The organism is Sulfuricurvum sp. (assembly GCF_028710345.1).
GTDB lineage: Bacteria > Campylobacterota > Campylobacteria > Campylobacterales > Sulfurimonadaceae > Sulfuricurvum.
Window position 1 is genome coordinate 173,015 of sequence record NZ_JAQTUH010000002.1, and the last position, 115,343, is coordinate 288,357.

Annotated in this window: 112 protein-coding genes (2 of these 112 running past the window's edge); 77 read left to right on the top strand and 35 right to left on the bottom strand. The window is 41.0% G+C overall.

Features of this window, described 5'->3' with window-relative positions:
• The 6 genes in view from PHC76_RS03415 to PHC76_RS03440 are tightly spaced (at most 8 nt apart) and all read left to right on the top strand, a layout consistent with a single transcriptional unit that may run on beyond the window.
• A protein-coding gene (locus PHC76_RS03415; RefSeq protein WP_299972354.1) for an O-acetylhomoserine aminocarboxypropyltransferase/cysteine synthase family protein crosses the window boundary here: on the top strand, positions 1-511 show its final stretch. It extends 761 nt beyond the left edge of the window; 511 of the gene's 1,272 nt are visible here — the last part of the coding sequence; the start codon falls outside the window, past its left edge; it ends in the stop codon at positions 509-511.
• Between the two features lie 8 nt (positions 512-519).
• Positions 520-1,617, top strand: a complete 1,098-nt coding sequence (locus PHC76_RS03420) for a homoserine O-acetyltransferase (protein WP_299972356.1) — start codon at positions 520-522, stop codon at positions 1,615-1,617.
• Positions 1,614-1,808 (top strand): exodeoxyribonuclease VII small subunit, encoded by a 195-nt coding sequence (xseB, locus tag PHC76_RS03425; protein ID WP_299972358.1) that lies wholly within the window; start codon positions 1,614-1,616, stop codon positions 1,806-1,808. The genes PHC76_RS03420 and xseB overlap by 4 nt, the downstream gene beginning before the upstream one ends.
• Complete coding sequence (locus tag PHC76_RS03430) at positions 1,808-2,599, top strand: carbon-nitrogen hydrolase family protein (RefSeq protein ID WP_299972360.1); 792 nt, start codon at positions 1,808-1,810, stop codon at positions 2,597-2,599. The genes xseB and PHC76_RS03430 overlap by 1 nt, the downstream gene beginning before the upstream one ends.
• A gap of 1 nt (position 2,600) precedes the next feature.
• Positions 2,601-4,565: a sensor histidine kinase gene (locus tag PHC76_RS03435; RefSeq protein WP_299972361.1), complete on the top strand. Its 1,965-nt coding sequence runs from the start codon at positions 2,601-2,603 to the stop codon at positions 4,563-4,565.
• A 1-nt stretch (position 4,566) separates the two neighbouring features.
• Entirely contained in the window at positions 4,567-5,244 is a 678-nt protein-coding gene (locus PHC76_RS03440; RefSeq protein WP_299972362.1) for a HesA/MoeB/ThiF family protein, read from the top strand.
• Here PHC76_RS03440 and PHC76_RS03445 read toward each other — a convergent pair.
• Together PHC76_RS03445 and PHC76_RS03450 are read right to left on the bottom strand one after the other, a co-directional pair.
• Complete coding sequence (locus PHC76_RS03445; protein WP_299972364.1) at positions 5,241-5,690, bottom strand: c-type cytochrome; 450 nt, start codon at positions 5,688-5,690, stop codon at positions 5,241-5,243. The genes PHC76_RS03440 and PHC76_RS03445 overlap by 4 nt on opposite strands.
• 122 nt (positions 5,691-5,812) lie before the next feature.
• The gene (locus tag PHC76_RS03450; protein ID WP_299972366.1) at positions 5,813-6,040 is read right to left on the bottom strand and encodes a hypothetical protein; all 228 of its coding nucleotides are present in this window, start codon (positions 6,038-6,040) and stop codon (positions 5,813-5,815) included.
• A 278-nt stretch (positions 6,041-6,318) separates the two neighbouring features.
• Between PHC76_RS03450 and PHC76_RS03455 the strand changes: the two genes are divergently transcribed.
• From PHC76_RS03455 to ligA, 13 genes are all read left to right on the top strand, one after another.
• Positions 6,319-7,113, top strand: a complete 795-nt coding sequence (locus PHC76_RS03455; protein WP_299972368.1) for a polysaccharide deacetylase family protein — start codon at positions 6,319-6,321, stop codon at positions 7,111-7,113.
• Between the two features lie 51 nt (positions 7,114-7,164).
• Complete coding sequence (locus PHC76_RS03460) at positions 7,165-8,025, top strand: hypothetical protein (protein WP_299972370.1); 861 nt, start codon at positions 7,165-7,167, stop codon at positions 8,023-8,025.
• 72 nt (positions 8,026-8,097) lie between these two features.
• Complete coding sequence (locus PHC76_RS03465; protein ID WP_299972372.1) at positions 8,098-9,237, top strand: succinyldiaminopimelate transaminase; 1,140 nt, start codon at positions 8,098-8,100, stop codon at positions 9,235-9,237.
• The gene (locus tag PHC76_RS03470) at positions 9,230-9,694 is read left to right on the top strand and encodes a hypothetical protein (RefSeq protein WP_299972374.1); all 465 of its coding nucleotides are present in this window, start codon (positions 9,230-9,232) and stop codon (positions 9,692-9,694) included. Before PHC76_RS03465 ends, PHC76_RS03470 begins: the two co-directional genes overlap by 8 nt.
• Positions 9,691-11,001, top strand: coding sequence for a UDP-N-acetylmuramate--L-alanine ligase (murC, locus tag PHC76_RS03475; RefSeq protein ID WP_300209794.1), 1,311 nt, complete (start codon positions 9,691-9,693; stop codon positions 10,999-11,001). The genes PHC76_RS03470 and murC overlap by 4 nt, the downstream gene beginning before the upstream one ends.
• A gap of 13 nt (positions 11,002-11,014) precedes the next feature.
• Positions 11,015-13,234 carry an endonuclease MutS2 gene (locus PHC76_RS03480; RefSeq protein ID WP_299973012.1) on the top strand — a complete coding sequence of 740 codons (2,220 nt, stop codon included), beginning with the start codon at positions 11,015-11,017 and terminating at the stop codon, positions 13,232-13,234.
• 590 nt (positions 13,235-13,824) lie between these two features.
• Positions 13,825-14,367 carry a hypothetical protein gene (locus PHC76_RS03485; protein ID WP_299973009.1) on the top strand — a complete coding sequence of 181 codons (543 nt, stop codon included), beginning with the start codon at positions 13,825-13,827 and terminating at the stop codon, positions 14,365-14,367.
• Between the two features lie 160 nt (positions 14,368-14,527).
• Complete coding sequence (locus tag PHC76_RS03490) at positions 14,528-14,806, top strand: BrnT family toxin (RefSeq protein ID WP_299973007.1); 279 nt, start codon at positions 14,528-14,530, stop codon at positions 14,804-14,806.
• Positions 14,790-15,032 (top strand): hypothetical protein, encoded by a 243-nt coding sequence (locus PHC76_RS03495; RefSeq protein WP_299973004.1) that lies wholly within the window; start codon positions 14,790-14,792, stop codon positions 15,030-15,032. The genes PHC76_RS03490 and PHC76_RS03495 overlap by 17 nt, the downstream gene beginning before the upstream one ends.
• A 234-nt stretch (positions 15,033-15,266) precedes the next feature.
• Positions 15,267-15,566, top strand: coding sequence for a tetratricopeptide repeat protein (locus PHC76_RS03500; RefSeq protein WP_299973001.1), 300 nt, complete (start codon positions 15,267-15,269; stop codon positions 15,564-15,566).
• Positions 15,567-15,621: 55 nt separating this feature from the next.
• On the top strand, positions 15,622-16,212 hold the full coding sequence (locus tag PHC76_RS03505) for a hypothetical protein (protein ID WP_299972998.1): 591 nt from the start codon (positions 15,622-15,624) through the stop codon (positions 16,210-16,212).
• Positions 16,213-16,332: 120 nt separating this feature from the next.
• A complete protein-coding gene (locus tag PHC76_RS03510) occupies positions 16,333-17,277 on the top strand; it encodes a tetratricopeptide repeat protein (RefSeq protein ID WP_299972995.1) in 945 nt (314 codons plus the stop codon).
• A gap of 101 nt (positions 17,278-17,378) precedes the next feature.
• The gene (gene ligA / locus PHC76_RS03515) at positions 17,379-19,469 is read left to right on the top strand and encodes an NAD-dependent DNA ligase LigA (RefSeq protein ID WP_299972993.1); all 2,091 of its coding nucleotides are present in this window, start codon (positions 17,379-17,381) and stop codon (positions 19,467-19,469) included.
• Here the strand turns inward: ligA and PHC76_RS03520 are convergent.
• Positions 19,395-20,588 carry an FAD-dependent oxidoreductase gene (locus tag PHC76_RS03520; RefSeq protein WP_300209796.1) on the bottom strand — a complete coding sequence of 398 codons (1,194 nt, stop codon included), beginning with the start codon at positions 20,586-20,588 and terminating at the stop codon, positions 19,395-19,397. The two genes, ligA and PHC76_RS03520, sit on opposite strands and share 75 nt — an antisense overlap.
• A gap of 85 nt (positions 20,589-20,673) precedes the next feature.
• Here PHC76_RS03520 and PHC76_RS03525 point away from each other — a divergent pair, with 85 nt between their 5' ends.
• The 13 genes from PHC76_RS03525 (at position 20,674) to PHC76_RS03585 (ending at position 29,628) form a co-directional block, all read left to right on the top strand.
• A complete protein-coding gene (locus PHC76_RS03525) occupies positions 20,674-21,384 on the top strand; it encodes a TlyA family RNA methyltransferase (protein WP_299972984.1) in 711 nt (236 codons plus the stop codon).
• Positions 21,365-22,192, top strand: a complete 828-nt coding sequence (locus PHC76_RS03530) for a bifunctional riboflavin kinase/FAD synthetase (protein ID WP_299972982.1) — start codon at positions 21,365-21,367, stop codon at positions 22,190-22,192. The genes PHC76_RS03525 and PHC76_RS03530 overlap by 20 nt, the downstream gene beginning before the upstream one ends.
• A 61-nt stretch (positions 22,193-22,253) precedes the next feature.
• Positions 22,254-22,931, top strand: a complete 678-nt coding sequence (locus PHC76_RS03535; protein WP_299972980.1) for a F0F1 ATP synthase subunit A — start codon at positions 22,254-22,256, stop codon at positions 22,929-22,931.
• A gap of 8 nt (positions 22,932-22,939) precedes the next feature.
• Positions 22,940-23,227 carry a hypothetical protein gene (locus tag PHC76_RS03540; protein ID WP_299972977.1) on the top strand — a complete coding sequence of 96 codons (288 nt, stop codon included), beginning with the start codon at positions 22,940-22,942 and terminating at the stop codon, positions 23,225-23,227.
• 80 nt (positions 23,228-23,307) lie between these two features.
• Positions 23,308-23,532: a hypothetical protein gene (locus PHC76_RS03545; RefSeq protein ID WP_299972974.1), complete on the top strand. Its 225-nt coding sequence runs from the start codon at positions 23,308-23,310 to the stop codon at positions 23,530-23,532.
• Positions 23,522-23,806, top strand: a complete 285-nt coding sequence (locus tag PHC76_RS03550) for a type II toxin-antitoxin system RelE/ParE family toxin (RefSeq protein ID WP_299972971.1) — start codon at positions 23,522-23,524, stop codon at positions 23,804-23,806. Before PHC76_RS03545 ends, PHC76_RS03550 begins: the two co-directional genes overlap by 11 nt.
• Positions 23,803-24,396 carry a thiamine phosphate synthase gene (locus PHC76_RS03555; RefSeq protein WP_299972968.1) on the top strand — a complete coding sequence of 198 codons (594 nt, stop codon included), beginning with the start codon at positions 23,803-23,805 and terminating at the stop codon, positions 24,394-24,396. Before PHC76_RS03550 ends, PHC76_RS03555 begins: the two co-directional genes overlap by 4 nt.
• 67 nt (positions 24,397-24,463) lie before the next feature.
• Positions 24,464-25,891 carry an Asp-tRNA(Asn)/Glu-tRNA(Gln) amidotransferase subunit GatB gene (gene gatB / locus PHC76_RS03560; protein WP_299972965.1) on the top strand — a complete coding sequence of 476 codons (1,428 nt, stop codon included), beginning with the start codon at positions 24,464-24,466 and terminating at the stop codon, positions 25,889-25,891.
• Between the two features lie 7 nt (positions 25,892-25,898).
• Positions 25,899-27,458, top strand: a complete 1,560-nt coding sequence (locus tag PHC76_RS03565; RefSeq protein WP_299972962.1) for an ion transporter — start codon at positions 25,899-25,901, stop codon at positions 27,456-27,458.
• Positions 27,455-28,159 (top strand): NAD-binding protein, encoded by a 705-nt coding sequence (locus PHC76_RS03570; protein WP_299972957.1) that lies wholly within the window; start codon positions 27,455-27,457, stop codon positions 28,157-28,159. The genes PHC76_RS03565 and PHC76_RS03570 overlap by 4 nt, the downstream gene beginning before the upstream one ends.
• Positions 28,156-29,043 (top strand): NAD(P)H-dependent glycerol-3-phosphate dehydrogenase, encoded by an 888-nt coding sequence (locus tag PHC76_RS03575; RefSeq protein WP_299972955.1) that lies wholly within the window; start codon positions 28,156-28,158, stop codon positions 29,041-29,043. Before PHC76_RS03570 ends, PHC76_RS03575 begins: the two co-directional genes overlap by 4 nt.
• Before the next feature lie 85 nt (positions 29,044-29,128).
• On the top strand, positions 29,129-29,419 hold the full coding sequence (locus PHC76_RS03580; RefSeq protein ID WP_299972952.1) for a Dabb family protein: 291 nt from the start codon (positions 29,129-29,131) through the stop codon (positions 29,417-29,419).
• A gap of 11 nt (positions 29,420-29,430) precedes the next feature.
• Positions 29,431-29,628 (top strand): hypothetical protein, encoded by a 198-nt coding sequence (locus PHC76_RS03585; RefSeq protein ID WP_299972950.1) that lies wholly within the window; start codon positions 29,431-29,433, stop codon positions 29,626-29,628.
• Here PHC76_RS03585 and abc-f read toward each other — a convergent pair.
• Complete coding sequence (gene abc-f / locus PHC76_RS03590; RefSeq protein WP_299972947.1) at positions 29,625-31,583, bottom strand: ribosomal protection-like ABC-F family protein; 1,959 nt, start codon at positions 31,581-31,583, stop codon at positions 29,625-29,627. The genes PHC76_RS03585 and abc-f overlap by 4 nt on opposite strands.
• Positions 31,584-31,756: 173 nt before the next feature.
• On the opposite strand from abc-f, the gene PHC76_RS03595 reads away from it, so the two are divergent.
• Positions 31,757-32,104 (top strand): glycine zipper domain-containing protein, encoded by a 348-nt coding sequence (locus PHC76_RS03595; RefSeq protein WP_299972944.1) that lies wholly within the window; start codon positions 31,757-31,759, stop codon positions 32,102-32,104.
• A gap of 12 nt (positions 32,105-32,116) precedes the next feature.
• Here PHC76_RS03595 and PHC76_RS03600 read toward each other — a convergent pair whose 3' ends face one another.
• Positions 32,117-32,425 carry a hypothetical protein gene (locus PHC76_RS03600; RefSeq protein WP_299972941.1) on the bottom strand — a complete coding sequence of 103 codons (309 nt, stop codon included), beginning with the start codon at positions 32,423-32,425 and terminating at the stop codon, positions 32,117-32,119.
• A gap of 100 nt (positions 32,426-32,525) precedes the next feature.
• On the opposite strand from PHC76_RS03600, the gene msrB reads away from it, so the two are divergent.
• The gene (gene msrB / locus PHC76_RS03605) at positions 32,526-32,969 is read left to right on the top strand and encodes a peptide-methionine (R)-S-oxide reductase MsrB (RefSeq protein ID WP_299972938.1); all 444 of its coding nucleotides are present in this window, start codon (positions 32,526-32,528) and stop codon (positions 32,967-32,969) included.
• Here the strand turns inward: msrB and PHC76_RS03610 are convergent.
• From PHC76_RS03610 to PHC76_RS03620, 3 genes are all read right to left on the bottom strand, one after another.
• Complete coding sequence (locus tag PHC76_RS03610; RefSeq protein ID WP_299972935.1) at positions 32,966-33,835, bottom strand: hypothetical protein; 870 nt, start codon at positions 33,833-33,835, stop codon at positions 32,966-32,968. The two genes, msrB and PHC76_RS03610, sit on opposite strands and share 4 nt — an antisense overlap.
• Before the next feature lie 83 nt (positions 33,836-33,918).
• The gene (locus tag PHC76_RS03615; RefSeq protein WP_299972932.1) at positions 33,919-34,950 is read right to left on the bottom strand and encodes a hypothetical protein; all 1,032 of its coding nucleotides are present in this window, start codon (positions 34,948-34,950) and stop codon (positions 33,919-33,921) included.
• A gap of 3 nt (positions 34,951-34,953) precedes the next feature.
• Entirely contained in the window at positions 34,954-35,343 is a 390-nt protein-coding gene (locus PHC76_RS03620; RefSeq protein ID WP_299972929.1) for a hypothetical protein, read from the bottom strand.
• A 105-nt stretch (positions 35,344-35,448) separates the two neighbouring features.
• On the opposite strand from PHC76_RS03620, the gene mscL reads away from it, so the two are divergent.
• Positions 35,449-35,883 (top strand): large conductance mechanosensitive channel protein MscL, encoded by a 435-nt coding sequence (mscL, locus tag PHC76_RS03625; protein ID WP_299972926.1) that lies wholly within the window; start codon positions 35,449-35,451, stop codon positions 35,881-35,883.
• Here the strand turns inward: mscL and PHC76_RS03630 are convergent.
• The 10 genes from PHC76_RS03630 to PHC76_RS03675 all read right to left on the bottom strand — a co-directional run bounded on the left by PHC76_RS03630 (position 35,849) and on the right by PHC76_RS03675 (position 47,340).
• A complete protein-coding gene (locus PHC76_RS03630) occupies positions 35,849-38,986 on the bottom strand; it encodes an EAL domain-containing protein (RefSeq protein ID WP_299972924.1) in 3,138 nt (1,045 codons plus the stop codon). The two genes, mscL and PHC76_RS03630, sit on opposite strands and share 35 nt — an antisense overlap.
• A 74-nt stretch (positions 38,987-39,060) precedes the next feature.
• Entirely contained in the window at positions 39,061-39,624 is a 564-nt protein-coding gene (locus PHC76_RS03635; RefSeq protein WP_299972921.1) for a hydrogenase-4 component G, read from the bottom strand.
• Between the two features lie 58 nt (positions 39,625-39,682).
• The gene (locus tag PHC76_RS03640) at positions 39,683-40,894 is read right to left on the bottom strand and encodes an ABC transporter permease (protein ID WP_299972918.1); all 1,212 of its coding nucleotides are present in this window, start codon (positions 40,892-40,894) and stop codon (positions 39,683-39,685) included.
• Entirely contained in the window at positions 40,891-41,577 is a 687-nt protein-coding gene (locus tag PHC76_RS03645; RefSeq protein WP_299972915.1) for an ABC transporter ATP-binding protein, read from the bottom strand. The genes PHC76_RS03640 and PHC76_RS03645 overlap by 4 nt, the downstream gene beginning before the upstream one ends.
• Positions 41,574-42,788 (bottom strand): efflux RND transporter periplasmic adaptor subunit, encoded by a 1,215-nt coding sequence (locus PHC76_RS03650; protein ID WP_299972911.1) that lies wholly within the window; start codon positions 42,786-42,788, stop codon positions 41,574-41,576. Before PHC76_RS03650 ends, PHC76_RS03645 begins: the two co-directional genes overlap by 4 nt.
• A complete protein-coding gene (locus PHC76_RS03655; protein ID WP_299972910.1) occupies positions 42,785-43,984 on the bottom strand; it encodes a TolC family protein in 1,200 nt (399 codons plus the stop codon). Before PHC76_RS03655 ends, PHC76_RS03650 begins: the two co-directional genes overlap by 4 nt.
• 697 nt (positions 43,985-44,681) lie before the next feature.
• Complete coding sequence (locus PHC76_RS03660) at positions 44,682-45,446, bottom strand: hypothetical protein (protein WP_299972907.1); 765 nt, start codon at positions 45,444-45,446, stop codon at positions 44,682-44,684.
• Positions 45,447-45,546: 100 nt separating this feature from the next.
• Positions 45,547-45,810 (bottom strand): hypothetical protein, encoded by a 264-nt coding sequence (locus PHC76_RS03665; RefSeq protein WP_299972904.1) that lies wholly within the window; start codon positions 45,808-45,810, stop codon positions 45,547-45,549.
• Positions 45,811-45,819: 9 nt separating this feature from the next.
• On the bottom strand, positions 45,820-46,467 hold the full coding sequence (locus PHC76_RS03670; RefSeq protein ID WP_299972900.1) for a BRCT domain-containing protein: 648 nt from the start codon (positions 46,465-46,467) through the stop codon (positions 45,820-45,822).
• A gap of 429 nt (positions 46,468-46,896) precedes the next feature.
• Positions 46,897-47,340 carry a PAS domain-containing protein gene (locus PHC76_RS03675; RefSeq protein WP_299971379.1) on the bottom strand — a complete coding sequence of 148 codons (444 nt, stop codon included), beginning with the start codon at positions 47,338-47,340 and terminating at the stop codon, positions 46,897-46,899.
• Positions 47,341-47,506: 166 nt separating this feature from the next.
• On the opposite strand from PHC76_RS03675, the gene PHC76_RS03680 reads away from it, so the two are divergent.
• From PHC76_RS03680 to PHC76_RS03705, 6 genes are all read left to right on the top strand, one after another.
• Positions 47,507-49,537 carry a TonB-dependent receptor gene (locus PHC76_RS03680; RefSeq protein WP_299971376.1) on the top strand — a complete coding sequence of 677 codons (2,031 nt, stop codon included), beginning with the start codon at positions 47,507-47,509 and terminating at the stop codon, positions 49,535-49,537.
• 119 nt (positions 49,538-49,656) lie between these two features.
• On the top strand, positions 49,657-49,854 hold the full coding sequence (locus PHC76_RS03685; RefSeq protein ID WP_299971374.1) for a hypothetical protein: 198 nt from the start codon (positions 49,657-49,659) through the stop codon (positions 49,852-49,854).
• A complete protein-coding gene (locus tag PHC76_RS03690; RefSeq protein ID WP_299971371.1) occupies positions 49,854-51,101 on the top strand; it encodes a M48 family metallopeptidase in 1,248 nt (415 codons plus the stop codon). Before PHC76_RS03685 ends, PHC76_RS03690 begins: the two co-directional genes overlap by 1 nt.
• Positions 51,086-51,910: a peptide chain release factor N(5)-glutamine methyltransferase gene (gene prmC, locus PHC76_RS03695; protein ID WP_299971369.1), complete on the top strand. Its 825-nt coding sequence runs from the start codon at positions 51,086-51,088 to the stop codon at positions 51,908-51,910. The genes PHC76_RS03690 and prmC overlap by 16 nt, the downstream gene beginning before the upstream one ends.
• A gap of 97 nt (positions 51,911-52,007) precedes the next feature.
• Positions 52,008-52,487, top strand: coding sequence for a DUF4149 domain-containing protein (locus PHC76_RS03700; protein WP_299971366.1), 480 nt, complete (start codon positions 52,008-52,010; stop codon positions 52,485-52,487).
• Positions 52,484-53,236, top strand: coding sequence for an ABC transporter ATP-binding protein (locus PHC76_RS03705; protein WP_299971363.1), 753 nt, complete (start codon positions 52,484-52,486; stop codon positions 53,234-53,236). Before PHC76_RS03700 ends, PHC76_RS03705 begins: the two co-directional genes overlap by 4 nt.
• 10 nt (positions 53,237-53,246) lie before the next feature.
• Here the strand turns inward: PHC76_RS03705 and PHC76_RS03710 are convergent, their stop codons facing one another.
• From PHC76_RS03710 to PHC76_RS03740, 7 genes are all read right to left on the bottom strand, one after another.
• Positions 53,247-53,573, bottom strand: coding sequence for a hypothetical protein (locus tag PHC76_RS03710; RefSeq protein WP_299971360.1), 327 nt, complete (start codon positions 53,571-53,573; stop codon positions 53,247-53,249).
• Between the two features lie 63 nt (positions 53,574-53,636).
• Positions 53,637-53,957, bottom strand: a complete 321-nt coding sequence (locus PHC76_RS03715; protein ID WP_299971358.1) for a hypothetical protein — start codon at positions 53,955-53,957, stop codon at positions 53,637-53,639.
• Positions 53,958-54,102: 145 nt separating this feature from the next.
• Positions 54,103-54,783 carry an SIMPL domain-containing protein gene (locus PHC76_RS03720; RefSeq protein WP_299971355.1) on the bottom strand — a complete coding sequence of 227 codons (681 nt, stop codon included), beginning with the start codon at positions 54,781-54,783 and terminating at the stop codon, positions 54,103-54,105.
• Positions 54,780-55,070 (bottom strand): J domain-containing protein, encoded by a 291-nt coding sequence (locus PHC76_RS03725; protein ID WP_299971352.1) that lies wholly within the window; start codon positions 55,068-55,070, stop codon positions 54,780-54,782. The genes PHC76_RS03720 and PHC76_RS03725 overlap by 4 nt, the downstream gene beginning before the upstream one ends.
• 11 nt (positions 55,071-55,081) lie before the next feature.
• A complete protein-coding gene (gene ftsZ, locus PHC76_RS03730) occupies positions 55,082-56,209 on the bottom strand; it encodes a cell division protein FtsZ (protein WP_299971349.1) in 1,128 nt (375 codons plus the stop codon).
• Positions 56,210-56,227: 18 nt separating this feature from the next.
• Positions 56,228-57,658 (bottom strand): cell division protein FtsA, encoded by a 1,431-nt coding sequence (gene ftsA / locus PHC76_RS03735; RefSeq protein ID WP_299971346.1) that lies wholly within the window; start codon positions 57,656-57,658, stop codon positions 56,228-56,230.
• Between the two features lie 2 nt (positions 57,659-57,660).
• Positions 57,661-59,013, bottom strand: coding sequence for a peptidylprolyl isomerase (locus PHC76_RS03740; protein WP_299971343.1), 1,353 nt, complete (start codon positions 59,011-59,013; stop codon positions 57,661-57,663).
• A 144-nt stretch (positions 59,014-59,157) separates the two neighbouring features.
• Here PHC76_RS03740 and PHC76_RS03745 point away from each other — a divergent pair, with 144 nt between their 5' ends.
• From PHC76_RS03745 to PHC76_RS03830, 18 genes are all read left to right on the top strand, one after another.
• On the top strand, positions 59,158-60,459 hold the full coding sequence (locus PHC76_RS03745) for an adenosylmethionine--8-amino-7-oxononanoate transaminase (protein ID WP_299971340.1): 1,302 nt from the start codon (positions 59,158-59,160) through the stop codon (positions 60,457-60,459).
• A 31-nt stretch (positions 60,460-60,490) separates the two neighbouring features.
• Positions 60,491-61,411 carry a 16S rRNA (cytosine(1402)-N(4))-methyltransferase RsmH gene (gene rsmH / locus PHC76_RS03750; protein ID WP_300209799.1) on the top strand — a complete coding sequence of 307 codons (921 nt, stop codon included), beginning with the start codon at positions 60,491-60,493 and terminating at the stop codon, positions 61,409-61,411.
• A gap of 7 nt (positions 61,412-61,418) precedes the next feature.
• Positions 61,419-61,697: a hypothetical protein gene (locus PHC76_RS03755; RefSeq protein ID WP_299971334.1), complete on the top strand. Its 279-nt coding sequence runs from the start codon at positions 61,419-61,421 to the stop codon at positions 61,695-61,697.
• A 900-nt stretch (positions 61,698-62,597) separates the two neighbouring features.
• Positions 62,598-63,014 (top strand): hypothetical protein, encoded by a 417-nt coding sequence (locus PHC76_RS03760; RefSeq protein ID WP_299971331.1) that lies wholly within the window; start codon positions 62,598-62,600, stop codon positions 63,012-63,014.
• Positions 63,015-63,412: 398 nt separating this feature from the next.
• Entirely contained in the window at positions 63,413-65,578 is a 2,166-nt protein-coding gene (locus tag PHC76_RS03765) for a hypothetical protein (protein ID WP_299971328.1), read from the top strand.
• 7 nt (positions 65,579-65,585) lie between these two features.
• Positions 65,586-66,851 carry a DUF2130 domain-containing protein gene (locus PHC76_RS03770; RefSeq protein ID WP_299971325.1) on the top strand — a complete coding sequence of 422 codons (1,266 nt, stop codon included), beginning with the start codon at positions 65,586-65,588 and terminating at the stop codon, positions 66,849-66,851.
• A 151-nt stretch (positions 66,852-67,002) separates the two neighbouring features.
• The gene (locus PHC76_RS03775) at positions 67,003-67,653 is read left to right on the top strand and encodes a hypothetical protein (RefSeq protein WP_299971322.1); all 651 of its coding nucleotides are present in this window, start codon (positions 67,003-67,005) and stop codon (positions 67,651-67,653) included.
• Between the two features lie 91 nt (positions 67,654-67,744).
• Positions 67,745-68,164, top strand: coding sequence for a hypothetical protein (locus PHC76_RS03780; RefSeq protein ID WP_299971319.1), 420 nt, complete (start codon positions 67,745-67,747; stop codon positions 68,162-68,164).
• Positions 68,164-69,054 (top strand): polyprenyl synthetase family protein, encoded by an 891-nt coding sequence (locus PHC76_RS03785; protein ID WP_299971317.1) that lies wholly within the window; start codon positions 68,164-68,166, stop codon positions 69,052-69,054. Before PHC76_RS03780 ends, PHC76_RS03785 begins: the two co-directional genes overlap by 1 nt.
• On the top strand, positions 69,054-70,304 hold the full coding sequence (gene hemA / locus PHC76_RS03790; RefSeq protein WP_299971314.1) for a glutamyl-tRNA reductase: 1,251 nt from the start codon (positions 69,054-69,056) through the stop codon (positions 70,302-70,304). The genes PHC76_RS03785 and hemA overlap by 1 nt, the downstream gene beginning before the upstream one ends.
• 20 nt (positions 70,305-70,324) lie before the next feature.
• Entirely contained in the window at positions 70,325-72,028 is a 1,704-nt protein-coding gene (locus PHC76_RS03795) for a proline--tRNA ligase (RefSeq protein ID WP_299971311.1), read from the top strand.
• Positions 72,025-72,441, top strand: coding sequence for an FxsA family protein (locus PHC76_RS03800; protein WP_299971308.1), 417 nt, complete (start codon positions 72,025-72,027; stop codon positions 72,439-72,441). The genes PHC76_RS03795 and PHC76_RS03800 overlap by 4 nt, the downstream gene beginning before the upstream one ends.
• Positions 72,404-73,231 carry a thioredoxin domain-containing protein gene (locus PHC76_RS03805; RefSeq protein WP_299971306.1) on the top strand — a complete coding sequence of 276 codons (828 nt, stop codon included), beginning with the start codon at positions 72,404-72,406 and terminating at the stop codon, positions 73,229-73,231. Before PHC76_RS03800 ends, PHC76_RS03805 begins: the two co-directional genes overlap by 38 nt.
• A 3-nt stretch (positions 73,232-73,234) precedes the next feature.
• The gene (gene hemC / locus PHC76_RS03810) at positions 73,235-74,182 is read left to right on the top strand and encodes a hydroxymethylbilane synthase (protein WP_299971303.1); all 948 of its coding nucleotides are present in this window, start codon (positions 73,235-73,237) and stop codon (positions 74,180-74,182) included.
• Complete coding sequence (locus PHC76_RS03815; protein WP_299971300.1) at positions 74,179-75,999, top strand: menaquinone biosynthesis decarboxylase; 1,821 nt, start codon at positions 74,179-74,181, stop codon at positions 75,997-75,999. Before hemC ends, PHC76_RS03815 begins: the two co-directional genes overlap by 4 nt.
• Positions 76,000-76,101: 102 nt before the next feature.
• On the top strand, positions 76,102-76,437 hold the full coding sequence (locus PHC76_RS03820) for a cytochrome C (RefSeq protein ID WP_299971297.1): 336 nt from the start codon (positions 76,102-76,104) through the stop codon (positions 76,435-76,437).
• 87 nt (positions 76,438-76,524) lie between these two features.
• Positions 76,525-77,913, top strand: coding sequence for an argininosuccinate lyase (gene argH, locus PHC76_RS03825; RefSeq protein WP_299971294.1), 1,389 nt, complete (start codon positions 76,525-76,527; stop codon positions 77,911-77,913).
• Positions 77,910-78,374, top strand: a complete 465-nt coding sequence (locus tag PHC76_RS03830; RefSeq protein ID WP_299971291.1) for an OsmC family protein — start codon at positions 77,910-77,912, stop codon at positions 78,372-78,374. The genes argH and PHC76_RS03830 overlap by 4 nt, the downstream gene beginning before the upstream one ends.
• A 111-nt stretch (positions 78,375-78,485) precedes the next feature.
• On the opposite strand, the gene PHC76_RS03835 is transcribed toward PHC76_RS03830, so the two are convergent.
• A complete protein-coding gene (locus tag PHC76_RS03835) occupies positions 78,486-78,842 on the bottom strand; it encodes a histidine triad nucleotide-binding protein (RefSeq protein ID WP_299971288.1) in 357 nt (118 codons plus the stop codon).
• 89 nt (positions 78,843-78,931) lie between these two features.
• On the opposite strand from PHC76_RS03835, the gene pheS reads away from it, so the two are divergent.
• The 18 genes from pheS (at position 78,932) to PHC76_RS03925 (ending at position 103,358) form a co-directional block, all read left to right on the top strand.
• Positions 78,932-79,945 carry a phenylalanine--tRNA ligase subunit alpha gene (gene pheS, locus PHC76_RS03840; RefSeq protein WP_299971285.1) on the top strand — a complete coding sequence of 338 codons (1,014 nt, stop codon included), beginning with the start codon at positions 78,932-78,934 and terminating at the stop codon, positions 79,943-79,945.
• A complete protein-coding gene (pheT, locus tag PHC76_RS03845) occupies positions 79,942-82,275 on the top strand; it encodes a phenylalanine--tRNA ligase subunit beta (protein WP_299971283.1) in 2,334 nt (777 codons plus the stop codon). Before pheS ends, pheT begins: the two co-directional genes overlap by 4 nt.
• Positions 82,272-83,549, top strand: coding sequence for a 3-phosphoshikimate 1-carboxyvinyltransferase (gene aroA, locus PHC76_RS03850; RefSeq protein ID WP_299971280.1), 1,278 nt, complete (start codon positions 82,272-82,274; stop codon positions 83,547-83,549). The genes pheT and aroA overlap by 4 nt, the downstream gene beginning before the upstream one ends.
• Entirely contained in the window at positions 83,546-84,379 is an 834-nt protein-coding gene (locus tag PHC76_RS03855; RefSeq protein ID WP_299971277.1) for a 4-hydroxy-3-methylbut-2-enyl diphosphate reductase, read from the top strand. The genes aroA and PHC76_RS03855 overlap by 4 nt, the downstream gene beginning before the upstream one ends.
• A gap of 75 nt (positions 84,380-84,454) precedes the next feature.
• Positions 84,455-86,110, top strand: coding sequence for a 30S ribosomal protein S1 (locus tag PHC76_RS03860; RefSeq protein ID WP_299971275.1), 1,656 nt, complete (start codon positions 84,455-84,457; stop codon positions 86,108-86,110).
• A 4-nt stretch (positions 86,111-86,114) separates the two neighbouring features.
• A complete protein-coding gene (locus PHC76_RS03865; protein ID WP_299971272.1) occupies positions 86,115-86,597 on the top strand; it encodes a hypothetical protein in 483 nt (160 codons plus the stop codon).
• Between the two features lie 4 nt (positions 86,598-86,601).
• Positions 86,602-88,191: a phosphoglycerate dehydrogenase gene (gene serA, locus PHC76_RS03870; RefSeq protein WP_299971269.1), complete on the top strand. Its 1,590-nt coding sequence runs from the start codon at positions 86,602-86,604 to the stop codon at positions 88,189-88,191.
• A gap of 162 nt (positions 88,192-88,353) precedes the next feature.
• Positions 88,354-90,963, top strand: a complete 2,610-nt coding sequence (locus tag PHC76_RS03875) for a CheR family methyltransferase (protein WP_299971266.1) — start codon at positions 88,354-88,356, stop codon at positions 90,961-90,963.
• Between the two features lie 8 nt (positions 90,964-90,971).
• Complete coding sequence (locus PHC76_RS03880) at positions 90,972-92,870, top strand: EAL domain-containing protein (protein ID WP_299971263.1); 1,899 nt, start codon at positions 90,972-90,974, stop codon at positions 92,868-92,870.
• A 103-nt stretch (positions 92,871-92,973) separates the two neighbouring features.
• Positions 92,974-94,794 (top strand): KUP/HAK/KT family potassium transporter, encoded by a 1,821-nt coding sequence (locus PHC76_RS03885; RefSeq protein ID WP_299971260.1) that lies wholly within the window; start codon positions 92,974-92,976, stop codon positions 94,792-94,794.
• A 71-nt stretch (positions 94,795-94,865) separates the two neighbouring features.
• Positions 94,866-95,216, top strand: a complete 351-nt coding sequence (locus PHC76_RS03890) for a DUF1566 domain-containing protein (RefSeq protein ID WP_300209802.1) — start codon at positions 94,866-94,868, stop codon at positions 95,214-95,216.
• A 14-nt stretch (positions 95,217-95,230) separates the two neighbouring features.
• Positions 95,231-96,220 carry a DUF4118 domain-containing protein gene (locus PHC76_RS03895; protein ID WP_299971253.1) on the top strand — a complete coding sequence of 330 codons (990 nt, stop codon included), beginning with the start codon at positions 95,231-95,233 and terminating at the stop codon, positions 96,218-96,220.
• Complete coding sequence (locus PHC76_RS03900) at positions 96,217-96,900, top strand: response regulator transcription factor (protein ID WP_299971250.1); 684 nt, start codon at positions 96,217-96,219, stop codon at positions 96,898-96,900. The genes PHC76_RS03895 and PHC76_RS03900 overlap by 4 nt, the downstream gene beginning before the upstream one ends.
• A gap of 714 nt (positions 96,901-97,614) precedes the next feature.
• Complete coding sequence (locus tag PHC76_RS03905; RefSeq protein WP_299971247.1) at positions 97,615-97,842, top strand: DUF4160 domain-containing protein; 228 nt, start codon at positions 97,615-97,617, stop codon at positions 97,840-97,842.
• A complete protein-coding gene (locus tag PHC76_RS03910; RefSeq protein WP_299971244.1) occupies positions 97,826-98,068 on the top strand; it encodes a DUF2442 domain-containing protein in 243 nt (80 codons plus the stop codon). Before PHC76_RS03905 ends, PHC76_RS03910 begins: the two co-directional genes overlap by 17 nt.
• 320 nt (positions 98,069-98,388) lie before the next feature.
• On the top strand, positions 98,389-99,231 hold the full coding sequence (locus PHC76_RS03915; protein ID WP_299971242.1) for a hypothetical protein: 843 nt from the start codon (positions 98,389-98,391) through the stop codon (positions 99,229-99,231).
• A gap of 1 nt (position 99,232) precedes the next feature.
• Positions 99,233-100,150: a hypothetical protein gene (locus tag PHC76_RS03920; protein WP_299971239.1), complete on the top strand. Its 918-nt coding sequence runs from the start codon at positions 99,233-99,235 to the stop codon at positions 100,148-100,150.
• A 262-nt stretch (positions 100,151-100,412) separates the two neighbouring features.
• Positions 100,413-103,358 (top strand): HNH endonuclease, encoded by a 2,946-nt coding sequence (locus tag PHC76_RS03925; RefSeq protein WP_300209805.1) that lies wholly within the window; start codon positions 100,413-100,415, stop codon positions 103,356-103,358.
• Here the strand turns inward: PHC76_RS03925 and PHC76_RS03930 are convergent.
• From PHC76_RS03930 to PHC76_RS03970, 9 genes are all read right to left on the bottom strand, one after another.
• Positions 103,342-104,778 (bottom strand): YdiU family protein, encoded by a 1,437-nt coding sequence (locus PHC76_RS03930; protein WP_299971235.1) that lies wholly within the window; start codon positions 104,776-104,778, stop codon positions 103,342-103,344. The two genes, PHC76_RS03925 and PHC76_RS03930, sit on opposite strands and share 17 nt — an antisense overlap.
• An 83-nt stretch (positions 104,779-104,861) precedes the next feature.
• Positions 104,862-106,586, bottom strand: a complete 1,725-nt coding sequence (locus PHC76_RS03935) for a glycoside hydrolase family 18 protein (protein WP_299971232.1) — start codon at positions 106,584-106,586, stop codon at positions 104,862-104,864.
• A gap of 88 nt (positions 106,587-106,674) precedes the next feature.
• Positions 106,675-107,937: an ArsS family sensor histidine kinase gene (locus tag PHC76_RS03940; protein ID WP_299971230.1), complete on the bottom strand. Its 1,263-nt coding sequence runs from the start codon at positions 107,935-107,937 to the stop codon at positions 106,675-106,677.
• Between the two features lie 3 nt (positions 107,938-107,940).
• A complete protein-coding gene (locus PHC76_RS03945) occupies positions 107,941-108,606 on the bottom strand; it encodes a response regulator transcription factor (RefSeq protein WP_299971227.1) in 666 nt (221 codons plus the stop codon).
• A 120-nt stretch (positions 108,607-108,726) separates the two neighbouring features.
• A complete protein-coding gene (locus PHC76_RS03950; RefSeq protein WP_299971224.1) occupies positions 108,727-110,526 on the bottom strand; it encodes a hypothetical protein in 1,800 nt (599 codons plus the stop codon).
• A gap of 19 nt (positions 110,527-110,545) precedes the next feature.
• A complete protein-coding gene (locus tag PHC76_RS03955; protein ID WP_299971221.1) occupies positions 110,546-112,255 on the bottom strand; it encodes an efflux RND transporter permease subunit in 1,710 nt (569 codons plus the stop codon).
• Positions 112,255-113,862, bottom strand: coding sequence for an efflux RND transporter permease subunit (locus PHC76_RS03960; RefSeq protein ID WP_299971218.1), 1,608 nt, complete (start codon positions 113,860-113,862; stop codon positions 112,255-112,257). The genes PHC76_RS03955 and PHC76_RS03960 overlap by 1 nt, the downstream gene beginning before the upstream one ends.
• A gap of 9 nt (positions 113,863-113,871) precedes the next feature.
• Positions 113,872-114,657, bottom strand: coding sequence for an efflux RND transporter periplasmic adaptor subunit (locus PHC76_RS03965; protein WP_299971216.1), 786 nt, complete (start codon positions 114,655-114,657; stop codon positions 113,872-113,874).
• Positions 114,654-115,343: the 3' portion of a TolC family protein gene (locus PHC76_RS03970; protein WP_299971214.1), read on the bottom strand. It continues 678 nt past the right edge of the window; 690 of the gene's 1,368 nt are visible here — the last part of the coding sequence; its start codon lies off the right edge, out of view; its stop codon occupies positions 114,654-114,656. The genes PHC76_RS03965 and PHC76_RS03970 overlap by 4 nt, the downstream gene beginning before the upstream one ends.

Here is a 115,343-nt window from a genome sequence, read left to right on the forward strand (position 1 = left end):
CGGTATCTTGTTTACGTTTAGAGCACGAATGGTTCTTATGCGCGATACGGGAGCGGTATTAAGTCCATTTAATGCGTGGTTATTTATCCAAGGGGTAGAGACGTTGTCCCTACGGATGAAACAACACTCACAAAGTGCGCTACAAATTGCGCAGTGGCTTGAGAAACACCCTCGTGTCAAAAAAGTGAACTATCCACTCCTAGAGAGTGATAAAAGCTACGCTAATGCCCAAAAATATCTCACTAAAGGCTCTAGTGGATTGCTCAGTTTTGAAGTAGAAGACTTTGAAACGGCGAAAAAAGTGTTGGATAGTGTCGAGATATTTTCTATCGTAGCCAACATTGGAGATAGTAAGTCGATTATCAACCACTCTGCTTCGACAACCCATCAGCAACTCAGCCCCGAAGAGTTGAAAAAAGCAGGGGTGAGTGCAGGATTAATCCGTCTAAGTGTCGGCTTGGAAGATAGTGATGATTTGATTGCTGATTTGAAAGCGGCGCTCGACGCGTAAAGGGTACTATGTTAAACCTTCAAACACACAGTGAGCATTTTACCAACCCTCTCTATCTGGAGAGCGGTCGTATTTTGGAACCGTACGATATCGTTTATGAGACGTACGGTGTACTCAATGATGCCAAAGATAATGTCATTGTCGTGTGTCATGCCCTCACCGGTTCTCACCATGTAGCGGGAACGTATGAGGGTGATAACAAAGCCGGATGGTGGGATGGACTTATAGGTCAGGGAAAAGCGGTCGATACCGACAAATTTTTCGTGATCTGTACCAATGTCATCGGAAGCTGTTTTGGCTCGACCGGTCCGATGTCGATGCGTTATCCTTATAATGAACCGTATCGTTATAAATTTCCGGTGGTGAGCATCTTGGATATGGTCAAAGCACAGCGTATATTGTTTGATCGTTTAGGAATCCATGAAGTTCACGCTATTATCGGTGGGTCGATGGGGGGGATGCAAGCATTGGCATTTGGGGTGTTTTACCCCAATTTTGCGAAAAAAATCATTGCGATGGCGACCACAGCGGCTACACGCGATTGGGCAATTGCTTTTAATAAAGTTGCTCAAGAGGCAATTTTAAAAGATCCTGAGTTTAAAAATGGGTATTACGACCCGCAAACGATCCGAGAAAATGGACTCTCAGGGATGGCGATAGGGAGAATGGCAGGGCATATTAGCTTTTTATCTCACCAATCAATGGATAAAAAGTTTGGGCGTGAGTACAAACGTAATGATGGGCTATTTGAGTTATTCGGAAAATTCCAAATCGAATCGTATTTGGAGTACAATGGGTATAATTTTACCAAATGGTTTGATCCGTTATCGTATTTGTATATTACGAAAGCAATCAATATTTATGACCTTTCACGCGGGTTTGATTCACTCGAAGAGGCGTTAGGGAAAATCACGGCAGAACTTTATTTGGTAAGCTTTGAGAAAGATATCCTCTTTTTACCATCGGAGATGGAAGAGATTGCCTCTTGTATGCGTACTATAGGAAAAGAGAATTTTGATTACATCGAGATAAAAAGTGATTATGGACATGACGCTTTTTTAGTAGAAATCGATAAAATTGAGCACTATGTAAAGGATGCCTTATGAGTAATGAAGAGACGTTTGAGACCAAAATCACCAACGCAAAAACCATTTTAGAAAAACTGATGGATCCAGCATTGCCGATGAATGAGAGTGTCAAAGCGTACGAGCAGGGGATGAGTGAGTTGAAAATCGCCGAAAAAATGTTAGAGCAGGCACAACTGCAAATTCAAATCATCAAAAATCAGGATCAATAATGCGTTGTGCAATTTTACAACTTCCCTCTATCGGTATGGGGAATAAAACACTCGAAAATTATACCCGTGCCGCGAGTCAAAAAGGGGTAAAGCTGATGGTGTTGGGGGAATATCTTCTCAACCCGTTTTTTAAAGAGCTGATTCAAACACCGATTTCAATGATACGAGAACAAAGCAACCATCAAATCGAAACCCTCAAAGCGCTTGCAGAAAAATATGAGATGGTTTTTGTTGCCCCGATTATTACCGTCAAAAAGGGTGAATGTACCAAGATGATTGCCAAAATCACTGGACGTAGTGTGAGTTACTATCCTCAACAATTTTTGATTAACTATCCCCATTGGAATGAAGAGAAATTCTTTGCTAATCCGATAGAGGCAATCAAAGCTCCTATGATTTTTGGACTTAACGGATTTAAATTTGCCGTTATGGGGGGATTTGAACTCCATTTTGATCCCCTTTGGAGTGCTATCGACGCTAAAAATGTCGATGTAGTTTTGGTTCCGAGCGCTTCGACGTTTGAATCGCATAACCGTTGGCGTGAGTTGATTAAAACACGCGCATTTACCCATAATTGCTATATCCTCCGTGCCAATCGTGTCGGTGAATATTGTGATGAGAAACACGCATGGAAGTTTTATGGAGATTCTATGGTTGTCTCCCCCGATGGTGAGGTGGAAGCTGATTTGGGAAATACCGAAGAGCTTTTGATTATAGATTTAGACAAAAAAGCACTCAATGAATCGAAAAAAGGGTGGGGTTTTAAAGAAGCATTGAAAATGAGACGATAGTATGCACTATCTTGGATGGTTTTTCTTACTGTTCGCGATAAGCATCAATGCTAAAACACTAATATTAAATTCTGAACCTTCCTATGATCTCGCACCGTACGTAAATTATCTCGAAGATCCCCATCGAGATTTAAATCTCTCTAGTGTATTAGAATCCCCTTTTAAAGAAAGTACTAAAAACAGTATCAATTTTGGATTTACCCATTCGGCATATTGGTTTAAAATTACCCTCGATCGAACGGATAATGAAGCATCGAAAAAATGGTGGCTCTCTATCGCCTATCCATTGCTCGAAAAAATAGATATCTATCTCCTTTCATCGAATAACAGTGTTGTTGAACACAATGTACTCGGTTCATCCGTAGCACTGTTAGACCAACAGCTCTCTTTGCATAATTTTTTGACTGAGCTAAAATTGGGTCAAAACGAAAATATGACACTTCTGCTGAGAGTTCAAACCCAAGGCTCTATGCAGGTACCACTCACTATCTACTCTTCACAGGGCTACTTTGAGGAAGGTGAATATACGAATTTGATTATCGGGATATTTTATGGTATTTTTGTCGTTATCTTTTTGTATAACATTATCCTCTACTTTTATACGAGAGATGATAATTACATTCGATATCTTCTCTTTTTAACTACCTTTATTTTATGGCAACTCTCTTTTGATGGAATTGGGCGTACATATCTATGGAGTCAATCTTCATGGATGATTGAGTATGGTCCGGGCTTTTGGATTGCTTTTTCAGCTTTTACCTCTTTGTGTTTCGGCAAACGATTTTTGCAAACTAAAGACAATGCTCCTAAGGTTGATGTAGTGATTAAAATCATGATGGGTTTGAGTCTCATAATGACAGCTGTTTCAGCAATATTACCTTATTCTAAAACGATTGTTATAAATGCGACATTAGTGATATTGGTTCCAGTACTATTGTTAATATCAGGGATTGTAGTGATGAATAAAACACACCGTATCGCCCGTTTTTATCTTGCAGGGTGGAGCTCATTTTTAGTGGGGACTATTATTTTTGCTTTCAATAAATTTGAGTTAATCCCCAGTTTTTACGGCGTTAACCATGTCCAACAGATCGGTGCGGCCATAGAGATGGTTTTTCTCTCATGGGCATTGGCAGATCGTGTATTCAGACTCCAATTGGAGTACATTGACAAACTAAACAATCTAAATGATACATTGAGTCAAAAAGTGACTGAGTCGCTTGCGGAAGTTCGTAAAAAAGATGAATTATTTGTACAACAATCCCGTTTTGCAGCTTTGGGTGAGATGATTGAGCAGATTGCGCATCAGTGGAGACAACCGCTCAATACTCTCTCTTTAATCAACCAAAATCTTTATTTTAAACGTCAGCTGGGTGGATGCAGCGAAGAGTGTTGTGATGAATCACACGAACAATTTCAAGAACATTTGCAGTATATGTCCAAAACGATTGATGATTTTCGTAATTATTATAAAATGGATAAACGTAAAGTGGCAGAAGATATGACTGAAATTGCTAATATCGCATTACGGTTGAGTGCCGTATTGCTCAATGATGCTAAAATCAAATGGCGAGTGGATAGTCAGACAAGTCAAAAAGTGGTTTTAGCAAAAAATGAGATGATTCAAGTTTTTATGAATCTAATTAAAAATGGTCATGATGCTATTTTAGAACGTCACATTTCATCGGCTGAAATTATCATTACAATCTTTGAATCAGGAGAATTTTTAGAAGTTTGGGTTGAGGATAATGGTGGAGGGGTAGATGAAGCGATTATGGACAAAATATTTACAATCTATTTTACCACTAAGCCCTCAAGCCAAGGGACTGGACTAGGATTACACATGTGCAAGTATATAATTGAAGAGAGTTTTGGTGGGACAATTGGTGTTGAGAATAGTTCCAAAGGGGCACGTTTTATAATTCGGTTGCCTTTAAATAACGATGAGAACAACAAGGAAGAATAAGATGATGCACTATTTTCATAGACAAGTTCAATTATGGGGCGAAGAGACGCAGATGCAATTGCAATCCAAGCGTATTGCTATTATCGGTAGCGGAGGTTTAGGTTCATCGTTGGCATTTGCGTTGGGTGCTTCAGGGATTGGCGAAATACACATGGTTGATTTTGATACGGTGAGTTTGCACAATATCCATCGTCAAATAGCATTTAAAATGGGAGATGAGGGGAAATATAAATCGCAAGTGTGTGCTGAATTGATCCAAGCACGTTGCCCATATGTGAAAGCGACTGCACATGTAGGTAATTTTGAAGAGTTTTCCAAAAAAGATATTGCAGTTGATTTAATCATTGATGCGACCGATAATCTCCCCTCGCGCGGCGAAATAAATATGTATGCAAAATCCAAAGGTTTGCCGTGGGTGTATGGTTCAGTTGAAGCATTTAACGGTCAAGTTTGTTTTTTTGAAGAAGCCTCTTTTAATGAACTTTTTAAAATCACCCAAAAAACACCTGCGGGGATTGCTGCACCTATCGTTATGCATATTGCATCGTTGCAAGCAAATCTTGCGTTGCGCTATTTGGCGGGACTGAGCGTCAAAAAAGATAAACTTTATTATCTCTTTTTTAATGATGAAGGGGAATTGGTAACGCAAAAATTTGCATTACCTAAAAGTGAGAATTAAAATGCAGAAATATGTTTAGCAAGCGCGTCGATTTGCGCGTCATCAAGAGCTTTAGCCTGCCCTTGCATAACCGCTTTCATCTCTTTTCCATACGTTCCTGCTTGATACCCTTTTAATGCATCTTTGATTTGACTTTCACTGAAAGTCGCAATAATTTGAGATTTTCCAAGCGCAGCTTTTTCACCTTTTGCTCCATGACATGAAACACATTTTTGTCCAAATAAAGCACCTGCATCAACAGCTGTAGCCGTTGGAGCGGTAGGCTTTTCAGCAACAGTAGTCGATGGTTGCTGAGTAGTAGTTGTGGGTGGTGCAGATGCTTCAGGTGTTGAGAGATTATTTTCAACAACAGGCGTTGATGATACCTCTGTTGATGGTGCTTTTGAACCGGATTCACTGCACCCGAGTAAAAATAGCGCACAGGTGATAGATAATATGATTTTCATAAAGAGATCTCCTAATTTTGATTAGGACAGTTTAGACTATTTTAGTTTTAGTGGATATTAAAAAGAGGAAAAAAGAGGGAAATTTCGCACCGAAGTGCGAAAAACTACTAACTAAGTTAAACTTATTTAGCAGGTGTTGCTTCAGCAGCAGGTGCAGCAGCGTCAGCAGGTGCAGCAGCGTCAGCAGCAGGTGCAGTTGCATCAGCAGCAGGTGCAGCAGCATCAGCAGCAGGTGTTGCTTCAGCAGCAGGTGCAGCAGCTTCAGCAGCAGGTGCAGCCTCAGTTTTTGCAGACTCGCTGCATCCAATAAACATTGCAGCTAAAAGCATTGCAGAAACGATTTTCATCATGTGGAACTCCTTAAGAAATATGGCGGAAGTATACCATTAACTCCCTACCCTTTGTCAAGGGGTTTTAGGATTAATTTGAAATTATTTTAGCAAAACCCCTATTTATGGGAATTATTATACAAAAAAGTATTAAAACAGGAGATAATTTGATGTTAAATTTAGCGGTAAATTGGGCAACAGTGCGCTAGAATTTATCGTTTTTTTTTAAATCTAATTCTATTTCTCTCTCTTTTTGTTTATAATCCCATTCAATTTTTACTAAGGGTGTAGGTATCTATATGTATTTAAAATTTCGAATTATTGCGTTATTTTTGTTGTTGAGTGTTACGCTTCAAGCTGTTCAAAAGATACCGGTTTTGTGTTATCACCGTTTTGGCGCGGAAGTGACTGATTCGATGACGATTAAAACTTCTGCGTTTGCAGAGCAGTTAGAGTGGCTTAAAACACATGGTTATACTGTTATACCACTTGATACAGCGGTACAGTATATACAAGGTCAGGTTAAATCTATACCTGCCAAATCGGTTGTTATAACGGTCGACGACGGTCACAAAAGTGTTTACAGTGATATGGCTCCGTTAGTTAAAAAATATAAAATCCCTGTTACCCTCTTTATTTATCCAAGTGCCATTGCCAATGCAAAGTATGCAATGAACTGGGAACAGCTCCATGAATTAGAGACGACAAAACTGTTTCATGCTGAATCTCACACCTATTGGCACCCGAATTTCAAAAAAGAGAAGAAAAAACTCTCTCCTGAGGAGTACGCGAAGTTTGTTGATAAACAGCTTGGCGGCGCGAAGAAAAAACTCGAAGAGAAAACAGGACATGAGATCAAGTATCTCGCATGGGTATTTGGTATCTATGATGATGCACTTCTAGTGGATGCGAAAAAATCAGGATACGCTGCAGCGTTTACGATCGATCGTAAGCACGCCTCTTCAGCTGATAATGTGATGGCATTGGGACGTTATATGGTAATCAGCAAACATACGATTAAAGACTTCGAACACATGGTGGACGGAACGGAAGATCGAATGATTCCCTCTAAAAAAGAGATTATTGCGTATTGATTTGCTATAATATTCGGTAAAAAAAACCGAATATTAACAGGATATAAGAATATGGAAGTTGCTACTCTACCTAAAAGACCGTGGACGATTAAAATTTTTGTGCTTATATTTGGATTATTATTTGGGAGCAATTTAATCACCTTTTTTTTCGATTCGTCTAAGGCTTTGGTTTTAATTTATAATTTGATAATTCTAGTATCAATATATGGGATTTGGCAGGGTAGAAGATGGGCTAGAAACCTATTTTTTATTTTAACTATACCTTATATTCTTTTATTTGGAATTGCATCAGGTGCAACGATTTTCGGTTTTGGAAATCATGAAAGTATTTGGAATGAGCTCTATTTAGCTATTGCTATGCTTTCTATACCTTTTTTATTGACGATGATATTTTTGAAACCATCGAGAGAATGGTTTAATACTATTAATCATCAATCAGAGGAAACATTAGGTGAGTTTTCTTGGCAATTTCAATTAATGATTATTGTTATTTCAATCGGACTGGGCTTTTTAGCTATAGCTGTAAGTGCAAATTTTAATTTACTTCCATTGGCAAAACAGGTGCTTTTTCTAGAAAATAATCCATCAATTTTATTAAAAGTAACTATTTTATTGCTTTTGACGAACCTGAGTGTTTTTCTCGGAACTCTCGTCGTGCAAGTATGGTTTTGGCTGATTTTAGGAATTTGGAAAAAAGAGCACAAAATGTTGTTATGGCGTTTAATTGTCATAGGGACATTTTTTCCTCTTTTTGTTCAATATTTTGTTTTTGGTGAAAGTTTGAAAAACATAGGAATGCTTGGTGCCATTTTTGGAACAAATTTGCTTTTGATGAGTACTATCGCATATATTGGATTGGTTGTAGGAGACAAAATACGCGGATATTATATAAAGCTAAAGCAGTTAAATTGAATTCCTTCTTAGGAGTTTATAGGATGAAATTGCTATAATATAGGTAATTAATTCCATTACAAAGACTGTCCTTTGCATTTTGAACCATACCCATTTGAAAAACTCACCTCCCTTTTAGAGGGGATTACCCCTAATAGTGCCTATTCTCCGATTGCTTTGACCATCGGAGAACCGCAGTTTGAAACTCCCGCTTTTATCCAAAAATCGCTCGCTAAACACTCCGAAGAGCTTCGCCGTTATCCGAAAACGGCAGGGGAGGCGTACCTAAACGATTCAATGCGCGGGTTCGTCGAGAGTCGTTTCGGTGTCAAGCTCAAAGCGAATGAGCTGGTAAGTTCGTTCGGGACACGTGAAGTGCTTTTTAATTTTCCTCAGTACTATCTGTTTGATAAAAAAGAGGCTGTGATGGCGTATACCAACCCGTTTTATCAGATTTACGAGGGTGCGGCGATTGCGTCACGCGCACGGGTGATTCATCTCAACCTGACCGAAGCAAACGGGTTTAAGCCGATTGTTAATGAAGCACAACTTGCCGAATGTGATTTGGTCATCTTAAACTTCCCGAACAACCCGACAGCATCGGTTCTCGGTCTCGAAGAGTTGGGTGAGTGGGTGAAACTTGCCCTCAAGCACGATTTTTGTCTTATCAATGATGAGTGTTACAGTGAGATTTATACCAATCAAAAAGTCCCTTCACTTCTCGAAGCCTCTGTTTATGTCGGTAATACGTCGTTTAAAAACATCCTTGTCATCAACTCAATTTCTAAACGCTCTTCTGCACCGGGACTTCGTAGCGGATTTATCGCAGGGGACGCTGAGATTCTAAAAGGGTACGCGCAATATCGCACCTATGTCGGATGTGCTTCTCCACTTCCATTGCAAGCGGCGGCTGCTATGGCGTGGAGTGATGAGGTTCATGTGGCAAAAGCACGTGCGGTGTATGCTGAGAATTTTAAAGCGGCGCAGGAAGTTTTAGGGATTACAACCTCCGATGCGACGTTTTATGTATGGCTCAAAGTGGGGGATGCGTTGGAGTTTACCAAACGTCTTTATCGTGACTATAACGTGAAAGTTTTACCGGGGGAATTTTTGGCACGTGAGGACGCTCATGGGGAAAATCCCGGCATCGGTTATATCCGTATTGCTCTCGTCGAAGAGACGACACGTACTATCGAAGCACTACACCGTCTAAAGGAGGCACTGCATGGATGAGTTAAAAGCAAAAGTATACAAAGCGCAAAGTGAGGGGGATATCGCCTCATTGTATGTTCTCGAAGCGCAGGCGCATGAGACATTTGATGAAGATACCCTCATGGCGTTTTATGCCAATATCCTCGATTTGGCGTTGGAACGTATGACCAATGCGTTGGAGAATATGGAGCGTCTTGATATGAATGAGGTGCAAGATTTTGCGACCTTGCGGGCGTTGTATGAGTATGCGATTGAACATTACAGTGCGGGAAGTGCCCATGATGCGAGTGCGTTGTTTGAAGTGATCGGGGGATTGAGTAAGGATGAGCCGTTTAATACCGCGATGAAGATTCATCAAGCCGCGTGTGATGCGAAGATTCCGTTTGATGATTTTATCGAAGAGTATGTCGATATGAATGCGACTCAAAACGGCGGAAAATTTTATATCAGTTATTTTAAAAAGGAAATTTCACAATGAAAATCCACTTTATCGGAATCGGCGGAATCGGTATTTCGGGACTAGCAAAATACATGCGTTTTAGTGGGCATGAGGTGAGTGGTTCGGATATGAAAGATACCCATATCACAGAGCTGTTGCGCAAGCGTGGGATTAGTGTGTTTATCGGTCATGACGCACACAATATCCCCGAAGATTGTGATTTGGTGATTCACTCAGCGATTATCAAACCCACCAATTCGGAAGTGGTTGAGGCAAAGCGTCGCGGTATCGAAGTATTGCACCGACGGGATGCATTGCTCCGTATTCTCAATGAGAAAAAAGTATATGCCGTATGTGGTGCGCATGGAAAAAGTACGACCACGGCGATTTTAGCGGCTATCATGGATGGGAGTGCGATTATCGGTGCGGAGTCTAAAGGGTTTGGTTCAAACGTCCGTTATGATGGGAGTACCGATGTGTTGTTGTTTGAAGCGGATGAATCGGATGGGAGTTTTCTAAACTCCAACCCGTATTGCTCTATCGTCACCAATGCGGAACCTGAGCATATGGAGTATTACAACTACAATATCGACGAGTTTCACCATGCTTATCAACGTTTTATTGAGATGGGGAGCGTGCGGGTACTCAATGCTGAAGACCCGTTTATGGCAACTCTCACCTGTGATGCGTTGCGTCTCTATCCGAGTACCGATATTACGAACATTACCTATACGCTCATCGATGATGAACCTTATACCCGTTTTCATCTCAAAGGGTTCGGTGAGTTCGAGGTGTGGGGATTCGGTGAACATATCGCGATGGATGCATCTTTGGCGATAATGGCGGCGGCTCAGAGTATGAGTATCGCCTCTATCCGTGTCCATTTGCTCAATTTCAGAGGGATTAAAAAACGTTTTGATGTGATTTTTAAAGGCTCTGATCGTGTCATCGTCGATGATTATGCCCACCATCCGACCGAAATCAAAGCGACAATGCAATCGCTCAAAACCTATGCCGAACTCAAAGGGTTTAAACGGGTTATTGCGATTTGGCAACCTCATAAATATTCACGCACCGTGGATAATTTACCGGCATTTATCGAGTGTTTCGAAGGGGTGGATGAACTGGTTATCCTCCCTGTATGGGCGGCGAGTGAAGAGCATCGCGATATCGATTTTGCGGGGAAATTTAGTCGTTATAACCTGATTTTAGCCGATAAACTCCACCGTGCAGGCGATACCATCGAGGTAATAATCGGAGATAGTGTCCATACCACGTACGATAAAGATCTCATCGTCGGTTTCGGAGCAGGGGATTTGACCTATCAACTTCGGGGAACCAAGTGAGATTATACGCTCGATGAGTCACCTCTCTACTAATCTCACTGAGCTTTTTGCGAAGCTCGATCTTCTTGCGCATCTGCAAGCACTGGAACATTTTTTCTCCCGTTCTCAAAGCATCGCACTCCAAGGTGACCAAGAGCGCCATTTTCGCTACATCGATGCACTCGATGCGTTAGAGTTTAAAGCACCTCCGAAAAGTGTCTCGTTTGAGGGGAGTATTAACCATCTCAAAAAACAGGGTGTTTTGCGGTTTGAGGATATTTTCGAGATTATTAAAATCGTCCGTTATTTTCGTCATTTGCGTAATCATGAGTTTTCCGGTTTAATCGGCGAATGGATGGAGACGATTCGTATCCCCGAACAATTTAGCGAGATGGATGAGTTTTTCGATGAGGGGGGGAATTTTATCGAATCGCGTGATGAGGAACTTCATAGAATTGGACATCGGATAAAAGCGATTAAAACCGAGATTAACGAATCGATGAAACGGCTCTTGCACACCCAAAAACTTCACCCTTATCTCGTTGATACCCAAATCCACTATATTAATGACGAAGAGTGTTTGTTGGTACGGGGCGGTTTTAATCACGTCCTCAAAGGCTCTATCGTCGGACGGACGGGGGCAGGGTTTTTCTATGTTGCTCCCGATTCAGTGCTCAGGTCTAAAGAGCAGTTGCGCTATGTGAATCAAGAACGAGACACGCTACTCTATGCCTATGCGAAAAAATTTAGTGCGAAACTCTCTCCTCTCGTCCCTTTTATCGGATTTATTGATCGTGAGTTCGAACGGTATGATCACTATCAAGCGCGTGTTTTATTTGCCCGTGCTCATAACTACGCGATTCTCAAACCTCAAAACAACAGTGCTGTGATTCTCGAAGAGTTTTCCCATCCCGCCATCGCCAAACCCAAACCCATCAGTGTCGAGTTTCGCGGTAACTTGCTCATGATTACTGGGGTTAATGCGGGGGGTAAAACGATGCTTCTCAAATCGATCATTAGTGCATGTGCAATGGCGAAATATCTCATCCCGATGAAAATAAACCCCCACAAATCACGGATAGGGAGTTTCAAACGTCTCGAAGCGGTCATTGACGATCCTCAAAGCGTGAGCAACGATATCTCCACCTTTGCGGGGCGGATGGTGCAGTTTAGCCATCTATTCGAGCACAAAAGTGCCCTTGTCGGGGTGGATGAGATCGAACTCGGAACCGACAGCGACGAGGCGGCGGCACTCTTTGCCATCGTCCTCGATGAGCTGATCAAACGTGGTCAAAAGATCATTGTCACCACCCACCACAAACGGCTCGCCGCATTGATGGCGGATCGCGATGATGTGGAGCTGATGGCGGCATTGTACGATGAAGAGCGCCGTCTTCCGACCTATGAGTTTTTACAAGGGGTGATCGGCAAGAGCTACGCGTTTGAAACCGCCGCCCGATATGGGATTAACCCTGCCATTATCACCCGCGCCAAATCGCTTTACGGTGAGAACCACGAAAAACTGAGCGTCCTGATTGAGCGCGGCAGTGAGTTGGAACGGGAGCTGAAACGGAAAAACCGCGAGGTGGACGAGCGGCTCGAAACCCTCAAATCCCAAGAAGCGGCACTCAAAGAGGCGAGGGAGTATTTGCGCGTTGAGCTGGATGCTGAGAAATCGAAACTTCGCGCGGGGTATGATGAAGCGATCCGCGAAGCCAAAGAGGCGGCGCGGGGTCATGATATGGCGGCAATCCATAGACAGCTCAACAAGGCACAGGCGAAACTCCCGAAACCAGAGCCGATCAAAATCGCGGAACCTGAACCGATCCGTTATGAAGTAGGGCAGAGCGTAAAATACCGCACTCAGCGCGGAACAGTCGTCAGCGTCGGAGCCAAAGATGCGATGATCGAGGTGGAGGGGATGCGTTTACGGGTCAAACTCACCGATTTAAAACCCAGTGGCAACCTCCCGAAAAAACCGAAGGTGACGGTAACGTCGCAGATCGAGCAAAAAAGCGGTCTGAAACTTGATCTTCATGGTCTGCGGGGCGAAGAGGCGTGCGAGCGGATGGATAAGTTCCTCTCCGATGCGCTCTTGCAGGGATTCGATGAGGTGATTATCTATCACGGGATCGGAACGGGTAAACTCTCCTATGCGGTCAAAGAGTTTCTAAAAGCTCATCCGAGTGTCAAAAGCTTCACCGATGCCCCTCAGCATTTGGGGGGATTCGGGGCGAAGATCGTCCGTCTCTAAGTATCCGCCGTCATTCCCAACTCGATTGGGAATCCATTTCTCCGTCATCCCGTGCTTGATACGGGATCTATCCCCTTTCCCCTTGCAAACTTTCGCATTTCATAGTAGAATCTTTAAAAATATGTTATCAATTGTTTATATAATCAAGTGAGGAATTTTATATTGCGACACTATATATTTATAATCATTTTCGTATTTAACTTATCTGGTTGTTATACACTTAACCAAGAAAAGTTAGAAACATATGTAACCAATAATGTTGCGTCTGGAATGAGTCTATCGAGCGTATCAATATATTTGGAAGAAGATGGTTTTACATGTGATAGCCAAAGTTTCAAGCCAATAATATCATGTACAAGATCATTTAATAATTTTTTGACTCTACAAAATTGTCAAGAGCGAATTAATCTTTATCCTGATCAAACTTATACAAATGTTGAAAAAGTTGAACCCATGCAAATAATGTGTGTTGGTTTCTGATCCCTCATTCCCACTTTCGGAGTGGGAATACAGACTAATGCTACACATTGACACTTAGGAGAGTGGGCGCGAGTTACAAAAAAGTTATATTGGAGGGATGGATAAATTCTATGTATAGATATTTTTTTATTATTGTGAGTATATTTATATATTTTACATCTATGCAAGCTTCTCAAATTGTAGAGTCTACTGATATCGGAGGAAAAGTTGGTATTGTACGTGCCGAACTAATGGAGATTGAGAAAAATGAGTACGTAACGTATGCAGAAATACGTTTATTTCATGATCAAGCTACTATCCCATTTCAAAGGATTGCAGTCGATGTTGAAATTGAAAGACCATATTTTGAATTCGTTGATCTTAATGGTGATACTTATAAAGATTTAGTGTTTTATCGAACATGTGGTGCTGGATACCAATGTGTCGGCCCATTTCCATTCGCCGGCGATGTATATATATTTAATCCTGATAGAGAGAGATTCGAAGCACTTTCAGCTCTTTCTGAACGAGGTGAAGTTCAGTCAGCTAAGAGAAAAGGCTGTGCTACTGTCTATTACAAAAGTGGTCTTTCTGGGTATACAACAGAAACTTGGTGTATTGATAAACGTTCATGTAGTGGTTGGAAACTAAAGTCACTTGATGGTGGCGAATAATAAAATAGAAAAATCTTGCCCTCGTTCCCACTTTACAAGTGAAAATGCAGGTGGTTGCTACACACTCACACTCGGGAGAGTGGGAGCGAGAAACTTTAATACACCATGCTACCCATACAAAAGTATTGCTAATTTATAAAATAGATGATACACTTACTGCATGAAAAAGACCAAATTCGATTGGGATGAAAATAAAAATACTCAAAACCAAGAAAAGCATCATGTCTCGTTTGAACATGCTCAATATGCTTTTGCGGATGAGAAGAGAATAATCGCAGAGGATTTGGAACACAGCCAAGACGAAAAGCGGTATTTTTGTATCGGTAAAGTAGATGGTGAAATACTCACTGTGCGATTTACCTACAGAGATAACGTCATTCGGATTTTTGGTGCAGGATATTGGAGAAAAGGAAAAAAAACTTATGAAGAAAACCGTTAAATATACAGATGAACCAATCGGAGATTTGAAAATTGTAGCCGATTTTTTGCCTCCACCAAAAGATTTGATTTTTAAAGATGACACCGTCAAAATCACCATTTCATTGACCAAAGAGAGTGTTGAATTTTTTAAAAAAGAGGCAGAAAAACATCATACGCAGTATCAAAAAATGATACGAAACTTATTGGATGTATATGCGAATAATCATCAGGTAAAAGCGGGGTAATATTCTCTTCGTCATCCCGTATGACCGTAGGAAATCCTTTAGGGCTCGATACGGGATATATCCCCTTTCCCCTTGCAAACTTCCCCATTTCATAGTAAAATCTTTAAAAATATGTCATTTTGTTTAATTCTAATGGTTACGTTTTGATATTTTAAATATTGGATGTGCTGTTAGGGATTAAGTGAAAGGATAAATTACAAAAAAGGTGTTTAGGCACTTTTAAAGAGTTGAAAGATGAAGACCATTTTACTAGTAGTTATACTGTTTACCAGTAATGTAAGTGCCGATGTTTTTAGTGATGCAAACCAAGCATATAAAAATGGAGATTATAAAAAAGCCAGTGAACTTATGGAAAAAGCGTGTAATACTGGACACATGAGGGCTTGTTGGGATTTAGGACTTTTTTATTCCAACGGTCGAGGTGTTAATCGTGATGAAAAAAAAGCACTAAGTTTGTATAAAAAAGCATGTGATGGCGGTTTTGAAAACGGATGTACCAGTTATGATATATATAAAGACCTTTATCATCAATAGTACTCTCTCGTTGTTTAATAGAGAAGAGTAATAAACTACTAAAGGAAGTTAAATTATGTCAAGATATTTAAAAATAGTTATGTTGGTGCTGTTCTATACAACATTAGTGTCTGCTGATACTTTAATATGGTCTCAACAATTTAAACCATCAACCGAGGATGGACAAAATATATTTAAAATTACTAATAAAGAGATTTACCCTAAAGATATTTTATCCCGTAAAGCCGGAATGCAGGATAAATGGATTGCATGGGCAGGGATTGTAAAAAAGGTAGAGTATTTTGAGAGTAGATATGGACCTACAGCTAAAGTAACGATTGAACACCATTTTTTTGATTGGATTGAAGATCATGGGGCACAAGAAGAGTTATTTTTCTTATCATCAAGAGGAGAAGGTGATTTTGATATTTTTGTCCCTGTCAATATGCAAAAACCTGAAAATGAGAGAATACCTCTAGGTATAATGGCTGTGGTTATTGGTAAACCGCAAGTCGTAATAGACAAAGATAATAAGTCCCATCTAGTTGTACTAACGAAATATTATGACTTTATAAAGAAGAGTGCATTTCGAATGGATGTATTTGATTATGGGAGAAATGGCGAGCCGATTCATAAAGTGGAAAATAGCATTTTTTGGCAAAAGTAAGATTCAAAAAAAATCTTTTATTCAAAAGTTCCTAAAAGGTTAATTTGATTTTGAATTTTGGGTGAAAATTATTCGTTTATAGTATAATTTGCATTATTTTTTTTAGAAAAAGGTTTTTTAGTGTTTAAAACACTCTTTCGCCCGCTGATTCAAGCACATAATATCAATAAAATAAAGAAATTAGCGGTTAACGGTGATGCAGAGGCACAAAACAAATTTGCCAAAATGTACCATTTTGGATTATACGTAGAACAAAATTATACTCAAGCAGCAATATGGTACACCAAAGCAGCCACTCAAGGTGTGATTCAGGCACAAAGTGCTTTGGGGGAGCTTTATGAATATGGACAAGGTGTCAAACAGAATGATGCAAAAGCGTTCGAGTGGTATCACAAAGCGGCAGCTCGTGGTGATGCGTATGCCCAAAATAGTATAGGGTGGATGTACGAAAAGGGAAAAGGGGCAGAACAAGATTACAAAAAAGCGTTACAGTGGTATTCGAAAGCAGCTGAACAAGGTGAAATTGACGCTCAGTACAATTTAGGAGTCATGTATAACAACGGTTTGGGAATAGCTCAAAACTATAAAATGGCGTTTAGATGGTTGAAACAGGCAGCTGAAAAGGGGCACATTCAAGCTCAAGCAGTTGTTGCTGCTATGTTGTTTGAAGGGCTTGGAGTCACTAAAGATGAAAGTTTAGCATTGGATTTTTATCATCAATCAGCTAAGAGTGGGTTCGCTCCGGCACAAAGTCATTTAGGGGTGATTAAAGAGAGAAATCGTGAGTTTTCTGATGCAAGAGTATGGTATCGAAAAGCCGCAGAACAGGGAGAACCAAGTGCATTGAGTCATTTAGGTTTGATGTATGAATTTGGAGAAAGTGTTGCACGAAATAGAATTATCGCGTATGGATTGTTTGAAATGGCAGTGACACAAGGGGATAAAACTGCGCTGGATATACGGGATACTATTGCTAAATCATTGACACAAAGTCAACGTGAAGAGGCGATAGAACTTGCCCATAACCCTAAAAAATTATGGGAATTATTGGATAATACTCTTTGAACTTTGCAACTTCAATAATGATAAAATATAATAAAGAATGAGTTAAGATATAAAACATTCTCACTGATGATTAAAAAAGTAATAAAAATGGATAATACATTATGACCCACACCGAATACCAATCTGCCGTAAAACAACTCCAAAAATATTCCTATCACTATTATGTCCTCGATGATCCCATAACGACCGATGAGGAGTACGATATCCTCTATCATCAGGTGGTTGCATACGAGCATGAACATCCCGATGAAATAATCTCCGATTCCCCGACACAGCGGGTAGGGGACGTACCACAAGACAAGTTTGACAAAGCACACCATCTGAGCCGTATGTGGAGTTTAGAAGACCTTTTTAACCGCGACGAGTTGGAGACGTGGGTGAACCGTATCACGAAAAGTTACGGAGATGTCCGTTTTTACTGCGAGCCCAAATTTGACGGGGCGAGTTTGAACCTGATCTATGACAATGGTGCATTGGTTCAGGCTATCACACGCGGTGATGGGGTAGAGGGGGAAGAGGTTACCCAAAACGCTAAAACGATTCAATCCATCCCTCTTCGTATCGAGTATACGGGGCGAATCGAGATTCGGGGCGAGGTGGTGATTTTCAAAGAGGATTTTGAGAAAATCAACGAAGAGCGTTTACGCAACGGTGAATCGTTGTTCGCCAATCCTCGTAATGCGGCGGCGGGGAGCCTCCGTCAACTCGATACTCGCATCACCGCGTCACGCCGTTTGGTTTTTATGCCTTATGGAATCGGGGCTAACACGTTGGAGAGCAAAAATCTCTCGGAGCGGATGGAGTGGGTGTATTCTTTGGGATTTCGAAATCCCCACATGACGAGAATTTGCGAGAGTGCGGATCAAATCGAGACCTTTTACCATGAGATGCGTGTTGAGCGGGATAATTTCGCAATGCTCCTCGATGGGATGGTGATTAAAGTAGACGCGATAGCGGTGCAGGATGAACTGGGCTATACGGTGAAAAATCCCCGTTGGGCGGCGGCGTATAAATTTCCGGCTATCGAGAAACTCACCACGCTACGCGAGGTAATTATGCAGGTAGGACGTAGCGGTGTGGTCACCCCTGTCGCCATCGTCGAGCCTGTCGATATCGAGGGGGTTACGGTCGAGCGTTCAACGCTTCATAATTTCGATGAGATAGAGCGTAAAGATATCCGAATCGGGGATAAAGTGATAATACTCCGAAGCGGTGATGTTATCCCTAAAATCGTCAAAGTTATTACGGCAGAACGGTCGGGAAATGAGCAAATCATCCCCCGTCCAACACAGTGCCCCGTGTGCGGGAGTGAACTTCTCGATGAGGGGGCGCTCATCAAATGTCAAAACATGGGGTGCGAAGCGCGGGTGGTGAACTCGATCATCTATTTTGCCTCGAAACAATGCCTCAATATCGATGGGTTAGGGGATAAGATTGTCGAAGCATTGCATAATGCGGGATTGGTGCGAGAACTGAGTGATCTTTTTAGTCTCACGATGGAACAGTTATTATCACTAGAAGGGTTCAAAGAGAAAAAGAGCCGTAATCTCCTCGATGCGATTGTAGCGACCAAAGGGTGTGATTGCTGGCGTTTTATCAATGCACTAGGAATCGAGCATATCGGTGAAGTGGCATCCAAAACATTGTGCGGGGCATTTGGAACGGCGTTTGATACGGCAAGCCGAGAAGAGATTTTGGCACTGGAGGGGTTCGGAGGAGAGATGGTGGAATCAATCCTCGAATTTGTCCGTGTCAATAGTGAGAAAATCGAAACACTAAGAGAGATCTTAAATCCCGTAGCACCTGTAAAAATCGAAGCTCACGAAAATCCGTTTAAAGGGAAAAGTGTTGTCATCACGGGGTCGATGTCAGTGCCACGCGATAGTATCAAAGCGATACTTGAATCATTAGGAGCCAAAGTCGCCTCATCGGTCTCCAAAAAGACCGATTATGTCGTGTACGGTGAAGATGCGGGGAGCAAGTACGATAAAGCGGTGGAACTTGGTGTGGCATTATTAACAGAATCTGAATTTAGAGAAAAGATGGATCCCCGGATCAAGTCCGAGGATGACGGGGATCGTCATTCCCGCGAAGGCGGGAATCCAGCTAATGAATTATTAACGTCGCTTTCCGATACTACTGCGGTGTCTGAGGGGACGGCTGTACATCCAAAAAATAGCCTTTTTGATTAAATAGGCTAAGTATCCTTTCACTTTTATCCCTCCGGGGAGTATTCCTGCTCCATACTCACCGCCCAATGCAATCATGACCCCTTGGTTGGTAAAACTAAAATCACGGTAAGGTTGATTTTTTGCATCTAAACGGATGTTTCGGACGACATGCTCTGCACTTCGCTCTGCCAGCTGAGCGGTAGGGGGGAGAGGTTTAGTGTGTTCATCGACAAGATTAGCAACATCTCCAATAGCAAAAATATTGGGATGTCCTTCTATAGAGAGGTCATTTAGAACATGGAGATGCCCTTTTGCATTGACTTTAAATGGGAGTCGCTCACTCAATGTCGAGGCACAAACACCCCCTGTAAAAATCATAAATTCAAAATCGAGCAATTTTCCGTTATCGAGGAGAATGCAGTGTTCACGCACTTCACTGATACGGTTATTGTGCCAAACATGAACCCCTAACTGTATGAGACGTTCATGAGAGCTTCGTATTAAAAATGGATCCATTCCAAATAATATACTCTCATACGCATCGATGAGGTAAACATCGACACTGCGACATCCGAAATTGCCGTTTTGGTAAAATTTGTTTGCATAGGCAGCCATCTCTGCGGCTATTTCTACCCCTGAAAGCCCTGCACCACCGATAACAATATTAAAAGGTTTAACATCACATCTATTTTTTTGTGCTTGGATACGATCCAAGAGTGCCCGTTCAAATTGCTGTTTAAAATCAAGAGCACTGGGGACACTTTTAACTCCGTGGGTATATTCTCTAAGCCCCGGTATAAAGGTAGGAAAATAGGTTCGGCTTCCGGTTGCGATGATGAGGTAATCATACGGTATCCGTTGTCCCTCGGTGATGACCTCTTGAGCGTCTGTTTCGATTGTGAGAACCTCTTCACAGAGAAAACTAACCAATCCGAAACTGTTACAAAGGGAGGGGAGATCAATCATGATATGAGACATATCGACTTTATTGGCGATAAAATCATACACTTCGGCTTGCATGTAATGGTAGGCATTTTGATCGATTAGGGTTACATGGATACGTGAAGATTTTGAGAGATGCTCCATCGCACGTATTCCCCCATACCCTCCACCAATGATAACAACATGAATCGGTTTCATATAAATCCTTACCCTAAAACTTTGGCGCAATGGTATCCTAAACAAAGTTATGTCACCATAACGTATTACATTATGATGGAACAATATGCGACTTGACAGTTATTTAGTAGAGTGTGGATTGGTTGAGAGCCGAAATAAAGCGCAACAGTTGATCAAAGATCACGCCGTGAGCGTGGATGGAAAGATTATAGATAAAGTTTCATTTGAAGCCGATGAGACTATGAAAATCGAAATCGCTGATGTTGCGCAATACGTGAGCCGTGCGGCGATTAAACTCAAAGGTTTCCTCCCTTTTACCGAATGGGAGATAAAAGGGGTTGATGCCCTCGATATCGGTTCATCTACCGGAGGATTTACCCAGATACTTTTAGAAGAGGGGGTAAATAGTGTCACCTGTGTCGATGTGGGGAGTGATCAACTCCATCCGAGCTTACGCGGTGATGTGCGGGTGAGCGTTCATGAAAATACCGATATTCGCAACTTTGTATCTGAAAAACCTTATGAACTGGTGACGTGCGACGTGGCGTTTATCCCGCTGGAACTTATCCTCGAATCCATCGATACATTAGCCTCAAAAAACATTATCCTCCTTTTTAAACCGCAGTTTCAAGTGGGGCGTGAAGTAAAACGGGACAAAAACGGTGTGGTTAAAGACAACAGTGCCATCGGAAAAGCGATGATCCGTTTTGAAGATACGTGTTCATTATTAGGCTGGAAAATAATTGCCAAAGAGGTTGCCCATATAGCGGGGAAAGAGGGAAATCAGGAGATATGTTATGGCTTTGTCAAAGGTTGATGCTATCGCCATCGGAGGGTTTGATGGGATGCACTTCGGGCATCAAAAACTCTTTGATGAATTAGGAAATCACGGAGCTATCGTCGTTATCGAGACGGGATATGCCAACCTCACACCGGGGCGTGAGCGTGAACACCATACCCATTATCCCATTTTCTATTATTCACTCGATGATATCCGCCATCTAGAGGGGGAGGCGTTTGTAGCAATGTTGCTCAAACAATTTCCTTCTTTGAAAAAAATTGTTGTCGGATACGATTTTCATTTCGGAAAAAATCGCCGTTATTCTCATGCCTCATTGAATGAATTGTTCGGTGGTGAAGTAAAAGTGGTGGAAGAGGTGTGTTGTGATGGTGATTCTGTCCATTCCCATAAAATCCGTGCCAAAATTCAAATCGGTGACATCAGCGGAGCAAACCGTTTTTTAGCTCACAACTATACTATTAAAGGTTCGGTGATAAAAGGTCAAGGGATCGGTAAAACCGACCTTGTCCCGACAATCAATCTCGAATGCAGTGGATTTTTACTCCCGTATGAAGGGGTTTATGCGGCACTAACACGGTTGGATCATGAAGAGCATTGGCACCCTTCGGTAGTATTTCTAGGTCATCGGGTCACAACGGATGGAAGTTATGCGATTGAGAGTCATATTTTAGGTGAAACAATTGAGAGCTGTTCGAGAGCATCGATTAGTTTTGTCAAATTTTTACGCAAAAATCAGAAATTTGAGTCACTCGAATTGCTTAAAAAGGCGATAGATGATGATAAATTGAGCGCAAAACAGACACTGCGCCATTTGAGTTTATAGGAATTTAATCTCACTTGGGGTAAAATCCCCTCAATATTTTACTATGCAAAGGACGCTACCTATGGGTGAGTTGTTTACTTTCTTCGGACTAATCAGTCACGAACATTCTTTTATCTTCCTCACACACATGCTTTTAACAGCGGCTATCGTATTGTTGATTGCTAAAATGGCAACGGCAAATATGCGTCTTGTTCCATCAGGATGTCAAAACGTTATGGAAGCGTATCTTGGCGGTGTACTTGCTATGGGTGCGGATGTTATGGGTCGTGCTGAAGCACGTCGTTACCTCCCGCTCGTTGCGACTATCGGTCTTTTCGTCGGTATCGCAAACGTTATCGGTGTTATCCCTGGTTTTGAAGCACCAAGTGCGTTTTTGGATTTTACCCTTGCTTTGGCATTGGTTGTTTTCACTTACTATAACTTCGAAGGTATTCGCCGTAACGGTCTTATCACTTACTTCAAGCACTTTATGGGTCCTGTATGGTGGTTGGCGTGGTTGATGTTCCCAATCGAAATTGTTTCTCACATCTCTCGTATTATCTCTTTGAGCTTCCGATTATTCGGTAACGTTAAAGGGGACGATATGTTCTTGATGGTAATCTTGATGCTCGCTCCATGGGCATTGCCGATGATCCCTTTTGCATTATTGACCTTTATGGCATTTTTGCAAGCGTTTATTTTCATGATGCTTACCTATGTTTATCTTGGTGGTGCTGTTTTACTTAGCGACGAACACTAAGAGGCTCTATGAAAACTTCTACTCATGATGCTCTATTGAGCTTTCTCGGCGGTGCCTCTTGGGCATTTGCAATCATCGGGACATGGGTAACCTTCCAATCTTTCATTTTTCTAGGTCTTGTTACCGCCATTATGTTTACATTTCTCTTTATTTTTTTAGCCCTTTTTATTATTGCCGTTTTGCAAAACTTATCACTCTCTCGTGATCGTTACGAAGAGACGTTGAAACAAACGGTGCTCCTAAAAGAGATTCAAGAAAGCCTACAAGTCCCTTCTGAAAACTCTCACCAAGCGTAAGCTATTTTTGGCTTCTTACTCTTATTTAATCCTCTGTTTCTTTTTTTGATATAATGTGTAAAAATGAATAAGGATGGAAAATGCAAACATTAATGCTCGAAGTCAACGAGACTTTTCTATCAAAATTTTTAACCCTGTTAGATTCCCTTCCAAAAGATCAAGTTCGTGTCAAAGACGATAAACTATCAATAGAGATTAAGAATAGAATCTCCGCTATCGATGATGGCAATGAGGTACTTATACCTCATAATCAGTTTTGGGAAAGATTTGAAGATAGGGTAAAGCATTTTAAAAATGCGCATTGAGTATTCGCCCCGTTTTAATGACGAACTTTTTAAAATTTATCTCTTTATCGCTAGTGATAGCATCACCCATGCTGACCTATTTGTCTCCAAACTCAAAACCACCATTGAAAAAATCCCTCCTATGCCGTATCGCCATAGACAATCATTAAAATCAGATGATAAAGAGGTTAGAGATTTGGTGTTTGAGGGGTATGTGGTTGTCTATCGTATAGTTAAAAGTGATAAGCGGATAGATATTATAGGACTTTTCAGTGAAAATGAGTGGGAGCTATGAAACACTACCTAATCACCGATCCCACTTTTTACGGCATTACATCAGAGACCATCGAATCTGCGCTCGATGTTGTATATTCGCATACTCTCCCCGATTTTGCCCTCTTTCGAGATAAACAAACAACGCATTACCGTGATCTTGCTCAAACCTTTATCGCGGTGTCTCGGAGCTATCGTATCTCTCGTGTTCTCTTGCATGGCGATTATATACTAGCACATGAACTTAGAGCTGACGGGGTGCATCTCACCTCGACACAGTTTGACGATATTGCAGAGGCGAAAAAGTTGAGATTGTATGTTGTTATCAGTATTCACACTCATGAAGAAGCCTTCAAGGCACAGAAATTAGGTGCTGATGCGATCACTTACAGTCCGATATATGTGTCGCCGAACAAGGGAGAACCCAAGGGTTTAGAGGATTTAAAAGAAATTGTGGATAAAATAGAGATACCTATTTTTGCACTCGGCGGAATTACCACCGAGGAGCAGATAAAAGCGGTGGAAGAGTGCGGTGTGTACGGTTTTGCCTCTATCCGCTACTTTATCGATTATCCCAGTCATACCGTACTTGATACGGTATCTATTTTCTAAAAAGAATTAGATTTCGTATTGCTGCTCGGAATGACGAATAAAATTATGAATCAAGGAATAAATCAATATGTTTGAAACCATTATCGGTTTGGAAGTTCACGTCCAGCTCAATACTCAGTCTAAACTTTTTTGCTCATGCCCTACCAGTTTTAACCACGAACAAAACACTAATACCTGTCCGACGTGTTTGGCACTTCCAGGAGCTCTTCCTGTTTTGAACAAAGAGGCACTTCGCAAAGCGGGGATGTTCGGTACCGCGGTAGGGGCGACAATTAACCGCACGTCATTTTTCGACCGTAAAAGCTATTTTTACCCTGATAGCCCAAGTGCGTACCAAATCACCCAACTCTATACTCCTATCGTCGAACATGGAACGCTTGTTATCGATTTCGAAGATGGAAGCCATAAAACAATCCGTATCAACCGTGCTCATATCGAAGCTGATGCGGGGAAAAATATCCATGATGGGGCAATCTCCAAAGTTGATCTCAATCGTGCGGGGACACCGTTGCTCGAAATCGTCTCTGAACCCGATATGCGCTCAGCAGAAGAGGCGATTTTGTATCTCAAAAAGCTCCACTCAATCGTCCGTTATATCGATATAAGCGATGCGAACATGCAAGAGGGATCATTTCGTGTTGATGTTAACGTCTCTATCCGCCCCAAAGGGGATGAGAAGCTCTATACCCGAGTCGAAATCAAAAACATCAATAGTTTCCGCTTTATCCAACGTGCTATTGAACTCGAAGTAACGCGTCAGCGTGAAGCATGGGAAGATGGTGTGTATGAGAGCGAGATTGTCCAAGAGACACGATTGTTTGACCAAGCCAAACAAGAGACCCGCTCTATGCGCGGTAAAGAGGAAGCGGCTGATTATCGCTATTTTCCTGAGCCCGATTTGCTCAAAGTAATTGTTGATGATGGTATGTACTCTGATATGTGTAACATCCCTGAGCTTCCCGATGCGAAAAAAGAGCGGTTTGTAAGTGAGTTTGGAATCAATGAGTACAATGCATCGGTTATCACTGCAGAGCTTGAAACAGCGCATTATTTTGAGACGATGCTAGAACAGGGAATTAGTGCAAAAAATGCTGTAACATGGCTCACAGTTGAGCTTCAAGGTCGTTTGAGAGGGGGTATAATCCCATCAACTTCACCAATTAATGCAGTCACACTTGGAACACTTGTTAAACGGATCGAAGAGTCTGTAATTAGTGGTAAAGCGGCGAAAGAGGTTCTCGATTATCTCTTGGATAAGGGTGGGGATATAGATGAAGTAATCGAAAAGCTTGGGCTCAAGCAAGTAAGTGATACAGGAGCATTAGAAGCACTTATTGATGAGATATTAAATGCAAACGCTGATAAAGTTGCGGAGTATAAATCGGGAAAAGATAAACTGTTCGGATTTTTCGTCGGTCAAGCGATGAAGGCCTCTAAAGGTTCAGCAAATCCGAATACGCTCAATGAAATTCTTCAAGCTAAATTAGCACAATAGAGCTGTTGTGATTTCAAAGTATGTAGTTAATATCGCCTATTTTCTCCATACGTGCCACCCCTATCAACACTCTAAAATCTTTTTTTATAATCTACTCGAAAATCAAAACTATCGCTATAAAAAATATTTCGATTATTTTATGATAGGGCTCATCTTTTTGAGTGTCTATATTCTAATCCGCTCAGTTAAACATGAAATTTCGCACGATTGGCTCATTTTCAATAACTATATTATTTCTCTCATCTTTTTGACTGAGTATCTTATCCGTTTTTGGATATACAGTAACAACTCAAAAATCATTATTGATCAGTATGAACACGATCTCTTTTTGCATCGAGAATTTTCTTTCACAACAGCATTGAAAAAAATGGGGAAAGAGAAGTTTAAATACATCTCTTCTCCGATGGCGGTCATCGATATTTTAGCGATTATGCCGTTTTTCCATGAATTACGAATTTTTAGGATCTTTGTCCTTTTCCGAGTTTTGAAGTTTTTTAGATATGCAAAAAGCTTGCGACGGCTGATTTCGATTTTAGCGAGCAAAAAATTTGAGATTATGACGCTGGTGATTTTTGCTTTAATTATGATTATGGTCTCCTCCGTTTTGATTTATGTGATGGAGGCTAATCATCCCGATTCAAAAATTATGACACTTGCAGATGCCCTCTATTGGTCTGTGGTCACCATCTTTACGGTCGGGTATGGAGATATTGTCCCTGTTACCTCTGAAGGTCGTAGTGTTGCAATGCTCATTATCGTTGCGGGTATTGCGGTGATTTCTGTGGCAACATCGATTGTTGTTTCTGCTTTTTCGGAAAAGATTGATGAGATTAAAGAGGAAAAACTTCTTGAAGAGGTCTCTCGATTAGAGCGTTTTTATCTTATTTGCGGTTATTCTCCACTGACTCACGAGGTGATACGAAAACTGCATAAACGCCATTTGCCTATGGTTGTTTTGGAAAAAGATTCCCATAAAGTAGCACAAGCACGAACTCAAGGATTGTTAGCTATCGGACACGATTCAGCTTCATTGCATACGTATCATCTTTTGAAAGTGAATTTTGAAAAACAAGTAGAAGCGGTAATTCTCCTCCATGAAAGTGATGTTACTAACATTTATGCCGCATTAACCATACGTGAATTAACTAAACATACTTCGCTTTTTTCGATTTTGCATCATCCTGAGAATCGTCGTAAGCTCTCACTTGCCGGAATTGAATCGATAATTAATCCACATGAGTTGATTGGTATGATGAGCAAGATTGTCTCAACACAGCCTATCGCTTTTGAGGTTATTCATGCGTTACGTTCGGAAGAGACATCGACTGTCGTGGAAGAGATTTGGCTCGATTCTGGGATGGGGGAACGATTTTTTAAATTACTCCATGACCCGTTGTTTTATCAACGCTTTAGTGTGTTAGGCATTTATAAATATGAAACTGAAAAGTTCTTATTTAACCCGAGTCCTGATATTGAGATTCAAATGGGTGATGTTGCTATTGTAATCGCCAATAGATCATTAGTGGATGAGTTTAGAACCAAACTTCACCGAAAGCAGAAAAGATGAATCAATCGTGTGCAGCAATCTTCGGTTATAACGAGTATTCCAAACAAATTATACAAAAGATTAAAGGGTTGTATCATAATGTAGGGGTATTCGTTCTTAACGATGAAGAGTTGATTGCGGCTCAAAATCATGGTGTTTTTGCCGAAAAATTTGATTTAAGTGATAATTGGCAAGCTATTGAAGATCGGTTTAATGTTGACGCCCTTGTCGTATTTTGTGCGCTGCGTGATGATGCGGAAAATGTCTTTTTAACGATTTCTCTTCGTGCAACGTATGAACATCTTTCGATTATCGCACTGGCAAAAGACAATGAGAGTATGATGAAAATGAAAAGTGCCGGTGCAAATAAGGTAATGCCGATTTTGCAAATCGCGGCAAGTGTTATCAGCGATATATTGGCTAAACCCATCGTAACCGAAGTGCTTCATGATGTCCTCTATGAAGACAGTGATTTAAGTATTATGGAGATAGAAGTAACAAATACATCACCGTTATGTGGAACGTATTTACACGATACCCATTTTAAGCAAGATTTTGATGTTATTTTACTCGCGGTAGTAGATCATGAAATGGGGACGACCTTTAGTTTTGCTTCTCATGGACATAACCATCACATCGATGGAGGAGATGTGTTGGTAGCTATAGGGTATAAAGAGAAACTTACCCGTTTAAAGCGTTGGGTGAGAGGGGAAGCATCATGAGAGTAGGGGTGATTGGAGCAGGTAAGTGGGGTGAAGCACTAGCCTTTGCCATGAGTGAAAAAAATGAGGTGATTATCACCTCTCGTACTCCGAGAGATTGGGAAAACTTCAAATCCCTTTCCGAAGTTTTGGAGTGTAAATATCTCATTATCACCGTGCCTGCACAACAAGTCTCTGAGTGGTTACGAGAAAATTTTATCTTTAAAGGGCAAAAGGTTCTTGTCGCGGCTAAAGGGATAGAAGCCTCTAGCGGGCGGTTTCTCAACGAGATTTATTCCCAGTATGTACCCGAAGAGAATTTGGCATTCCTATCGGGTCCATCGTTTGCGAGTGAAGTAATCCAAAAGCTCCCTACGGCATTGGTGATTAACTCTGCTTCTCGTACAACAGCATCAGAATTTTCTGCTTTGTTTCCGAAATTTATCCGTACCTATGTGAGTGAAGATGTAATCGGTGCGGAAGTTGCAGGTGCTTATAAAAATGTTATCGCCATCGCTGCTGGAATCTGTGAGGGGCTTCAATTGGGACACAATGCTGCTGCTAGTTTGATTGCACGTGGGCTTGTCGAGATGCAACGTTTCGGTAAAGCCTATGGTGCAAGTGATGAGAGCTTTTTGGGTCTCAGTGGAGCAGGGGATCTCTTTTTAACTGCGAGTTCATCCATGTCACGTAACTATCGTGTCGGATTAGGATTGGCTCAAGGAAAGAGTAAAGAGGTTGTGTGTGAAGAGATCGGTGAGGTGAGCGAGGGGATCGGAACGGCGTATGCGCTCCATGAGATAGCCTTGGCGCGTGGTATCTATCTCCCTATTGCCGCAGAGGTGTATGCGATACTGGAGGGAAAATCTCCGCAACAAAGTTTGAAAGATTTAATAGAGAGGTAGTTTGGTCATCCCCGCGAATGCGGGGATCCAGCTAGATTCCCGCATTCGCGGGAATGACGAATATAATATTTAGTAAGGGGCTTATATGCTAATTCACATTGTCATGTTTCAATTTAAAGAAGAGAATAAGTCAGAAAATTTAGTTCGTGTTAAAGCAATGCTAGAAGCACTTCCACAGAAGATAGAGACTCTTAAAAGTATGGAGGTGGGGATTGATATCAGTAAAAGCGAACGTTCATTTGATTTGGTATTGGTCTCAACGTTTGAGGATCAAGAGGGATTGGATTTTTATGTTCCTCATAGTGCTCATCAAGAGGTGGTGAGTGTCATCAAAGAGGTGACGAGCCTCTCTAAAGTGGTTGATTACATACAATAGGACGTTAGGTTATGGGATGGACATGTCAGCACGATGAAAAGGGGTTTTGCAAGCTTTTAAAAGTACCTTGTCAGCCTGGAATAAAAGGGTGCACCATCAACAAAGGGGCTGAGGTTGTTTTTACAACCGGTAGCTATGAAGAGGATAAAAAAAGGTTGGATGGCTCACAAGAAGAGATTGATTTTGCTGCATTGGCACGGAGCAATTAACTTTTTTTGAGTGCTTCTATCTCTTCGGCTTTTTCTTCTATCGTTAGAAGTTCATCCACTTTTTCTTCATAAAGGGCTTTGGTTTTCTCCAACTCTTCGGCTAAAACACTGATTCCGATTTTTTCGTATTTTTTCGGATCGGCTAATGAGCTGTTTAACTCATCAATCTTGGCTTCGAGAGCTTCGATTTCTATGGGGAGTTTTTCCAATGCACGCTGTTCGTTAAAGGTGAGTTTGAGAACTTTTGGTTTTTCGGTTTGTGCGGTTACAGCAGTGGTTGCAGATTTGGAAAATTCCGCTTCCATAGCATCTATCTCTAAAAACTCTTTTTCATCTTCGAGGTATTCGCTGTAAGGTTTGTAGCTCTCCTCGATAGTACCGTCCCCTTTGAATATGAAGAGCTTTTTAGCGATTTTATCGACGAAATATCTATCATGGCTGACGAGGATAACCGCTCCGGGGAAGCTTTGGAGTTTCTCTTCGAGGATATTGATAGTGGGGATATCGAGATCGTTAGTCGGCTCATCGAGGATGAGGCAGTCCACTTTTTTGGTAAAGAGGAGGGCAAGGGCGACACGGTTTTTCTCTCCTCCGCTGAGGACTCCGATTTTTTTGTCTAAAAATTCTCTCGGAAAGAGGAAGTTTTTGAGATAGCCGTAGACATGGTAATCTTGCCCCATCACATCAACTCGGTCACCGCCATGGGGACAGAAGGTTTCGATGAGGTTAAGATTATCATCGAGCATCTCGCGGTGCTGATCGAAATAACCGATAGTGAGTTCTCCCATTTTAATAATGCCGTTGGTGGGTTTGAGCCGTCCTAAAAGGGCTTTAAGAAGGGTTGATTTACCGCTGCCGTTAGGTCCGACGACGGCGATAACGTCTTTTTGGAGGATTCGGGTCGAGAAGTTACGGAGTAGCTCTTTATCCCCCAGTTTGAGTCCCAGATTTTCCACTTCAAAGAGCATCTTTTGGCGATTGACCCCTTCTCCACGATTGAAGTGTTTCGCTTCGCGCTCCAACTCCAGTTTCATTTTACGGATTTTGGACGGGTTGTTTTTGGCATCTTCTCGTAGTTGTAAGACCCTCTGTTTTCGTCCTTCGTTTCGCTTTAGTCGTGCTTTGACCCCACGGCGAAGCCATTCGTTTTCGGTTTTGAGGAGTTTGAGGAGGTTGTCATGCTGTTGCGCCATGGTGCGTAGTAGCTCTTGTTTTTGCTCCAGATAAGTGCTGTAGCCACCGTTGAACTCACGCAGAGCACAATCCTCGACTTCGATAGTTTTGGTAGCGATTTGGTCGATGAAATAACGGTCATGGGAGATAAAAAGGAGGGTAAATTTCTCTTTGAGAATCAGCTCTTCGAGAAACTCTACCATGTAGACGTCGAGATGGTTGGTCGGCTCATCGAGAAGGAGAATATCGGGTTTGAGTAGAAGCAGTGAGGCGAGGGCGACACGACGTTGCTCCCCACCGCTGAGGAGATTTACTTTTTTCTCCTCATACTCTTTGAGCATAAAATGGTGCATCACCCGCTCGATTTTATCATCGAGATTCCACGCGTTATGGTGATCGAGAAACGTAGTGAGGTGGGATTGCTCTTGTAAAAGCATTTCGTTGTCAAATTGTTCGGCAAGTAATACTGAAATCTCATCAAAACGGACTTTTGCCGTCCGTAATTCCCCTAGACCCGCTTCGATTGCCTCGCGGACGTTATGGGAGGGGTTAAAAGAGGGGACTTGAGAGAGCATTTTAATCTCGATTCCCTGACGGTTGATTCGCTCCCCTTCATCGGTTTCGAGTGAACCGTGGACGATTTTCATCAGTGTCGATTTACCACTACCGTTTTTACCGACGATAACGACCCTCTCCCCTTCGTCGATATGGAAGTTGATATTTTCTAAAATTTTTTGGGCTTCGTAGTGTTTGGATACATTGAGTAGATCGACTAGTGCCATATAGGTGTATTCCTAAAAGAGGATATGTGGTCGAATTATAGCTGAGTGGAGCTTAGAGGGTTAATGTCATCAAGCTATACTGTGCAACGTTTAGTTTACTATCGTTAACATTTGCATGACTATAATATGACTGTTTTATTGATAAAATAGTCAAAACACAATAAGGAAAATGTATGACAACAAAACTAACTTTAATTTTATCCGTTATAGTAGCGGCTTCTGTAAATGTAAGTGCCGGTCAAATAGATGGAAGTGCGGTAGTAGGGAGTATGGTAGGTGCGGGAGTAGGTTCTGCCGTTGGTTCAGCAACAGGCGGTAAAAATGGTGCGATCATAGGTGGCGGAGTCGGAGGAGCACTGGGGGCTGCAATTGGGAGCAAGAAGACATCACGAACAACCACTCAAGTGGTTACACAAGAAAGAGTTGTTTATGTAGATCGAGGAGATGAACGACAATATAAAAGACATCATCACCATGATAACGGTCGGCATGAAGGGGAATACAAACATCATCGTGATTGATGTTTGTTATTTCTAAAAAATAAAACAGTGATTCCGTGATAGATACCACGTGGCAATCGCATAATCATTATAGGGAGTTTCGCGTTGAGCAGGGGGGATAGAGTCGTTGCGGAGTTTACTTCGGATGATTCCAAAAACGATAAAACCGAGCAATAGCGTTCCGATAGCGATAAACCAATCACTCTGCCACCATACCAATAGCGCAACGATATAATTTCCATAACTTAATGCCCAACCTAGTAAACGTGCCAGTAATCGACATTGACGTGTCGGCAGGGTTGGTGTGGGGTCGATATTAAAGGTAAAAGAATCATTTTCCATGGTGTTAATTATAGCGGAAAGGGTTGAAATAATTTTAACTTGTGGCGTTAATCCAAAGAAAAAGAACTCTTCGATACTCTACACCAAAAAAAGGGTTTACATGCTCAACTGGAAAGAGGTCATTAAGCTTGCAAAAGAGGGGAATCTTCCCCCTGATAAACGGGTAGAAAAAAGTGAAAGTGAGTGGCGTGAGATACTTAGTGATGAGGAGTATCGAGTGACCCGTACCGCAGGGACAGAACGACCGTTTAGTTCACAAATGTGCACATTGTTTGAACCGGGAATCTATGAATGTGTCTGTTGTGGCACTTTGTTGTTTGATGCTAGTGAAAAATTTGATTCAGGGACGGGATGGCCCTCGTTTACTCAGCCTATCAAAGAGAATGCGATATCCTATAATGCCGACACATCCCATGGGATGGTGCGTGTGGAGACGCTATGCAGTACATGTGATGCACATCTAGGGCATGTATTTCCCGATGGACCAGCTCCTAGCGGGTTGCGATATTGTATCAACGCGGTTTCGCTAAAAAAGGTGCATTAATTTTCAAGCGTTTTAGGTTCGCTTTTGCGCACTAAATAGATAAAGATCGCAAACACGAGGAGCAAAAATGCCAATGCCGCAATGAGGGTTGATGCATAGGGCAAATCTTTGTAGTTGTGAATCGAGATTTTAAAAACAACAAGCAACGCTTCAATCAGTAATGCGATGATGATGGAGACCGAAAAGTTGAGCAATGTTTTGGCATTAAAGGCATCGCTGACATGTTGTGTTCGCGGTAATACCTCTTGCTCGAAAATCGTTTTACCCAAATCATATACTGCAAGTCCCAAAGTAAGGGCTATAATCGGTTTGAACACCACATCGAGGGTAAGATCTTCATGCCCTACAAGACCACTGATGAAGGTGTAAAAGCCATACAGAACCACAAAAACACCAAAAAATAAGAGTCCTCCACCGATGATAGAGTAAGAGGATCGGTTGAGCTGTTTAAAAAAGTCATTTTTTTCGATTAAATCAAACCGCTCCAAGAGTTTGCGAAGTCTAAAATCCAAAAAGAGATAGCCATCACCTACTTGATAGACTACGGTGATACAAAGATACCCTGTTGCGGTAGAGATGTAGGGCTCACTGATAAAATACCCTTTTTGAATCTCAACGTCATTGATGAGGTAGCTACGATCGACACCGATATGGTGGTGTTCTTCACGGTTGAGGTAAATATTCGGTGAGTTTTGGACGAATCCTTCATCGGTTTTATAGAGTAATTCTAAACTAGGGAATGTTTTATAGAGGCGTTCGATGAGATGGACATTGAGTGTTTTAAGACTCACATTGCCCAGTGTTGAAAGGATAAATTTTTGGATGAGTGGAGCGTTTGCGCCATAGCTTCGTACTAAATCTTGCATAGACTTTCTCCTTCAATGAATGAATGGGAAATTATAGTCTAAATAGAGATATGTACCTGATTATAAAATAATCACTTTGTGTTTTAAGGGATGCAATACGCCCCCTCTTTATAAATCACCTCTTCCCCTAAACTAAAGGTTTGGGTGTCGGCAAATACATCGACGTGATAGAGTCCATCGCGTCGTTTAAATCCCGGTTTGCCGTAGATTCCGTGTTTTGCACCAAGTGAGAGGTGAACACCGCATAACCGCTCATACGTCCCCGTATCACTCACAACGCGTGTTTTACTAAAGGCTCGGTTGAGTCCAAATCCCAGTTCGCGTACCCAAACGACTCCCCCCTCATCTCTGCGAATATTTGAGAGGATGAGATCAAACGCCGGGGTGGAATTTTCACACGCGACCACTTGCCCCTCTTCGATAATCATGGTTATCGGGGTTTGAGGATAGTTGACCTTGTAGGTGACATCTCCAAAACAAAAAATCTTAACCCGTCCATGGAGTGCACGTAAATCTTGAGCTTCAGTAAACACTTCACCCAGTGGAAACTGCCCACCCATGTTGGGCATATCGGTGTAATCTCCGATATTAACTCGTGCAGGCTCAAAAGGGCAATCGTAGCGTAAAATTTCACCGCCACTGTCGAGAACTCCATAGGATGCCGCATCGATTTTGGCTTTGAGGGTTCGACCGAGTGGACGGTAGTACGATGCGTCGTATTCGAGTGAATCGACATAAGCGGGTGCTTCCTCTTCGCTCATACGGCTTAGGTGAGGATGTTCGATTACTTTAAGCTTTTTTTTGAAAAGTTCAACCCGCATCCGAAACGCATCGAGTCGAAAACTGGTCGATTGAACCAGTGCTACAAGATCGTAGGGGTGCAATGACTCTAATATACCCCGTACTTCTTGCGGAGAATGGAGATTAAAATCGATCATTTCGGCATTGGGAAGTGCGCGTTTGTATCCCTCTGCTACCAGTGTAGAGATAAAGCAATCGGTATCGTAGACAACAACAGCTTTATGAGAATCGTTATGGAGAAAAGCAAGTTCTACAAGTGTCCCTAGATGATGTTGTGTAAGTTCTATTAATGTTTCAGAGGGTGCGTATATCATAGGTTATTTAGAAGATGCCTTATAATGATCGCAATGGTAACCTTCGAATCCTTTAATCATTCGGATGATATTATTGATTGACGTTGGATTACTGAGTCTTCGGATGTTATGATTTGCAAGACAATCTTCACATTTAGGGATAACACATTTAGGTGCATCACTCACCACAAGGATTGATTGCTGTGGATTGATAGAGAGGATGTAATCAATACAGTTTTGGCACGAGGGTGTCGTATGGTCGATAATAACCAAAGAGTGGCTTGTAGGGAAAAGAACCGTTTGAATCTCTTGTGAGGTAAAAGCCAGATCTATTGTGCACGCAAGCTCTTCTTCGATAAACATTTTACGTGTTTGGACTTGCAAGCTATTATTATCAATCATTAATATTTTCATAAAATAATTATAAACTATTTGAGATTAAAAGTGAATAATATAACGATTTAAAAACATTTTAAAGATAGAATATCTTCTATTAAATCATAGTTAAGGGAGTCTGACATGTTGTCTGAATTCAAAAAATTTCTTATTACGGGTAACGTTGTCGATATGGCAGTCGGTTTTATTTTCGGTGCTGCGTTTGCTACGGTCGTAAAATCGCTTGTGACAAACATTATCATGCCTCCGATCGGATTGATTATGGGTGGAGTTGATTTTTCATCTCTTTTTATTGCTCTGGATGGTAAAGAGTATACATCTTTGGCAGATTTGGATAAAGCGGGTGCCCCTGCAATTAAATTAGGGGTATTTTTTAACGACACAATTTCGTTTATCATTTTGGGTTTTGTCATGTTTATGATCGTCAAAGCTTACAATAAAATGAAAAAAGAGGATGCTGCTATCGTGGTTTCACCAACCACAAAAGGGTGCCCTGAATGTGCAATGGATATTCCTCTTGCTGCTAAAGTATGCCCTCATTGCCGATCGGCACAATAATATTATTATCTTTTCTAAATGCTTCAAATCCTTTTATGTCAAGAGGTTTGGAGTAAAAATAGCCTTGTATCTCATCACACCCTTCTGCTTTAAGATAGTCGAGCTGACCTATCGTTTCAACCCCTTCGGCAATTGTTTGTAATCCTAATGCTTTTGCCATATTAATAATTGCACTGACAATCGCTTTATCTTCGTGATCGGTATTAATATCACGAATAAACGATTGATCAATTTTGAGTTTATATATCTTGAATTTTTTAAGATAATTCAAAGATGAATAGCCGGTTCCAAAATCATCGATTGACATACGAACACCGCGCGAATGAAGATCATGGATAATGTTAATCGCATGTTGCGGATCGTGCATTGCGGTGCTTTCGGTAAGTTCGAGTTCAAGATATTCCGCAGGGATAGAGATTTCATCCAGTATAGATGAGACCATATCGACGAGATGGATATGTTTAAACTGTACGGCTGAGAGATTTACCGCCATGATAATCGGCTCTTCTCCTTGATCCATCCATTTTTTTGCTTGTTGCAATGCTGTGCGAAGTACCCACTCTCCGATAGGGATAATAAGACCATTATCTTCTGCAATAGGGATAAATTCAGTAGGAGAGATAGCTCCAAGCTGAGGATGATTCCATCTCAATAGTGCTTCTGCCCCAATAATTTTTTCTGTTTTGGCTGAGATTTGAGGCTGATAATGAAGTGTGAATTGGTTTTCACTGAGTGCATGGTGTAGCGCATTACTGAGTTCCAAATTACGTATGGAATTGCGTTGCATATCTTCGGTAAAAAAACAATATCCATTTCGTCCATCTTGTTTTACACGATACATCGCGGTATCAGCATTTTTGTAAAGTGATTCAAAATCCTCTCCATCGTTAGGATAGAGGGCAATACCGATAGAGGTTGTAAGAGAGAGTTCATGGGAATTGATATAGAAAGGATTTTTCATAATATCAAGAAGTTTTTTAGCTACTCGTTCAGCTCCATACATCTCTATTTTAGGGAGAAGAATGATAAATTCATCTCCTCCCAGTCTTGAAACCATATCCTCTTCACGTAAAACGGATTTCAATCTGGATGCGGATTCAATCAGCAAAAGATCTCCAATATGATGACCCAGTGTATCGTTGATATCTTTAAAATGATCGATATCTAAAAATATAACGGTAAAGCTGGTTTCATGGCGTTTAGCGAGGCTCAGAATAGATAGGAGATAGTCATTAAGATAATTGCGATTTGGTAATCCTGTTAAAGTATCAAATGATGCCAAATAACTGATACGTTCTTCGTTGTGTTTACGCTCAGTAGTATCTCGGGTAATACCGAGTAGCATCGTGACATTTCCTTCTGAATCACGTAATGGTGTTGCATGGGTTTCGAGCCAGCGTCGGGTTCCTTTGAGCCCTTGTATTTCGAATTCTAAAATATCATTTTCACCGTTCATTACTTTTTTATGAAGATCAGTAAAGGGTGCACGCCATTGAGGGAGAATATAATCAATGAGGGTATGGCGTTGTGCTTCCTCTAAACTATCAGCTTCTAGCATTGCTAGTCCTGCTGGATTCATCTCTATAAGTTGTCCATTTGCATTAACGAGTTTTACACATTCAGGTTCATTCTCAATAATGCTTGAGAGATGTTCTTGGCTTTTTCGTAAAGCCACTTCCATCTTTTTGCGCTCAAAATTATGCTCATAGCTCTCCAATGCATAGCTAATATCCATTGCCATCTCTTCGAGGAGTTTTTGAGCTGCTTCATCAAATGCATTTACCTCTTGTGCGTATAGGGTGAATACTCCAACAACATTGCCGTTACGTCGAAGTGGAAGGGCAGCTGATGCACCCCAGCCGTATCGTTTTCCCCTCTCATGCCACTGTTCGGTTATCGGTGAATGTAGAAAATCTTGGCACCAAAACGGTTTATTTTGTAGAAAAGCACTTCCTGTAGGTCCATGTGAGCTTGGATCATTTGGATCGGTTGAAATGATAAGATCGTTCAGATAATCAGTTCCGTCTCCGTAATAATTAACCGCTCTGAGGCTCTGAGATGCCTCATCGATCATCCCAATCCACGCCATTTTCATCCCTCCGAATTGGATTGCGTCACGACATATGATTGGAAAGAGCTCTTCTTGACTACTGGCACGGACGATGGCTTGATTACATTGACTTAGAGCTGCATAGAGATTTTTTAACCGTTCATTGTTAAAGATAAGCTCTTTGAGGGTGGATTGTGTTTGCGCGAGCCAATCAATGAGACTCTCTTTTTTTGTTGAATCAACTACGATAGGAATAGAAAAGTCTCCTTGCCCGATTCGTCTAATATGACCATGTAAATCGTCGACTGTTCCTCCTAGTATTGTTTGTAATGTTTGACCAAGACGCCATAACATAAAGATGAGATACAGACCTATAAAAATCAGCATAAAACGCATATACAGTGCTCTTTTCTCAGCAGTATGAACGGCATTGTTGGTCCGATTTTCCATCATAATATAAAACTGTTCAATAGGTTTCATGATAGATGCTTTTGCATTGTGATAGTGCTCATCATGTAAAATTTTGAGTGCTTTGTTCTGTTGTATGTTTTTATCTATAAGAGTGCTATTGGATTCGATCATTTTCATAGCAGTAAATTCAGTGTGTGTTAGATCATCAGAATTCTTTTTAGCTTCAGAGAGTTTGCTAAATTCATTAGGAGTGAAATGTGCTAGCTTCATCATCTCGATTAGTGGAATAGATTGGTTACTGTAGGGAGTTGGGCGAATATTGTCTAATCCTACTAAATCCCAGTAAATACTTTGATAATTTATAGGTCGAAGTTTTCTCCCATCTCGGATATCGAGTATCTCTTGATAATGATTTTTATAAATAGGATTTCCGGTTGCTATATAGGTCCGAACCATACGGGTGAGATCATCAGAGGAGTGACGCAATTCATCGGCTAATATGAATGACATTAGTCGTACTTCATTCTCACGATCAATCTGTTTTTCTGAATAAACATATATATTAAACGTGATGATAAAAAGAATTAATACAAAAACGCTATACCATAGCTGTCGAACGAAAGAGGTACGTTTTTGTTGCATTATTAGCTATTCCTAAAAGTTATATTTCTTTAATACTGATAATAGCACAATTGATACGTAATAGAACTGATGGATTACGCCGTAGTATCTAGGAGACTACCACCTAAAGAACTAATTTTTTCATCAATTTTTGCTAATGTTTTAGTGAGCGTATCATAGGAGATATCGGGGAGTTTTCCGCCCCACATTTTTTCCGCTTGATTAAAGCCACTGATGATTCCCTCACGGCCTGCTTTTAATGTGTCCAGATTGTCTCCGCCGCCGTTTAGGACAAAATCTGCTAGGCGATTTGAGGTTTGGGTAACGCCGAAAAATCCCTCTTCACTTACGAGCTGTTTAGCTTCAGCAAGGTTCATATCGGTAATCGCTTTACCGGTATAACCGATGGACTGGAAATCAATCGATTTTAATAAGTCCGTGACTTTGGTAATATCAAACGGAGCACTTTGGGCTTGGAGATTAGTGGAAGAGTAGTTTTCAATTTTGAGAGAGTATTCGACAAGGTATGCTTGAGAGAGGGCTTTACCGGAAATATCTCCATTTTTGATTTTATCATTAAAATCTTGGGTCTCTGTTTGACTCTGCGGTACACCACTTTGGGTATAAGGGTTGATTGTTGTTCCTGTTCCGATTTGCATAAATACTCCTTCTAACCTCTTTATAGCAGTATCGTCTAAATCCTCTTTTACTGTAATCTTATTCGTGTCTGAGGGCATCGATAGGATTGAGATGTGCCGCTTTTCGAGCAGGAAAGTAGCCGAAAACTACCCCTACTAGTGTGGAAAATAAAAAGGCGATGAGGACAATCGAGGTGTTAAAAACCAGTGGCAGATCAAATGCTATACTGATTCCGATACCAAATCCCAGACCGAGTACAACGCCGATAACCCCTCCTAGAGAGGAGAGGACAATCGCTTCAACCAAAAACTGCAATAATACTTCGTTCTCCAGCGCACCAATGGCGAGGCGAATACCGATTTCTCGTGTCCGCTCTGTCACCGATACCAACATGATATTCATAATACCGATTCCTCCGACTAGGAGGCTGATGGTAGCAACGGCACCGAGGAGGAGGGTGAGCATTTTGGTGGTCGAGGTGAGGGTTTGTACCATCTCCCGCATATCTCGAACGCTAAAATCGTTCTCTTCTCCTGTCTTGATACGGCGGCGTTCTTCGAAAAGGGCAGTGAGGGAAGATTTGACATTTTCGATCACGGCAGGTGAGGAGGCGGAGACGAGAATCATGGAGATATCTTGATTACCGCTCACACGCCGTTGCAAGAGACGCAATGGGACGACGATAATGTCATCTTGATCCATCCCGAACATTGAAGCACCTTTGGATTCGAGTAATCCGATTACTTGACACGAAAAAGTCCCTAAACGAACAGATGCCCCCAGTGGATCTTGATCTCCAAAAAGCTCTTTATGAACTGTTTCTCCGATAATACAGACCGCTTTTCCCCCTTGGAGTTCTGCGGGTGCAAACATCCGACCAGAAGCAAATACCCAATCTTTGACGGTAAAATAGTCGTTATCGCTTCCATCGATACTGGTGGAGTAGTTTTTGTTCCCGTAAACTGCTTGAACCCCTTTGGAGCCTATCGGAGCAGCTCCTCGTATATCTGAAATTTCACGGTGGATTGCTTGGAGGTCTTCATGGCTGAAACGTTTCGCGGTAGTATCTTCACTGCGCGGTCCTTTGCGATCTTGCCCTGGGCGGAGGATCAGCATGTTGGTTCCCAGTTTGGAGATACTGTTGGAAACATAGGCTGTGGTAGCATCGCCGAGCATCACCATCGCAATAACTGAAGCAACGCCGATAACAATCCCAAGCGTCGTGAGAATAGAGCGCATGGCACTGCGTCGAATCTCCCGAAGTGCTAAAAGAAAAGCATTCCAAATCATAGGTGAGCCTTATCAATCACTCCATCACGAAAGTGGATAGTTCGGGAAGTAAAGGATGCCATATCATCCTCGTGGGTGACCATGATGATGGTTATCCCTTTGTCACGATTAAACGATTGGAGTAATTCCATCACTTCGACACTTTTGGCACTGTCGAGATTACCGGTCGGCTCATCAGCGACTAGGAGAAGCGGATCGGTGACAATGGCGCGAGCGATAGCGACCCGTTGTTGCTGTCCACCTGAAAGTTCTGAGGGGGTATGGTCGGCAACATCCTCAAGCCCGACACTTTTGAGTGCTTCGAGTGCTTTTAATCGGCGAATATCGGCAGGAACTCCCCGATAGAGGAGGGGGAGTTCGACATTTTCGATGGCTGTCGTTTTCCCCAGTAGATTGAACCCTTGAAAAACGAATCCGATGTAGTTGCGTCGGAGGAGTGCCCGTTGGTCACGGCTGAGTGTTCCTACATCGACCCCCTCGAAGATATACTCCCCGCCGCTTGGGATATCCAAACACCCGATGATATTCATAGCCGTCGATTTACCCGATCCGCTGGGACCCATAATGGCGACAAATTCACCGGTATATATCTCAAAATCAACTCCTCGCAGGGCATACGCGGTTGCCTCTCCCATACCGTAGGATTTGCTGACATTGTGAAATTGGATGAGCGGTTTCATCATAAGTGCTCTTCTACACCGATGATGATTTTATCGTTTTGTTGAAGTAATGGGCTTGTAATGGCGGTTGATATCCCATCGCTTTTTCCGGCAATAACGTCGATTTTTTGAGGTTTATTGTTACGTAAAACCCATACGGATGCTCCAGATTTCTTCTTATCTTGATCTGCTTTTTCGGGTGTTTTTTTATCTTTTGGAGGGGTGAAACGGAGGGCGGCATTTGAGACGGTGAGGACGTTTGGTAAAACACCGGTGATGATTTGGGCAGTTGCCGTCATTCCAGGACGGAGGCGTAAATCATCATTTGGGACTTCGACGAGTGCATTGTAGGTCACTACACCATTGACGATTTGAGAGTTGAGACGGAGTTGAGTAATCACACCATAAAACGTTTGGTTGGGATAGGCATCGACAGTAAAGGTCACTTTTTGCTTTTCTCGTACCTCTCCGATATCGGCTTCATCGACGCTGACAATCACTTGCATGGTATTTAGGCTCTTAGCCATTTTGAACAAGATAGGGGTTTGCATCGCGGCAACTACCGTCTGTCCCGGTTCGATTTTACGCTCCAATACTATCCCATCGATGGGGGAGACGACGATAGCTTTTCGGAGATTATCTTCATCTGCTTGGAGTTCCGCGTGCGATTGTGCTGATTGTGCGGTAGCGGCATCGAGAGACGCTTTTGCTGAGAGTAGGGCATTGTCTGCCTCATCGAGCACTTGTTTTGCAGGGTAGTTTCCTCCTGTAGAGGTGTACATTTTATGGACCCTTTCCCATTCGTTGTGAGCATTGGAGAGAGAGGCTTTTGCCGAGGCAATGTTAGCAGTATATCGTGCGAGTGCCGCTTTGGAACTGGTCACTTTTGAACTCAGTTTGGTGGTATCCAAACGTGCCATCAGCTGACCCGCTTTGACATGGTCGTTATAATCGACGAGAACATCAGTGATAGTACCTGATACTTCAATCCCCACGTCGATAGTGTTGGTCGGCTCTAAATTCCCTGTTGCCGATACGGTAGTGGTGAGTGTTTTAACCTGTGCAGAGGTTGTTTGGTAGCGGATAGTTTGTGTATCGGAGTGAGTTTTCCACCACCATAATGCTAGGGCGATAAGTGCTATAACTATGCCGATAAAGAGATACTTTTTTATGCGGGATTGTTTGGGTGTCCCCAGTCCGAGGGTTTGCTCTATGGTGTTTGGGGATGGATTCATTTGGATTCCTTGTTCATAGAAAAATGGAGTTTAGAAAGTTCGATTTGGATATTAATCTCATTTATTTTAATCTCAATCTCTTCAATCGATTTTGTATTTTTGAGTGTTTGGAAATCATAGCCTGTTTTGACTCCGGCATCAACACCTGCTTTGGTTGCCCCGATTAACTCATCGTAGAGGGTAAGATTTTTAGAAATAATCTCGATATAGGAGCGGTAATTTTTGAGTCTCTCCAGCGTTTGGTTGTAGGAGGCATCCAGTTCCCGACGTTTGTCTTGGATGAGGGCAGTTTGCTCCATCGCGGTTGCTTTGGATTGTTGAATGGTTGCGGAACGATTATAGGTAATGGGAATACTCATGCTGATTCCCCCGCTGTAAAAGTTTCCGGAATACCCACCTGAAAGCTCTCGCGGATTATAGTCTCGATACCCAGCATCGGCATTGAGCGAGATTTTGGGGAGATAGTTGCTTTTGGTCACTTCATAGAGGTTCTCTAACGTTTCGTTTTGTGCGTAGGCGGCTTGAATATTCCACTCAGATTTCAAATAATCCTCTTTATCGATGAGTTTAAATATCGGGAGGGGAAACGTATCGGGATTTATATCACTGATTTTAGCTATTTCATATCGGTAATCGGCGAGGGTATAGGTGAGGAGAACGTAGTTTTTCTGCTCGTTACTTTTATCCATAAGGGCATTGTTGAGTTCGGTAATATCCGATTTACCCGCTTCATAAAGTTGGCGTTTGATAAAGATTTCAATCTCTTTATTGGCAAGTCGTGCTTTGCTTTGCTCGCATTGTAGGGCAGTTTTTTTATACGATAACAACGAACTGAAAATCTGGGCATTTAAAGAGGCTATTTGTTGGTTGAGGAGGATAGAATCTCCCCTCTTTTTTGCATCTGCATACTCTATTTGATAGGTGATTCCACCGGAGCGAAAAATATCTTGAGAGAGCGAAGCGGAAAAATTTTCCGTATCCGAGTGATAACTTCCGCTAGCACTTTTATCATACGTATAACTTCCCATAAGATTGATAGGAGATATCCAGTTGGTACGGAGTTTTTCGTTTTCAGCATCGATAATCTCTTGCTGATGTTGAATCAAGGAGCGTTTTTGAGGCGAAAGTGTATCTTCTTGACCCCAAAGATTTGCAAGTAAAAATAGTGATATTACTGTTAAGTATTGTGGTTTCATATCATTAGTGTATTCTTTTTTTGGTAACAATTAAGTAAATTATGTAAATAGAATATTAATGTTATTTGTAAAACTAATTTAACAAAAAAATAACTTTTCCTTTTCCGTTCATCCTGAGCTTGTCGAAAGGAAGCAGAATTATCTTTCCGTCATTCCGTACTTGATACGGAATCTAGCTCTCTTTCAATTTTTAGCCGATTTTGCTTATTAGAGTAGTACAATATTGCATTAAATTATCAAGAGGGATGTAATGATAATTACGATCAACGACAGTTTCACCGATCAAGTCATCGCCTAACCCTCCCAAAAGAAGCAGTCCAAATCGAAGAAGCCACAACACCGTGGTATGCCGATGAAGTCCAAAAACGGATTGAAGAATACAAATCGGGAAATATGAAAACGGCTCCACTTGATCAAGCTTTTTGGGATGAGATGGACGATTTTATCGATATGGTTGCGTAAATATCGTAATTTTAGGAATTTTCAATCAGAACGAATGGAAGCAGAGAAAAAAGTGAAGATTGAATACATGACCCCTTTATTTTTTTTCCGTCATTGCGGACTCGATCCGCAATCTGAGATCCTGAATCAAGTTCAGGATGACAAAACTCCGTCATTCCGTACTTGATACGGAATCCAGTCCCATTTTTGTAATTTAATCTTAAAAAAGTGAAGATTTAATACATAATTACTTTCTTTAAAATCCCTTTGGGGCAGTATAATAATTCCCATTTTTACTCCAAAATTGGAGATCGCCATTAGAGGCAATAATATAATATTCACCTCTTTCTTTTCCGCCTTCATCATAGTATCGAATTTGACCGTTGATTTCATTGCTTGACAGCTTAACATCTCCGCCACTACCATCAGAAAATAAAGTTTTCATCATAACTTGATTACCTTTCTTGTAAATGGTAGCTTTGTACTCATATCCCCAGTTTACTAACCATTTACCTATAAGTTCACCATCCACTTGAAGTTCGGTTTTTTTTAAGTCGTTATGAGCCGCTTTTTCTGAACCTAAAAATGAAATTTCTAAATCAGGATCGTAATTGCTAGTTGCCCAATAAGCACCATGCTCTTCTCCTTTAATCCTATATCCAATAAAGGTTCGCTCAAATCCGTCTTTATAAATTTTTTCAGCTAAAACCTTTAGCGTGGACTCATCAACACGCTCTGGAAGAAGAACTTCAACAGTGCGTTTAATATCCCGTTTAGATTCATCCTCAATAATTTTATAATCGATGCTATCAGGTATATTCTGATTGTCGATATTGGCAGGAGTGTTCTTGGGTGCCATAATTCCAATTGCAATGAAAATTACAAAAGCAGGAATAATATAAGTGAGAAATACTTTAGTTCGTGTTTGTTGCTTTACTAGACTGGGCTTGATAAGCCCAAGGACACCTACAACCATCAAAAGAACAAAACCTATACTAAGACCAATTAATAATACTTCCACTATATATCTCCTCAATTTCCATAACTATTTTGAAGAAAATTTTAGCGTAAATAACTAAAAAATCACAAAAGTAGAGGAATACACTTCTATAAAAGCTTAATTACTTATAGTAAGCATTTACGGCTTCAATAACAGAATCATCCCTGCTATTATCCTTTTCCCAAGCTTTTGCTGTGCATTGATAACTTGATTTTGTATCTTTAAATGTATCAATAGCTGCAATATAAAAAACACCTGTACAAGAGTTATCTTTTAAAGATTTATTTTCAATGATTTGCCCAATAAAAGGCATGAACTCGACTTCATCACTAGTTACTAATGCACCGCCATGTTCATAATATTCTATAGTTGTTGTTACTTTCATTATTTTTCCTTAAATAAATTTAATCCAATGCTCTTCCGAAATAATACGGATAGAAACATCACTTGTATTCCTTAACTCCATCGCCATCTCAATTTTTCTGCCGTGTGTTGAGTGTATCCAATCTCTACTACCGATAATGCCTATGATAAGATAGTCCGTTTTTTGGGTAGGAGCTTTTACACATTTTCCCCCTTTACTCTCGATAAGTTTGGTTACATTGTCACGTGAACCTACGGTAAATGTCCCAGTAAGACAAAAAATGCGGTTTTCGAATTCAATATCAGGTGGAGGGGTATCTAGTGGCAGATTAGATGCCATACTTTGAACCGTATCGGCTACATTTTCACCGCCTGTAATCTGTTTTAAAAGTGTAAAAAGTTCTTCTTTTTCTGTTTCATCTAAAACACCATCGGCAAGATATTCCTTAACGCGTGAGTATAAAATATTTGCCGGCCATTGATGTGCCGCGTTTTGGTTTGCTTCCATCCAATGAAGTAAAAAATCTGCCTCTGCCTGGACAATAGAACCATCAGCAATCATACCTTTACATAAACCTATTAATTCATCTATATTCCGTTCTGCAATTCTTGCCGAGCTGATAGTAGCGACGATAGGTTGACCAGTTTCCTTATGGGGAATAATCTTTTTATCATTCAAGCAAATACCTCCAAATTAATAGTAAATTTACATAAATTCTAACATATAGTATACATCTCATCCTTTAAATAACATTTACAATATGCTTGATATTTTGGAATGGAAATAGCGAAATAGAGGTCAGCTATTCAATCTTCACTTTTGAATAGTAAGACAAACTTCTTCCGTGTTGTAACACTCTTTATAGATTTTGGGATATAATTTACTCAATTACAAAGTGGAGGGATCAAAAATAGGGGTCATGTATTCAATCTTCACTTTTAAAAATAACAATATCTGGAAAAACTAGGACAGGCTGAATTAAGGGGTAAAATTTGGAAGTGAGGCTTTAGCCTCGCCACATTGCGGGACTAATACACAAGGGGGCAGACCCAGTCCTACTTCTGATATTTAAAACGGTGTTCGAGCAGAGAGAGAACGAGGAAATAGTTAACTAGCTTGTTGGATAGACAACTCTTCACACATTTCAGAATGAAGCATTTGTTGATATTTTTCTTGTACTTCTGCTAATGATACTTTTGCAGGTGGTTTTCGTACTGCGATATATCCACAGAGGGTACCGTTAGTATCGTATTTCGGTGTAACGGTTACAACAACCCAATAAAATGCACCGTCTTTACGAAGATTTTTGACGTAACCTTCCCACGGAAACCCTTGTTGGATGCAATTCCACATACTGTCAAAACAACGTTTTGGCATATCCGGATGACGTATGATAGAGTGTGGTTTTCCTATTAATTCTTCTTTTGTATAGCCTGTCATTTGGATAAATAAACGGTTAACATAGGTAATTCTTCCATGCAGATCCGTTTCGGTAATCATGTTACCGCCTTCGAATTTTACTTCTCCATTGTGAGGGATAGGTTTAGACATTAGCGACCCTTTGAATGTGTAAAATTAAATAATAAATAGAATTTTATATTATTATTTATTACCATTTGGTATCACAAATAGAAAAATTAAGTAATGATTGCAATAAAACTGTCATTATTAACGCTGTATAATAACGATAATATATTTCACATCTCCAAGGAAAATTGTGCCTTACCGTCCCCTTATATTACTCTCGTGTACCCTTTCTCTTGCGTGTGCAGAGGAGATACTCTCTCTCGATAAAATATCGGTAGAAGAGAGTTATAGTGTCATTGAAGAACGCAAAGAGAACTCAATAGCAAAGCGTATTATCAAAGGTGAAGAATTGAGCCAATACGGCGATATGAATGCGCTGGAGATGCTCAAACGGACTCCTGGCGTGACGATCAGTGATGGTAAGGGAAAAAAAGGTGCTCCGGGCAAAGGGTATACGACGGTATTAATCGACGGTGAAGAGGTATCTTCGACGAAGCGAGGTAATCCACTGGAACAGATCAGTCCTGATATGATTGAACGTGTCGAAGTGATGACCAATGGTTCAGCTGAATACACCGCCGAATCGATGGGAGGAATCGTAAATATCGTCCTGAAAAAACCCGCATCAGAAGGAAAAACGGTTGCAAAACTCACTGCCGGAGCTTATAGCGGTGAGCCGATGGCTTCAATGTTTGCGCAGCGAGAGGGAAAAAGTGGCAAACTCTCCTATCTTTTTAATACAACTGTAGCGGATAATTCCCAAGAAGATACTTCCTCAACCCATACCAACACGTATGATGAAAATAGCGATACCGATGGACGATTTCGTTCTCTCAGTGTGAATACGAAACTCATCTATACCCCCTCATCGAGCGATAAATATATGTTTGACGGCGCCTTCAATCGAAGTGATTACACTAAAAATAGTCTTAAAAACCGATACGGTGGTGTAAATCAGAGAGTTGAGCAAAACGATGAAGGAGATGCCCTGATGCTTTGGACGAAGCTTTCAGGTTCCCATAATCTCTCCGGTACTGAGCTTGTCGAATGGAAGATCAAATACCATCAAAACGATTCAGACGGGATTACTCACAGTGATAATGGGATAACAAAACGTCAACAAAATGATGAAGGGTTATTTCGTGTCCTCGGAGCCGAGGGGAGTTACTCGTTAGCGTTGAATGAGCATTTTATCAAAACGGGAGCTGAAGTGAAGCAACTTCATCAGCGTGATGATGTCGTGAATTATACAGCCGGTAGTGTGAGTTCGGACAATCATCAGCGTCTGCGTGAAGATAAAGGTGCGTGGTACGTTCAAGATGAAATAACACTCGGAGATAAAACGATTATTACTCCGGGAATTCGTTTTGAACGATCAGTTCGACAATTTGATCAAACGGTCAATGTCGGCTATGTTGCTCCTTCTCTTCACGTCCTGTATAAACTGAGTGAAAACGATAATTTGCGTGCAAGTATAGCAAAAACAGTGAAATTACCTCGGTTGGATGAACTTTCCGGCTCATTCGACAATTCACTCGATCAAAATGACCTAAACCATCCCGATATTACTGGAAATCCAAACCTCAAAGAGGAGAGGGCACTTAGTTACGAGGTCCGTTATGAACACTTTTTTGACGACAAAGGGATTATGAGTATCGGAGGTTTTTATCGTAATATTAGTGACAAGATCGAAAAAATGACAACCTATGAATTTAATACCAATACAGGAACCAATCGATATATTCAACGCCCTTATAACTCAGGTGAGGGAAAACTGTGGAGTTTGGAATTGGAACTCAAAAAATCGCTTGATCGTTATGTAAGCGGTTTGGGAATTTTTGGAAATGCGACGGTTCAAGACTCATCACTGGTGAGCAATGGGGTGAAACGTACTATCAAAGGGACAAACGATTACCTCTACAATGTCGGGATCGATCACACCCTCAAAGAGTACCGTTTGACCTACGGTACGGCGTATCGCTATGTCAGCGGATACGATGATCCTACTGATGAAAACGGTGTGTCTACATCACAGGCGGGGTACGGAACACTTGATCTGTATGCGACAAAACGGCTTAGTCCTACTTATAAATTGGGGTTAAACCTCAAAAACATTACCCAAGAATCGATTGTAACTACGACAAAAGGGTACAGTGATACCCAAATTGATTCTGAAAATTCTCGGTTTCATTTTCTTGTCACCCTTGATGGACGCTGGTAATTGACGTTTAAATAAAATAATATTCAAACTTAAAACGTCAATATAGCTTTTATCTATTAACCGTATGTAGGATATGATAGCTACTATACATCATTTAAAACATTATGAGGAGTTGAATTATGAAAGATAATGAACCGACATTGAGTTCTATCGAAGACTACGATACCTTAAAGGGATCAAAAAAACGGATTGTTTGGAGTGTAATCATCATTGGATTATTCATCGGAGCACTGTTGGCAGGGGCAAAACTTTATTTCGGTGATGCCCACGACGCTCTTCCTACTGCTGACGCTATCAATAAAGTACCGATGAAATAATGGTAGTTGCAACACTGATAGGGCTCTATACCCTCTATAGTATTATTAGGGCGTATGTAAGTATTATGCAGATTGGTTATATTAATCAAATAAAGCTCAAAGGTGCGGTATTAATGGATGAGGGTGCGTATCGTGATGCCGCCAATTATGCCGTTGCCAAAGAGAAGCTTGGGATGCTAGAGGGGATAGTCGAATATCTCCTCTTTTTAGTATGGATGATGGGGCTAATCTATTGGGTTAATTCGGCTTTGATAGAGCAAAGTACGACTGTTCAATCGATTGCGGCAGTATTAGGTATGTTATTGATTAATTCTCTTGTTATGCTCCCTTTTGGATGGATCTCTAAATTTAAAATTGATGCAAAATACGGATTTAACCGCTCAACTACGAAACAATTTATCAAAGATACCCTCATTAGTACGGTATTGACAGTAATCATTGGTGGATTGATTATTTGGGGTGTATCGATGATTATCACTTCGAGTGTATTGTGGTGGTTATGGAGTTTTGGTTTTATTTTTGCTATTGTAATTGTATTAAACATGTTTTTCCCCACCATCCGAGCCCTCTTCTTTGATAAAGTAACCCCTTTGGAAAACGGTGAATTACGTGAGAAAATCGAAGAGTTAATGGCTAAAACAGGGTTCGTGAGCAGTGGAGTATTTGTGAGTGATGCGAGTAAACGGGATGCCCGACTCAATGCTTATTTCGGTGGATTAGGAAAATCTAAACGGGTCGTTTTGTTTGATACGTTAATCGAAAAACTCTCCCCCTCTGAACTGATTGCCGTATTAGGGCATGAATTGGGTCATTTCGCTCACGGTGATTTGTATAAAAATATCGTGATGGTAGGGGCAATGCTCTTTGGGATGTTTGCACTGTTTGGAAATCTCCCCTCATCTCTTTACCTCGAATTGGGAGTTTCCCAATCGCCTCAGGTGATTATGATGGTGTTTATTTTGTTGCTGCCGATGGTGAGTTTTGCCATTATGCCGCTTATGGGGATGATGAGCCGTCATAATGAATACGAAGCAGACCGTATGGGCTCAGAACTCGGCGGTGCGGAACATTTGGTGAATGCGCTCAAAAAATTGGTGAGCGAAAACAAAAGCTTTCCTCTCTCTCATCCGCTCTATCGCTTTTTCCATACCACCCATCCTCCGGTGATTGACCGCCTTCGTGCATTGGGTGCCGATATTCGTGTCGATATGGCAGAGGGATATGCCGACCCATGTCCGTTAGACTAAACGAGCTTCACAACGCTATTACTGAGGCGTTGAGGGATGTTGTTGAATCTCCCCGTCGTGAAGCGGAACTTCTCCTGATGGCGTATTTGGGAAAAGATCAGCTCTATTTTATCACTCATGGTGATGAGCTGATCGATGAGAATGAACCCAGACTTCTCGAATGGATAGCGAAACGCTCTGAAAATGTCCCCCTCGAATATTTGAGTAATTGTGTTAGTTTTTACTCCCGTGAATTTTACATCGACGAGGGGGCATTGATTCCACGTCCTGAGACCGAACATTTGATTGATGAAGTGTTAGCGCGTGTCTCTAAAGAGAGTTCACAAACTATTGTAGAAGTAGGAGTCGGTAGCGGTATTATCTCGATACTCTTAGCCCTTCACCTCCCAAATGCCCGTTTTATCGCCGTTGATATCTCCCCTCGCGCTTTATCAGTAGCACGACGTAATATAGAGATGTTTGAGCTTGCACATCGGATAGAGCTTCGTGAGGGGGATTTACTCTCATGTGTCGATGACCCTATCGATATTTTAGTCTCTAACCCCCCTTATATCGCCGATGATGTAGTATTGGAGTCTAACCTCTCATATGAGCCACAAAATGCCCTTTTCGGAGGAAGTGTCGGTGATGAAATTATCCAAAGATTATTGGATGAGGTTTATGAACGTCAAATTCCCCTTTTCGTGTGTGAGATGGGATATGATCAACGGTTAAAAGTGCAAGAGTATCTTAAAAATTTTGCGGTACAATCTTTGGAATTTTATACCGATTACGCCTCGTTGGATCGAGGATTTATTTTAAGAGTATGATTATAAAAGCACAATGTTCGTGGGCTCTCTGCCGAAGATAACACAGTGTTAACGTAGCTAAGGGGATTTTATTCCCTTAGCGTATGAAAGGAAAATAATGCAAAAAAAATCACTTATTGATGTTGCCTATCTTTTATTAATCGCTATGACCGCAGGGGCTGTTCTCGTGCTTGGAGTATTTGTTGCCGCCGTTGTCTTTCACTCAGAGTTATTTTTGAGTGTCCCGTTACTCTCTCGCTATGAAGAGGGGAAAATTATGGGGGAAATTTTTCGACGCTTCAGTTATTGGGCGTACTTTATGGCAGCGGTTATTGTGGTATATGAAGTGAGCCGATACAAAGTGATGCAGATTGATAAAGTTTCTATTTTAAGTGCCATGGGTGCAATCTCTACGTTGCTCCTTTTTAGTGGTGTGTATGTCCCGAAAATACTAGAGTATCAATCACGAGGAGAGGCAGCAATTGATGAGAGCTTCGAAGCGTTGCACAAAGCGAGTGAAATCGATTTTAAAATTCTCTTATTAATGTTGGTACTTCTGTTTGGAAGAAGAGCTTATCTGTTGGCGGTGAAGAGATGATTCGTTTTGAAGGGGTAACAAAAACATTTGGAAAACGGCAAATTCTTCGTGGGGTAAACCTAGAGATTGAAAAAGGGAAAACGACGGTTATTTTTGGGGTATCCGGCGGGGGAAAATCGACGATTATTAAACACATGGTAGGATTACTCAAACCCGATAGTGGAACGATTACCTATAACGGAACACGTCTTGATAATGCGGATGAAGTGACGTTACGGGAGTTCCGTAAAAAAATCGGTTTTTTGTTCCAAAGCGGGGCGCTCTTTGATAGTATGAATATTCGCGATAACGTTGCGTTTCCGATGGTTGAACACCAAAAACTGACCCCAAAAGAGTTAGATTACAGAATTGATGAAAAACTCTCCATGGTTGGATTGGAACCTAAAATTGTTAAGTCTCTCTATCCTGAAGAGTTGAGTGGGGGGATGCGTAAACGGGTAGGGCTAGCTCGTACGCTTGCACTTGAACCTGAAGTGATTTTGTACGATGAACCCACCTCAGGGCTTGATCCTGTGACGAGTGATTTTATCACCCAAATGATTTGCCGACTTCGCGATGAGATCGGTATGACCTCCGTACTGATTAGTCATGATATTGCTGAGAGTTTCAAAGCAGGGGACAACTACGCGATGCTTTTTGAGGGAGTTATCGTCGAAGCGGGTAATAAACACGATTTTAAAAACTCACCGAATGAAGTGGTACAGCAATTTATCCACGCACGATCCAATGGACCGATAGCGTTTCATTAGTCGCGGAAATTTATGCTGCTAATGCGATAGAGATACGCTCTAGGATAGTATTAACATGTTCTGAAAACTCTGATAACTGAGATTTATATTTTACTTCCGTTGAGCTATCTTCCTCCAACTCACCTAACACATCCATCATGGAACGGATAAAATTACGATGGTCTAAACAGTTTTCAAATACATCTGCATGCATGCACATTTCAGAATTCATTGTAAAATAGGCTTCTTCCGTTGCGATGCTGAGATTGGTATAGTATTCCTGTGAAGATTGAGGTAGATTGAGTAAAACTTGTATGTCACGAAACTGCTCTTGAGCTTTATGAAGCATATTTTTCATTGTAAATCCTAATTAAATTGTTTTTTCCCACAGCCTTATAGACCGATAGGATTTTATTGGTCGTTATGATAAAAATATTGCGATACGTTCCAAAATCAAATTAACACGCGCTGCATACTCTTTTAAGATAGTCGTATACTTCTCTGCTTTAGCACTATCGATTTCGAGTTCACCCAAAACATCCATCACCGAACGGATAAAATCTCGATGTTGCATGCAGTGTTCACACTCTGCTGTATTACACATCCCTGAGTTCATGACAAAATAAGCCTCTTCCGTAGCGATACTGAGCTGAGTAAAATAATCGTTATTGGCGCTTGGCTGAATTAAGAGGGATTGAACCTCACGAAACTGTTCTTGAGCACTCTTTAATATATTGTCCATTGTTGTATCCTATTGAAAATTATGCCATTATTATAGTACAAAAATTCCTAAAATAGATATAAAATATTATATATTATTTTTTTTAATAATTGATCTTATTTGATCCTGTATTGCATACAGAATCTAGGAGGTAAATTGTGAAGTATTATTGACAGATGTAGGTAACAGTTGCTTCGAGTTTGTTCTCTTCATCATTTTCGATAGGACTCTCTGTTGGAGCGGATGCCATTTCCATCAGCATCATACTTTTATTAACTCGCATGGGGATAGGTTGTACATAACCTCCAAAGTTAATTGTATTAACTTCACATTTCATGCCCGTTGATTTGGAAAAATCGGTTGCTTGAGTTATTGTTTTTGAAATCATCGCTGAGCGAAGATTTTGTTGTGTTTGTTCGTGAATTTTATCACTGACGCCCCAAGAAAGTGCTCCTAAAGAGCGTTTACTTTGAGATGCAAGTACTTTGTCTAATGCACTATTTAATGTATTGTACTGCTCTATGGTTTCAAATTCGCAAGTAAAATTGAGATAGGCGTTATAGCCACCAAACTCTTGTTTTTGATCTTTATAGTTGTAATAAGGGGAGAGATTATATCCACCACCACGACACATTTTCCCTTTAGAATCAAATTTTTTGACTTCGGAGACGATACTATTGAGATGGTATTTTATCTCATCACTTTTTTTAGAGTGTTCTTCAAAGCTCAGTTGAGCTCTTAGTACATCTGGTTTGAGTGTTTGAGATACTGATTCTTGGGCAGTAATTTGCATTTGTGCACTAACGAGGATTGGTAATAGTGTAAACAGATAAACTTTATTCATCATCGACCTCCAAATTTTTTTGTCCACCACTCTTGTGGAGTGAGAGTTTTGGTTTGCAAAAACTCTTCTTCGAAATTATACTCATAGGATGAGCAATATTCGAGGATTATGGCATAGGCTTCATTGATTTGTGTACTCATAGCATGTGCAGTATCAGGGTCTTCTAGGTGCTTATCGGGATGCCATTGCTGCATCATAGATTTATAGCGGGTTTTAATTTCGGAGAGGGTAGCTTTATCACTCAGGCCAAGGAGCGTTTTGGCCTTTATGAGCTTATCAAATGAGAGCATTTATAGGGGGATTAATCTTTTTGTTGACGCATAAATGTTGGGACATCAAGAAAATCTTCACTGTAGTCACCATTGGCGACCATTGCAGGACGTACAACAACACGAGGTTTAACTGCTATCTCTTTGTTTTCAAACTCACTGTTATTGATCCCTTGAGTCGCTTTTTTCTCAAACCCTGTTGCTACTAAAGTGATACGGATAAAATCAAGTGGAAGATCTTTATCGGTAGTTGTTCCAAAAATAACTTCAGCACTGTCATCAACACTTTTTTGTACTACATCCATTGCTGAACTGATCTCCATAAATGGGAATTCAGGGTGCATATTGAAGTGAACCAAAACTCCTAATGCACCATTAATAGACATATTGTCGAGCAACGGAGATTCGATTGCATTTTTAATCGCTTCATAAGCTGCATTATCACCTTGGTATTCGCCCACACCCATAAGCGCCAAACCACGATGACTCATAACAGTTTGTAAGTCGGCAAAGTCAAGGTTAATATCATCTTCACCGCTTGCTAAAATCACACCCGATGTACCGCTAACAGCGCGAGCAAGTACGCTATCAACGATTTTAAAGCTCTCTTTGATTCCGAGTTTTGGATCAATAATAGAGAGGAGTTTGTCGTTAGGGATAACAACAATAGAATCGGATTCGTTTTTAAGTTCTTCGAGCCCCTCTTCAGCGAGCTTAAGACGCTTACGACCTTCAAAAGCAAACGGTTTAGTAACTACAGCGATGGTTAATGCACCTATCTCTTTTGCAATTTTTGCAATAATCGGCGCTGCACCTGTACCGGTTCCCCCACCAAGTCCTGCAGCTACGAAAACGATATCGGCACCTTCAAGAACACGACGTAAATCTTCATAACTCTCTAATGCAGACTCTTTACCCACTTCAGGTTTCATCCCTGCACCCAACCCTTTGGTGAGTTTAGCACCCAATTGGATTTTGATTGCAGCAGAACCTTGTTCAAGTACTTGAGCATCCGTATTGGCAATGATAAGTTCGATTCCAGGGATTTGCTCTTTGAGCATATAACCGATCATGTTACCGCCGCCGCCGCCGACACCGACTGCAACGATCCGTGCTCCTGTTAATGATGATGATTCGTTAATTGAAAATAATGGTTCCATATTTGCTCCTTGGTGTGATTAAAATAATTGAGTTGCCCAATTCCAAAACTTGGCGATAGGATTGGGCTCTTCGTTTTGACGATTGGTACTGTTTCCGATATTGACCATTGTGGATGGTTCAGCTTTTACTTTACTCTCCTCTTTTGGTGCACTTTTATGTGTTGGATCTGGTGTGACATTTTTAGGTGGTGGTGTCGGTGCCGCATAAGAGGGGATCGAATACTCTATTTCCTCTTCAATTTGTGGGGCATTATACGGTAATGGCTCTTCTCCGGAATAACGCATACGTTTGTTGACATCAATCTCATAGCGTGTATAGTGACCTGCTGCATATTTAATTAATCCTACAGCACCGGAATAGGAAGGATCACGTAGAGTATCAAATAATCCACCCATGTCAGATGGCCGCGCTAAACGAACCGGCATATTATCAAGAATAGCCACTGCTAGCTCTCGTAATCCTTCGATTTTTGTAAATCCTCCGGTTAAAACAACTCCTGCACCCATATGCTCTTTTAAGCCGCTTTTTTCGATGGACTGAGCGATAATCATCAAGGTCTCTTCGACACGGGCATAAATAACGTTATGTACTACTTCTAAGGAGACTTCATGGGTGGCATTTTCATCACCGATAACCGGAAGCTCAATAAGATCGTTACTCGGTGTATAGAGAGAACCGTAGTTCATTTTAACATTATCAGCGGTTTGCAATGGTGTATGTAATGCCATCGAGAGATCATTGGTGATGTGGTTAGAACCGACACCGAGGAAATCATTATAACGGAGTGCATGTCCTGCGTGGATAACGATATTGCTCGTGTTACCACCCATATCGACTACAGCCGCACCAAGTTCTCTTTCATCTTGATTCAAAACGGCGATAGCAGAAGCATAACCACTAAGTACAACTCCATCTACTTCAACTCCGGCAGCTTTTACCGCTTTGCGCAAGTTATGTAGATTACTTTTGACGGTAGTGATAATGTGGGTTTCAACTTCCAGTCGTGCGGCATTCATCCCCAATGGATCTTCGATAAAATCTTGATCGTCCACTTTAAAGTTGTAAGGGAGGGCATGTAAGACTTCAAACTCATTAGGGATATTTGCGTTGTATAAAGAGGTATGCATAACGCGACTAATCTCTTTAATGGTAATCTCTTTTTCAGGGATATTGACAATACCGCTAGAATTTAAACTTTTTGTATAGGCACCAGAGATAGAGACAATAGCACTTTTGAGATCGGTTCCGGCAACACGTTTAGCATCTTCGAGGGCATTTTTAATTGATTTGGATGCCAACTCAATATTGGTGATACTCCCTTTGCGAAGACCTTGTGCTTTGGCAATACCAGCTCCGATGATGTGAGCGTTATTATCTTTATCTATTTCGGCGATGATGGCACAGACTTTCGTCGAACCGATGTCGATGGCTAAAACCGTTCGTTTCAAAATCAGATCCCCTCTACATAGATTTTAACTGGATATTTACTCTCAAGTGATTTGAGCAGTTTTTGATTAAGTAAATTTCCTTTTAGCTTCATAACGGCGTTATCATCAGCTACTGTTCCATCTTGAAGCAACTTTTGTTCCAAAACGTTATAAAGTATAACATTTCCACTCTTAAGCGTTGAAAACCCTTGTTTTTGTTTGGACTCAAACAATTTGTTAATAAATTCAGAGGATTCTTCCGCTGACAATCCCGATAGTGGGGCAGTTTGCTTACGGGTGATAAAGTCACTAACCGTTCCACTAAATGTTTTATAACTGTTTTGCGCTAACTCTTGTAACTTCCCTTTTTTCATCTCTGCACTATAGGCTATGTTAGCTTCGTTTTTAGCTTCTTCATATGTTTTTGGAGAAGAAGGATTTTTCTTTTCAAGTTTAATAATCACGTATTGATTGTTCACTTTACGAGGTTTCAGATATGGTTTGTCGTTATTTAACCCTTCTATCTCTTTGAGCAGTTCAGGAGAGAAGAGTGTTGAATCAGAAGCGATTTTCATTTTTTCAACTGTTACAGAAGGATCTAATGAACCTTTTTTAAAATCGATATAACGGCGCAGAGCCTCTTTTTCCGCATCTTCATCTTTGAGGGTTGGATCAATTTTCGGATGGGCTACCGAGAGCTCAAAATTAGCAGGATTTTTGAAGTTGTTTTTGTTTTTTTCCCAATATGCTTTGAGTGCCGCTTCGTCGGCTGTAACGATTACAGAATTAGGGGTGAGAAGTTTGTATTCTACTTTATCAGAAACTCCCATAGCATACCCAAGTGACTCTTTTTCTAATGGTGCTGTTGCAGGGGCAAAAAGATAGAGGGTTTTTTGGATGAGCAGTTCGCGACGCATAGCAATTTCATACTCTTTAATACTCATATGATTTTGTTTTAGAACCTCTTCATAGCTCTGTTTATTAAATTGCCCGTTTTTGGTAAAAACGTTTTGTGATTTTATGAGTTTGAGTAGTTCTTCATCATTGATTTGAACGTTATAGCTTTGTGCGAGATTTAAAATGAGTGCTTGATCAACCAAATTTTTAAGTGCTTGTCGTTGAAGCCCAAATTGTTTTGCTTTAGCTTCGTCAAGTTTTCCTTGAAAAAGTTGATTGTACTGATTAAAGAGATTGGTGTAACTTTTTTGAAGCTCTTGTTGAGTGATAGAGATGTTTCCTACTTTAGCAACTGCTCCTGCTTTATCGCCGTAATCGTATTGTCCCCATCCTACAAAACCGGCACCGATAAAGGCAATGGTTGAAATCCAAATTGTTATGACGAGATATTTTCGGTGGCGTTGCATCCAAGTAATCATATGTGTGTGAACCTTCAATATGTAAATTATGGTGTAAAATTAGGATATTCTAGTGCGTTTAGCATTAAACTTCTATGAAAATAATAGAAGAATAACAGATGTTAGTCGATTTATGGTAAAAAATGATAAAGATTAGGAAGAAAAATGGACAATAGTATCATTTCACAACGCGATATGGATGTGTTGTGGCATCCGTGTACCCAAATGAAAGATCACGAGTCATTTCCGATTATACCGATTTCACGGGGATATGGGGTGATATTAGAGGATTTTGAGGGGAACCAATATATTGATGCAATCAGCAGTTGGTGGGTTAATCTTTTCGGTCATCGAAACGAGTACATTAACACCAAAATGAAAGAGCAGTTAGAGTCGTTAGAACACGTCATTTTAGCAGGATTTACTCATGAGCCTATTGTTCGTCTCTCAGAGCGTTTAGTGACACTGGCACCTGTAGGTTTGAGTCGATGTTTTTATGCAGATAATGGCTCTAGTGCGATAGAAGTAGCACTAAAAATGTCTTATCATAGCCATCGAAATAGGGGAACTAACAAGGCGTTATTCGTCTCTCTCTCCAACAGCTATCACGGTGAAACGTTGGGGGCACTTTCGGTCGGGGATGTTGCCCTTTATAAAGAGACCTATGAGCCGTTATTAATCCGCTCTATCCAAACTCCCGTCCCTAAAAATCAATCCCAAGAGGCGGCATTAGAGGCGATTGAAGCTTTTGAAGCTCTTTTGCAAAAGAGAGCAGATGAGATAGCCGCTCTCATTGTCGAGCCGTTGGTGCAGGGGGCAGGGGGGATGGTGATGTATCATCCTCACTTTTTGAGTCGTGCAAAAGAGTTATGCAAAGCCTACGGTGTCCATTTTATTGCCGATGAAATTATGGTGGGATTTGGACGGACGGGGACACTGTTCGCGTGCGAACAAGCAAACATAACCCCCGATTTTTTAATCCTCTCCAAAGGGCTTACAGGTGGATATCTCCCTTTATCTGTTGTCCTTACTACGGAGGATATTTATCAACAGTTTTATTGTGAATATGACCCTTATCGTACCTTTTTGCACTCACACAGTTATACCGGAAATGCACTCGCTTGTGCCGCTGCCAACGCAACACTCGATATTTTTGAACAGAACAACGTTATTGAATCAAACCGTCATTTATCTGCGGTTATGGGGCGAGAACTTGGTCGGTTTGAAAATTTCTCCGGCGTCAAAGAGATCCGCCAATGCGGTATGATTGCGGCTATCGAATTGGGTGGTATTGATCCGAGTGAACGGATTGGTGTAAAAATCCATCGCCATTGTTTAGCATTAGGGGTATTGATACGACCTTTGGGAAATGTGATTTATGTGATGCCGCCGTATGTAATCAGCGAGAGTGAATTGGTAACCGTTTTTGACGCGATTGAGTCGGCTTTAAACACCTACATTGTATAATAATCTCAAGTAAAAATATAAAGGCTTTTTGTTGGAAAATACCCCCCATATCCCCGTCTTGTATCGTGAAGTCGTCGAAGCGTATAAATCTTGTGAAAAAGGGATTGTAATCGATTGTACTTTGGGGTATGGAGGGCATACCTCTCTTTTACTCGAAGCTTCTTCTCAACGCAACGTTATCGGGATTGATCAAGACCCAACAGCTATTGCATTTTCGACTCGACGGTTAGAATCGTATGGGGAGCGTATCGAGATACGTCAAGGGCGTTTTTCTGCCGTTGCCAAAACTATTTTGAGTGAAAAAAACGGTCAAGTTTGCGGAATTTTAGCCGATATAGGGGTATCCTCTTTGCAATTAGACATTCGAGAACGGGGGTTTTCGTATGAGAGTGATTGTTTGGATATGCGGATGGACCCCAATGCAACTCTTAGTGCTCATGAGGTAGTGAACACCTATTCTCAGAGTGAATTAGAGAAAATATTACGTGATTATGGTGAAGTGACTAACGCACGTGCGGTTGCTGAGACGATGGTGAAAAAACGCCCCTTTGAGTCAGCAAAAGAGCTCTCTAATGCGATTTTTCATCTCATGCCCAAGGGAAAAAAAATCCATCCAAGCACGTTAGTGATGCAAGCGATTCGGATAGAGGTCAATGATGAGTTGGGGGAACTAACACGGTTATTGGATGCGATTGAGCAATCATCCCTCAAACAGTTGCGTGTCGGGATTATTACGTTTCACTCTTTGGAAGATAGAATCGTCAAACAGCGTTTTACTCAATGGGCAAAAAATTGTATTTGTCCTGATGATGCGATGCGGTGTACGTGCGGAAACAATCACTCTATCGGTAAAGTGATTACCAAAAAACCGCTAACAGCCCAAGAGGATGAACTCCGTGCGAACTCACGCAGTCGAAGTGCAAAATTGAGAGTTTTTGAGATAAATAGATAGGTTTGTAATGAGTGATAAACACGATATCTTAGCAGAGACACAATCGATTATCGTCCCTGATGAATCAATGGGATTACGATTTTTGATAAATGTGGGGATGGGAATATTTTTAATCTTGATGGTGGCATTCCCCAAAATTTTTATCCAGACACAAATCTATTTTAAAAGCCGCGAAATTTCAACACTCAGCCGTGAACATGATGCTCTAAAAGAAGAGAATCGTATTATCCGCGCCAAAGTAGAACAGATGGTCTACAAAAATAAAATACTTGATACGTTGTTTTAAGTAGGAAAAAAAAGGTCGAGGGGTAATTAATCCCTCGACCACTGCCACTCCATCAAATCAATAGAAAAGCTGTACTTGCAAAAGAAATTATAACACAATCGATATGAAATTTATCTCTTTTTGGAACTTATTTTTCTCATTTGCACTAAGCTCAAGGAAATATCGCTTCACGAGGAAAAAGAGGATAGAAGGATATTAAACGCTTAGAAAAAAGGTAAAAAAGTGTCCGGCACTTTTATGTTTATGCTTTTGTAAATTGTATTTTAGTACGGGACAAGCAAGAATACTAGAACGAATCAGCCGTGAGATGAAAATCGGCATATTTTGTGGTTACTAAAATTTACGGTATAATTTCTTGTACAGCAATGATAGTCCTCTTTCCGTCTGATTAACGGATAGAAAAATGTGGCGAGGTAGAAATACCTCGCCTTTTTTTTTGCCAATTTTTTGGCAGGTAGGGTGGATGTGGGTAGCATTTCTCAAACGGAGGGCTATTTAATTGTTGTTACGCCTATGGATAGTATTTTTGGTGTTGATGGTGCTTGCACCTGCTCTGCATTAATCAAAAACGAGGGATTAATCACCCCTCGGACTATCCTCTTCTCTTTTTTACTCTCGCGGGATTGTCCCTAACTGTTTTTCTCCTTTGACCTCGTGACAGTAGCCCAATGGATTGAAGGTATTCGGCACTTTTATGCTTCATATATCCAAAAAAACTGGGACGAATTAACATTTTACGCCAGACCCCTATGACTTGTCGAAGGGTAACGGAATATCTTACGTCATTCCCGATTTGATCGGGAATCCAGCTCTTTCTTCCCTCCCTCTTTTCCGCTATAATCTAAAAAAACAAAAAATCAATGTATAAGTTTTGATATTGAGCCATAAAATCGTGAATCGATGAATACAGAAATCATCCATTTTTTTCATACATTGCCAAAAGATGATGACGGTCATTTTATTATCGGTATGATTGATAAAATCATTATCGATACCATCAATGCCAAAGTCTCCTATGCGGTGGTTAGCGAAGTTAGTTTGATCAAAAATCTAAACCATCACGGAGATTTGGATATTGTTGATTACAAGAAGCTCTCAAACATTGTAATGAATCATCATGTTGTTGTCCAAGACGGCGAAAAAACGGTAGGTGTTGTCCATATCGAAGAGGAAAAATACTATTTTGCTCTCAAAGCAACGGCATCAGGAGAGACGGTTTTTTTAACGTCGTTTAGAAAAACAAGCGATTTGGATTTGAAACGGTTGAAGAAAAAAGTGGAAAAGAAAAAAGCTATTTTGATTTTTGGAAGTTTGTGAAGCCAAAAGGCGAAGGACTCTCATCCCCTTCTAAGACCCGTTCCTAATTAAAGGCGGTACGGCCGAGAGATTCACCGCGTCTTCCTTTTGGTATCGGTAAAATTATAGCATATTAGTAATAAAACGTTACAAAAATATAGACAGAGTCCGCAGATGTTTCATTTTTCGATTCACCGTTCGCCCTGAGCTCAAGGAAACATCGCTCCGCGAGCGGTACCCTTGTTTTGTCGAAGGGTAACGGAATATCTTTCGTCATTCCCGACTTAATCGGGAATCCAGCTCTTTCCTCCCTCCCTCTTTTCCGCTATAATCTAAAAAAACAAAAAATCAATGTATAGGTTTTAGATAATGAAACAGTATGATGCTTTTGATTTGAAGAATAGTGGAAAGGGTAAATAATGCAAAAAGTAAAGATTCACTTTGAAAATTGCTATGGTATTAAAAAATTATTATATGACTTTGATTTTTCAAGTAAAAAAATATATTCCATCTATGCTCCCAATGGAACAATGAAAACATCATTTGCAAAAACAATGTTTGACTTTTCAGAAAGTAAAGATTCAAAAGACTTGATTTTTCCAGAACGATTGCCTATTAGAACAATTCAAGATGAAAATGGTACGGATTTATTATCTCAGAATATTTTTGTAATCGAACCATACAATCCTAATTACAGTTCAGATAAATTATCAACATTGGTAGTGAAAAAAGAATTAAAAGATAGATATGATGCGATATATAAAGATTTAGAAACTGCTCAGAAAGAGTTTATCAAAAAATTAAAAACTGTATCGCAAAGCTCAGATTGTGAATCAGAATTTATTGATACTTTTCAAGAAAATCATAAAGAAACTTTTTTTGACTTACTAATCAAAATCAAGCCAAAACTTGCAGAAGATATGACAATAGATTATGAATTTAAATATAACGATGTATTCGATAAAAAGGGGAATGTCAAAAAGTTTTTAGATAACAATATTGATTCTCTTGATGAGTATATAAAACAATATGAAAGTTTATTGTCCGAGTCAACGTTCTTCAAAAAATCTACAAATACATTTGGAACATACCAAGCAAATGAAATCATTAATTCGGTAAAAGACAATTCATTCTTTGATGCTGGACATTCAATAGAACTTAACGATGCAACAAAGATAAGTTCAGTAAATGAGTTTGAAAAACTTGTAAATGATGAAATACAAAAAATTTTGAATGATTCAAAGCTAAAAAAAGCATTTGAAAAAATCGATCAAGCAATAGGAAAAAATACTGAATTAAGAAATTTCAAAATAGCTTTGGAAAAAAACAATGCATTGATTATCGAATTAAAAAATTATGATGCTTTTAAACAAAAAGTTTGGCTGACATATTTTTCAAATTTATACAACGATGTTGCAACTTTATGGGACTTGTACAATACAAGAAAAGAAGAATTGGAAATGATAATTCGAGAGGCAGTGAGTACAAAAACTGACTGGGAAAAAGCAACAAAAGAGTTCAATGAGCGGTTTAGAGGAGTACCATTTAGATTAGAAATAGAAAATCAAGATGATGTTATTTTAAAAACAAGTGCACCGTCTTTAAAATTCGTATTTACAGATTCAGGTGATGAAAAGCATATTGAAAAAGATGAGTTGCTAAAAGTCTTAAGTCAAGGAGAAAAAAGAGCTTTATATCTTTTAAATATTGTTTTTGAAATACAAGCACGGAAAAAACTAACTCAAGAGACAGTCTTTGTAATAGATGATATTGCAGACTCCTTTGATTATAAAAACAAGTACGCAATCATTGAGTATTTAAAAGATATAGCTCAAGAGCCAAATTTTTATCAGATTATTTTGACGCATAATTTTGATTTTTTCAGAACTATCGGAAGTAGATTGAGTATTGATAGACAGCATAGACTTTATACTATCAAATCAGATGTAGAAGTCAATTTGGTACAAGAAAAATATCAAAAGAATCCTTTTGAATATTGGATCAAAAACATTAATAGCGATACTAACTTTTTGATTGCGCTAATTCCTTTTGTAAGAAATCTAACAGAATATACAAATGGGGTGTCATCAAATACAGATTATGATACATTGACTGAGCTTTTACATATCAAAGGGAACACCTTAAATATTACTAATCAAGATTTAACATCAATTTTTGGTAGAGTTGTACCATCAATCACATCAAATATAGATTCAACAAAAGTTATTGATACGGTTTTTAATTGTGCAGAGACAATTTCTGCGGAAACAACACATACAGAAGTAAATCTGGAGAAAAAAATAGTTTTATCCATTGCAACAAGATTGAAAGCTGAACAATTTATGATTGATAAGATCAATAATCCAAGTATGGTAAATAGCATTAGTGGTAATCAAACATTCGAGCTTTTTAATATTTACAAAAATAATTTCTCGACAGAACAAAATAATATTGAATCATTGGATAAAGTGAATTTGATGACTGCTGAGAATATTCATTTAAACTCATTTATGTATGAACCATTGTTGGATATGTCAGATAGTCATTTAAAAGCTTTGTATTTAGAAATAAAAAATTTGGTATAGGAAAAATATGTCATCACAAACCACTATTCAATGTCCAAAATGCGGCACACAAATCGATGTAAACGAAATCCTCTATCATCAACTCGAAGCTCAGATGAAGAGCAAGTTTGATAGTGAAGTTGACGAACATCGTAAAAAGTACAAAGCGGCTATGGATGAGTTCAAAGCCAAAGAAGAAGCGTTCAAAGATCAGCAAGAAAAGTTCGATGAAAAGCTCCGAGATGGCGTATCAACTCAGCTCAAAGTAGAACGCCAAAAACTATCCGACACCCTCAAAAAACAGATTCTCGATGAACAAAGCGAATCAATGGCGCTACTCCAAAAAGAGTTAGCCGAAAAATCCGAGCAGGTCAAAGAGCTGAACCGCTCAAAAGCCGAAATCGAACAGCTCAAACGCGCAATAACCGAAGCCGAAGAGGTGGCAAAGCTCAAAGCCGAACAGGTGTTAACTGAACGCCTCAAAGAGGAAAAAGAGAAGATTCACAAACTGGTCGATGAACAAAACGAACTCAAACTCAAAGAGAAAGACAAACAGCTCGAAGATCAAAAAAAGCTCATCGAAGAGATGAAGCGCAAAGCCGAGCAGGGCAGTATGCAGATGCAAGGAGAGGTGCAAGAACTCGCCATCGAAGAGTGGTTGATGGCACAGTATCCGTTTGATTCAATCGAAGAGATCAAGAAAGGTCAGCGAGGCGGTGACTGTATCCAGAGTGTTCATACACGCGAGATGCAAAATTGCGGAACGATCTATTACGAGAGCAAGCGGACAAAAGATTTTCAATCTACATGGATCGAAAAGTTTAAAGCCGATATGCGTGATCGTGGAGCAGACATCGGGGTATTGGTCACTAGCACGATGCCAAAAGATATGAGTCGCATGGGATTGCTCGATGGGGTATGGGTGTGTACTTACGAGGAGTTCAAAGGGTTGTCGATGGTGTTGCGTGAAAATGTCATACGTATGGCAAGGGCATTACTCTCCGAAGAGAACAAAACCGACAAGATGACAATGCTATACAGTTTCCTGACCAGTAATGAGTTCAAGATGCAGATCGAAGCAATCGTTGAAGGGTTCAGCCAAATGCAGGCGGATTTGGACTCTGAGCGACGGGCAATGCAACGGATTTGGAAACAGCGGGAAAAACAGATCAATAAAGTTCTCGAAAACACAACGGGGATGTATGGATCGATTCAGGGGATTGCGGGGAATGCTATTGGGAGTATTAAGGCGCTTGAATTACCCTATAGTGGGGAAGATGAAGAGGAAAATTGAATGAATACTAAAAACGAATCAGCCGTGTCTCTCATCATTTCAACCTTGACTTTTATATGCTATTAAACTAAAATCACCAGATATTAATGTAATCAATGCAAATGGTGGTATTTAAATAAATGAATCTATTAAAGACTTTGAAAATATCCAAATGACTAAATTATCTGATGCTAGTAAACTATTTATTATAACAGCTGTGGTTTTTGTTTCCGTATACATTTACAGAAACTACTTCTCTAATGAAGATTATTCAGTACCGAAATATATCACATTTAAAAAATCAATCATAGAAAATGCGACTTTTAAAAACAATACTGACGATAGTGGCAAGCTAAAGCAATTAGCCCAAGAGATTACTGCTCCTTGTAATCATGTTGAAAATTGTGAGATAGAAAGCATTTATAAATACGTTACAAAAATACCTTATTACGCTGGTGATACTACCGTAAAAACACCTGTTGAAGTGCTCTCAACCAATAGTGGAGATTGTGATGAAAAATCATTTTTGATGGCAACATTGCTAAAAGAAAAAAAGCATACCTCAGTATTAATATTTACGAAACAAAATGAAACTTATCACACATTTTTAGGGGTAGCAATAAAAAATGATCAGTCACTAAATCACAATAGTACCTTTTTAAAAGTTGGTGACCAAAAGTATTATTATGCAGAAACAACGCAGAGTGTATGGGAAATAGGGGATTTTAATGGGGTTGAACAAAAAGATATTGTAGGAATCTATGATGTAGAGAACAATAAAAATATATCACTAAAAAAAGTGGAATTAGTAAAAAACTCTTAGCTGGATTTTGTGTCAAGCATGGAATGAACGAATATGCTAATTCCCCTTTATTTTCATTATGCTATAATCGCCCTTTTAATCTTGGAGTCTAATGACAAGAGTTTTACTTCTTATTATTAGTATGGTTTTTTCCCTCTATGGAGCTCCATGGCGAGAGATGAAAAGTTTTCATCTCAAAAAAGATGAAATAGGAAAAGTTCTCATCAAAACATCGTCACCTAAGATGGAACGCGTTTTACAATGGCGGTGGACGCTTTATACCGATAAAGCGTTGATCGTTCATGAAAAATATGATCGTATTGTGGGTCAGCATGTTTTATCCCTTGGGCGTAACGATAGTTTTCGTAAGCGTCTTTTGAATGCGAATCGAAATGAGAACGATGTCCCCTATGCGGTGGTTGTTTTTAAAAAGTTTGATGATATCAATAAAAGTGCACAGTTTGATTTGCTGATTATTGATAAAGAGACAAGAATTTTAGTGGATTATTTGGGCAAGGAAGAGAAAAAATAATGTTAGAACGTGTAGAAGCTATCATCCAACAATTGGTTAATGAGGTCGATTTTCCTCAAGCCAGTGAACTATTTGCTACCCTCTCCGGCGGAAAACGTCTTCGTGCCAGATTGATTCTCACTATCGCACCGAATGATTCGCGTGCACCACTGCTCGGAGCAATCGTCGAGCTGATTCATGCGGCGAGTCTGCTCCATGATGATGTTATCGATGAGGCTATGATGCGTCGGGGAACCCCTTCGGTCAATGCCACGCACGGCTCAAAGCTCGCGATTATGTTGGGAGATATTTTATACTCCAAAGCGTTTAGCGAACTAACGTCGTTTGATCCTGAAATCTCTTTTTCTATTTCCCAATCGGTTATGAAGCTCTCTGTGGGTGAGATGATGGATGTGGCGATGGCGGAATCGTTTAATGTCAATCGTGAAGAGTATCTCAAAATGCTCTATCTCAAAACAGCAACGTTAATCGAATCGTGTGCCTATTGCGCGGCGATACTCGAAAACAAAGAAGCGGCACGATATGGGCTGTATGGGAAAAATTTAGGGTTGGCATTTCAAATCGTCGATGATATTCTCGATATTACCTCTGATGATGAAACGTTAGGAAAACCGGCTTTAAATGATTTCGTAGAGGGGAAAGCGACGCTTCCGTATATCGATTTATACGATGCATTGGATGGGGATGAGCGTGACAAACTGGTGGGATGTCACGGTCGGGAACTTAGCAAAGCTGAAAAAGTGTGGATACGTGATCGGATGGAGCATTTTGGGGTGATTGAACGCTCATATCACTATGCACAAGAGCTATGCGATGAAGCAATCCGTTGTGTCCCTGAAGAGGCGGCATTACGGGCTATTATCGCTTCTGTAATCCAAAGAAGCTATTAATGCACTATCTAATCATCAGTTTTTCTCATAAAAACTCAACCTTAGCGCAACGTGAAAAACTTGCTTTTGCCGATGATAATGCGAAGCTAAAAATGCTTGAAGTTATTAATGCTCATACCAATATTAATGAGTCGATGATTCTCTCTACGTGTAATCGGATGGAGATATATTGCAGTTGTTCCCATGTGGAAGAGGCGAGTGAACATTTGTTATCATTACTTTCACAACACTCAAATACCCCATCGGATGAGCTCAAAGCACGTGCCGATATGCTTGATAATTATGGGGCAATTCACCATTTTTTTAGTGTTGCCAGTTCTTTGGATTCTATGATTGTCGGTGAGACCCAAATTGCAGGTCAGCTCAAAGATGCCTTTAAGCTCTCTAATGAAAACGGCTATTGTGGAGTTAAGCTTGCCCGTGCATTGCAGTCGGCACAAAAATGTGCTGCTGAAATTCGTAATGCAACCGATATCTCATCACGTCCTGTTTCGATTGCGAGTGTTGCGGTAAGCAAAGCCCGTGAATGTGTAGGAGGATTTGCGGGTAAGCGGGCATTAGTTATCGGGTCGGGTGAGATGTCGGTGATTACCTGTAAACATCTGAGTGCCGGAGGTGCTGATGTAACGGTGATGAACCGCACGTTTAGCAAAGCTGAAGCGATTGCTGCGGAGTGCGGAGCGAAAGTGCGCTCTTACGAAGAGATTGCTTATGCGATTAACGAATATCCGATTCTTTTTACCTCTACAGGCTCGCTTTCACCCATTATCACCGATGCTATGATCGAGGGGTGCTCGTATGATCGGTATTGGTTTGATATGGCAGTACCTCGCGATATCGAGTGTCATACCCAAGAGTGGGGAATCCATCTCTATGTTATCGATGATCTTAAAGATATTGTGAGTGCTAATATCGCGATGCGTGAAGATGAAGCGCGTGCTTCGTTTGTCCTTATCAGCCGTCATACCGCCGCTTTTTTTGAGTGGCTCAAAGCCCTCTCTATCGAGCCGTTAATCAAAAATGTTTATCAGCGTGCCTATACGTCGGCTCATGCAGAGAGTGTGCGGGTTATCGAGAACGGATATTTACCGAAAGAGTATGAACACGTACTTCATAAAGCGACGACACAAGCGTTAAAACGTTTTTTACACCCAATAACAGAACAGATGCGTTCACACAGTGATCCGATGCGAACCGATGCACTAATCGAAGCGTTAAGCTTTTTGATGAATGACGATCAAAATTTTTAAAATCTTAATAAAGGAAATGAATGCGTTTTAGTAAAGCCTATATCCCAACGACCAAAGAATCTCCAAAAGATGCACAACTACCGAGCCATATCTATCTCTCCCGTGCCGGATTTGTGACACAAGTAGCCGCAGGTTTGTATAATTTCCTCCCATTAGGCAAACGTGTTCTTCGAAAAATCGAAAATATCATCAATGAAGAGATGGCACTTTGCGGTGCTCAAGAGGTTGATTTGAGTTTTGTTACTCCGGCGGAGTTGTGGCAAGAGAGTGGACGAATCGAGAAGTTCGGCAAAGAGTTACTTCGCTTCCGTGACCGTAAAGAGAACCTTTTCGTCTTAGGGCCGACCCATGAAGAGATGATGGTGAGTATCGTCCGTAATCGTGTGACGAGTTACAAACAACTTCCGTTAAATCTTTATCAAATCAAAACCAAATTTCGTGATGAAGCACGTCCGAGATTCGGTCTTATGCGCGGGCGTGAGTTTGTGATGAAAGATGGGTACAGTTTCCACTCATCAACTGAAGATTTGGATCGTGAGTTCGATGCGATGGAAGGTGCATATAAACGTATTTTAGAACGTTTAGGTCTGGAGTTTCGTATTGTCGAAGCCGATAGCGGTGCTATTGGAGGGACGGGATCAAAAGAGTTGATGGTTCTCGCGGGGAGTGGTGAAGATACTCTCGCCGTATGTGATTCATGTGAATACGGTGCCAATGTCGAAGCGGCGCGTCGTGCCTCTCGTACAGTGATTCCCGAAGCCCCTAAAGCCGATTTTATCCGATTTAAAACGCCAAATATCAAATCGATTGATGATTTGAGCGCTTTTTTCCATGTCGATTCGTACTACACCCTCAAAGCGGTCGTCAAACGGGCGGTTTATACTGAGGGGAGTGAGCTGGTTTGTTTCTTTATGCGCGGATGTGATGAACTCCAAGAGGTCAAGGGACGTAACAGTATCGGAGCAATCGATTTGGTGGATGCTAGCGAAGAGGAGCTTATTGAAATCGGTTTAGTTCCCGGCTTTGTCGGACCGCTCGATCAAGATAAAATCCGTGTGATTATGGATAACGATACCCGTGATGCCACCTCGATGATTTGCGGTGCGAATGAGATGGATTACCATTTCGCCGGTGTTAATCTGTGTGTAATGGCAGAAGCTCATTTTGCTGATCTCGCAAGTGTACAAGAGGGGGATGGTTGTCCTCACTGTTCTGGTAAACTCACCTATACCAAAGGGATTGAAGTAGGGCATATCTTTAAACTTGGGACAGTTTACTCAGCCCCTCTAGGAGCTAATTACCTCGATGAGAACGGTCGTTCTACCCCGTTTATTATGGGGACATACGGGATGGGTGTTAGCCGTCTTGTTGCGGCAGTAATTGAACAACATCATGATGAAAAAGGGTGTATCTGGACTCATGCAACAGCGCCGTATCTTGTCAACGTGATGGTCTCAAATGTCAAAGAAGAGGCTCATGTTGCGTATGCTGAGGAGCTTTATAAAGCGTTGCAAAACAAAGGGATTGAAGTAATATTTGATGATCGTAAAGAGCGTTTTGGATTTAAAATGTCTGATGCTGAGTTGATTGGATTCCCGTTTACGATTATCGTCGGAAAAGAGTTGGATAATGGCTCAGTTCAAATTTTAATCCGTAAAACATCTGAAATTATCACCGTGAATGCTGATGAGGTGATGGCGAAGATTATGGAGCTTGTGGGATGATCTATTTTTTGCTCTACTTTGTTAGTGAAGTTTTTATAACCACTGAGGTGGCTTCACGACTTGGTGGATTGATGATGTTGGCTGAAATCGTTTTTAGCGCATTTATCGGAATGGTTATTTTATTTAATTTTCGTACGACGCTTATCGTCAATATTATGGAATTACGAGAGCGTCGTCTTGACGCAAACAGTTTTTATCAACGCAATCTTTTAGGGTTGCTTTCCGCAATTCTTTTGATTTTACCGGGGATTTTAACCGATTTTATGGGTGTTTTGATACAATTCTCTCTTTTAAGTACACTAATCGTTAACCGTTTTAAGCCAAAATATCCCGAATACAATTCACAAACTCAACCAAAGGATGACAATGTTATTGATGCCGAAATTATCAGCGACTCTCCTGCTTTGCGCTAGCCTCTATGCTGCAACCGATGCAGAGGTAGTTTCATTTTTAAAAAAAGGGATTGGAGGCAATCCCAGTATTAGTAATTTACAAGTTGATATTAATGGTAAGCAGAATGTTTCCGGCATGAATGGATGGCAGGCTTATTTCGTCTCTATTGAAGCCGATTTGAAGCAAGGAGGAGATAACCGTCATATCAACCAAAACGGTACCTATTTCGTCAGCGGTGATGTTATTGCGCCGGAATTGGTAAATCTTAAAACAGGCGAACGCTATAATGATATTATGGCACCGGGATTTAACAATGCATTTTATACTAAAGCCAATTTGATCAGCGGTAATGCCAATGCTGAACACAAAGTAGCTGTTTTTTCTGATCCATTGTGTCCGTTTTGTCGCCGTTTTGCTCCTGAAGCACTCGCTTATATGGCAAAATATCCTAAAACATTTGCGGTCTATTATTATCATTTCCCCCTTGCACAGCTCCATCCTGCGTCTGTGAGCCTCTGTAAAGCGGCAATTGCGGCAGAACAAAATGGTATCGATGACGTTACCTTAAAGATGTACCAAGTAGATGTTAATGCCAATGAAAAAGATGATCAAAAAATTCTTGATGCTTTTAATAAGACATTTAAAACAAAACTCACTCTTGTTGATTTGAAACGTCCATCGGTACTTAAACAGTTTGAATTGGATCAAAAAACTGTGACTACGATGATGGTGAATGGCACACCTACCGTTTTCTTTGATGGACAAAAAGATCCTAAAAAAACAAAATATAAAGATGTAAAGGTACAATAATTGATGAAAAAACTCACCATCGCAACACGCGGAAGCAAACTCGCCCTTTGGCAATCGAACCATATAAAATCGGTTATTGAATCAGCACGAAGCGATATCGAGGTTGAACTCAAAATTATCATCACATCCGGAGATAAAATTCTTGATGTCCCTTTGGCAAAAATCGGAGGGAAAGGGTTGTTTCTTAAAGAGATCGAAGAAGCACTGCTCGCAGGAGAAGCACAAATGGCGGTTCATTCGCTCAAAGATGTCCCAACCGTGATGCCAGAGGGGTTACTACTTTCAGCTATTACGACACGTGAAGATGTCCGTGATGCGATGCTCTCTCAAAAATATCCTAATATCGCTTCATTACCTCAGGGTGCGGTTGTGGGGACTTCATCACTGCGTCGCCGTATGCAACTCATCAAAGAGCGTCCTGATTTGGTAATCAAAGATTTACGCGGTAACGTTGATACCCGTATCCGTAAACTCAAAGAGGGGGAATTTGATGCGATCATCCTTGCCTCTGCGGGGATTAACCGTCTTGGATTCGCCAATTTGGTAGAATATTTTTATCCTATTTCTCTCTCTGAAATGATTCCCGCGATGGGGCAGGGTGCATTAGGGATTGAGACGATTAATGAGCCGTGGGTGTTAGAGATTGCTCAGATGCTCGAAGATCATGACAGCCGTTTAGAGACGACGATTGAGCGTGAATTTGTCGATACTCTCCAAGGTGGGTGTCAAGTTCCTATCGGTGTGAGTGCACGTGTTTTAGACGATGGCAATGTTAGTGTCCGCTCAACCCTTGGGATGCCGGATGGGTCTGAAGTGATGGGAGAAGAGATCGTTGTTGCTCGCGATAACGTTAGCGGTGTGGGTGAGGCGATGGCGCGTCGTCTAATAGAAGAAGGTGCGATGGAGTTGTTAGCACGTGCCGAAGTTATGGCAGATGGGCATAAAGCATGACCCTCGCAAAAACGTTAGAGCTTTTAAAATCGCATAATGAATTGCGTGTTATTGATACGCCATTGGATATCCATTTGGAAATTCCCCATTTAGCGTATGCAGAAGTAAAAAAAACAGATGGGGGAAAAGCATTACTCTTTACCCACCCAATCGATAGCAAAAATGGAAAAAGTTTTACCGCTCCTGTCATTATGAATCTTTTTGGCTCGTATAAACGGACGGAACTTTTGTTTGGCCGTGATGTGGAGGGGGTTGCAACTGAGATTGAAAAACTGCTCCACATGAAACCGCCTCAAGGCTTTAAAGAAAAAATGGGGATGTTGAGCGATCTTTTCGCAATGAAAGAGATTTTCCCAAAAAAACTCAAAACTCGCGGGGCATGTCAAGAGGTAATCATTCAAGGAGATGATATTAATCTCTATGATTTACCGATTTTGACGACGTGGGAAGAGGACGGTGGTCCTTTTATTACGATGGGGCAGGTCTATACCCAAAGTTTGGATGGGAATATCGTTAATCTCGGGATGTATCGTCTCCAAGTCTATGATAAAAACCATTTGGGGATGCACTGGCAGATTCATAAAGACTCTTCTCACTTTTTTGATCAGTATCAACGTGCCGGTAAAAAAATGCCGGTCTCTATCGGTATCGGCGGTGATCCTCTCTATACATGGTGTGCGACGGCTCCATTGCCGTATGGGGTAAATGAGCTTCTTTTGTACGGTTTGATTAAAAAAGAGACGGTCAAATTGGTGCAATCAATCACAACACCGCTCTACATTCCGCACGATGTTGATTATGTGATTGAGGGGTGGGTTGATCCGGAAAAAATGGTTTTAGAAGGCCCTTTTGGAGATCATACCGGTTACTATACGCTGGCAGAACACTATCCAGCACTAGAAGTAAGTGCCATTACCCATACAAAAAAACCTCATTATTTGGCAACCGTTGTGGGGAAACCCCCGTTGGAAGACAAATACATGGGTTGGGCGACGGAACGGATTTTCTTACCACTTTTGAAAACCAATGCAGCCGATCTTATAGATTATCATATGCCGGAAAACGGTGTTTTTCATAATCTTATTTTGGCAAAAATGAAACCGTTGTACAAAGGGCACAGTAAACAATTTATGCACCTTTTTTGGGGTTCAGGGCAGATGAGTTTTGTCAAACACGCCCTTTTCTTTGGAGAAGATGCTCCAAAGCTCACCAATTACGAAGCATTAGCAACGTTTGCACTTAATCGCTTTATCCCAAAATGTCTCTTTATCTCCGAGGGGATTAGTGATGCATTGGATCATTCGAGCCCTGAGAGTTTGGTAGGGGGAAAATTGGGTGTTGATTTTACCGCTTCGTATGTTCTTAAAAAGCCTGAGATGATTGATAGTGAAGAGTTATTAAATCGAATTCGACCATTGATTCCTGAAATTCAAGGGGTGACTCAGTATATGCGTCATACCGCTAATCCGATTACGGTAATTAGTGTAAAGAAAAATCGTTCGTTTGGAAAAACAGCAATGATGTTGACTCCATTAGAATCTCTTTTGCGTATTGTTGTTATTGTTGATGAAGAGGATAATGATATCAACAACCCCTATATGCTGTTGTGGCGGGTAGCCAACAACATTGATGCACTTAGAGATATCTGTATTCAAGGATCATTAGTTTCTATTGATGGGACAACTAAGGGTTCCGTTGATGGTTTTGAGCGTGAATGGCCTGGAGATGTTTTATGTACTCAAACGGTTGTGCAAAAATTAAAAGAGTTGTCTCTTTGGGATTTAGAGTTAAGTTTTGAGAAAAAATATCAACTTTAAAGCTCTTTTTAGAGCTCATTTGGATAGATATTAAGCTATATATTATATTTACTAATGTAATATCAATGATTAGATTTCAATAGTATAAGGGAAATTGTATTGATGATAAAAATAAATATTTTTACAGTAGCGTTGCTGATTTCAGCATTCTCAACGTTGAATGCTGCAACCTATAAAGGGCAAAAAGTTTATATCGACTCATGTAAAGATTGTCACGGCGGTGGTCAAGCCATGGCAGGAGGTAAAAATACTCGCACATGGGAAAAAATTATGGATAAAAAAGGGGAACAGCTTGCCTCTATCCATTTGAATTCCAAAAAAGCGCAACCTTCTTGGGAATATTTTCAAGACAAGAAATTTACTAAAGATGCTAAACATCTTGAAGATTTTTTGACTGAGTATTCAAGAGATAGCGGTAATGTACCTGCTTGTAATTAGTATATCCTCTTTGTTACCGACTATCGGTAACACTTTCTAAACCAAACTTCGCTAAAATCCCCTAAATAATTTATATTCGGAGATACCATGGAAAAAATGTGGTCCGGACGTTTCACCCAAGATGCGTCAACACTTTTGGAAAAATTTAATGCCTCGATCATGTTTGATCAAAAATTATATCGTGAGGATATCGAAGGTTCAATCGCTCATGCACAGATGTTGACTCATCAAGGTATTTTGAATCATGAAGAACTTTCACTGATCGAGTCAGGTATGGCTCAGGTATTAAACGAAATCGAATCGGGTATTTTTGAATGGAAAATCGGGGATGAAGATCTCCACATGGCGATTGAAAAACGTCTTACCCATATCATCGGTGATGCAGGGAAAAAACTCCATACGGCGCGTAGCCGTAACGATCAGGTTGCTCTCGATTTCCGTCGCTATGTGCTTCGTAAAAACCGTGAAATTGTTGAGCAAATCAAAGCATTGATGACGGTAGTTGTGGATATTGCACGTGATCATACGACGACATTGCTTCCGGGGATGACCCATTTACAACATGCACAGCCGATTAACTTTGCATTCCATCTCCTTGCCTATGCCTCTATGTTTAAACGTGATTGTGAACGTTTTGAGAGTTCAGCGGAACGTAGTAACATCTCTCCTATCGGGTGTGCCGCATTGGCAGGTACTCCGCACAATATCAACCGTGAAATGACGGCTCAGTTGCTTGGATTCGACTCTGTAAGTATCAATTGTCTCGATACCGTGAGTGATCGTGATTTTGCTTTGGAAATTTTGTTTAATATTTCGACGCTCATGATGCATATTTCCCGTTTGGCGGAAGAGATTATCCTTTGGTCGAGCTATGAGTTCCGATTCGTTGAACTCTCCGATCAATACTCCACCGGAAGCTCTATCATGCCGCAAAAGAAAAATCCCGATGTACCGGAGCTTCTACGCGGTAAAACGGGTCGTGTTTTTGGTAATTTGATGGGTCTTTTAACGGTGATGAAAGGGTTGCCACTCGCCTATAATAAAGATACCCAAGAGGATAAAGAGGGGGTGTTTGACAGTATTGAAACGGCTGAAATCTCTCTTGAAATCTTGCGCGAAGCCCTTAAAACGATGACGATTAAACCTCAAAACATGGCTCGTGCTTGCAAGCTTGGGCATTTGAGTGCGACCGATTTGGCAGATTATTTGGTAGAACACTGTGACGTTCCGTTTCGTGAAGCGCACCACATCACGGGACGTGCGGTTGCTCGTGCCGAAGTATTGGGAATCGATTTGAGTGATATTGCCTACAGTGAACTTCACGCTATCGACAGCCGTATCAAAGAGGACGTTATCCCTTATTTAGCAATTGAACATTCGATGAATGCTCGCGTATCGCAAGGGGGAACAGCGGAAGTGCGCACACTAGAGCAAATTATCTATTTTGATCACTTTTTAAAGGATGTAAAACTATGAAAATCACTGTAAGTCATCTAAATGAGATGAAGTTTGAGGCTAAAACTGAAAAAAGCAGTTTTATTATCGATTGTCCTCAAATCTCTCCGATTGAGTATTTTTTGAGCGGATTGATCGGATGTACTGCTACCGATATCGTTATGCTTCCTCAAAAGTCAGGTAATAGTGTTAAAAATCTGAGTGTATCGGGTGAAGTAGTTCGAAATGAAACCCCGCCGCGAAAGTTTAATACATTGCATTTGGAATACTCTTTTGATTCGGATGCGGATGATACTACCGCTGCTCGTTGGGTAATGGCAAGTGTTGAAACCTATTGCTCAACGATCAATACGATCCGCGATACTACCACAATTACGTACACAATCATCCATAATGGGGAGACCATTTGTGAAAATGAAGCGATGATTAGTGGTGGCGGAAGTGATGTTGATTTCGGCAATCTTCAAGGGTGTAATGCGTAAGTAATTGATTTTATACAGTCGGTTTATTACTCGTCATCCTCGGGCTTGACCCGGGGATCCATCCCTATTAAAGAAAGCTGGATTCCCGCCTACGCGGGAATGACGATTGGGTTAAAAGAAATCTTTCGGATCAGCATCCGCAAAATGCCCCCATTTGAGTTTTGCTCCGCCGAGGATATGGAAGTGGAGATGTCCTACCTCTTGCCCTCCGTTTTCACCGATATTGCTGATGATACGGTATCCGCTTTGATCTATTCCCAATTCACGAGCAACTTCTTGCATAAATGAGCCCATTTTCCCCATTAGCCCTTCCGGAATATCATTAAAACTGTTATAATGCGTTTTTGGAATAACCAATACATGCACCGGTGCTTTTGGATTGATGTCATGAAAAGCAAAGAAGTTTTCATCTTCTTTTACCAGATTAGATGGGATTTCACGATTGATTATTTTACAAAATATACACATAGTAAACCTCTTTTTTAACCACATTGTAGCATACAGCGCTCGCCTTGAAGCTTATTGTAAAAGAGATTTCACTATAATAACCCTATATAATGAATGATGGAGACATGGCTTTGGAAGAGTGGTACAACGCTATCAAAACAGCCGATACAATTGATAAAATTGAAGAGATTCGGATTGCGATTTTTGGAAAAAAAGGGATTATGAACGCGGAATTTGCCCGTATGAAAGATATCCCCGATGCTGAAAAAGGGACATTTGCCAAAGAGCTCAATATCCATAAAGAGGGACTGAATGCATTGCTTGTTGACCGAAAACTTTTTTTGGCGATGGAGCATCTTAATGCAACAATGAAAGCTGAAGCGGTAGATGTAAGTCTTTTTTCACCAACGAGTGAACGTGGAGCGCTGCATCCTGTGATGGAGACGATGGATAGAATCGTTGAATATTTCACTGCTATGAATTTTGCGGTTCATACCGGACCGATGGTGGAGGATGATTTTCATAATTTTGAAGCGTTAAATCTCCCTAAATACCATCCGGCACGTGATATGCAAGATACTTTTTATTTTGCTGATGGAAAGCTTTTGCGTACTCATACGTCACCGGTTCAAATCCGTACGATGATGGCAACAAAACCACCTATTCGTATGATTGCACCGGGTTCGGTATTTCGTCGCGATTATGATATTACCCATACACCGATGTTTCATCAAGTAGAGGGACTAGTGGTCGAAGATGAGGGTAAAGTTTCGTTTGCCAATCTCAAATTTATCCTCGAAGATTTTCTTAAAACGATGTTCGGTGATGTCGATGTCCGTTTCCGTCCGAGCTTTTTCCCTTTCACGGAACCTTCTGCTGAAGTCGATATTAGCTGTATTTTTTGTGGCGGTGAAGGGTGTCGAGTATGTTCTCGAACCGGTTGGCTCGAAGTGCTTGGTTGTGGGATTGTTGATCCCAATGTTTTTAAAGCGGTTGGGTATGAGAATGTGAGCGGATACGCGTTTGGATTGGGTGTTGAGCGGTTTGCAATGCTCATCCACCGTATCGGCGATTTACGCTCACTGTTTGAAGGTGATGTTAGATTATTGGAGCAGTTTAGATGATCGTTACAAAAAATTGGTTAAATGAGTGGATTGATCTTTCATCCGTAACAACAGAACAGTTGCTCAAAACGTTTAACAGTATCGGACTCGAAGTTGATTCGCATGAGGCGATGAATGTTCCAAACGGTGTTGTTATCGGATTTGTTGAGGGGTGTGAAAAGCATCCAGATGCTGATAAACTCAATGTTTGTCAAGTCAATGTCGGTAGTGAAGTACGTCAAATTGTGTGCGGAGCGTCCAATGTTCGTGCCGGAATTTATGTTGCGGTTGCTACTGTTGGTGCTGAGCTTCCCGGTGGATTAACGATTAAAGAAGCAGTATTGCGCGGTGTCGATTCGCATGGGATGATTTGCTCTTCCAAAGAGATTGGATTGCCGAGTACCGGTGAGGGGATTATGATTCTCGATGGTAGTATCGGTGAATTGGTATGCGGTAAAAATCTGAATACCTATGAGCCATTTTGCGATGATATTATCGAGATTGAACTTACCGCTAATCGTGGAGACTGTTTAAGTATACATGGAGTTGCACGTGATTTGGGTGCAGCATTAAATAAAGAGTTACGTGAGCGTAAAACAAAAGTTGAACCTGATGGACGTCTAGGAATAGGGCGTATTTTACAGTTGCAACATCAAGAGACCTATGATGTCGGATTATTGTATGGAGCGGTTGATGTAAAAGCGTTAAGTGTACCGTTTATTGTGGCACTTCGTATGGCGATTTTAGGTGAGAGTTATCCGAATGTGATGATTACCTTACTCAAATATGCAACCCACAGTAGTGGAGTTATTTTACGCGCCTATCCTTTTAACGCTTTGGAAGAAACATCTGGCGGTAAATCGATGATTACCTTGAAACGTGATGAAAACGGTTATGCGGCACTCTATGGTAAAACAAATCTCTCTATTGTGGGTGTGTCTCAAAACCACGATACCCGTTTTGAAGAAACAGAAGGTTTGGCAATTATCGAAGCGAGTTATATCCCACCTGAAATTATTGCTAAAAAAATGTTTGAGACAAAAATAGAGAGTTGTCCCCACTATTATCACACTTCACGCGGCTCTGAGCCATCTCTAAAATATGGTATACAATACGGTATGGAACTTTTAGAAAAGTATTCAAATTCAACCTTATACGGCGGTTATTTGGAACTTGAATCACCCCGTGAGACTCGTATTGTGACGATGGATGAAGAGGAGTTTGAATCGTTTATCGGAATGAAAATTGACAAAACAAAATTGACCCAAATTTTGAAAAATCTTGGAATGAGTATTAGTAAACCGAAAACCTCTTCATTTGCGATTTCGATCCCTTCATTTCGACATGATATCGTGAATAAACAAGACATTGTTGAAGAGATTGTCCGTATTGTCGGAATCGATAATATCCCCTCTAAACCGCTTTTATTTTCCGAAAGTAATCAACATACAGCTGATTTAGAGAGTTATAAAAAAGTTCGACTCTATCGTCAACGTTCAGCTCAAAGCGGCTTTTTTGAATCGGTCCATTTTGTCTTTAATGAACGAAGTGTGTGTGAACGTTTTGGTTTTGCGTGTACAGCACACAATCAAGAGCTTTTAAATCCTATTACAGCAAATTTTGATACCCTTCGTCCAACGCTTCTTATCGGGCTTTTGAATTCGGCAAGTGCGAATGTAAAAGTAAACCAAAAAAAGATTGCGCTATTTGAGAGTGGTATGGTATTCGATACTAATCGTGCTGAGAGTAAACGTATCGGTTTTATCCTTAGTGGTGCGTGTGAAGGGGATAAAATCTCGAACAGCGGTAAAGCATCTTCCGTCGATTTGGCCTATTTTGTCCAAAAGGTAGCCGATATTGTCGGTTCATTCGAGATGAAAGAAACTACCCCGACCCATTCGTTGGCACACCCTTATATGGCAGCAAAAGTGATGATTAACGGGAGTGTTGCCGGAGAGATATTCCGTCTTCATCCGAGTATCGAAAGTGAATTTGACCTCTCTACGACGTTTATGTGTGAATTAGAGATGGATTGTTTGCCTTACGGACTTATCCAAGCACAACCGTATTCAAAATATCAAGCCTCTTTTAGAGATTTGAGTTTGATGGTTCCAAAAACATTAACTTATGAAGCAATCAAAGAGGTTATTTCTAAACATTCGAGCGCTGATATTAAACGTTTTTATCCTGTAGATCGTTACAGTTCTGAAAGTTTAGGTGAGAGTGTTAGTCTGAGTTTACGTTTTGTATTGCAATCGGATGAAAAAACACTTGAAGAAGAAGAGATTACTACATCGATAGAGTGGATATTGACCGCTTTGAGAGAAGAGCTAGGGGTAAGTTTGCGATGATGCGTGCCAAGGTAACTGCCAGTGAATCTTTTGCATTAGTTACGGATGCTATTGCACCGGATAAGTCGATTTCGCACCGTTGTGCAATGTTCGCTGTTTTAGCAGAGGGGGAGAGCCGTATTGAAAATTTTCTTCGAGCGGAAGATACCCTTAACACGCTAAAGATTGTCGGTCATTTAGGGGCGAAAATCACTGATGACGGCTCTGTTATCACTATCCAATCCAACGGGATTCAAGAGAGCCCTGAGATTCTCGATTGTGGCAATTCTGGGACAGGGATGCGCCTTTTTTGTGGGCTTCTTAGCTCTGCAAATGGTCATTTTATCCTTAGTGGAGATGAGTACCTCAAACGTCGTCCGATGAAGCGGGTAACCCAGCCGTTACGTTCTATCGGAGCACAGCTCGATGGACGCAATAACGGTGATCTCGCCCCTCTCTCCATTCGCGGTGCGTCACTCAAAGCATTTGATTATACCTCCCCTATCGCGTCGGCACAGGTGAAAAGTGCGATGATGTTAGCAGCACTCCGCTCTGATGGTATTTGTACGTTTCGTGAACCGGAATTGAGCCGTGATCATACGGAACGGATGCTTCGCGGAATGGGTGCTCGTGTAGAAGTAAACGGTTTAGAGACTAAGATTTGGCCTTTAGAAAAGCCCCTTCAACCATTAAAAATTCGTGTCCCTGCTGATCCCTCCAGTGCCTTTTTCTTTGCCGTTGCCGCAGCGATTACCCCTAATTCGAGTGTGGTGATTGAGGGAGTTACCCTCAATCCCACCCGTATCGAAGCATTTAAAGTTTTGGAGAAAATGGGTGCGGATATTACCTATACTTTGAATGATGAGACCTATGAGCCTGTTGGAACAATCAGCGTGAAATACGCGCCACTCAAAGCGGTTGTGGTGGAAGAAAATATCTCATGGTTGATTGATGAACTTCCCGCACTCTCTATCGCTATGGCGTGTGCCGAGGGGAAAAGTATCATCAAAAACGCTGAGGAGTTGCGGGTCAAAGAATCAGACCGTATCAAAACGGTGGTGGATAATCTCAACCTTTGCGGTATTGAAACAGAAGAGTATAGCGATGGATATGCAGTTGTCGGTGGAACCTTACAATCTGCCGTTGTGAACAGTTATGGGGATCACCGTATTGCGATGAGTTTTTTGATTGCCGGATTACGTTGCGGTATGGAAGTGGAAGATATTGAGTGTATTAATACCTCTTTCCCAAACTTTTTTGAACTCTTAGGAGAATGTACTAAGGTTGAAAAATGAAAATAGAGTTGGCGGAGAGTTATGGATTTTGTTTCGGAGTGAAACGGGCAATTAAGATTGCTGAGGAGAACAAAAATTCTGCAACCTATGGTCCACTCATCCATAATGCCAACGAGATTGAGAGGCTTAAACGTGATTTTAACGTTGCGTTGAGTGAAAACTTAGATAGCTTTAAATCGGGAGATACTGCCGTTATACGGACGCACGGAATACCTAAAGAGGAGTTGTCTCTTTTAAAACAGCGTGAAGTCAATGTCATTGATGCTACATGCCCCTATGTGACCAAACCGCAGCAAATCTGCGAAGAGATGAGCTCACAAGGGTATGACATCGTCATTTTCGGAGATGAGGCTCACCCTGAGATAAAAGGGGTAAAAAGCTACGGAGAAACACATGTTTATGTGGTCAACAGTGCGGATGAAGTAGATGCTCTCCGCTTGCGTGAAAAAGTGGCTACGGTTGCCCAAACGACCCGTAAAGTAGAAGATTATCAACAAATCGTTGCTAAATTAATGGCGAAGCATAAAGAGGTACGTGTTTTTAATACCATTTGTAATGCAACCTTTGATAATCAAGATGCGGCCTATAAACTTGCAAAAGAAGCAGATATTATGATTGTTATAGGTGGAAAGAATTCATCGAATACCAAACAACTCCATTCGATTGCCAAAGATCAATGTTCTGACAGTTACCATATCGAAACACCTGAAGAGATTGATGTTGCATGGTTTGTCGGTAAAATTTTTTGCGGTATCAGTGCCGGTGCATCGACCCCTGATTGGATTATACAATCCGTTATTGAGCGAATTCAACAAATTTCTCACTCTTAATTTTTCTCCTTTTTTATCGAAAAAAAAGCATTTCTACGCTATAATCAACCAATTTTTAGTAACAAGGGAATAGGCATGGCGTTCGATAACGAAGCGTATGAAGAAGAAAATTTTGCTGAAATGCTGGAGGCATCGTTCAAAGAGCAAGAATCCACACGCATTACAGAGGGTGAAGTTGTAGAGATTCAAGAGGGTGATAACCGTGCATTAGTAGGTGTTGGCGAAAAACTTGAAGGGATTCTTCCACTCGATGAGATCCGTGATGCAGAGGGCAAACTTCTTTTTAACGTTGGTGATAAAATCACCGTTATGGTAATGGGACACTACAATGAGCGTCCAAAAATTTCATACAAAAAAGTGTTGGAACAAGAGAAAACTTTGGCATTTATCAATGCACACAAAGAAGATTTTGAATCGGTTGTGATCGAAGCACTCGTGACCAAGAAAAATAAAGGTGGCTATTTGCTTGAAGCAGATGATGTTCACTTTTTCCTTCCACGCTCACTCGCAGCGTTCAAAGATACCGATCAAGTAGTCGGTAAAACGATCAAAGCACAAGTGGTTAAAGTAGACCCTGCTGAAGCATCGATTGTTGTTTCTCGTCGTAAACTTTTTAATGATGAGCGTAAACGTAAAAAAGAGGTTATTGATGCATTGATGGAAGAGGGTAAAATTATCCAAGGTACCGTCAAAAAAATCACTAGCTACGGAATGTTCGTTGATGTTGGCGGCATTGACGGTTTGGTTCACTACAATGAAATCAGTTACAAAGGTCCTGTGAACCCATCAAAACTTTATAAAGAGGGTGATGCGGTTACCGTAAAAGCGATTGCGTATGATAAAGACAAACGTCACCTTTCACTCTCAATCAAAGCGGTTCAATCGGATCCATGGAAAGAGGTTGAAGAGGCATTGGAAGAGGGTGATACTATCACCGTTACCGTTAGCAACATCGAACCGTACGGTATTTTTGTCGATCTTGGAAACGATATCGAAGGTTTCTTACATGTTTCAGAAATCACATGGGATAAAAATATTAAACACCCTAAAGATTATTTGACATTGGGTCAAGAGATTGACGTTGAAGTAATCGAAATCAACTCAAATACTCATAAATTACGTGTATCGTACAAACGTCTTCAACCGAAACCGTTTGAAGAGTTCATGAAAAAAACTCGTGAGGGTGATGTTGTTAAAGGGACGGTAACGTCGTTGACCGATTTTGGTGCATTTATCAAAGTGGGTGGCGTTGAAGGGTTGTTGCACAACCAAGATCTCTCATGGGACAAAAACGCCAAATGTAAAGAGAGCCTCAAAGTAGGTGATGAGATTGAAGTTAAAATAGCTAAAATCAATACCGAAGATGAAAAAATTTCATTGAACCGTAAAGCATTGGATGAGAGCCCGATCGATAAATTTGCTGCTACCCATAAAATGAATGAAGTTTTGAGTGCAACGGTACGTGATATTAAAGATTTCGGTGTATTCGTATCATTAGAGGGTGGTGTTGATGCATTAATCCGTAACGAAGATTTATTACCGATGACTCCGGAAGAACTTACTATTGGACAAGTAATCGATGCAGCTATCATGGTTATCGATGCTAAACGTGACCGTATCCGTCTCTCTGTACGTAAATTGGAACGTTTAAAAGATCAAGAGATGCTCAATGAAATTAATGATGATGAGAGCAACAGTCTTGGTGATTTGATTAAAGACAAATTGAAATAATTTTATGCGACGCGCTGCTTATTGGCTGTTTCCTATAATAGCTATAGCGGTTGCCATTTTTATTGTCGTTTTTATGGTTCAAATTAATCCCTCTTCATCTTTGGAGAGTGAAACTGCTCATGAAAACGACACTAATGTTTCAGTCTCTACCAATGAAGAAGCTCCGGGTTGGCTGAAACGTTTAAAGCTAACTACGGATACGGGATATGCTTATCCGGTTAATGATGTTTCACTTGAAACTGATTCCGGTTCTCTCGATTCAAAAGTTAAAAGATATCGTCTTATTGTAAATTTAAAAGACTCTTATGAGTTTTTTTGTTTAAAGCAAGAGCTTAAAAACACCACATTCTCCTATCTCTTAAATCAGAATGGTGAATCTATGAGTGTTGTAATCGATTCCAATGACGATACAGGACTTACCAATCTTGTATCAAAACTCAAAACCTATCAAATCACGGCAACACTTTCGCCGTATAAAGAGGATTAACCCGATGGAAAAATTAAAAATTGTCGTATGTGATCACATTCATGAAGAGGGTTTGAATCTTCTTCGTCGTGACGATAAAATTGAAATGATTTTTGCTGCCGATATGGATAAAACGGCTCTACTCGATGTTATTGCAACAGCCGATGTTGCGATTACACGAAGCTCTACCGATGTTGATGAAAAATTTATCAATGCCGTTAAAGGGAAAATGAAAGCAATCGTTCGTGCCGGTGTCGGTGTCGATAATGTTGATATTCCGGGATGTTCAAAAGAGGGAATTATCGTGATGAACGTCCCTACGGCGAATACTATTGCAGCGGTCGAACTTACTATGACTCACATGCTCTCTTGTATGCGTATGTTCCCGTACTCTCACGATCATTTGAAAAATCAACGTATCTGGAAACGTGAAAAATGGTACGGATATGAGTTAAAAGGGAAAAAACTCGGTGTTATCGGTTTCGGTAATATCGGTAGTCGTGTCGGTATCCGCTCGAAAGCATTTGAGATGGATGTTATCGCGTATGACCCCTATATCCACCCATCAAAAGCAACCGATGTTGGTGTTAAATATACCACTAATTTTGATGATATTTTGGCGTGTGACATCATCACTATCCATACTCCGAAAAATAAAGAGACTATTGGAATGATCGGAGAAGATCAAATCGCAAAAATGAAAGACGGTGTTGTTCTTATCAACTGTGCTCGTGGTGGATTGTATGATGAAGATGCCCTCTATAACGGTCTAAAATCAGGAAAAATCCGTTTTGCTGGGATTGATGTATTTAACAAAGAGCCTGCTACTAGCAACAAACTTCTCGATTTGGATAACATTTGTGTTTCTCCACATTTGGGTGCGAATACGTTTGAATCTCAACTCGGTATCGCTCTTGAAGCGGCGCAGCAAGCGATTGAAGCGGCAAAAGGTATCGCTTATCCTCATGCATTGAATCTCCCTATCGATGAGACAAAGATTCCATCGTTTGTGAAACCGTTTTTAGAAATGGGTCAAAAAGTGGGCTTCTTGGCATCACAAATTAACAAAGCACCTATCGTCTCTATCAAAGTAAGCGGTCGCGGTGATATCGCTGAGTACGTGAACTCATTGGCAACGTTCGTCACCGTAGGGGCATTGGCTGAAACATCAGGTGAGACCATCAACTACGTTAATGCCGATTTCGTAGCATCTGAGCGCGGTATCAAAATAGAAACAGAAGAGCTTCCGGAAAGCCCTGTGTATAAAAATCTTGTAACGGTTCGTTTGACTACCGATAAAGACGTTATCGAAATCAGCGCAACGATGTTTGGTGATGATGTCCAACGTATCGTGGATATCAACGGTTTTGGTGTAGATGTTGAACCGAAAGGGAACATGATTCTTTTCAAAAATACCGATGTTCCTGGGGTTATCGGACAAGTAGGGACAATGCTTGGCGCTCATAACGTCAACATCGCCGATTTTCGTTTGGGACGTAACAAAAGTGGTGAAGCGTTAGCGGTTATCATGGTCGATTCTGCCGTTAGCGATAAAACTCTTAAAGAACTTTCAGCCCTTAACGCGTGTATTAGCGTCTCTTACGCTCGCATTTAAATCTTTCCTCTTTGAGGAAAAGATTCTTCATAATATCCATATCTATCAGCAACCAAACAGCAAAACACTAGTAAAATTAAATAATGTCTTATCTTTTTGTTTTCTCTATTAACAATTTAAAGATTGCACCTCTTAAAATAATGGGCAGAAGTGGAGAAACGTATGGCAAAACGACAAGTTGTGAAAGTTCCTGCACAAATAAAAGACTCAACTCCTCAATTTCCTATCGTCGGTATCGGTGCCTCAGCAGGGGGGTTGGCGGCGTTTGAAAATTTCTTTTCCGGCATGCCTTTAGAAGATAATCCGAATATGGCTTTTGTCTTGGTACAGCACCTCTCACCTGATCATGTCAGTATCCTCGCTGAGATTATACGTCGTTATACCCGTATGGCGGTTTTCGAAGTGGAAGAGGGGATGAAGGTGGAGATTAATTGTGTTTATGTCATCCCTCCGGGGTATGATATGGCTTTTTTAAACGGTAAGCTCCAGTTACTTGAACCCTCACTATCACGTTCTCCCCATCTTCCTATCGATTTTTTCTTTCACTCTTTAGCTCAAGATCAGCATGAACACTCTATCGGGATTATCCTCTCCGGTAGCGGAAGTGATGGGACACAAGGGATAAAGGCGATTAAAGAAGTGGGAGGATTGGTGCTTGTCCAAACTCCTGAAACGACCGAATATGATAGTATGCCACGCAGTGCGATAGCAACCGATTTGGTCGATTATATCCTCCCTCCCTCAGCAATGCCGAATCAATTGATAGCTTATAGGGCACATACGGCTCGACATAGTATGCTCAATGAATCCCTCCCAAAATCGCAAAATATACTCGATAAGATTTTTATATTATTGCGCGCTCAGACGGGGCATGATTTTTCCCAATACAAGCCTAATACTATCCTACGGCGTATTGAGCGACGGCTTGTTATTTGTCAGATTGATGAGATGGGAAAATACGTCAAATATTTGCAGCAATCACCCGATGAAGTCAAAGCATTATTTCATGATTTGTTGATTGGAGTCACTAACTTTTTTCGCGATTCAGAGGCTTTTGTAGCGTTAAGAGAGGAGATTATCCCCAAGCTTTTTATCTCCGGAAAAGTGATTCGTGTGTGGAGTGTCGCGTGTTCATCGGGGGAAGAGGCATATTCTATCGCTATATTAATCAAAGAGTATATGGAAGAGACGAAACACAACGTTGCAGTGCAGATATTTGCGACCGATATTGATATCCGTTCCATAGAGATAGCGCGTGCAGGCTTCTATCCTGAGAGCATTGCTTCTAACATTTCGCCTGAGCGATTATCCCGTTTTTTTGTCCCTGAATCTGGAGGATACCGTATCCATAAAAGTATTCGCGATATGTTGATATTTTCCGAACACAGTGTCATTAAAGACCCTCCGTTTTCGAAGCTAGATCTCATTTGTTGCCGTAATCTTTTGATTTACATGAATTTTGATCTCCAAAGAAGATTGATACCGTTGTTTCATTATGCGCTAAATCCTGGTGGAACTCTTTTTTTAGGTTCATCTGAGACTATTGGTGAATTTAGTGATCTCTTTAGTATCGTAGATCAGAAATCCAAACTCTATCAACGTAAAATCGGTTCTATCCGAGGAGAGTATATATCAGTGAGTCGTCCATTTCCGAGTTCGATACACGTAACGCTTCCAGCTGGAATCGACAATGCGCCTAAACATACAAAAGTATCGATGCGTGAGATGATGGAACAGGCACTTTTGTCTCATATTCCTCTCTCAGGTGCTATCATAAAAGAGGATGGTGATATTCTCTATCTACATGGTCGTACTGGAAGGTATTTGGAACCGCAAGCGGGTGAAGCAGGCGCTATGAACATCTTTAAAATGGCACGTGAAGAGTTACGTCGTGAACTCTCTATGGCACTTCATAAAGCAATAGTGAGCCATGAAAATATCCATTATCCGAATCTATGCGTACAAAATAACGGTCTATTTAGTTCAGTGAATCTTACCGTCCGTTTTCTCTCAACATACGGTGAAAATGACCTCTCTCTCTATCTTGTCGTGTTTGAGGAGATTCCCTTTGTATCGATAGAGATTGGTAATGAACCAGAGAACAAAGAGGAGAGCAGACGTATTTCTCTTCTTACACAAGAGCTTTATGATCAAGAGACATTTCTAAAAATTGCCAATCAAAAACTGCAAACCTCCAATGAGGAGTTAAAATCGTTTAATGAAGAGATGCAATCACTCAATGAGGAGTTGCAATCGACGAACGAAGAGTTGGAAACCTCCAAAGAGGAGCTTCAATCGGTCAATGAAGAACTCTCTACCGTCAATGCCGAACTGCAAAGCAAAGTTGCCGATCTCTCACGAGCCAATAATGATATGAACAACCTCTTAGCCGGTACGAATGTCGGTACGGTTTTTGTCGATCATCAACTTTGCATTATGCGTTTTACCCCTGCTATTACCAAAATCATCCATCTGATTTTAAGTGATATTGGACGACCGGTAGGGCATATTGTCTCGAATTTGATTGGTTATAATAGTTTGGTGAGCGATACGAGGAATGTTTTGGATACACTGATTCCTAAAGAGGTAGAGGTGTGTACCACAGAGGGTGGGTGCTATTCGATGCGGATTCAGCCTTATCGTACATTGGAAAATGTTATCGAGGGTGCGGTTATCACTTTTATCGATATCACCGAGATTGTGAAGCTACGAGAGGCTCTTAAAATAGCCAATGAACTCTCCAGTTTAACGAATAAGGAACACCTAAGATAGGAGTTGTAATGGCAAAAGAGACGTTAACGAAAGCGCAACTATTACGACAAAAAGCTGAAGCTATCGTATCGGCATATCCCGTTGATTTGAATGAGTCGTTTTCGCCCGAAAAAACGGCACAAATAGTTCATGAACTCCAAGTACATCAGATCGAATTGGAGATGCAAAATGATGAACTGCGCAGTGTTCACAATGAGCTTATAGAGCAGAAGGAACGTTATTTCGATCTTTATGATTTAGCACCGGTCGGATATGTGACCCTAAGTAAAGAGTGGCAGATTATTGAAGCCAATTTGACGGCATCATCATTATTAGGAAGTGGTCGTAATCAGCTGATACACCAACCATTTTCCCGTTATATTTATGCAGAAGATCAAGATAATTTTTATCTGTGCAGACAAAAGTTTTTGGAAACACGGATAAAGCACTCTTGCGATATACGTCTTTTGCGAAAAGGGGCAAATTACTTTTGGGCACTCATCATTGTAGATTCGGATAATCATGATGACAGTGGTGGTGCTAGAATTCGTATGGCGATTAGTGATATTACCGATAAAAAAAGCTATGAGGATAGGTTGTATCGTATCGGTCAATACGATTCACTCACCAATCTACCCAATCGCCTTTTGTTATCGGATCGTCTCCATCAGGCCATGGGGCAAGCCCTGCGATACGAGCGTAAATTAGCGGTTATTTACCTCGATTTGGATGGTTTTAAAGAGATCAATGATACTTACGGTCACGATATCGGGGATCAGGTTTTGATTATGCTCGCTGAGAAGATGCATAATATTCTTCGTGAAGGTGATACGATAGCCAGACTCGGTGGAGATGAATTTGTTGCCCTTTTGCTGAACTTGGGGCGGATAGAAGAAGCTATACCGATGTTGAAGCGCTTTTTGGATATTACGAATGAGCCGTTGGAAATAGAGACTCATATTTTGCAAGTAAGTGCAAGTTTGGGGGTCACTTTTTTTCCGCAAGCGGAAAATGTAGATGCTGATTTATTACTTCGTCAAGCCGATCAAGCGATGTATCAAGCAAAGATATCGGGGAGAAATCGTTACCATACTTTTGATATTCAACAAGATAGTGTTCTTAGAGAGCGGTATGAATTGATTGAAATTATCCGTTATGCGATTCAAACACACCAATTTATCCTCTACTATCAACCCAAAGTCAATATGAAAACGGGAGCAGTTATCGGTACCGAAGCCCTGATACGATGGAACCATCCCAGTAGAGGTCTTTTAGAACCATCCTCTTTTTTACCTATTATAGAAGGTACTTCTCTTTGTGTTGAGATGGGAGAGTGGGTTATCGATGCTACCTTGACCCAAATAGAGCTCTGGCAGAGCGAGGGGCTTAGTATTGAAGTGAGTGTTAATATCGGTGCACAACAACTGCAAGAAGATAATTTTTTACAGCGATTACAAGAGATTTTAGAACAACATCCTAAGGTTAGCCCCAGCTGTTTAACACTGGAGATTTTAGAGACCAGTAAAATAGAGAATCTCCATCGAACGACTGAAATTATTCAAGCGTGTCGAGCGTTTGGGATACTTTTTTCCCTCGATGATTTCGGTACGGGGTACTCCTCTCTCACCTATCTTCAACGTCTCCCTATTTCTACGATTAAAATAGATCAAAGTTTTATACGAGATATGCTCAATAATGTAGACGATATAACTATTCTCTCAGGAATCATCAGCTTAGGGAAAGCTTTTCATCTCGATATTATCGCTGAGGGGGTAGAGACGATGGAACATGGAGAACTTTTGTTATCTATGGGGTGTGAACTTGCCCAAGGGTATGCTATCGCTCATCCTATGCCTCCCGATGAGTTTGTACGATGGTTTGCTACTTGGCAACCCTATCCATCATGGAGAGAAATATCGAAAAAATGAGTTCTTTATACTTTCTTGATACCTCTTGGTACTATCTTGAGACTTCACTGATAAAAATCAACCTATAATCTATGTCATAGAAATCCTAATCTAAAGGGACGTTATGACGTTACAAGAACGAATTAAAAGTGAGATGATGGTAATCAAATCACTCGGCGTTGTGTATGGAGATATCGGAACCAGTCCGATTTATACCTTTGCTGTTATTTTATTGTTGGTTCAACCGACAACCGAAACTATCTTTCAAATCTTATCGATGGTATTTTGGACGATGCTGATGTTGGTTACTGTCCAATACGCATGGTTAGCCACCAGCCTCTCCAAACGGGGTGAAGGGGGGACGGTTGTGTTAGTACAGCTCTTGCTCCCCTACCTCAAAGGGACGCGTGTTATCGCTTTGGTCGGAGCATTGGGCTTTTTGGGCATCTCATTGCTAATCGGGGATGGGGTTATCACCCCCGCCATCAGTATTCTCAGCTCCGTTGAGGGGATAGCACTCATCCCCGGATACGAAGATACCCCCAAAATTACATTACTCCTCATCGCAGCGGGGATCGCATTTGCCCTCTTTGCCGTTCAGAAAAAAGGGGTCGAAAAGGTCGCCAGTGCATTCGGTCCCATCATGGTCGTGTGGTTTTTTGCCCTTGCCTTAGGGGGTGGGTATTATCTACTGCAATCTCCCGAAGTGTTAAAGGCGATCTCACCGTTGTATGCAATTGAATTTATCGCTCAACACCCTTATATCGCTTTTGTGGTGTTAGCCGATGTCCTCTTATGTGCGACGGGTGGTGAAGCGTTATATGCCGATATGGGGCATTTGGGTCGTCTTCCGATTCTCAAGGGGTGGTTGTTTGCCTCAGTAGCATTGCTCATCTCCTATTATGGTCAAGGGGCATTTTTGCTCTCCCATCCCGAAGCGGCAAAAGCGCCGTTTTTCGAACTCTATCACACTCTCGTTCCGAACTTATACGTTCCGATGCTTCTCTTAACCGTTATTGCCACGATTATCGCTTCTCAGGCGATGATAAGCGGTATTTTCTCCGTTCTCTATCAGGCGATGACCACCCGTATTTTCCCCCATTTCAATGTGAACTACACCTCCAATGAACTACGCAGTCAAATCTATGTCGGCTCAATCAACTGGTTTTTATTTATCTGCGTCGTCGCGATGCTCTTTATCTTCGGAGAATCGGGGAAACTGGCGGCGGCATACGGTCTCTCGGTTGCGGGGGCGATGAGTATTACGGGAGTGCTGATGAGTATGATTTTCATGTTTAAACGTCAATACTTCAAAATGGCTGTTTCCATTATCGCGGGACTTACGAGCTTAGTATTCTTCATCTCCTGTTGGCTCAAAATCCCACACGGCGGGTACTGGTCGCTCATTATCGCATCGGTTCCCCTCTTTATCGTAATCCTCTATACCCAAGGACAAAAACGGCTCTATGCCTCATTTGTCCCTATCGATAAAGAGCTTTTTTTGAGTGAATACCTCAAACGCTATGCACAAGGATTCCATATCGAGGGGACGGCGCTCTTTTTTGCCCGCAATGCCGATGCTATCCCCGCTTATATCTCGAAAACGATGTTTCAAAACGGAATCATCTATGAGCGCAACATCATCGTAACGGTTCACCCCTCGTATGAACCTCACGGAGTTATCAGTGAACTCTCTCCGATAGGAGAAGGGTTGGATTTGCTCAGTATCCGTCCGGGATATATGGAGACGTTGAACGTCGAAGCCCTTTTGCGGGAACGAAACATTGACGAGCGGACGATTTTTTACGGAGATGAAGAGATAGTCTCCGATAGCTTCCTATGGAAAATCTTTGCCTTTATCAAAGATGTTTCCCCTAATTTTGTCAGCTTCTACCATTTCCCGCATGAGAAATTGATTGGAGTAGCCCGTCGAGCGGAGATTTAGCGATGAGAGTATTAGCTTGTATTTTTCTAGGTGTGTCACTTTTTGGATCGGATTTTATCGCTGAAAGGTCAATGCAAACGGTTACACAAACACCTGAGGCTTTGATGTGGCAAGATGATGGGCAAGTTTCAGAACACAAAATGAGTTATAAAAGTGCCCTGAGCTATTGTGAATCACTTGGTCTAAATGATATGAATGATTGGCGCATGCCAACGCAACAAGAGTTATTTCGCCTTGTTGACACGCAACGTACACCGACAATTTTTCCGGTGTTTGCCCATACCGCAACAGAGTGTTATTGGAACATCTCTAAAGATCAAAATAACCGTATAGGTTCTATTGATTTTTCGACAGGAAAAAGTTTGAATACGGTGGGGATAGATCATACATGCTTTATTCGATGCGTCCGTAAGATAAAATAGAATATAATTGACGTATGTACCCGATTATCCCCCCATTTTTACTTTTACTATCTCTTTCCTTGATCTCCAAACTCTTTAATGAGGAGCTTCAACTGGTCAATATCGGGATGATTCATCTCATCCCTATCCTCTATGCCGCGATGATATTAGGGCGGAGAGACACTTTAATCGTCTCACTTGTTTCGGTACTATCCTTTAACTTTTTTTTTATCCCACCAACGTTTACGTTTACGGTACATGATATTCGCTATGTTTTCAGTTTTGCCATTATGATTACCGTCGGGCAAATCGTTTCATGGTTGAGCGAACGTGCCTCTATTGCCAAAGAATTAGAGACTTCTGAACGGCTTCAAGAGACTCTTTTAGGCTCATTATCGCATGAGCTACGAACACCTCTTGCCGCGATTATGGGGGCATCATCAGGGTTGCTCACCGAAGAGCTGGATTTAAATACGGAACAAAAAAAGGAGCTTTACCGTACGATTGATGAGGGGGCGAGTCGAATGCGACGGCTGATAGATAACCTCCTCGATACTGCCCGACTCCAAAGCGGTATGCTTAAACTCAAACTCCAAGAGTGCGATATACGTGAACTTTTAGGGAGTGCGTTATCGAAAACAGAACATATTTTTCCCGCAATGCTAACGATGAGTGACAATCTTAATTCACTGCAAGGGGACGCGATTCTAATCGAACAGGCTCTTTTTAATCTCCTTGAAAATGCCTTTAAATACGGTGATGCGGTCAATGTAGCAGTAGAACATCATCCGCAAGAGATAGTGATTCGTATCTGTAATACCGGCTCTATCCCCCCTGCACATGAAGCCTCTATGGCATGGAGAGCGTTTTCAAGACTGAGTAATGTCCGTGGCGAAGAGGGGATTGGATTGGGTCTGTATGTAGCGTATCGAATTGCTGCGATGCACGGCGGGAGTGTGGAGACGATGAGTGATGGAATACAATTTTGCGCGACGATGAAACTTCCATACAGGGGTGAGGGATGAAAGAGACGATTTTAATCATCGATGATGACAGTGCTATTCGCAAACTGCTCGAAGTGGCACTGGGTGCGGCTGGGTATCATCCGATAGCAATCGCGTCGGGTAAAGAGGCGCTCAATCGTGCGGCAATCGATGCACCCGCTCTCGTATTGCTCGATTTGGGATTGAGCGATATGGACGGCAAAGAGTTTCTCTCACGATTTCGAGAATGGAGTCAATCTCCCGTAATCGTCCTCTCTGCACGCTCTCATGAGAGTGAAAAAATAGCGGCACTAGAAGGGGGATGTGATGATTATCTTACTAAACCTTTCGGTACGGGTGAACTACTGGCTCGTATCAAAGCGGCACTTCGACGGCGCGGTATGGGGATGGGTGAGAGTGTATCAGGGCTGATAAGCGATAATCTCTCTTTGGACATCTCCTCACATACCGTGATGTTGGACAATCAAGAGTTAAAACTAACCCCCAAAGAGTTCGACCTCCTCAAAATCTTGATGCAAAATAGCGGAAAAGTCCTCACCCATGCATGGTTGCTCAAAGAGATATGGGGAATCGGATACCAAAACGAGACCCACTATCTACGGGTTTTTATCAACCAACTCCGTCAAAAGATTGAAACAGATTCGACCCGTCCGAAACGGATTATTACTGAGACAGGTATCGGGTATCGGTTTGTGGGGTAAGCTGATAAAGCCTTATTCACTTTACATTTTTCGACAGGCTCAGCGTGAATGGTGTTGCATTTTCTAAATGTGGGTGTATAGCGACTGTCTGCATTCCACCTCAGGAGAGCTAGAACGAGAGAAAAAGCAATGTGCAAAATTTGCACATACCACTAAATATGTTATACTAATTTGCATTGTTGATTTGATGCAATTTGAAAGGATATAGGATGATAAAAGAGGCAGATTTTGAACTTGTCAAACTGAAAGGATTGTTGGGATTTTAGGAGTTTTCTCCCCTTGCAGAACAAGGGGCATCCCGAAGGACAATTAGAGCGTTATTATAGTCCATATATGTTAAAAGTATTAAAGGATATTGGATGAGAAAAATCGGAAATTCCGAATTTTCTATCAAACCTACCAACTTTTTCCCGTCATTCCCGCGAAGGCGGGAATCCAGCTCTCTCTTTTGAATAAACTTCTTGCATAACTCTACTATATAATCCCGTTCGCCCTGAGCTCAAGGAAACATCGCTTAGCGAGCGGTACCCTTGTTTTGTCGAAGGGTGTTTCATTCATGGTTCGATAAACTCATCACGAACGAAAAAGCATGTTCTGAAAAAGTTTAATATATATTTTCGCTCAATTTGAAATCGATTCAAAAAGCAATGTGCAGAATTTGCACATTCCACTAAATATGTTATACTATTGCACATTTATAGGGATGGAGATTGCTTGCCAACGCTATTGAATCAAGACGGTTTCAAGTTCTTCTTTTACGCTAATGAACATGAACCAAAGCACATTCATGTAATGAAAAATGATGCGTTTGCCAAAATCGAGTTGGAAAATTTACGTATCGTCCAAAATTATTTAAAACCCAAAGAACTCAAAAGAGTGCTTGAAATTATTGAAGAGAATAAAAATGAATTTGAAAGGATATGGGATGAGTGGTTTAATTAAAGGGAAAGAAGTCCATTTTGATGAGTCATATTTACACGTTAAACTTGAAGATGATAGGATTATATCGACTCCGATTGAGTGGTATCAGCCTTTGAAAAAAGCAACACTTTCTCAACTTAAAAACTATAAACTTATTTGTATGAATACTGGTATAGAGTGGGAAGAGTTAGATTACCACCTAAATATTGAGAGTATGTTGGAACTATCAGATAGTAAAGTAGCTTAAATCATTTTTTTCCGTCATACTCTTTAGATGAGAAAAATCGGAAATTCCGATTTTTCTATCAAACCTACCAACTTTTTCCCGTCATTCCCGCGAAGGCGGGAATCCAGCTTTTCGCGTATATCTTTCAGTTTGCCATATAATTTCCTCAATGATTGAAAAAATGGTACAATAAATCTTATTTTATAATTGATTTTATTATAAAAAATAAAAATGGAAGTGTATAACATCAGTTTACATTCCACCTCAAGAGAGGTGGAACGAGAGAAGATGAGCGTATTATATCATTGGCTAAGAAAATCAATGAGATGAAAGGTATGTAAGTGATAGTAAAATTAAATGGTGGTTCAACAGATATACATATGATTTCATTAAATGATATGCGAAAACTTTCTGATAGTATTCAAAAAATATCTTATAACTATGAATTACAAAAATATGGAACTAAAAATCAAAATATTTATATCAAAGCCAATAGAGAAGGAAGCTTCGAAATACTTTTAGGGCTCATTGAACCTACGCATTTAAAAGGCATAATTGATAGTCTTCAAGGTGCTTTTCTTTATGAACTGATAACAAAAATGCGTGAATATCTTGATTCTGATACTAAAAAAGAGGATATCAAAAAGCTTGTTGATGAAACTTTTCAATTAGCATTAGAGTTAGCTGAGGCTGAATATTTTGATGTTAGGTTTGAAAAGAAAAAACAAACTATCGAAAAAAATACTAAACTGATAAATGCTGAATTAGCTAATTATCAAGCTATGAAACAAATCGCTTCCATCGTTGGAAAAACCGATGAAGAGCATTCTTTAAAGCCGACCTCCATAACATTCACATCTGAAATCGAAGATACTATTGAATTATTGGAGATAAACAACTCAACAAAAGAATTATTGAGTAATAATGAGTTAGATGCTATTAAAATTGAAAATATTATCATCTCTGGTGTTCCTGATGGATTAACAAGAGCAAGTATGTCATTTATGATGGAAATCGCCTTTATTGGTAAGTTGAAGGTTCATGCTACGAATAAACAGTTGAATGAAGTGAGTGATTATTTTAAAAGTTCAAAACCCATTAGAATAGAAGTAGAGCCTATTGTCAAGATGGGTGATTTAATTGAAACAAGAGATGCGAAGCTGATTAAAATTTTCAAGGATTGAAATGCGTATATCACAAAGTAAAATTCATAATGTTGATAAATTCTTACTGGAATTTAAGAAAGATGAAAATTTATATATTGTTTTAGATGATATTGACAGCTATAAAGATAGATTGATACAAGTAGGCTTTAGTAGTCTTTTGCCGACTGGTGAGAAAGTTTTACCTTCTGCACTATTTGGTAATGTATCAGAATTTAATGCTAATGGAAAATATGAAAAATTAAGAGACTTGCCAAAAGAAACATACTATAAAACTCAAAGTGCAACAATAAAAGCTTATGGTAAGCATGATGTGTATATTACAAAACAACAGCCATATGAAAAATTTCAAGTAGGGCTTACAGAAATTGCACCATCAATAGAGTTAGTAATTTTACTTGATGATAATAATGAGAAAATTGTCTCCTCTGATAAACTCGTCTATAATGAAAATAACAAAAATCTAATCAAACATACAATAAATTTATTTTTAGAAATTTTTGGAGAATGCGTTGTTGTAGATAATGAATTTCTTTCTAGGCAAAAGACAAAAATCAAAAAAGTAAGTTGGAATATTTTACCTAAAGGTGTGATGCCATGGGCAAAATTGAGAGAACCACTAATCGATTTACTTGATAAAACAGCAGTAGAAGATAAAGAAGATACACTAAGAAGATTTGAATTTATTAATAGCTTTAGTCCAGATTTTGTAGCAACAGGTAATGGTGGTTTCAACGACTATGTTGTATTTGGCTTTGAAGATAGAAATTTATATGTATTAGAAAATTCATTTGCAGGAAATGCTACCTATATATTTAATAATGACTGGGAAACCCTTTCTCAATTATCAAAAGCAGAAATATTAGCTGAAAAGTTACAGGAACATAGGCTTATTCATAAAAAATACTGGAAGAGAAGTATGAAAGACATTCTGAAATAGCCAAGTTGAAGACAGGATTCATCATCACCATGCTATTAAGACTAAAACTCCATAATTTTTAAAATAAAAAAGAAATTCGGCAAAAGATTTCAAAAGCTGATTTTCTTTTATAGAAATTTTTTTACGGATATGTCTAATATAGCCTCCTTTTAGCCCCCCTTCGTTATAATAAAACCAAAATAGAGCTGGATTCCCAATCGAGTTGGGAACCTCATAAGAGGTTCTTGTGCCCTTGGGTATGACGAAATAATGCGGAGAGATGATGAATACGGAAGAGATAGGGGCGTTATTACAAAATAAAAATAAGCTCCTCTCGGAAATCTATTTCGAACTTCAAGCGGCGTGTGAAGCGAAATATGGTCCCGATACCCTCGTCATCATCGAAGTAGGATCGTTTTTCGAGGTGTATGAGGTCAATAATGCGGAGATGAAACTCGGTAAGGCGAAAGAAGTCGCCGAATTTCTCAATATTCAGCTTACCCGTAAAAACAAAACCATTTTAGAAAACTCCATCCAAAACCCTCTCCTCGCAGGGGTTCCGACCGTCTCTATCGAACGCTATCTCAGCCGATTGGTACAGTCGAAAAAATACACCATCGTCCTCGTAAAACAGTTGGGTGAACCTCCCCATATCCGTCGCTATATCTCCAATATCATCTCTCCGGGGACAAATTTCGATTACATCGCTGAAGCGAGTGAGAACTATATCGCGTCACTCCTAATCGATCAAAACAACGGGGTTTATTCGGTAGGGTATTCGGCTATCGATGTCGGGACGGGAAAAACCCTTATCAATGAGATACACGGTACACGAGAAGACAAAACATACGCACTCGATGAGGTGTTTACACTGCTTCAAAGTTATCAGACCTCTGAGGTGGTGGTAACGTTTTGTGATTCTCTAATCGATGAGGATGAGGTCAACCGATACTTGGAACTCAAAAGTCATCATCGAAGCCACAAAAATGAAAAACGGCTCCGAATCGATTATCAAAACGAACTTTTTGGGCGGATTTATCAGATACGCTCTCTCCTCAGCCCCATCGAATACCTCGATATGGAGCGTTACCCTTATACCTCTGAATCGTTGGCGGTGTTGATCCATACAATCATCGATCATGACCCCGCGATTATCGAGAAGATGAACCGCCCTACGTTTTTAGGGACGGCGCGTTATATGTATTTGGGGAACAATGCGAGCGAGCAGTTGGGGATTATCTCACGCGATGCGGATGAGATGACGGTGTTAAAACTGATCGACAAAACCTCTACGGCGATGGGAAAACGACTTTTGCGCGAGCGGTTGCTCAACCCTATTTGTGATTCGAAACTTCTCGAAGAGCGGTACGATTTAATCGAGAAAATGGGGGAACATATCGATGTTTTAGAAAGTAAGCTCAAAGAGGTTTATGATCTGGAGCGGATATTGCGTCGTCTGAAATTGGGGAAACTGCACCCGTATGAACTCGCTTATTTTCATGCTTCGTTGGAAGCGGCGGAGAAGCTGTTTGAGGATGCGGATCGTTTTGGAATCCGTTATGATAAACCCAGTGCGCAAGAATGTGCATTGTGCGCGAGTGAACTGCGACGGATATTTGTCATCGAGTCGTGTGCCAAATTTCGTCGTGATCAGGTGGATGAAAACCTCTTTAACGAGGGGATTGACCCCGCTATCGATGCCTTAGCACAGCTTCAAAGTGATAATGAGGGGAAAGTACAAACGATTATAGATCATATCGATACTTTTTTCGAAAGTGGAAGTGCTTATGCCTCTATCGGTTGGTTGGAGAGTGAGGGGTATCATCTCCTCATGACCCGTAACCGTTATGTGAGCGTCGAAGAATCACTCCACAACAGCTTTTTTACGTTGGACAATCAGCACTACTTTTTCCGTGATTTTCAGGTACGCAAACTCAAAACAACCGTCAAACTCTCTTCCTCATTGCTCGATGAACTCTCTATCGAAAATGCGGGGGCAAAATCGCGGATGATTGCCCAAGTACGTGAACGTTATAATGAACATTTAGAGCAGATTGAGAAACGTTTTTCTCACGCTATCGAGCATCTTATCTCTTTTTTAGCCGTTATCGATGTGAGTTTGAGCGGTGCGAAATGTGCCCAGAAGTTTCGCTATACCCGTCCAACCATCGTCGCTTCATCGGGCAAAGCATTTATCGAAACTATCGGACTGCGTCACCCTTTGATCGAGTCGCGTGAAGAGAACGGTATTTTTGTCCCGAACGACCTTTTTTTAGGGGTGGCAGATCAGCACTTGAGCGAAGAGCATACGACCCTCGAAGCATCGGGTGGAGAGGATGTCAAAGGGGTATTACTCTATGGGATTAACTCCAGTGGGAAGTCTTCGCTGATGAAAAGTATCGGGCTCTCTGTTGTTATGGCACAAGCGGGATTTTTTGTCCCGTGCGCCTCGATGCGGTTCGCCCCCGTCGATAAACTCCTCACCCGTATTGTGAGTAAAGACAACCTCTATAAAGGGCTCTCTACTTTCGCCGTAGAGATGTTGGAACTGCGTAATATCTTTAACCGTGCGAGTGAAAATACCCTCATCCTCGGAGATGAAATCAGTCACGGAACGGAGACCGAATCAGCCCTCGCTATCGTCGCGAGTGCAATATTAAAGCTCCAAGAGCTGGGGAGTATGTTTATTTTTGCCACCCATTTGCATCAACTCTCATCATTGCGTGAGATTGAGCAGGCGCGCGGGATTGTACTGCTCCATTTGGGGGTGTATTATGATGAGGTTGCCGATCAGTTGGTGTATGATCGAAAACTCAAAACGGGGAGCGGCAGTACCCTCTATGGATTGGAGTTTGCTAAATCACTCCATATGGATGAGACTTTTTTAAAGAGGGCTTATGAAATCCGAGGACGAATCACCGATAAAAGCCATGATGCCTCGATGTTAAAGCGAGAGAAAAAGAGTCGCTATAACAGTAAACTCTACCTTACTAAATGTGCGCTGTGCGATGAAGCGGTCGATGATGTCCATCACATCGTTCCACAGGCATCTGCTGATGATGGAGGCGGGGTAGGGCATTTCGGTGTTAACCATCGCTACAATTTGATTCCGTTGTGTGCCAACCATCACCGCCTCGTCCATGAGGGGAAAATCGCCATTCATGGGTTTGTTATGAGTGAAGAGGGGTTACGGCTGAGTTATAGTGAGAGCACTACGACGAACAACTAAGTTTTAGATTGGTGTGTTGAGGAGGGGTCACCCCTGCATAGCGTTCGAAATCACTATGTTCATCATAGGGGTTTTGGGCGATACGGAGCAGATCGTTTACACGTGTATAATTCCCCCCCTCCGCTTCATCGATAGCCTCTTGGAGGATGTAGTTTTTGAGGACGTATTTGGGATTGGTACGGAGCATTTGTCTATGACGTTCATCCACAGATGAGCTGTTATCGGTTAACCTCACGTCGTATCGTTCAAGCCATTCATTGAGTTGATTTGGGGCGAGAGTCAATGCTAATAGTGCATCCCGATTACCCTCATAACGGCTAAGAGTACGGAAGAACGGGGTCATATCGATACGCCCGTTTTCCATGACGGAAAAGAGGGCTCTCAACAGATCACTATCGTTTTCTTGTGTCGTGTCAAGACCGAGTTTGGCACGTAAAAGTTGCATAAGTTGGTTTGTGAAATAGTTGCCGTATTGTTCTAACTCGCTTTGGAGCTTTTCGTGGGTAACTAGAGGAGAAAGGGCATGGGCAAGACGTTCAAGATTCCAATACCCGATACGTGGCTGGTTATCGTAGCTGTATCGTCCTTGAGCATCAGTATGATTGCAGATGTAACCACTTTCAAATGTATCCATAAATGCGAAGGGACCGTAATCGATGGTGATACCGATGGCGGACATATTATCGGTGTTCATTACCCCGTGGTTAAATCCAACCGATTGCCAAGAAGCAATCAGTTCTGCGGTTCGTTTCACGATTTCAGCGAACATTTTGAGATAGGCATCTTCACTGCCTATAAATTGTGGAAATGATTCTTGGAGACAAAAGTCGGCTAAGCTTTCAAGCTCTTTGTGTTTATTGGTATGGAAAAAATACTCAAAACTTCCAAACCGTATCCAAGACGGTGCTAAACGCAACACGATAGCACCTCTCTCCCATCGCTCACGCGCTACTTTTTCATCAGAACTGATCAGTGCCAGCGCACGGCTTGTGGGAATTCCAAGGGCGTTCATCGCTTCACTTATCAAATATTCGCGAATGGAGGAGCGTAATACGGCTCGTCCGTCACCTTGACGGGAATAGCGGGTCACTCCTGAGCCCTTTAGCTGTAAGTTCCATCCGTTTAGGGCTCCTAGATTGATTGCCCGACCATCACCGAGTCGCTGTACGTAATACCCGAACTGATGACCGGCATAGCACATTGCATAGGGGCGTGAACCTTCTAATAGTAAGGTTCCATTGAGAAGATTTTCGAGTTCTTTATCATTAAGATGGGCTGGATTAAGCCCTAAAAGTTGTGCTACTTCAGGATTGACGCTGACAAGTAGAGGATTTTTTAGTGGTGTAGGGGAGACTTCATGGTAGAAGATAGTACTTAGATCGAGATAGGGTGTTGTGAGGATTACGTCAGTTAGTTTCATACCAAGAGTTTTACCTCAAAAAGATAAAACCTTTAGGTGCTTTTAAAAGCAGTTTATTTTTTTTAGGATTATGACTGAGTTATCTATTGACATATCCCTTCGCTATTAGGGGAACAAACGGGGATGTTAAGGTTGATATTCGCTGAACGGTTGTTGGCAGATTTGGCATGAAAGGTGTAAGTCCCCCCGCCCGTAGGGAATCCGAAATTGGTCGCAAAGTGGGGGTATCCTAGATAATCGGTGTAATTCAAAGATATGGCTTGTGTAGTCCCGTCGGTTAAATCAAACGATAGAGAGATGACATCTTTGTCTTTTGCGGCTATTTCGACCCAATGTGTTCCGGTACGACTAATATCAAATTGAGGAGTCCATTCAACGTTGGTAATGGTCATGTTTGCATCGGCGATTTGAGTTGAATCCGCTGTAGAAACGGCACGAACACTACAGGTTTTTTCAGTTGCGGGTGCGGTATAAAGCCCATTAGCGGTTATCGAACCGCAATTGGGCGTGGTGATCGACCAGATGAGTGATTTGTTGCTCGTTCCGGTGATGAGTGCTCTGAGTTGCATGGTGGATGAGGTTTTTAGCCACGAATTTCCTTGCATAATGGAGATACCGACTTTACGTTGGAAGTTAGGCTCGATAAACCCTTTTCGTAGTGCTTGAAAGAGAAAATTGGGTTGAGAATGGGATCTCACGTGCCCTTGATTGATCGTCCAGATGATAATCCCACCGTATTTGTTATTTCGTGTAAAATCCCCTTTGGCTATGAGAGATTCTTCATCTTCAAAAGATACATAACGACATCCGTGACGTTCAGATTGGCTCAAAGAGAGATAGGAAGCTTTTGCATCGTTATCCCAAAATCGTGAGGTTTCATCATACGCACCGTTAGTTCCAAAAAGCTCGGAAAGGGGGTACTCATGATCACCTCCTACGATGCTAACACCGTTTTCGGTGCTTTGGTTAGGGGCAGTTATACCGCCGTTATAGCAAATGGTGTAGAAACCTACCCCCATCCCTAGTTTTTCTTTGGGGACACCTGCTTTAACATAACGATCCAATGAGTCATCGATACTGACAGGAGTGGTGGGTTTTACACCTGAAAGGGGTGAGTTATGCCATGAATACCATCCAGAACCGCTCCAAGAGGTGGTTGGGTAGTAGGACATAAGGTTGAACTGATCGATGTATTGAATCACTTCGACAAGTTTGGGATCGACAGTATCGTAATTGATATTTAGAGGTCCTCCGGGGAGGGTAAGGATGGCATTTGGGGCAGCTTGTCGGAGCTCTTTGGCAAAGAGGATAAAGAGATCCATATCGATATTGTCTTCCCAGTCTAAATCTAAACCATCATAACCGTACGTATTCATGGCACTAATCAGATTGGAAATAAATTGAGTACGATGATTGGTTAGAGCATCGCGAATTTGAACACCGTTACCGGCTCCTCCCAACATTAAAATCGCTTTTTTCCCTGCTGTGTGAGCACGAACAGCAATATCTTTTGCAAGGGCAGGTCCGTTTGTCGGATCATAATCGAAGTTGGTGTTAAGTGTACCGTCTGAATTGGCAAGGACGCGAGCTACAACAATATGGGTTAAACCGCTCCAGTCGATCTCTTCAGGAGGTAACATATCACGCTCATACATGACGTAGTAGCCGGTTACCCATGTTCCTGATGCAGTGTTAGAGATATTGGTCTCTGATTGTTGCTGTGTTGATGGGTTATCTCCATTGGAACAACCGTTTGAGCCTAGCATAATTAGCAAACTTATTATGAATAGAAAAATAATCTCTTTCATCCATCTACCTTATAGTTATAAGTAATTATAGATATTTTATATTGATATATTTTATTGTTAATTAGCTTAAGTTAATAGTAAAATTCATTTAAGACAATGGAGATTTTGCGAGTGGATTGTGACAAAAAATTTCAAAACAGTGCTCTCCATCGGTGTAACTGTAAGAGAGGGTAAAATTATGGGCATCAATAATCGATTTGACAATATAGAGCCCCAAACCAAAACTGTGCGGATTTTGATGATGGTGAAAAAACGGCTCGCTTAATGTTTCGAGAGTACACTCAGCAGGCCACGGTTCCCCTTTATTATAGAAATAGAGTGATTCATTTTTTTGGATAATTCGAACTTTACCATCATTGCTGTATTTGATACCGTTATCGATCAAATTCTTAAATACGGTTACGAAAACATCACAATCGACATAAAAGAGCGTACCATCATAAGAACTCTCAATACTCTCTTTGGTAAGGAATAAGAAGCTAATTGCTTTTTCACTTAATTGTTCGGGTTCGCACCATTCCAAATGGGGGACGAGCGCTCCTGAAGTAATCTGCTCAACACGAACCAGTTCGGCTATGAGATTCTCCATACGAAAAAATGCCCGTTCTAAAATAGATTTTTCTTCCCCTTTTTTGAGAAAAGGGAGGGAAAGTTTCCCTACAGTAATAGGTGTTTTCAGTTCATGCATGATATTTCGTAAAAAGAGTCTACGAGCCTCTAAAAGAGTTTGATTCTTATGCATTGCATTATCAAGTGCTTGAGCTACTAGAGCTATTTCATCTTTTTGAGTACTCTTTATGGGGATATAGGTTCCCTCATTAGCATAGTTATGAATCGAATGGATTAGTCTCTTTAGAGGAAATAGGGTTTTAATAATAAGCCAATATAGGAGTAAAAGGGCAACTATTAGGGAGATAAAAATCATTTCTGGCCAAAGTGAGCGTTGAGCAGCATCGGTTTTGATGACAAGTAGAGGAGGGGTTGCTTTGGTGAGATAGACATAGAGGTGATTTTCATCTTTTAGTATTTGTATTTTTCCCTCTTTAATGGAATCTTGTATCTCCGGTGGATAGCTTTTAGGGGGTGAGTTAAAAACTGTATGCAGTGTTTTTATCAGATCAGGATGGGGCTGGACACTGCTGTAGCCATGTTCTTGTAAAAAATTGTGGCGCTGTGCTGAAGGGAGAAAGATACTTTGTCGTAATATCAAGAGCAGTTCACCTGCTTCTATCTCAAGTTTATGGGTATGTTCTTGATGAATCTTTTGGTGGATTGAATAGAAGCCAATAATCATGGCAGTCAGCGTAACCATAAAAAAGAGGGTAATTCTTAGAAAAATACTATGTGCCATTAATTAGCCTGAGAAACGATAGCCGCTTCCACGAATAGAGTGGATGAAACGGGGGTTTTTAGGATCTTTTTCTATTTTTTGACGTAAACGTCGAATGATAACGTCAATGGTACGTTCAGAACTCTCTTCGGAGATAGAGTCCGATGCGCTAGCTAGAAAATTACGGCTAAGCGTTTGGTTATTGTGAAGGATAAAAAGAGTGAGAATTTCGTATTCAGCACGTGTGAGAGAGAGACTAGAGCCGTTAAAAGTAATATTATGTTTTTCTTTATCGAGTGTGAATTGGAGATTTTGTCTCTCTACACTTGGTTTATAGCGACGTAAAACACTTTTAATACGGGCAATGAGTTCACGCGGCTCATACGGTTTTGAGAGATAATCATCAGCACCGTATTTTAGACCGATCACTTTATCATTGGTATCACTGCGGGCGCTGGATATGATGATGGGTATATCGGTTTTGAGTCGAATCTCTTTGCACAACTCTAATCCATCCATTTGGGGGAGGGTTAAATCGACAATAATAAGATTAAAGTGTTCATTATCTAAGAGTTCCAACCCCTCAGATGGGGTTGAAACACCGTGAAGTGCTATCCCGTAGTTTTTGAGATAGTTGACGAGCAGTGTCGTAATATCCGGATCATCTTCGACCATGAGGGCTTGAAGCATTATTCTCTCTTTTAGTGGGGATTAGATAATTTTTAAAAAAAGATGTACATCTTAAGTATGACGTAGTGATGTTAATAATAGGCAAACAAAATATAATTAATATAATGAAAGTTTGATTTTTTACACTTCTAATACTATTTTTTTATCTTCACCTTCACGTCGTAGAGTGATGAGTTTTACATATTTTTGAGGAGATATTGCATATTTTTGAGAGTTTTTTGGATCGATAAAATGGATACGTGTATGACCATTATAACTTGTATGGTGGGTTATAGTCGCATGTAAATCAGCATCGAGTAGTTTTTCAAGTTCATGCCCTTTTGTACGCATTTCCTCTTCATATGCGTGTATATCCTGTTGCTCTTTATGGAGATCAGATAGGGCAGATTTAAATTGTTGTACCCGAACAATATCTGCTTTTAGCGGTTGTTCATTTCTTTCGTTAGCGGCTTTTATTTTTAATTGGGTTTGTTTAATCCGATTCATCTGCCCCTTGAGAGAGAGCTCTTTGGCTAATAACTCTTTCCCTTTTTGTTGGAGGTAGTGAGCAGAGGCGTGTAACTCATTTTCTAAGAGGGTGATCTGCTCCTGATACGATGCGATAGCTCTGGGGTCTATGATGAGGTTGTTTCCCTCTCCAAGAATCGTATGAATTTCAATCGATTTAAGGGCAGTGATACGCGCATTGGAATAGAGAGTATCGATTATTACATTTTCCGCAATAATTTCTCCCCCCATCATCTTGGTAACATGGACAGTTACTGCTTCCACTTTGCCAGCTTCTAGAATCTCTATAGTGGCATTTTTAGCCTTCAAATCGCCACGATGGAGATGAATAGTTGCATTTTCTTGAACTTCAATGAGTGATTTTTTATGAGTTTGCGCACCTATAGTGACATCACACGCTTGGATTTTGGTATTGCTTCCGACAGTACCGTTAACATCAAGGGTTTGAACATCAATGTTCACCCCTGACCCGACGGCATCTTTTGAATTATCTTTATGATCTATTTTAACATGTATCTCTTTATCCGCACCCGCTTCGATGGAACCTGTCTCTTTAAAGCCAGCTTTTTTGAGTCTCAGTTCATGCCCTATGGCAAAAATACCGTTTGTTCGCTCGACAAAACCGGATTGGGTTGCGTAAAATTTGATAGAGTAGGAATCTTCATGGGCGCGTAAACTATTATGATCTATATTCAAAGCTGTTGCATAGCGAATCTTCGGCTCGTCAACACCGATGTATTCACCACTGCAACTTCTTCCTGAACGTCCCGGTGCTGCATAAATATATTCAAAGATTAAATCATCTACTTTTGCCCCTTCGATTAAGACATTACTATTTTTTTTGTAGTGGAGGATGATGGCATCATCGGTTGGCTGTAATGGGGGGAAATAGTCCGTAATAGCCATCCTGTAGGGGGCTTGAAGAGGACCTTCTTTTTGAATTTTGAGAAGTAATTGATTGATCTGGGTATCAAAATCGTTGTCGGTAATACCGATGTGCAATCCTGCCTGGAGTTTTTTGCGGTGAAGTTCTTGCTTGATGTACTCTTGTATCCCTTTTTTAAGAGGTATTTTAGAGGAGGGGTCGATGATAGCTATTGCTTTTGAACGGTATTTGTCCATTGCTAAAGTGAGTCGAAGATCAAAAACAGGGTGAGGTTGAGGGGAATGGAGGATAAACTCGTATTCTTGACGTACTTCAAATGGAGAAGATCGAATCTCTACTTCGGTAGTAACCGCTTCAAGTCGTGTATTATTTTCGAGCAAGCGCCACTCTTCATCCACAGTTCCACGATAATAGGTGCGATAGGTAAGGAGATCAAAATCGATTTTATCACTCTCGACCCCTGATGTGAGAGATCCCTGCTTTAGTGCCTCTTGGAGAGAAGAGGCGACGATTTTCATAGCTTGCACAGAGTTTTATCCTTATCTTTTAAGGCTCTATGATGGATACAGCCTTACGTGGATGAAAATTGAAATGTTGCTCTAAGTTCGAATTATCCAATAAAATAGGGACAACTACCAAAGAGGCGACAACTGCTGCTATTGTACCAAAAATAAGTGAAACTCCAAGCCCTCCGAAAACCGCGTCACTCGCAAGCAATGTTGAAGCGAGTATAATCGCAGCAGCGGTGAGAAAAATCGGTTTCGCACGGGTTGCCGCTGCGTAGGCTATCGCCTCTTTTTTCTCCATCCCTTTATCCACCATCAGTGATTTGGTAAAATCGATGAGGAGGAGAGAATTACGCGAGCTAATTCCGATGAGGGCGATAAATCCGATCAATGACGTTGCCGTTAAGAAAAAAGTATCTGCGGTAAACACATCCATGATGAAATGACCGACAATAACCCCGACGATAGAGAGAAAACTACCCAACAGTACGATACCGCTTAGAACAAAGCTTTTGTAATAAACAACCATCAACAAGAAAATGAGGATTAGCGCAGCGATAAATGCCCCTCCGAGATCGACGAATGTATCCAACGTGACCTTCATCTCACCATCCCATTTAAGATCATAGATATTTTTGCTCTTTTTATCAACAAGTTGAAGATTGAACAAACCGGTTTTGGTAATCTCGTACTCATCACTGAAGGTATCGAGAATCATATTACGTGCATCCATCAGAGGATAAACCTGAGAGACCATATCGGTTTCAGCGAGGACATTACTCATTTGGTGAAGGTTTTTACTCACGATCATCGGATTCGATTTTACCGCAACGATATCCACCACCTCAGTGAGGGGAACCATCATCCCCATACCGTTGAGCAGTTTCAGACTGGAGAGTTTCATTTGAATTGCTCCCAAATCTTTAGAACTAAATTTTTTCCCTGCGGAGTCAAGAACCAAAAAGATAGGGATTTGTTCGGAAACTTTGCTTGAGTTTTTAACCGCGATATCCATCCCCTCGTACGCGAGATAAAGAATATCGTTGACATGTTTAATATTTAAACCTGCACGAGCAATCTTATCGCTGTTAACGCGTACTTCAAATTTATCATAAATCTCATCTTGCATGATATCGATATCAACAAGACCATTTGTTTTTTGGAATACCCCTTTGATACGTTCACTTAAATGACGAATACCGGAAGCATCGCTACCGTATACTTCCGCTACGATAGCCGCCATTGTCGGAGGACCGGCAGGTGGCTCGACAAATTTGATACTGGTTTGCGGGTAGAGGATTTCACACTGTTTTTGAATCACAGGACGGAGACGTTGCACCATCATGTAAGATGGCTCGCTTCGATCATGTTTTTTGGTGAGGTTGAGAACCACTTCGGCAACATTTTCAGAATTTTTAAAATGGCTCCCTTTGATGAGACCTGCAAAATCGAGTGGTGAACCCGAACCTAAAAATACTTCCATATCGAGAGCTTCAGGCTCTTTCTGAAGAATTTTCGTGACGCATTCACTAACGTGTGTGGTTTGCTCGATAGAACTTCCGGTAGGGAGATCGATATAGACCGAGTAGGTATCATTATTTTTGCCGGGAAGCATTTTTGCCATGACTAGTTTTGTCGGAATCATGGCAACCGAGAGGATGAACCCTACTAAAGTTAACCATAAAAAGAGCCTTTTTTTTGCGGGAGAAGCAAGGACACTGAAGAGATAATTTTCAAACTTTTGATACATTAGTGCGCCTTTCCATGGTGGTCATCGGTATGAGGTTCAGGTTTTTTAAGAAGTCGTATTGCGAGATACGGCGTAAAAATGTAGGCAACAAAAAGTGATGCTACAAGAGAAACGGGGACATTGGCAGGAATCGGTTTCATAAACTGTCCCATCATTTGTCCAACAAACGCCATTGGAACCATGGTGAGAATGATCGCGAGAGTAGCAATATTGGTCGGTGCACCAATCTCATCGGTTGCCTCTACCATTAGTTGGTCAGCGTCTTTTGTATGGGCATCGGGTGCATGAAAATGGCGATGAATATTTTCGATAACAATAATCGCAGCATCAACCAGTAATCCTAGACTCAGTAGAAAAGCAAAGAGGGTGATTCGATTAATCGTTTGTCCAGTGAGATAGGCGATAAAGAGGGTAATCGCCAAAATAGCCGGAACGGTAAAGGTGACGATAAGCGATTCTCTCCACCCGAGAACGAAGATGAGCAAAATAGCGATAATAACGATTGAGAGGAGGAGGTGAAATACGAGTTCATTAACCGCTTCGTTTGCCCGTTCACCGTCATTTCGGGTGATGACGTAGTTGATCCCCTGAGATTTCATTTGCTCTTTGTATTTTTCAAGTTCCGTTTTAACCGCTTCAGCGATGATAACTGAGTTTGTCCCTTGGAGTTTAGAGACGGTGAGGGTGACTTGATCTTTGAGGGGAGCAAAAGTTCCTTTCTCATTTTTCACACTCACCAATGCGGATTTAAAGTTTTGGATATCTTGACCATCGGTTACTGTAGCGACATCACGCAGATAGATTGCCGAACCGCCGTATTGGGCGATGATGATATTTCCGACATCTTCGACACTCTCGATAGCGTTGCGCACACCAATCATAACGATTTCATTAGACTCTGTTTTCCCTTTGATTTCAGGGACATTATAGGAGAGAGCTTGAACCGCTTGAACGATTTGTCCGAGGGAGAGATTATAACCGCTGAGACGGTTGATATCAACTTGGACATTAAACTGATGTTTTTTTGCCCCCTTAATATCGGTTACGGCGACGTTAGGCAAACCGTTGATGTGGTGTTGAATCTCTTTGACACGATCATAAAGTTGTGTTGGATCCATTTTCGGATTGTTGGAATAAAACGCAACGGAGACGATAGGGATATCGACATCGATATCGAGGGGTTTAATAATCGGTTGCATCGCCCCTTTTGGGAGGATAGAGATGTTTTGCATGATTTTGTCATAAATCTTGAGGTTAGAGTCCTCTTTTGCTTCACCGATAAAAAAGGCGGCATTGATAACGGCGACATTATCCATTGCCATACCGTGGAGATTTTCAATCCCCTTAACCTCTTTGAGTTTACGCTCTAACGGTTTGACGATAACATTTTCTATCTCTTTGGCGGTAGCTCCCGGCATTGCGATGATGACGGTTGAACCACTGACCACCATTTGGGGATTCTCTTCACGTGGCATCATGATGAGTGCAATATAGCCGATTACAAGGAGAAATATCCCTAAAATAGGGGTGAGTGGATTACGTAAAAACCCCTTGGCTAGTTTTCCGGCAGAATCTTTAGGATGATACGGTGCAGTGTGAAAAGACATCCTAACCCCTTAGTTGAGCTCAACTGTAGCGTACATTCCTGGGTAGACGGTTTGTTTGGCGCTAAAGGAGACTTTGACTTTGAACGTATGGGTCATCGGGTTGGAACTTGGGATGACGGAGCTGACCGTTCCGATTCCTACATAGCCCATTGAGGGGATAGTGATTTTTACTTTTTTACCGACAGGAGCGAGTTTGAGATTACTTTCCGCCACTTCCACTTCGATTTTTAGGGTGCTTAAATCTGAGAGGACAATCGCGGGCATCCCCGGCATTGCCATCTCACCCACTTTGATATTTTTAGAGATAACGACTCCGCTATTAGGGGCAACAATCCGTAAATATTGGTATTGGTTGGTCACTTCGCTTTGGCGTGCTTTGGCTTGGCTCACTTGACGTTCAGAAATTTTAATGGTGTTTTTGAGGTTTTTTTCAGCCAATTCCAGATTTTCGACTTCATATCGACTTACCATGTCTTGTGCGAGCAAACGTCGGTTACGTTCGAGATTGACTTTGACGTTTTCATATTGGTTTTGGTACATTTGCAGGGATAATTCCGCTTGAGCAATCCCCATATCGACTTGTGTTTTAGCCGAATCGATTTCGCGTGAATCGATGGTGTAGAGAAGATCGCCTTTACGTACTTGGGAACCTTCAGAGACATTAACACTGGTAACAAATCCCATGTTACGACTGGTAATCATTTTTTGATTATCGGAAATTATAACACCTGAGAGGCTTAGACCGGCTGCACTGAGGGCAGAACTGAGTGTGAGTAGTGATAAAAGTAGTTTCATTGTTTAGCTCCGTTGCTAAGTTTTTCTAACGCGAAAATGCGCTCATTTCGTTTGTTTTTAATCATTTGCAGATTAATAATTTTTTCTATTTGCTCCGATTGTTTGATAATGAGATCACTCATAGAAGCGAGATGTTCACGATAACGTCCCTCATAGTTTTGGTAAATTTGGGTTGAGAACTCCAACTCTTTTTCCAAAGAGGTTATTTGGATATCGAGAGTATCGATTTCGGTACGGGTTTTATCGTATTGGAGGGCAATCCCTTTTTTGGCTAGCTCTACTTCCGTTGCGGTTTTAAGATGATCGATTCGAGCTTTTTCAAGTGCGTAATGATCTACCCCTCCGTTAAAAAGATTCCAGCTTAAGCGTGCTCCGACAGTATACGCGGCATGATCTTTGAAATTTCCTAAAAAGGTATTATCAGCACTGGAAGCTTCGGCAAATGCTCCGAGTGTCGGAAGAAGCGGTGCATAGGCAACATCGACCATGGATGAGCGTACTTCTAACCCGTGTGCCGCTTTTTTGAGATCGTTATTGTTGGCGATAACGTCGGCTTCGGTGACAGTTGAGGTGGCACGATCATTGGTCGGGACTGTAATCTCACTCACATTTTGATTAAGTAAAAAACTGATGTAATGGTAGAGGAGTTTTTTATTCCCCTCCATCTCAGCGATCATCCGATCAAC

Bases quoted from the DNA above. Each gene is read 5' to 3' on its own strand.
- PHC76_RS03920 (WP_299971239.1), top strand. From the start codon at position 99,233: ATGCGTATATCACAAAGTAAAATTCATAATGTTGATAAATTCTTACTG.
- PHC76_RS03805 (WP_299971306.1), top strand. From the start codon at position 72,404: ATGCCGAAATTATCAGCGACTCTCCTGCTTTGCGCTAGCCTCTATGCT.
- PHC76_RS03525 (WP_299972984.1), top strand. From the start codon at position 20,674: ATGCGACTTGACAGTTATTTAGTAGAGTGTGGATTGGTTGAGAGCCGA.
- PHC76_RS03685 (WP_299971374.1), top strand. From the start codon at position 49,657: ATGAAAGATAATGAACCGACATTGAGTTCTATCGAAGACTACGATACC.
- PHC76_RS03650 (WP_299972911.1), bottom strand. From the start codon at position 42,788: ATGAATCCATCCCCAAACACCATAGAGCAAACCCTCGGACTGGGGACA.
- PHC76_RS03675 (WP_299971379.1), bottom strand. From the start codon at position 47,340: ATGTCTAAACCTATCCCTCACAATGGAGAAGTAAAATTCGAAGGCGGT.
- PHC76_RS03940 (WP_299971230.1), bottom strand. From the start codon at position 107,937: ATGGCACATAGTATTTTTCTAAGAATTACCCTCTTTTTTATGGTTACG.
- PHC76_RS03420 (WP_299972356.1), top strand. From the start codon at position 520: ATGTTAAACCTTCAAACACACAGTGAGCATTTTACCAACCCTCTCTAT.
- PHC76_RS03550 (WP_299972971.1), top strand. From the start codon at position 23,522: ATGCGCATTGAGTATTCGCCCCGTTTTAATGACGAACTTTTTAAAATT.
- PHC76_RS03800 (WP_299971308.1), top strand. From the start codon at position 72,025: ATGATCTATTTTTTGCTCTACTTTGTTAGTGAAGTTTTTATAACCACT.
- PHC76_RS03910 (WP_299971244.1), top strand. From the start codon at position 97,826: ATGAGTGGTTTAATTAAAGGGAAAGAAGTCCATTTTGATGAGTCATAT.
- PHC76_RS03795 (WP_299971311.1), top strand. From the start codon at position 70,325: ATGCGTTTTAGTAAAGCCTATATCCCAACGACCAAAGAATCTCCAAAA.
- PHC76_RS03930 (WP_299971235.1), bottom strand. From the start codon at position 104,778: ATGAAACTAACTGACGTAATCCTCACAACACCCTATCTCGATCTAAGT.
- PHC76_RS03875 (WP_299971266.1), top strand. From the start codon at position 88,354: ATGGCAAAACGACAAGTTGTGAAAGTTCCTGCACAAATAAAAGACTCA.
- murC (WP_300209794.1), top strand. From the start codon at position 9,691: ATGAAAATCCACTTTATCGGAATCGGCGGAATCGGTATTTCGGGACTA.
- PHC76_RS03595 (WP_299972944.1), top strand. From the start codon at position 31,757: ATGACAACAAAACTAACTTTAATTTTATCCGTTATAGTAGCGGCTTCT.
- PHC76_RS03435 (WP_299972361.1), top strand. From the start codon at position 2,601: ATGCACTATCTTGGATGGTTTTTCTTACTGTTCGCGATAAGCATCAAT.
- PHC76_RS03815 (WP_299971300.1), top strand. From the start codon at position 74,179: ATGACCCTCGCAAAAACGTTAGAGCTTTTAAAATCGCATAATGAATTG.
- PHC76_RS03460 (WP_299972370.1), top strand. From the start codon at position 7,165: ATGGAAGTTGCTACTCTACCTAAAAGACCGTGGACGATTAAAATTTTT.
- PHC76_RS03445 (WP_299972364.1), bottom strand. From the start codon at position 5,690: ATGAAAATCATATTATCTATCACCTGTGCGCTATTTTTACTCGGGTGC.
- PHC76_RS03745 (WP_299971340.1), top strand. From the start codon at position 59,158: ATGGACAATAGTATCATTTCACAACGCGATATGGATGTGTTGTGGCAT.
- PHC76_RS03620 (WP_299972929.1), bottom strand. From the start codon at position 35,343: ATGAAAATATTAATGATTGATAATAATAGCTTGCAAGTCCAAACACGT.
- argH (WP_299971294.1), top strand. From the start codon at position 76,525: ATGGAAAAAATGTGGTCCGGACGTTTCACCCAAGATGCGTCAACACTT.
- PHC76_RS03955 (WP_299971221.1), bottom strand. From the start codon at position 112,255: ATGTATCAAAAGTTTGAAAATTATCTCTTCAGTGTCCTTGCTTCTCCC.
- mscL (WP_299972926.1), top strand. From the start codon at position 35,449: ATGTTGTCTGAATTCAAAAAATTTCTTATTACGGGTAACGTTGTCGAT.
- PHC76_RS03895 (WP_299971253.1), top strand. From the start codon at position 95,231: ATGTACCCGATTATCCCCCCATTTTTACTTTTACTATCTCTTTCCTTG.
- PHC76_RS03545 (WP_299972974.1), top strand. From the start codon at position 23,308: ATGCAAACATTAATGCTCGAAGTCAACGAGACTTTTCTATCAAAATTT.
- PHC76_RS03480 (WP_299973012.1), top strand. From the start codon at position 11,015: ATGAGTCACCTCTCTACTAATCTCACTGAGCTTTTTGCGAAGCTCGAT.
- PHC76_RS03615 (WP_299972932.1), bottom strand. From the start codon at position 34,950: ATGATATACGCACCCTCTGAAACATTAATAGAACTTACACAACATCAT.
- PHC76_RS03890 (WP_300209802.1), top strand. From the start codon at position 94,866: ATGCAAACGGTTACACAAACACCTGAGGCTTTGATGTGGCAAGATGAT.
- PHC76_RS03495 (WP_299973004.1), top strand. From the start codon at position 14,790: ATGAAGAAAACCGTTAAATATACAGATGAACCAATCGGAGATTTGAAA.
- PHC76_RS03785 (WP_299971317.1), top strand. From the start codon at position 68,164: ATGTTAGAACGTGTAGAAGCTATCATCCAACAATTGGTTAATGAGGTC.
- PHC76_RS03570 (WP_299972957.1), top strand. From the start codon at position 27,455: ATGAATCAATCGTGTGCAGCAATCTTCGGTTATAACGAGTATTCCAAA.
- PHC76_RS03725 (WP_299971352.1), bottom strand. From the start codon at position 55,070: ATGCTCTCATTTGATAAGCTCATAAAGGCCAAAACGCTCCTTGGCCTG.
- gatB (WP_299972965.1), top strand. From the start codon at position 24,464: ATGTTTGAAACCATTATCGGTTTGGAAGTTCACGTCCAGCTCAATACT.
- PHC76_RS03960 (WP_299971218.1), bottom strand. From the start codon at position 113,862: ATGTCTTTTCACACTGCACCGTATCATCCTAAAGATTCTGCCGGAAAA.
- PHC76_RS03585 (WP_299972950.1), top strand. From the start codon at position 29,431: ATGGGATGGACATGTCAGCACGATGAAAAGGGGTTTTGCAAGCTTTTA.
- PHC76_RS03690 (WP_299971371.1), top strand. From the start codon at position 49,854: ATGGTAGTTGCAACACTGATAGGGCTCTATACCCTCTATAGTATTATT.
- PHC76_RS03505 (WP_299972998.1), top strand. From the start codon at position 15,622: ATGTCAAGATATTTAAAAATAGTTATGTTGGTGCTGTTCTATACAACA.
- msrB (WP_299972938.1), top strand. From the start codon at position 32,526: ATGCTCAACTGGAAAGAGGTCATTAAGCTTGCAAAAGAGGGGAATCTT.
- PHC76_RS03760 (WP_299971331.1), top strand. From the start codon at position 62,598: ATGAATACAGAAATCATCCATTTTTTTCATACATTGCCAAAAGATGAT.
- PHC76_RS03855 (WP_299971277.1), top strand. From the start codon at position 83,546: ATGAAAATAGAGTTGGCGGAGAGTTATGGATTTTGTTTCGGAGTGAAA.
- PHC76_RS03720 (WP_299971355.1), bottom strand. From the start codon at position 54,783: ATGATGAATAAAGTTTATCTGTTTACACTATTACCAATCCTCGTTAGT.
- hemC (WP_299971303.1), top strand. From the start codon at position 73,235: ATGAAAAAACTCACCATCGCAACACGCGGAAGCAAACTCGCCCTTTGG.
- prmC (WP_299971369.1), top strand. From the start codon at position 51,086: ATGTCCGTTAGACTAAACGAGCTTCACAACGCTATTACTGAGGCGTTG.
- PHC76_RS03455 (WP_299972368.1), top strand. From the start codon at position 6,319: ATGTATTTAAAATTTCGAATTATTGCGTTATTTTTGTTGTTGAGTGTT.
- PHC76_RS03830 (WP_299971291.1), top strand. From the start codon at position 77,910: ATGAAAATCACTGTAAGTCATCTAAATGAGATGAAGTTTGAGGCTAAA.
- PHC76_RS03900 (WP_299971250.1), top strand. From the start codon at position 96,217: ATGAAAGAGACGATTTTAATCATCGATGATGACAGTGCTATTCGCAAA.
- PHC76_RS03935 (WP_299971232.1), bottom strand. From the start codon at position 106,586: ATGAAAGAGATTATTTTTCTATTCATAATAAGTTTGCTAATTATGCTA.
- PHC76_RS03430 (WP_299972360.1), top strand. From the start codon at position 1,808: ATGCGTTGTGCAATTTTACAACTTCCCTCTATCGGTATGGGGAATAAA.
- PHC76_RS03610 (WP_299972935.1), bottom strand. From the start codon at position 33,835: ATGCAAGATTTAGTACGAAGCTATGGCGCAAACGCTCCACTCATCCAA.
- PHC76_RS03765 (WP_299971328.1), top strand. From the start codon at position 63,413: ATGCAAAAAGTAAAGATTCACTTTGAAAATTGCTATGGTATTAAAAAA.
- ftsZ (WP_299971349.1), bottom strand. From the start codon at position 56,209: ATGGAACCATTATTTTCAATTAACGAATCATCATCATTAACAGGAGCA.
- PHC76_RS03710 (WP_299971360.1), bottom strand. From the start codon at position 53,573: ATGAAAAATATGCTTCATAAAGCTCAAGAGCAGTTTCGTGACATACAA.
- PHC76_RS03450 (WP_299972366.1), bottom strand. From the start codon at position 6,040: ATGATGAAAATCGTTTCTGCAATGCTTTTAGCTGCAATGTTTATTGGA.
- PHC76_RS03880 (WP_299971263.1), top strand. From the start codon at position 90,972: ATGGCAAAAGAGACGTTAACGAAAGCGCAACTATTACGACAAAAAGCT.
- PHC76_RS03555 (WP_299972968.1), top strand. From the start codon at position 23,803: ATGAAACACTACCTAATCACCGATCCCACTTTTTACGGCATTACATCA.
- PHC76_RS03655 (WP_299972910.1), bottom strand. From the start codon at position 43,984: ATGAAACCACAATACTTAACAGTAATATCACTATTTTTACTTGCAAAT.
- PHC76_RS03885 (WP_299971260.1), top strand. From the start codon at position 92,974: ATGACGTTACAAGAACGAATTAAAAGTGAGATGATGGTAATCAAATCA.
- pheS (WP_299971285.1), top strand. From the start codon at position 78,932: ATGAATGATGGAGACATGGCTTTGGAAGAGTGGTACAACGCTATCAAA.
- PHC76_RS03600 (WP_299972941.1), bottom strand. From the start codon at position 32,425: ATGGAAAATGATTCTTTTACCTTTAATATCGACCCCACACCAACCCTG.
- PHC76_RS03820 (WP_299971297.1), top strand. From the start codon at position 76,102: ATGATAAAAATAAATATTTTTACAGTAGCGTTGCTGATTTCAGCATTC.
- xseB (WP_299972358.1), top strand. From the start codon at position 1,614: ATGAGTAATGAAGAGACGTTTGAGACCAAAATCACCAACGCAAAAACC.
- PHC76_RS03490 (WP_299973007.1), top strand. From the start codon at position 14,528: ATGAAAAAGACCAAATTCGATTGGGATGAAAATAAAAATACTCAAAAC.
- PHC76_RS03775 (WP_299971322.1), top strand. From the start codon at position 67,003: ATGACTAAATTATCTGATGCTAGTAAACTATTTATTATAACAGCTGTG.
- PHC76_RS03635 (WP_299972921.1), bottom strand. From the start codon at position 39,624: ATGCAAATCGGAACAGGAACAACAATCAACCCTTATACCCAAAGTGGT.
- PHC76_RS03440 (WP_299972362.1), top strand. From the start codon at position 4,567: ATGATGCACTATTTTCATAGACAAGTTCAATTATGGGGCGAAGAGACG.
- serA (WP_299971269.1), top strand. From the start codon at position 86,602: ATGGAAAAATTAAAAATTGTCGTATGTGATCACATTCATGAAGAGGGT.
- PHC76_RS03700 (WP_299971366.1), top strand. From the start codon at position 52,008: ATGCAAAAAAAATCACTTATTGATGTTGCCTATCTTTTATTAATCGCT.
- PHC76_RS03865 (WP_299971272.1), top strand. From the start codon at position 86,115: ATGCGACGCGCTGCTTATTGGCTGTTTCCTATAATAGCTATAGCGGTT.
- PHC76_RS03485 (WP_299973009.1), top strand. From the start codon at position 13,825: ATGTATAGATATTTTTTTATTATTGTGAGTATATTTATATATTTTACA.
- PHC76_RS03740 (WP_299971343.1), bottom strand. From the start codon at position 59,013: ATGATTACTTGGATGCAACGCCACCGAAAATATCTCGTCATAACAATT.
- PHC76_RS03860 (WP_299971275.1), top strand. From the start codon at position 84,455: ATGGCGTTCGATAACGAAGCGTATGAAGAAGAAAATTTTGCTGAAATG.
- PHC76_RS03575 (WP_299972955.1), top strand. From the start codon at position 28,156: ATGAGAGTAGGGGTGATTGGAGCAGGTAAGTGGGGTGAAGCACTAGCC.
- abc-f (WP_299972947.1), bottom strand. From the start codon at position 31,583: ATGGCACTAGTCGATCTACTCAATGTATCCAAACACTACGAAGCCCAA.
- PHC76_RS03500 (WP_299973001.1), top strand. From the start codon at position 15,267: ATGAAGACCATTTTACTAGTAGTTATACTGTTTACCAGTAATGTAAGT.
- PHC76_RS03630 (WP_299972924.1), bottom strand. From the start codon at position 38,986: ATGCAACAAAAACGTACCTCTTTCGTTCGACAGCTATGGTATAGCGTT.
- PHC76_RS03945 (WP_299971227.1), bottom strand. From the start codon at position 108,606: ATGCTTCAAGCCCTCATGGTCGAAGATGATCCGGATATTACGACACTG.
- PHC76_RS03925 (WP_300209805.1), top strand. From the start codon at position 100,413: ATGAATACGGAAGAGATAGGGGCGTTATTACAAAATAAAAATAAGCTC.
- PHC76_RS03520 (WP_300209796.1), bottom strand. From the start codon at position 20,588: ATGAAACCGATTCATGTTGTTATCATTGGTGGAGGGTATGGGGGAATA.
- PHC76_RS03665 (WP_299972904.1), bottom strand. From the start codon at position 45,810: ATGAAAGTAACAACAACTATAGAATATTATGAACATGGCGGTGCATTA.
- PHC76_RS03540 (WP_299972977.1), top strand. From the start codon at position 22,940: ATGAAAACTTCTACTCATGATGCTCTATTGAGCTTTCTCGGCGGTGCC.
- PHC76_RS03780 (WP_299971319.1), top strand. From the start codon at position 67,745: ATGACAAGAGTTTTACTTCTTATTATTAGTATGGTTTTTTCCCTCTAT.
- PHC76_RS03965 (WP_299971216.1), bottom strand. From the start codon at position 114,657: ATGAAACTACTTTTATCACTACTCACACTCAGTTCTGCCCTCAGTGCA.
- aroA (WP_299971280.1), top strand. From the start codon at position 82,272: ATGATGCGTGCCAAGGTAACTGCCAGTGAATCTTTTGCATTAGTTACG.
- PHC76_RS03535 (WP_299972980.1), top strand. From the start codon at position 22,254: ATGGGTGAGTTGTTTACTTTCTTCGGACTAATCAGTCACGAACATTCT.
- PHC76_RS03470 (WP_299972374.1), top strand. From the start codon at position 9,230: ATGGATGAGTTAAAAGCAAAAGTATACAAAGCGCAAAGTGAGGGGGAT.
- PHC76_RS03640 (WP_299972918.1), bottom strand. From the start codon at position 40,894: ATGATTTGGAATGCTTTTCTTTTAGCACTTCGGGAGATTCGACGCAGT.
- ligA (WP_299972993.1), top strand. From the start codon at position 17,379: ATGACCCACACCGAATACCAATCTGCCGTAAAACAACTCCAAAAATAT.
- PHC76_RS03645 (WP_299972915.1), bottom strand. From the start codon at position 41,577: ATGATGAAACCGCTCATCCAATTTCACAATGTCAGCAAATCCTACGGT.
- PHC76_RS03715 (WP_299971358.1), bottom strand. From the start codon at position 53,957: ATGGACAATATATTAAAGAGTGCTCAAGAACAGTTTCGTGAGGTTCAA.
- pheT (WP_299971283.1), top strand. From the start codon at position 79,942: ATGATCGTTACAAAAAATTGGTTAAATGAGTGGATTGATCTTTCATCC.
- PHC76_RS03705 (WP_299971363.1), top strand. From the start codon at position 52,484: ATGATTCGTTTTGAAGGGGTAACAAAAACATTTGGAAAACGGCAAATT.
- hemA (WP_299971314.1), top strand. From the start codon at position 69,054: ATGCACTATCTAATCATCAGTTTTTCTCATAAAAACTCAACCTTAGCG.
- PHC76_RS03755 (WP_299971334.1), top strand. From the start codon at position 61,419: ATGAGTGATAAACACGATATCTTAGCAGAGACACAATCGATTATCGTC.
- PHC76_RS03530 (WP_299972982.1), top strand. From the start codon at position 21,365: ATGGCTTTGTCAAAGGTTGATGCTATCGCCATCGGAGGGTTTGATGGG.
- PHC76_RS03580 (WP_299972952.1), top strand. From the start codon at position 29,129: ATGCTAATTCACATTGTCATGTTTCAATTTAAAGAAGAGAATAAGTCA.
- PHC76_RS03835 (WP_299971288.1), bottom strand. From the start codon at position 78,842: ATGTGTATATTTTGTAAAATAATCAATCGTGAAATCCCATCTAATCTG.
- PHC76_RS03770 (WP_299971325.1), top strand. From the start codon at position 65,586: ATGTCATCACAAACCACTATTCAATGTCCAAAATGCGGCACACAAATC.